Annotated in this window: 99 protein-coding genes, 1 tRNA gene, 1 pseudogene and 1 riboswitch; of the genes and pseudogenes, 40 read left to right on the forward strand and 61 right to left on the reverse strand. The window is 57.4% G+C overall.

Annotated features, from left to right (window positions below; all coding sequences use genetic code 11):
- The 3 genes from HMPREF3096_RS31165 to HMPREF3096_RS03390 form a co-directional block, all read left to right on the forward strand.
- Positions 1-295: hypothetical protein (locus tag HMPREF3096_RS31165; RefSeq protein WP_218069935.1), on the forward strand; the 295-nt coding region annotated here is incomplete at its 5' end.
- Positions 296-347: 52 nt separating this feature from the next.
- Positions 348-1,724 (forward strand): pyridoxal-phosphate dependent enzyme, encoded by a 1,377-nt coding sequence (locus tag HMPREF3096_RS03385; RefSeq protein WP_012967222.1) that lies wholly within the window; start codon positions 348-350, stop codon positions 1,722-1,724.
- Positions 1,725-1,735: 11 nt separating this feature from the next.
- A complete protein-coding gene (locus tag HMPREF3096_RS03390) occupies positions 1,736-2,884 on the forward strand; it encodes a trans-sulfuration enzyme family protein (RefSeq protein ID WP_023340727.1) in 1,149 nt (382 codons plus the stop codon).
- On the opposite strand, the gene HMPREF3096_RS03395 is transcribed toward HMPREF3096_RS03390, so the two are convergent.
- Positions 2,885-3,796 carry a LysR family transcriptional regulator gene (locus HMPREF3096_RS03395; RefSeq protein ID WP_032731252.1) on the reverse strand — a complete coding sequence of 304 codons (912 nt, stop codon included), beginning with the start codon at positions 3,794-3,796 and terminating at the stop codon, positions 2,885-2,887.
- A gap of 97 nt (positions 3,797-3,893) precedes the next feature.
- On the opposite strand from HMPREF3096_RS03395, the gene HMPREF3096_RS03400 reads away from it, so the two are divergent.
- From HMPREF3096_RS03400 to HMPREF3096_RS03410, 3 genes are all read left to right on the forward strand, one after another.
- A complete protein-coding gene (locus HMPREF3096_RS03400) occupies positions 3,894-4,496 on the forward strand; it encodes a short chain dehydrogenase (RefSeq protein ID WP_012540553.1) in 603 nt (200 codons plus the stop codon).
- 86 nt (positions 4,497-4,582) lie between these two features.
- On the forward strand, positions 4,583-4,927 hold the full coding sequence (locus HMPREF3096_RS03405; protein ID WP_012540552.1) for a hypothetical protein: 345 nt from the start codon (positions 4,583-4,585) through the stop codon (positions 4,925-4,927).
- Between the two features lie 199 nt (positions 4,928-5,126).
- Positions 5,127-5,315 (forward strand): hypothetical protein, encoded by a 189-nt coding sequence (locus HMPREF3096_RS03410; protein ID WP_032731253.1) that lies wholly within the window; start codon positions 5,127-5,129, stop codon positions 5,313-5,315.
- A 196-nt stretch (positions 5,316-5,511) separates the two neighbouring features.
- Here HMPREF3096_RS03410 and HMPREF3096_RS03415 read toward each other — a convergent pair whose 3' ends face one another.
- From HMPREF3096_RS03415 to HMPREF3096_RS30770, 3 genes are all read right to left on the reverse strand, one after another.
- Positions 5,512-6,693, reverse strand: coding sequence for an aminotransferase-like domain-containing protein (locus HMPREF3096_RS03415; protein WP_008806493.1), 1,182 nt, complete (start codon positions 6,691-6,693; stop codon positions 5,512-5,514).
- 145 nt (positions 6,694-6,838) lie between these two features.
- Positions 6,839-8,704 carry a bifunctional glutathionylspermidine amidase/synthase gene (gene gss, locus HMPREF3096_RS03420; protein WP_008806494.1) on the reverse strand — a complete coding sequence of 622 codons (1,866 nt, stop codon included), beginning with the start codon at positions 8,702-8,704 and terminating at the stop codon, positions 6,839-6,841.
- A gap of 76 nt (positions 8,705-8,780) precedes the next feature.
- A complete protein-coding gene (locus tag HMPREF3096_RS30770) occupies positions 8,781-8,903 on the reverse strand; it encodes a hypothetical protein (protein ID WP_004217169.1) in 123 nt (40 codons plus the stop codon).
- Between the two features lie 20 nt (positions 8,904-8,923).
- Between HMPREF3096_RS30770 and HMPREF3096_RS03425 the strand changes: the two genes are divergently transcribed.
- Complete coding sequence (locus HMPREF3096_RS03425; RefSeq protein WP_004150918.1) at positions 8,924-9,484, forward strand: DsbA family protein; 561 nt, start codon at positions 8,924-8,926, stop codon at positions 9,482-9,484.
- A gap of 47 nt (positions 9,485-9,531) precedes the next feature.
- The gene (yghU, locus tag HMPREF3096_RS03430) at positions 9,532-10,398 is read left to right on the forward strand and encodes a glutathione-dependent disulfide-bond oxidoreductase (RefSeq protein WP_008806496.1); all 867 of its coding nucleotides are present in this window, start codon (positions 9,532-9,534) and stop codon (positions 10,396-10,398) included.
- Between the two features lie 72 nt (positions 10,399-10,470).
- On the opposite strand, the gene HMPREF3096_RS03435 is transcribed toward yghU, so the two are convergent.
- The 5 genes from HMPREF3096_RS03435 to exbB all read right to left on the reverse strand — a co-directional run bounded on the left by HMPREF3096_RS03435 (position 10,471) and on the right by exbB (position 13,645).
- Positions 10,471-10,758, reverse strand: coding sequence for a DUF2623 family protein (locus HMPREF3096_RS03435; RefSeq protein WP_032731255.1), 288 nt, complete (start codon positions 10,756-10,758; stop codon positions 10,471-10,473).
- Positions 10,759-10,836: 78 nt separating this feature from the next.
- Positions 10,837-11,724 carry a YghX family hydrolase gene (yghX, locus tag HMPREF3096_RS03440; protein WP_023298222.1) on the reverse strand — a complete coding sequence of 296 codons (888 nt, stop codon included), beginning with the start codon at positions 11,722-11,724 and terminating at the stop codon, positions 10,837-10,839.
- A 122-nt stretch (positions 11,725-11,846) separates the two neighbouring features.
- Positions 11,847-12,341 carry a TIGR00645 family protein gene (locus tag HMPREF3096_RS03445; protein ID WP_008806498.1) on the reverse strand — a complete coding sequence of 165 codons (495 nt, stop codon included), beginning with the start codon at positions 12,339-12,341 and terminating at the stop codon, positions 11,847-11,849.
- A 140-nt stretch (positions 12,342-12,481) separates the two neighbouring features.
- Positions 12,482-12,907 carry a TonB system transport protein ExbD gene (gene exbD / locus HMPREF3096_RS03450; protein ID WP_012967219.1) on the reverse strand — a complete coding sequence of 142 codons (426 nt, stop codon included), beginning with the start codon at positions 12,905-12,907 and terminating at the stop codon, positions 12,482-12,484.
- A gap of 6 nt (positions 12,908-12,913) precedes the next feature.
- Positions 12,914-13,645 carry a tol-pal system-associated acyl-CoA thioesterase gene (gene exbB / locus HMPREF3096_RS03455; protein ID WP_004174395.1) on the reverse strand — a complete coding sequence of 244 codons (732 nt, stop codon included), beginning with the start codon at positions 13,643-13,645 and terminating at the stop codon, positions 12,914-12,916.
- Between the two features lie 250 nt (positions 13,646-13,895).
- Between exbB and metC the strand changes: the two genes are divergently transcribed.
- Positions 13,896-15,083, forward strand: a complete 1,188-nt coding sequence (gene metC / locus HMPREF3096_RS03460) for a cystathionine beta-lyase (protein WP_008806499.1) — start codon at positions 13,896-13,898, stop codon at positions 15,081-15,083.
- A gap of 131 nt (positions 15,084-15,214) precedes the next feature.
- Positions 15,215-15,874, forward strand: a complete 660-nt coding sequence (yghB, locus tag HMPREF3096_RS03465; RefSeq protein ID WP_004205217.1) for a DedA family general envelope maintenance protein YghB — start codon at positions 15,215-15,217, stop codon at positions 15,872-15,874.
- Positions 15,875-15,923: 49 nt separating this feature from the next.
- On the opposite strand, the gene HMPREF3096_RS03470 is transcribed toward yghB, so the two are convergent.
- The gene (locus HMPREF3096_RS03470) at positions 15,924-16,823 is read right to left on the reverse strand and encodes an AraC family transcriptional regulator (protein WP_012967218.1); all 900 of its coding nucleotides are present in this window, start codon (positions 16,821-16,823) and stop codon (positions 15,924-15,926) included.
- Between the two features lie 196 nt (positions 16,824-17,019).
- Here HMPREF3096_RS03470 and yqhD point away from each other — a divergent pair, with 196 nt between their 5' ends.
- Both yqhD and dkgA read left to right on the forward strand, forming a co-directional pair.
- Positions 17,020-18,183 (forward strand): alcohol dehydrogenase, encoded by a 1,164-nt coding sequence (yqhD, locus tag HMPREF3096_RS03475; RefSeq protein ID WP_008806500.1) that lies wholly within the window; start codon positions 17,020-17,022, stop codon positions 18,181-18,183.
- A 145-nt stretch (positions 18,184-18,328) separates the two neighbouring features.
- The gene (gene dkgA / locus HMPREF3096_RS03480) at positions 18,329-19,156 is read left to right on the forward strand and encodes a 2,5-didehydrogluconate reductase DkgA (RefSeq protein ID WP_008806502.1); all 828 of its coding nucleotides are present in this window, start codon (positions 18,329-18,331) and stop codon (positions 19,154-19,156) included.
- Between the two features lie 86 nt (positions 19,157-19,242).
- On the opposite strand, the gene HMPREF3096_RS03485 is transcribed toward dkgA, so the two are convergent.
- The 6 genes from HMPREF3096_RS03485 to HMPREF3096_RS03510 form a co-directional block, all read right to left on the reverse strand.
- Entirely contained in the window at positions 19,243-21,516 is a 2,274-nt protein-coding gene (locus HMPREF3096_RS03485) for a YgiQ family radical SAM protein (RefSeq protein ID WP_162822796.1), read from the reverse strand.
- A gap of 33 nt (positions 21,517-21,549) precedes the next feature.
- Complete coding sequence (gene ftsP / locus HMPREF3096_RS03490) at positions 21,550-22,962, reverse strand: cell division protein FtsP (RefSeq protein ID WP_008806504.1); 1,413 nt, start codon at positions 22,960-22,962, stop codon at positions 21,550-21,552.
- A gap of 83 nt (positions 22,963-23,045) precedes the next feature.
- Entirely contained in the window at positions 23,046-23,783 is a 738-nt protein-coding gene (gene plsC, locus HMPREF3096_RS03495; protein ID WP_008806505.1) for a 1-acylglycerol-3-phosphate O-acyltransferase, read from the reverse strand.
- 191 nt (positions 23,784-23,974) lie between these two features.
- Positions 23,975-26,233, reverse strand: coding sequence for a DNA topoisomerase IV subunit A (parC, locus tag HMPREF3096_RS03500; protein ID WP_008806506.1), 2,259 nt, complete (start codon positions 26,231-26,233; stop codon positions 23,975-23,977).
- A 121-nt stretch (positions 26,234-26,354) separates the two neighbouring features.
- Positions 26,355-27,224, reverse strand: a complete 870-nt coding sequence (locus HMPREF3096_RS03505) for an AraC family transcriptional regulator (protein WP_032731257.1) — start codon at positions 27,222-27,224, stop codon at positions 26,355-26,357.
- A 77-nt stretch (positions 27,225-27,301) separates the two neighbouring features.
- Positions 27,302-27,709, reverse strand: coding sequence for a YgiW/YdeI family stress tolerance OB fold protein (locus HMPREF3096_RS03510; protein WP_008806508.1), 408 nt, complete (start codon positions 27,707-27,709; stop codon positions 27,302-27,304).
- A gap of 149 nt (positions 27,710-27,858) precedes the next feature.
- Here HMPREF3096_RS03510 and qseB point away from each other — a divergent pair, with 149 nt between their 5' ends.
- The 4 genes from qseB to HMPREF3096_RS03530 all read left to right on the forward strand — a co-directional run bounded on the left by qseB (position 27,859) and on the right by HMPREF3096_RS03530 (position 30,948).
- Positions 27,859-28,518, forward strand: a complete 660-nt coding sequence (gene qseB, locus HMPREF3096_RS03515) for a quorum sensing response regulator transcription factor QseB (RefSeq protein WP_008806509.1) — start codon at positions 27,859-27,861, stop codon at positions 28,516-28,518.
- Positions 28,515-29,864, forward strand: a complete 1,350-nt coding sequence (gene qseC, locus HMPREF3096_RS03520; RefSeq protein ID WP_023340731.1) for a quorum sensing histidine kinase QseC — start codon at positions 28,515-28,517, stop codon at positions 29,862-29,864. Before qseB ends, qseC begins: the two co-directional genes overlap by 4 nt.
- Positions 29,865-29,970: 106 nt before the next feature.
- Entirely contained in the window at positions 29,971-30,552 is a 582-nt protein-coding gene (locus HMPREF3096_RS03525) for an NAD(P)H-dependent oxidoreductase (RefSeq protein WP_008806511.1), read from the forward strand.
- An 81-nt stretch (positions 30,553-30,633) separates the two neighbouring features.
- Positions 30,634-30,948 (forward strand): putative quinol monooxygenase, encoded by a 315-nt coding sequence (locus tag HMPREF3096_RS03530; RefSeq protein ID WP_008806512.1) that lies wholly within the window; start codon positions 30,634-30,636, stop codon positions 30,946-30,948.
- A gap of 72 nt (positions 30,949-31,020) precedes the next feature.
- Here HMPREF3096_RS03530 and parE read toward each other — a convergent pair whose 3' ends face one another.
- From parE to nudF, 5 genes are read right to left on the reverse strand one after another with little or no spacing between them, the layout of a single operon-like run.
- Complete coding sequence (gene parE, locus HMPREF3096_RS03535; protein ID WP_008806513.1) at positions 31,021-32,916, reverse strand: DNA topoisomerase IV subunit B; 1,896 nt, start codon at positions 32,914-32,916, stop codon at positions 31,021-31,023.
- A 30-nt stretch (positions 32,917-32,946) separates the two neighbouring features.
- Entirely contained in the window at positions 32,947-33,522 is a 576-nt protein-coding gene (yqiA, locus tag HMPREF3096_RS03540) for an esterase YqiA (protein WP_008806514.1), read from the reverse strand.
- Positions 33,522-34,349: a 3',5'-cyclic-AMP phosphodiesterase gene (cpdA, locus tag HMPREF3096_RS03545; protein WP_008806515.1), complete on the reverse strand. Its 828-nt coding sequence runs from the start codon at positions 34,347-34,349 to the stop codon at positions 33,522-33,524. The genes yqiA and cpdA overlap by 1 nt, the downstream gene beginning before the upstream one ends.
- A 24-nt stretch (positions 34,350-34,373) precedes the next feature.
- Positions 34,374-34,796, reverse strand: coding sequence for a DUF1249 family protein (locus HMPREF3096_RS03550; protein WP_002916847.1), 423 nt, complete (start codon positions 34,794-34,796; stop codon positions 34,374-34,376).
- Entirely contained in the window at positions 34,793-35,425 is a 633-nt protein-coding gene (gene nudF, locus HMPREF3096_RS03555) for an ADP-ribose diphosphatase (protein ID WP_008806516.1), read from the reverse strand. Before nudF ends, HMPREF3096_RS03550 begins: the two co-directional genes overlap by 4 nt.
- A gap of 196 nt (positions 35,426-35,621) precedes the next feature.
- Here nudF and tolC point away from each other — a divergent pair, with 196 nt between their 5' ends.
- The 3 genes from tolC to HMPREF3096_RS03570 all read left to right on the forward strand — a co-directional run bounded on the left by tolC (position 35,622) and on the right by HMPREF3096_RS03570 (position 39,099).
- Entirely contained in the window at positions 35,622-37,094 is a 1,473-nt protein-coding gene (gene tolC, locus HMPREF3096_RS03560) for an outer membrane channel protein TolC (protein WP_008806517.1), read from the forward strand.
- Positions 37,095-37,261: 167 nt separating this feature from the next.
- The gene (locus HMPREF3096_RS03565; protein ID WP_008806518.1) at positions 37,262-37,933 is read left to right on the forward strand and encodes a DUF1190 family protein; all 672 of its coding nucleotides are present in this window, start codon (positions 37,262-37,264) and stop codon (positions 37,931-37,933) included.
- 5 nt (positions 37,934-37,938) lie between these two features.
- A complete protein-coding gene (locus tag HMPREF3096_RS03570; protein WP_050887211.1) occupies positions 37,939-39,099 on the forward strand; it encodes a glutathionylspermidine synthase family protein in 1,161 nt (386 codons plus the stop codon).
- A gap of 40 nt (positions 39,100-39,139) precedes the next feature.
- Here HMPREF3096_RS03570 and ygiD read toward each other — a convergent pair whose 3' ends face one another.
- Entirely contained in the window at positions 39,140-39,931 is a 792-nt protein-coding gene (gene ygiD, locus HMPREF3096_RS03575) for a 4,5-DOPA-extradiol-dioxygenase (RefSeq protein WP_008806520.1), read from the reverse strand.
- A gap of 186 nt (positions 39,932-40,117) precedes the next feature.
- On the opposite strand from ygiD, the gene zupT reads away from it, so the two are divergent.
- Positions 40,118-40,888 carry a zinc transporter ZupT gene (gene zupT, locus HMPREF3096_RS03580; protein WP_032731259.1) on the forward strand — a complete coding sequence of 257 codons (771 nt, stop codon included), beginning with the start codon at positions 40,118-40,120 and terminating at the stop codon, positions 40,886-40,888.
- A gap of 61 nt (positions 40,889-40,949) precedes the next feature.
- Here the strand turns inward: zupT and ribB are convergent, their stop codons facing one another.
- Positions 40,950-41,603 (reverse strand): 3,4-dihydroxy-2-butanone-4-phosphate synthase, encoded by a 654-nt coding sequence (gene ribB, locus HMPREF3096_RS03585; RefSeq protein WP_004174356.1) that lies wholly within the window; start codon positions 41,601-41,603, stop codon positions 40,950-40,952.
- A gap of 105 nt (positions 41,604-41,708) precedes the next feature.
- A riboswitch (FMN riboswitch) is annotated at positions 41,709-41,860 on the reverse strand.
- 120 nt (positions 41,861-41,980) lie between these two features.
- On the opposite strand from ribB, the gene ubiK reads away from it, so the two are divergent.
- Entirely contained in the window at positions 41,981-42,253 is a 273-nt protein-coding gene (ubiK, locus tag HMPREF3096_RS03590; protein ID WP_008806522.1) for a ubiquinone biosynthesis accessory factor UbiK, read from the forward strand.
- 35 nt (positions 42,254-42,288) lie between these two features.
- On the opposite strand, the gene glgS is transcribed toward ubiK, so the two are convergent.
- The gene (glgS, locus tag HMPREF3096_RS03595) at positions 42,289-42,486 is read right to left on the reverse strand and encodes a cell surface composition regulator GlgS (RefSeq protein WP_004205248.1); all 198 of its coding nucleotides are present in this window, start codon (positions 42,484-42,486) and stop codon (positions 42,289-42,291) included.
- Between glgS and HMPREF3096_RS30775 the strand changes: the two genes are divergently transcribed.
- On the forward strand, positions 42,478-42,627 hold the full coding sequence (locus HMPREF3096_RS30775) for a hypothetical protein (RefSeq protein WP_004144536.1): 150 nt from the start codon (positions 42,478-42,480) through the stop codon (positions 42,625-42,627). The two genes, glgS and HMPREF3096_RS30775, sit on opposite strands and share 9 nt — an antisense overlap.
- Positions 42,628-42,704: 77 nt before the next feature.
- Here the strand turns inward: HMPREF3096_RS30775 and hldE are convergent, their stop codons facing one another.
- The 3 genes from hldE to HMPREF3096_RS03610 are packed head-to-tail and all read right to left on the reverse strand — an operon-like array spanning position 42,705 to position 48,353.
- The gene (gene hldE, locus HMPREF3096_RS03600; protein WP_012540541.1) at positions 42,705-44,138 is read right to left on the reverse strand and encodes a bifunctional D-glycero-beta-D-manno-heptose-7-phosphate kinase/D-glycero-beta-D-manno-heptose 1-phosphate adenylyltransferase HldE; all 1,434 of its coding nucleotides are present in this window, start codon (positions 44,136-44,138) and stop codon (positions 42,705-42,707) included.
- A gap of 58 nt (positions 44,139-44,196) precedes the next feature.
- Positions 44,197-47,034, reverse strand: a complete 2,838-nt coding sequence (gene glnE, locus HMPREF3096_RS03605; RefSeq protein ID WP_032731260.1) for a bifunctional [glutamate--ammonia ligase]-adenylyl-L-tyrosine phosphorylase/[glutamate--ammonia-ligase] adenylyltransferase — start codon at positions 47,032-47,034, stop codon at positions 44,197-44,199.
- A gap of 20 nt (positions 47,035-47,054) precedes the next feature.
- Positions 47,055-48,353, reverse strand: coding sequence for a CYTH domain-containing protein (locus HMPREF3096_RS03610; RefSeq protein WP_008806526.1), 1,299 nt, complete (start codon positions 48,351-48,353; stop codon positions 47,055-47,057).
- Positions 48,354-48,567: 214 nt separating this feature from the next.
- On the opposite strand from HMPREF3096_RS03610, the gene HMPREF3096_RS03615 reads away from it, so the two are divergent.
- Positions 48,568-49,188, forward strand: a complete 621-nt coding sequence (locus tag HMPREF3096_RS03615) for a TIGR04211 family SH3 domain-containing protein (RefSeq protein ID WP_008806527.1) — start codon at positions 48,568-48,570, stop codon at positions 49,186-49,188.
- A 61-nt stretch (positions 49,189-49,249) separates the two neighbouring features.
- A complete protein-coding gene (locus tag HMPREF3096_RS03620) occupies positions 49,250-50,491 on the forward strand; it encodes a multifunctional CCA addition/repair protein (protein WP_008806528.1) in 1,242 nt (413 codons plus the stop codon).
- 11 nt (positions 50,492-50,502) lie between these two features.
- Here the strand turns inward: HMPREF3096_RS03620 and bacA are convergent, their stop codons facing one another.
- Positions 50,503-51,324 carry an undecaprenyl-diphosphate phosphatase gene (gene bacA / locus HMPREF3096_RS03625; RefSeq protein WP_008806529.1) on the reverse strand — a complete coding sequence of 274 codons (822 nt, stop codon included), beginning with the start codon at positions 51,322-51,324 and terminating at the stop codon, positions 50,503-50,505.
- 197 nt (positions 51,325-51,521) lie between these two features.
- The gene (folB, locus tag HMPREF3096_RS03630; protein ID WP_004150923.1) at positions 51,522-51,905 is read right to left on the reverse strand and encodes a bifunctional dihydroneopterin aldolase/7,8-dihydroneopterin epimerase; all 384 of its coding nucleotides are present in this window, start codon (positions 51,903-51,905) and stop codon (positions 51,522-51,524) included.
- 107 nt (positions 51,906-52,012) lie between these two features.
- On the opposite strand from folB, the gene plsY reads away from it, so the two are divergent.
- Positions 52,013-52,630, forward strand: a complete 618-nt coding sequence (gene plsY, locus HMPREF3096_RS03635; protein WP_008806530.1) for a glycerol-3-phosphate 1-O-acyltransferase PlsY — start codon at positions 52,013-52,015, stop codon at positions 52,628-52,630.
- A gap of 155 nt (positions 52,631-52,785) precedes the next feature.
- Positions 52,786-52,881 carry a hypothetical protein gene (locus tag HMPREF3096_RS31835; RefSeq protein ID WP_046621578.1) on the forward strand — a complete coding sequence of 32 codons (96 nt, stop codon included), beginning with the start codon at positions 52,786-52,788 and terminating at the stop codon, positions 52,879-52,881.
- A 10-nt stretch (positions 52,882-52,891) separates the two neighbouring features.
- On the opposite strand, the gene HMPREF3096_RS28550 is transcribed toward HMPREF3096_RS31835, so the two are convergent.
- Positions 52,892-53,038 (reverse strand): hypothetical protein, encoded by a 147-nt coding sequence (locus HMPREF3096_RS28550; protein ID WP_012540536.1) that lies wholly within the window; start codon positions 53,036-53,038, stop codon positions 52,892-52,894.
- On the opposite strand from HMPREF3096_RS28550, the gene HMPREF3096_RS03640 reads away from it, so the two are divergent.
- From HMPREF3096_RS03640 to HMPREF3096_RS03675, 8 genes are all read left to right on the forward strand, one after another.
- Complete coding sequence (locus HMPREF3096_RS03640) at positions 53,028-53,852, forward strand: urease accessory protein UreD (RefSeq protein ID WP_032731261.1); 825 nt, start codon at positions 53,028-53,030, stop codon at positions 53,850-53,852. The genes HMPREF3096_RS28550 and HMPREF3096_RS03640 overlap by 11 nt on opposite strands.
- Positions 53,853-53,861: 9 nt before the next feature.
- Positions 53,862-54,164 (forward strand): urease subunit gamma, encoded by a 303-nt coding sequence (locus HMPREF3096_RS03645; RefSeq protein ID WP_002916871.1) that lies wholly within the window; start codon positions 53,862-53,864, stop codon positions 54,162-54,164.
- 9 nt (positions 54,165-54,173) lie between these two features.
- On the forward strand, positions 54,174-54,494 hold the full coding sequence (locus HMPREF3096_RS03650; protein WP_022064951.1) for an urease subunit beta: 321 nt from the start codon (positions 54,174-54,176) through the stop codon (positions 54,492-54,494).
- Positions 54,487-56,190 (forward strand): urease subunit alpha, encoded by a 1,704-nt coding sequence (ureC, locus tag HMPREF3096_RS03655; protein WP_008806533.1) that lies wholly within the window; start codon positions 54,487-54,489, stop codon positions 56,188-56,190. The genes HMPREF3096_RS03650 and ureC overlap by 8 nt, the downstream gene beginning before the upstream one ends.
- A 9-nt stretch (positions 56,191-56,199) precedes the next feature.
- Positions 56,200-56,676 carry an urease accessory protein UreE gene (gene ureE / locus HMPREF3096_RS03660; RefSeq protein WP_008806534.1) on the forward strand — a complete coding sequence of 159 codons (477 nt, stop codon included), beginning with the start codon at positions 56,200-56,202 and terminating at the stop codon, positions 56,674-56,676.
- Position 56,677: 1 nt separating this feature from the next.
- Complete coding sequence (locus tag HMPREF3096_RS03665; RefSeq protein ID WP_032731262.1) at positions 56,678-57,352, forward strand: urease accessory protein UreF; 675 nt, start codon at positions 56,678-56,680, stop codon at positions 57,350-57,352.
- Between the two features lie 8 nt (positions 57,353-57,360).
- Positions 57,361-57,978 carry an urease accessory protein UreG gene (gene ureG / locus HMPREF3096_RS03670; protein WP_002916877.1) on the forward strand — a complete coding sequence of 206 codons (618 nt, stop codon included), beginning with the start codon at positions 57,361-57,363 and terminating at the stop codon, positions 57,976-57,978.
- A 152-nt stretch (positions 57,979-58,130) separates the two neighbouring features.
- Positions 58,131-59,738 carry a purine-cytosine permease family protein gene (locus tag HMPREF3096_RS03675; RefSeq protein WP_032731264.1) on the forward strand — a complete coding sequence of 536 codons (1,608 nt, stop codon included), beginning with the start codon at positions 58,131-58,133 and terminating at the stop codon, positions 59,736-59,738.
- Positions 59,739-59,782: 44 nt separating this feature from the next.
- Here the strand turns inward: HMPREF3096_RS03675 and tsaD are convergent, their stop codons facing one another.
- Positions 59,783-60,796: a tRNA (adenosine(37)-N6)-threonylcarbamoyltransferase complex transferase subunit TsaD gene (gene tsaD / locus HMPREF3096_RS03680; protein ID WP_008806537.1), complete on the reverse strand. Its 1,014-nt coding sequence runs from the start codon at positions 60,794-60,796 to the stop codon at positions 59,783-59,785.
- A gap of 237 nt (positions 60,797-61,033) precedes the next feature.
- Between tsaD and rpsU the strand changes: the two genes are divergently transcribed.
- The 3 genes from rpsU to rpoD all read left to right on the forward strand — a co-directional run bounded on the left by rpsU (position 61,034) and on the right by rpoD (position 65,166).
- Positions 61,034-61,249 carry a 30S ribosomal protein S21 gene (gene rpsU / locus HMPREF3096_RS03685; RefSeq protein WP_001144069.1) on the forward strand — a complete coding sequence of 72 codons (216 nt, stop codon included), beginning with the start codon at positions 61,034-61,036 and terminating at the stop codon, positions 61,247-61,249.
- A gap of 111 nt (positions 61,250-61,360) precedes the next feature.
- Positions 61,361-63,106, forward strand: coding sequence for a DNA primase (dnaG, locus tag HMPREF3096_RS03690; RefSeq protein WP_070544301.1), 1,746 nt, complete (start codon positions 61,361-61,363; stop codon positions 63,104-63,106).
- 218 nt (positions 63,107-63,324) lie between these two features.
- Positions 63,325-65,166, forward strand: coding sequence for an RNA polymerase sigma factor RpoD (gene rpoD / locus HMPREF3096_RS03695; protein WP_008806539.1), 1,842 nt, complete (start codon positions 63,325-63,327; stop codon positions 65,164-65,166).
- Positions 65,167-65,265: 99 nt separating this feature from the next.
- Here the strand turns inward: rpoD and mug are convergent, their stop codons facing one another.
- On the reverse strand, positions 65,266-65,772 hold the full coding sequence (gene mug, locus HMPREF3096_RS03700) for a G/U mismatch-specific DNA glycosylase (protein ID WP_002917636.1): 507 nt from the start codon (positions 65,770-65,772) through the stop codon (positions 65,266-65,268).
- Positions 65,773-65,896: 124 nt separating this feature from the next.
- Here mug and HMPREF3096_RS03705 point away from each other — a divergent pair.
- Positions 65,897-65,972, forward strand: a tRNA-Ile gene (locus tag HMPREF3096_RS03705).
- Between the two features lie 157 nt (positions 65,973-66,129).
- Here HMPREF3096_RS03705 and HMPREF3096_RS28560 read toward each other — a convergent pair.
- From HMPREF3096_RS28560 to HMPREF3096_RS03830, 27 genes are all read right to left on the reverse strand, one after another.
- A complete protein-coding gene (locus tag HMPREF3096_RS28560) occupies positions 66,130-66,348 on the reverse strand; it encodes a DNA-binding transcriptional regulator (RefSeq protein ID WP_032420109.1) in 219 nt (72 codons plus the stop codon).
- A 67-nt stretch (positions 66,349-66,415) separates the two neighbouring features.
- The gene (locus HMPREF3096_RS03710; protein ID WP_064143469.1) at positions 66,416-67,582 is read right to left on the reverse strand and encodes a phage late control D family protein; all 1,167 of its coding nucleotides are present in this window, start codon (positions 67,580-67,582) and stop codon (positions 66,416-66,418) included.
- Positions 67,582-68,061 (reverse strand): phage tail protein, encoded by a 480-nt coding sequence (locus HMPREF3096_RS03715; protein ID WP_032420037.1) that lies wholly within the window; start codon positions 68,059-68,061, stop codon positions 67,582-67,584. Before HMPREF3096_RS03715 ends, HMPREF3096_RS03710 begins: the two co-directional genes overlap by 1 nt.
- Before the next feature lie 13 nt (positions 68,062-68,074).
- Positions 68,075-70,516: a phage tail tape measure protein gene (locus HMPREF3096_RS03720; protein ID WP_070544303.1), complete on the reverse strand. Its 2,442-nt coding sequence runs from the start codon at positions 70,514-70,516 to the stop codon at positions 68,075-68,077.
- Positions 70,509-70,628 carry a GpE family phage tail protein gene (locus tag HMPREF3096_RS03725; RefSeq protein ID WP_014343413.1) on the reverse strand — a complete coding sequence of 40 codons (120 nt, stop codon included), beginning with the start codon at positions 70,626-70,628 and terminating at the stop codon, positions 70,509-70,511. The genes HMPREF3096_RS03720 and HMPREF3096_RS03725 overlap by 8 nt, the downstream gene beginning before the upstream one ends.
- 32 nt (positions 70,629-70,660) lie before the next feature.
- Entirely contained in the window at positions 70,661-70,936 is a 276-nt protein-coding gene (locus tag HMPREF3096_RS03730) for a phage tail assembly protein (RefSeq protein ID WP_004195711.1), read from the reverse strand.
- Between the two features lie 60 nt (positions 70,937-70,996).
- On the reverse strand, positions 70,997-71,512 hold the full coding sequence (locus tag HMPREF3096_RS03735) for a phage major tail tube protein (protein WP_014343412.1): 516 nt from the start codon (positions 71,510-71,512) through the stop codon (positions 70,997-70,999).
- 13 nt (positions 71,513-71,525) lie between these two features.
- Positions 71,526-72,707: a phage tail sheath protein gene (locus tag HMPREF3096_RS03740; protein ID WP_004195732.1), complete on the reverse strand. Its 1,182-nt coding sequence runs from the start codon at positions 72,705-72,707 to the stop codon at positions 71,526-71,528.
- A 110-nt stretch (positions 72,708-72,817) separates the two neighbouring features.
- A complete protein-coding gene (locus HMPREF3096_RS03745) occupies positions 72,818-73,894 on the reverse strand; it encodes a phage tail protein (RefSeq protein ID WP_070544305.1) in 1,077 nt (358 codons plus the stop codon).
- Positions 73,895-74,021: 127 nt separating this feature from the next.
- A complete protein-coding gene (locus HMPREF3096_RS03750; RefSeq protein ID WP_065807936.1) occupies positions 74,022-74,294 on the reverse strand; it encodes a hypothetical protein in 273 nt (90 codons plus the stop codon).
- 12 nt (positions 74,295-74,306) lie between these two features.
- Complete coding sequence (locus HMPREF3096_RS03755; protein WP_070544307.1) at positions 74,307-75,386, reverse strand: hypothetical protein; 1,080 nt, start codon at positions 75,384-75,386, stop codon at positions 74,307-74,309.
- A 9-nt stretch (positions 75,387-75,395) separates the two neighbouring features.
- Positions 75,396-77,393: a CotH kinase family protein gene (locus HMPREF3096_RS03760; RefSeq protein ID WP_070544309.1), complete on the reverse strand. Its 1,998-nt coding sequence runs from the start codon at positions 77,391-77,393 to the stop codon at positions 75,396-75,398.
- Positions 77,394-77,399: 6 nt separating this feature from the next.
- Positions 77,400-78,089 (reverse strand): phage tail protein I, encoded by a 690-nt coding sequence (locus HMPREF3096_RS03765; protein WP_065807955.1) that lies wholly within the window; start codon positions 78,087-78,089, stop codon positions 77,400-77,402.
- Complete coding sequence (locus tag HMPREF3096_RS03770) at positions 78,082-78,990, reverse strand: baseplate assembly protein (RefSeq protein WP_065807933.1); 909 nt, start codon at positions 78,988-78,990, stop codon at positions 78,082-78,084. The genes HMPREF3096_RS03765 and HMPREF3096_RS03770 overlap by 8 nt, the downstream gene beginning before the upstream one ends.
- A 4-nt stretch (positions 78,991-78,994) precedes the next feature.
- Entirely contained in the window at positions 78,995-79,342 is a 348-nt protein-coding gene (locus HMPREF3096_RS03775) for a GPW/gp25 family protein (RefSeq protein ID WP_065807932.1), read from the reverse strand.
- Positions 79,339-79,932, reverse strand: a complete 594-nt coding sequence (locus HMPREF3096_RS03780) for a phage baseplate assembly protein V (protein WP_238971754.1) — start codon at positions 79,930-79,932, stop codon at positions 79,339-79,341. Before HMPREF3096_RS03780 ends, HMPREF3096_RS03775 begins: the two co-directional genes overlap by 4 nt.
- Before the next feature lie 116 nt (positions 79,933-80,048).
- A complete protein-coding gene (locus HMPREF3096_RS03785) occupies positions 80,049-80,498 on the reverse strand; it encodes a phage virion morphogenesis protein (RefSeq protein WP_070544311.1) in 450 nt (149 codons plus the stop codon).
- On the reverse strand, positions 80,491-80,958 hold the full coding sequence (locus HMPREF3096_RS03790) for a phage tail protein (RefSeq protein ID WP_065807929.1): 468 nt from the start codon (positions 80,956-80,958) through the stop codon (positions 80,491-80,493). The genes HMPREF3096_RS03785 and HMPREF3096_RS03790 overlap by 8 nt, the downstream gene beginning before the upstream one ends.
- On the reverse strand, positions 80,921-81,172 hold the full coding sequence (lysC, locus tag HMPREF3096_RS31305; RefSeq protein ID WP_141119850.1) for an Rz1-like lysis system protein LysC: 252 nt from the start codon (positions 81,170-81,172) through the stop codon (positions 80,921-80,923). The genes HMPREF3096_RS03790 and lysC overlap by 38 nt, the downstream gene beginning before the upstream one ends.
- Entirely contained in the window at positions 81,054-81,485 is a 432-nt protein-coding gene (gene lysB / locus HMPREF3096_RS03795; RefSeq protein WP_065807927.1) for an Rz-like lysis system protein LysB, read from the reverse strand. Before lysB ends, lysC begins: the two co-directional genes overlap by 119 nt.
- Positions 81,482-81,979, reverse strand: coding sequence for a glycoside hydrolase family 24 protein (locus HMPREF3096_RS03800; protein WP_065807926.1), 498 nt, complete (start codon positions 81,977-81,979; stop codon positions 81,482-81,484). The genes lysB and HMPREF3096_RS03800 overlap by 4 nt, the downstream gene beginning before the upstream one ends.
- The gene (locus HMPREF3096_RS03805) at positions 81,966-82,256 is read right to left on the reverse strand and encodes a phage holin family protein (protein ID WP_004195910.1); all 291 of its coding nucleotides are present in this window, start codon (positions 82,254-82,256) and stop codon (positions 81,966-81,968) included. Before HMPREF3096_RS03805 ends, HMPREF3096_RS03800 begins: the two co-directional genes overlap by 14 nt.
- 4 nt (positions 82,257-82,260) lie before the next feature.
- The gene (locus HMPREF3096_RS03810) at positions 82,261-82,464 is read right to left on the reverse strand and encodes a tail protein X (RefSeq protein ID WP_065807925.1); all 204 of its coding nucleotides are present in this window, start codon (positions 82,462-82,464) and stop codon (positions 82,261-82,263) included.
- Complete coding sequence (locus HMPREF3096_RS03815; RefSeq protein ID WP_009309691.1) at positions 82,464-82,970, reverse strand: head completion/stabilization protein; 507 nt, start codon at positions 82,968-82,970, stop codon at positions 82,464-82,466. The genes HMPREF3096_RS03810 and HMPREF3096_RS03815 overlap by 1 nt, the downstream gene beginning before the upstream one ends.
- A gap of 96 nt (positions 82,971-83,066) precedes the next feature.
- Positions 83,067-83,810 (reverse strand): phage terminase small subunit, encoded by a 744-nt coding sequence (locus HMPREF3096_RS03820; RefSeq protein WP_070544313.1) that lies wholly within the window; start codon positions 83,808-83,810, stop codon positions 83,067-83,069.
- Between the two features lie 3 nt (positions 83,811-83,813).
- Positions 83,814-84,872 carry a phage major capsid protein, P2 family gene (locus tag HMPREF3096_RS03825; protein ID WP_065807923.1) on the reverse strand — a complete coding sequence of 353 codons (1,059 nt, stop codon included), beginning with the start codon at positions 84,870-84,872 and terminating at the stop codon, positions 83,814-83,816.
- 73 nt (positions 84,873-84,945) lie between these two features.
- Complete coding sequence (locus HMPREF3096_RS03830; RefSeq protein ID WP_065807922.1) at positions 84,946-85,800, reverse strand: GPO family capsid scaffolding protein; 855 nt, start codon at positions 85,798-85,800, stop codon at positions 84,946-84,948.
- Between the two features lie 165 nt (positions 85,801-85,965).
- On the opposite strand from HMPREF3096_RS03830, the gene HMPREF3096_RS03835 reads away from it, so the two are divergent.
- Positions 85,966-87,735, forward strand: a complete 1,770-nt coding sequence (locus HMPREF3096_RS03835) for a terminase ATPase subunit family protein (RefSeq protein WP_064184062.1) — start codon at positions 85,966-85,968, stop codon at positions 87,733-87,735.
- Positions 87,735-88,778 carry a phage portal protein gene (locus HMPREF3096_RS03840; RefSeq protein WP_065807921.1) on the forward strand — a complete coding sequence of 348 codons (1,044 nt, stop codon included), beginning with the start codon at positions 87,735-87,737 and terminating at the stop codon, positions 88,776-88,778. Before HMPREF3096_RS03835 ends, HMPREF3096_RS03840 begins: the two co-directional genes overlap by 1 nt.
- Before the next feature lie 345 nt (positions 88,779-89,123).
- Here the strand turns inward: HMPREF3096_RS03840 and HMPREF3096_RS03845 are convergent, their stop codons facing one another.
- Together HMPREF3096_RS03845 and HMPREF3096_RS31840 are read right to left on the reverse strand one after the other, a co-directional pair.
- Positions 89,124-89,924, reverse strand: coding sequence for a hypothetical protein (locus HMPREF3096_RS03845; RefSeq protein WP_070544315.1), 801 nt, complete (start codon positions 89,922-89,924; stop codon positions 89,124-89,126).
- Positions 89,925-90,053: 129 nt separating this feature from the next.
- A pseudogene (locus HMPREF3096_RS31840) lies at positions 90,054-90,162 on the reverse strand (hypothetical protein); the annotation flags it as partial.

Here is a 90,162-nt window from a genome sequence, read left to right on the forward strand (position 1 = left end):
AGAGAACCCAGCCTATGGCTGGGTTTTTGCTTTTCTGCGCCCTATATCTGTGGGTTTCTACCACGCCGTATCCTCTGTGCCATTAAGACCTATTCCCCATAGAATCTTTTCGAAAATACATTTTCAGATATCAGATAACACGCTGATTAAAATCGCCATTTTCTCGCCAAAAGCGGCTAAAAACGCCCTTTTCTGGCAATCGATCCACCCAGGTGGCTACCCTGCTTTCCCTCCAGATGGCCAAATAGCATCTTATATTCCATTTGACGCTAACAGGCAGAGAAATGTTCTTTAAATTACCGTTTTCACAGCTCTACCATGCAAAAATATCTTAAACGAGTGGGTAAATGGTTATGTCACTGTTTCATTCCGTGAGCGACCTGATCGGTCATACTCCCCTGCTCCAGTTGCACAAACTGGATACCGGCCCCTGCAGTCTGTTTTTAAAACTGGAAAATCAGAATCCCGGCGGGTCAATTAAAGATCGCGTTGCGCTGTCGATGATTAATGAAGCCGAGCGCCAGGGAAAACTGGCGCCCGGAGGAACGATAATCGAAGCCACCGCCGGCAACACCGGCCTCGGCCTGGCGCTGATCGCGGCGCAGAAAAATTACCGGCTGATCCTGGTGGTGCCGGACAAAATGAGCCGCGAGAAAATCTTTCACCTGCGGGCGCTGGGCGCGACGGTGCTGCTCACCCGTTCCGACGTCAATAAAGGCCACCCGGCCTATTATCAGGATTATGCCCGCCGCCTTGCCGATGAAACGCCGGGCGCCTTTTATATCGACCAGTTTAATAACGACGCCAATCCGCTGGCCCATGCCACCTCCACCGCGCCGGAGCTTTATCAGCAGCTGGAGGGCGACATTGACGCCGTCGTTGTCGGCGTCGGCTCCGGCGGCACGCTGGGCGGGCTTCAAGCCTGGTTTGCTGAACACTCGCCGAAAACGGAATTTATTCTCGCCGATCCGGCGGGTTCGATCCTTGCCGATCAGGTTGATACCGGTCGCTACGGCGAAACGGGATCCTGGCTGGTCGAAGGGATCGGCGAAGATTTTATCCCGCCTCTGGCCAGGCTGGAGGGGGTGCATACCGCGTATCGCGTCAGCGACAGCGAAGCGTTCCAGACTGCGCGCCAGCTGCTGCAGGTCGAGGGCGTGCTGGCCGGCTCTTCCACCGGCACCTTGCTCAGCGCCGCCCTGCGCTACTGCCGGGCACAAAGCCGTCCGAAACGGGTGGTGACCTTCGCCTGTGATAGCGGCAATAAATACCTGTCCAAAATGTTCAACGATGACTGGATGCGCCAGCAAGGACTGATCGCCCGGCCCGAACAGGGCGATCTCAGTGATTTTATCGCCCTGCGCCATGACGAAGGCGCCACCGTCACGGCCGCGCCGGACGACACCCTGGCCGCAGTCTTTACCCGCATGCGGCTGTATGACATCTCCCAGCTGCCGGTGCTGGAGGATGGCCACGTGGTCGGCATTGTCGATGAGTGGGATTTGATCCGCCACGTACAGGGCGATCGCCAACGCTTCTCCCTGCCGGTCAGCGAAGCGATGAGCCGCCATGTTGAAACTCTCGATAAGCGTGCGCCAGAGAGCGAACTGCAGGCTATTCTCGATCGCGGTCTGGTGGCGGTGATCGCTGACAACGCGCGTTTTCTTGGCCTGGTCACCCGCAGCGATGTACTAACCGCCTGGCGTAACCGAGTCGCACAATAAGGAATTTTTTTATGTCATCTATCCACACCCTGAGCGTACATAGCGGAACCTTCACCGACAGCCACGGCGCAGTGATGCCGCCGATTTACGCCACCTCCACTTTTGCTCAGCCGGCGCCGGGGCAGCATACCGGCTATGAATATTCCCGCAGCGGGAACCCTACCCGCCACGCGCTGGAGACGGCGATCGCCGACCTGGAAAACGGCACGCGCGGCTATGCGTTCGCCTCCGGGCTGGCCGCCATCTCCACCGTGCTGGAGCTGCTGGATAAGGACAGTCACCTGGTGGCGGTCGATGATGTGTATGGCGGCACTTACCGCCTGCTGGAAAACGTTCGCCGCCGTAGCGCTGGTCTGCAGGTGAGCTGGGTGAAACCCGACGACCTGAAGGGGATTGAAGCGGCGATCCGCCCCGATACGCGCATGATCTGGGTGGAAACGCCCACCAACCCGCTGCTGAAGCTGGCGGATCTCAGCGCCATCGCCGCCATCGCGCGACGCCATAACCTGATCAGCGTCGCCGATAACACCTTCGCCTCGCCGGCGATCCATCGCCCGCTGGAGCATGGATTTGATATTGTGGTGCACTCCGCGACCAAATACCTCAACGGCCATTCCGATGTCGTCGCCGGCCTGGCGGTGGTTGGCGATAACTCCGAGCTCGCGGAAAAGCTTGGCTATCTGCAGAATGCGGTAGGCGGGGTACTTGACCCGTTCAGCAGCTTCCTGACGCTACGTGGTATCCGTACCCTGGCGCTGCGGATGGAGCGCCACAGCGCGAACGCGCTGCAGCTCGCCGAATGGCTGGAACAGCAGCCGGAAGTGGAGCGAGTCTGGTTCCCCTGGCTGGCCTCGCACCCGCATCATCAGCTGGCGCGCCAGCAAATGGCGCTGCCCGGCGGCATGATTTCGGTGGTGGTGAAGGGCGATGAAGGTTACGCCGAGCGCATTATCAGCAAGCTGCGCTGGTTTACGCTTGCGGAGAGCCTGGGCGGCGTGGAGAGTCTGGTGAGCCAGCCGTTCAGCATGACCCATGCCTCGATCCCGCTGGAGAAACGTCTGGCGAATGGCATCACGCCCCAGCAGATCCGCCTGTCGGTGGGGATCGAAGATCCCAACGATCTGATTGCCGACTGGCAGCAGGCGCTGCGGGAGGAGTGATTATTCCGACGCGCGGGTCGTTGTCAGCACGTCGGCCATTCCCTGCTGAAGATGGGCGATAAACTGCGTCAGCTTTGGCAGGGGCCGACGATCCTGGCGCCAGAGCAGATGCACGGGTCTCGGCTGCGGGGTCCAGGCCTCCAGCACCCGCACCAGGCTGCCGCTGGTCAGCGCATCGGCCAGCAGCACCTCCGGCTGCATCAGCAGCCCGGCCCCGGCGATTGCCGCCTGGCGCAGCGCGTAACCATCATTGCAGCGTAAAATCGCATCGCGTTTCCAGCGCACTTCCCCCTCTATGCCCGGCAGTCGCCACTCATTGCGGGCGGTCCAGACCGTATGGGACAGGCAGAGATGATCGGCGAGATCCTCTGGCGTCCCGGGGGTCCCGTAACGCGCCAGATAAGCCGGCGCGGCGCAGATCACCATCCGATACGGCGCCAGATAGCGGGCCACCAGATCCTCCTGATGGATCTCGCCAATGCGGATCGCCAGATCGACCCCCTCATCCACCAGATCGACCATCCGGTTAGTCAGATCCAGTTCCACCCGGACCGCAGGCCAGGCCTGCAGGAAGGTGGCGGTCAGGGGCGCGATCACGCTGGCGCCAAACGAGGTGGGGGCGCTCACCCGCAGGGTGCCGGCGGGCGCCAGCCGCAGCCGCTCGACCGCGCTTTCGGCGATGGAGACCTGCTCCATCACCCGTTTCGCTTCGTCAAAATAGACCCGCCCGGCGTCGGTGAGGCTCTGGCGTCGGGTGTTACGCTCCAGCAGACGCGTCGCCAGCTGGCTTTCCAGCTGGGCGATATATTTCCCGACCATCACCGCCGACAGCCCCAGGCGCGACGCCGCCCCGGTAAAGCTGCCGCACTCCACCACGGCAATAAACGTCTCCATCCCTCGCAGCTTATCCATATTGCTAACCTCTGGTTAGTAATGTTCTAACTTTTAGCCAGTTTATCCGATATTCGTTTTATTAAAGAATAGCGTCTCACCTCATCAGGAGACAGCCATGAAAATTATCGTTATCGGTGCCAGCGGCACCATCGGTCGCGCGGTCAGCGAAGAGCTGAGCCAGAGACATGACGTTATCCGCGTCGGCCGCACCCGGGGAGATTATCAGGTGGATATCACCTCGCAGGAGAGCGTCGAGGCGCTATTTGCCCAAACGGGCGAAGTAGATGCGATTGTCTCCACCACCGGCAATCTGCACTTTGGGCCGTTAAGCACCATGACCGACAGTCAGTTCAACCTCGGGCTGCAGGACAAGCTGCTGGGGCAAATTCGCCTGGCGCTGATCGGGCAGCATTTCCTGCGTGACGGCGGGTCGATTACTCTGGTCAGCGGTATTGTCGCCCAGGAGCCCATTGCTCAGGGGGTCAATGCCACGACGGTCAACGCCGGTCTGGAAGGCTTTGTGCGCGCCGCCGCCTGCGAACTGCCACGCGGGATCCGCATCAATCTCATTAGCCCCACCGTGCTCAGCGAGTCGCTGGCGGCCTACGGCGACTTTTTCCCGGGCTTTGCCAGCGTCCCCGCCGCCGCCGTGGCGCAGGCCTATCGTCGCAGCATTGAAGGCGTTCAGACCGGCCGCATCTACCCGGTCGGCTACTAGCCTGTGCCGGCCCGCCGGGGCCGGCGCTTACATCAGGCCGTCATTGCAGGTACACTGACGGCTGATTGTCTCCGGCCAAAAAACTGATGTTGAAAAAATTACCTTTTATTATCCCGCTTTTGGCGCTTATCGCGCTGCTGGTCTGGTGGTTCACCCCGCATTACACCGCAGATGAAGAAGCCTACTACCGGGCAGTCTTTTGCATGATCGATCATGACGACAGCCGCCAGTTCCTCCACGATATGCAAAATATCGTCGAAGGGGGAAATTCGGACTATGCATTGCATAAAACCCATTACCTGCCGGCGCTGGGGCAGCGGATGCTGGACACCTGGCGCCAGCTCAGCGCGCAGGAGCAGCAAACACTGGGCGAAGATCGGCAGCGCTGTGGCGAGATATTGCGCGAAAAACAGCAGGGAAAATCATCCTGATGGGGGGCGAAATCGCAGTATATCTTCAGCGTCGAATGAGATTGTGCTGTTGGTAGCCAGATGACCGCCATAAAACACCCCGCTCTTGCGGGGCCGCGATATGACGTTTTTTTCTGCTGCGACATACTATAAAAAGTAGTTGATCTGGTACGAACTAACTCTTATTTTGCTTCTCAGTTTTCAAAATGAGATAAAACTGATGCCAGTCATTATTGCCAGTAGTATTAAAGAAGCCAACGCATTGATTAACTGTGGGAAATACAGGGAAATTATTCTCAACTTCGATATTGATGCCGATGACTTTTTCTCTCTCGCCAGCCATTCTGCTGGGACAAAAATCTCCATCTCCGACCGAAACGATCGCTCTCCGGTAAAATCAGAAAAATAATTAACCCGCGAGGGACATTTATGTGGTTGTTTATTGGCACCTTTGCGGTTGCTTTTCTCGCATCGCTGATGCTGGTCTGGCTGGATGACCGGATCGCCGAGACAGATTGACCCTGGCGCTGGACGCTAACGTCAGTTCCTCCCGCTCTCGCCGCGAAGGGCTGTGCGCCGTCGTTAAGCGGCGCACAGCAGAGTCATTACAGGGAGGCCGCCAGCCGCTCAACGGCCGTCAGCAACCCGGCCTCAGACACCGTGGAGTAGGAGAGACGCAGAGTACGGGTATCCGGCTTATCGTGATAGAACGCTTCGCCAGGAACGTAGACTACGCCGTTTTCCAGCGTTTTCTTCATCCATTCCATGGTATCGAACGGATAGCGGAAACGCGCCCACAGGAACATGCCCCCCTGCGGGCGGCTGAATTCCAGGTGCTCGCCAAGGCGGCTTTCCAGCGCGTCGGCCAGTGCCACACACTTCTTGCGGTAGTCTTCGCGAATCAACGCGATCTGGTTCTCCAGCCGGTTCATGCCGAGGTACTCCGCGGTGATCACCTGCGACAGCATATTGGTATGCAGATCCGCCGCCTGCTTGACGATCACCGTCTGCTGCGCCAGCCAGTCCGGCATCACGACCCAGCCGATGCGCATCCCCGGCGCGAGGATCTTCGAAAAGGTCGAGGTGTAGACCACCTGATCTTCACAGCCCAGCTCAACCGCGTGCTGATAGAGCGGGCGTCGAACGGCGTCAGTGAAGCTAATTTCGCCATAGGGATCGTCTTCCAGAATGACGAAGTCATATTTTTTCGCCAGTTCAACCAGGCGACGACGACGCGTCTCGCTCAGCGTTTTGCCGCCGGGGTTGCCGAACGTCGGCACCAGATAAACGGCTTTGACGCGGGTGGTCTCCAGCAGGTCGGCCAGTTGCTCCACCAGCATCCCGTCATCATCGGTGTCGACACTGAGAATATTGGCCTGCGCCAGCTGAAACACCTGCAGCGCCGCCAGATAGGTGGGACGTTCAACGACGATAGTGTCACCTGGATCGAGCAGCGTACGAGCAACGATATCCAGCGATTGCTGCGAGCCGGAGGTGATATAGACCTGAGCGGGAGAACAGGTCACGCCACGGGAGTGACAGATTTCACTCACCGCCTGACGTAGCGGCGGGTAGCCCTCCGTCAGACCGTACTGGAATGCGTCATGAAAACGTTCGCTCATCACCTTCTGCACCGCCAGCTCCAGGCCTTCGGTATCAAACAATTCCGGGGCCGGAATGCCGCCGCCAAGCGAGATCACGCCGGGCAGTTTACTGTGCTTGAGAAGTTCGCGGACGGCGGAGGGCTTGAGTTCACCCGCGCGGGCGGCGAGACGCCGATCGTGCATACTATTTTCCTTTTCTGTCTTGTTGTTGTGTTAATTATCTTCGCTTCGTTGCAGGTGTTCCCCGGCGGCGCTGACCATGCCGGGGCTATCCTTTTCTGTACGTTGTCACCCGGACAGGGGTATGCCGCTACCCGGGTTTCGCACGTCATGCTTTGTCTTTCAAAACGATTAACGGCTCGATATCGCTCTCTTTTTTCACCACCAGCGACGAATCGCCGCGCAGGCAGGTACCGCCGTAGTTACCGCCGACGGTAAATGTGCACACCTGAATGTACTTACCGTCCACTTTCGGCAGGCACCACAGCTGCTGGTAGATATTCTTGCGATCGACAAACTGGCCGCTGGTCTTATCCAGAACCTCATCCTGAGGACCGATCAAATCGATATTGTTCCCGCAGCGTCCGGAAATGGGCTTCACGGCATAGCCGGTTTTCGCCAGCTCGTCGTTAACCACAAAATCGGTATCCAGCAGATAGCGATGATGCGGGAACAGCGACCACAGCACCGGCAGAATCGCTTTGTTACCCGGGATCACCGTCCACAGGGGTTCGAATACCAATACTTCAGGACGCAGCAGGACGTCAATCAGCCGCACCTCATTCTGCGGATGTCCGGTACGAATCGGCACCGCCGCGTACTCATCGGCGCTGACTTCGCGCACCTGCTCAATGGCGGTTTCCCATGCCCAGGTTTTCCAGACGCAGTTGACCAGCCGCCCGTCAGCGTCAATCAGCTGGCCGGCAGCGTCCCAGCGCAGCTCATCAAGGCCAAAGAGAATTTTGCTCTCAAAACCGGCCTGGGTCAGCGAACGCTGGATAAATTTCGCGTGGTAATTCTCTTCCAGATCCTTGTCCTGCATGATGTGGACGAAGGGCCGCGCCCGGCTGTGTTTCCACGCCCCCGCCAGCTCATCGAGCAGACCTTCCGCCGGATTGTGGCCGGTGCCGTAGTAGCCCTGCTTCAGCCACTGTTCAAGGATCAGCCCGCCTTCGGTATGGCAGGAGGCGGAGTCGGCATTGTACTCGTACACCTTCAGCCCGCGCTCGTCCATGCAGAAATCCATGCGCCCGGTGATCATATGATGACGACGGCGCTGCCAGGAGAGACGCAGACGCGGCCAGAGGATTTTCGGGATATCAAACAGCGCCAGCAGGTTATCATCCTTCATCACCTTATCGGTGGCGTGCAGATACATCAGGTGCAGCTCGTTAGTGGCTTTGATCAGCTCCTGTTCGGCGCTTTCGCTGATGGTGAAATACTGGTAGGGATCCTGGTTGATGAAATGGCCGTTGGCCGCCACGTAGGCTTTCTGCAGCGGATCTTTCTCGTTCAGCCATTTGCCGCGGAACTGGCCGTTGTTCGGCAGCCGCGCGCCTTTGATCGCCATCGCCTCGCCCGGCAGCACCGGCTGCGGCAGGCTGTGTTCGGTATCGGCGGTCTGGATCATCCAGCCTAAAATTTCGGTATCGGTAAAGGTATCTTTGATGGTGTACCGGCCGGCGTTGACCTCGAGGGTCAGCTCGCGGGTCCACTGCTGGCCCTGCGGCAGCGGCGAGTGAATGACGTTCTGCTCGGCGATACGCACTTTATTGCCGACAAGCTGGGTGATCACCGCGACGTGGCCGGTGTGCTTAAACTCGCCTCCCTTCTGCCAGATCAGTAACGAACCGGCGATGGGCGGACGGCGGGAACCGTTGGCGAAGGCCTGCAGCGGCAAAATATTGTCATTGACCACTTCACGCAGGAAACGCAGGGAGAAGATTTCATATGCCATCCCCACATCGGTAAAGACAAACCCGTAGGTCAGGAACAGAAAGCGGCGTGCAAACTCGACGCACTGCCATTTATGCCCCATATACTCATTGCCGATGTAGCTGCGAAACGTCGCGTCATCCGGGTAGTCCTGCGGATTTAAGCTACTGTAATTCGATGAATAAATCGCCACGCCGCCGGGCGCATAGCCTAACAATGTCCCAAACGGGGCGTCACTACTTGTCGATCCTTTGCTCATTTAGCCTGACCTCAAATTAATGCAGCCCGGGCAGTTGGCGAAACAAAACTCCCTCTTCTTATCCTGCCGCAGGCACTTACCAGACAGAGGTGTAACGATGATACCACTCATTCGTTTCGCTAATCGTGCCGTTAAGGAAAATAACCCTGCAGCCGGAAACAAAAGTGATATCGTTATCGGTGATATAACAAAAAAACAACGCAACATCAGGAGTCGACAATGAGCACACCCTCGCATCTGAATGCCCAACCGCTGGTCTGGGGACACGGCCCGCGGACGTTTGAGGTGTTCCTTGAGCCCACCTGCCCCTACTCTGTCCGCGCGTTTAATAAGCTCGACGACCTGCTTGATGAGGTCGGCGCCGATAACGTCACCATCAAGATACGCCTGCAGTCGCAGCCGTGGCATCTGTTCTCCGGGGTGATTGTCCGCTGCATCCTCGCCGCGTCCACCCTGCCGCACGGCAGAGAGCAGGCGCATAAGGTGATGCAGGCCGTGGCCGACCATCGGGAAGAGTTTGAGTTTACCGATCACTGCAGCGGGCCGAACATGAACGCCACGCCGCAGCAAATCATTGAACGCATTGAACGTTACAGTCACGTGCTGCTGGGGGCCGCCTTTGCCCGCCCGGAGCTGCAGGACGTGATCAAGTGGCACAGTAAATACGCCCGTCAGAACGGCATTCACGTCTCGCCGACCTTTATGGTCAATGGCCTGGTGCAGCCGGATCTGGGCAGCGGTGATGATGTCAGCGTGTGGGCTGCGCGGATTATGGCCTGAGGTCACCTGCTACACTTTTTGTACATCCACGAAAAAGGCAAACCAGCATGTCAGAGCAAAACTACCAGCCACCCAAAGTGTGGGAATGGAAGCAAAACAGCGGCGGCGCGTTCGCCAATATCAACCGTCCCGTTTCCGGCGCGACCCATGAACGCGTCCTGCCGGTCGGTACCCATCCGCTCCAGCTATACTCACTGGGCACGCCCAACGGCCAGAAGGTGACCATCATGCTGGAGGAGCTGCTGGCGCTGGGCGTCAGCGGCGCGGAGTACGACGCCTGGCTAATACGCATTGGCGAAGGCGATCAGTTTTCCAGCGGCTTTGTCGATATCAACCCGAACTCGAAGATCCCGGCCCTCAGCGACCACTCCACCACGCCGCCGACCCGGGTATTTGAGTCCGGCAACATTCTTCTCTATCTGGCGGAAAAATTTGGCTTCTTCCTGCCAAAAGATCCTGCCGGCCGCACCGAAACCCTCAACTGGCTGTTCTGGCTGCAGGGCGCGGCGCCATTCCTCGGCGGCGGCTTCGGCCACTTCTATAACTATGCGCCGGTGAAGATCGAGTACGCGATCGACCGCTTTACGATGGAAGCCAAACGCCAGCTCGACGTGCTGGACAAACAGCTCGCCCGCGGTCGCTATGTGGCCGGCGAGGAGTACACCATCGCCGATATGGCTGTCTGGCCGTGGTATGGCAACGTAGTGCTGGGCAATGTCTATAACGCGGCGGAGTTCCTCGACGCCGGGAGCTATAAAAACGTGCTGCGCTGGGCGCAGGATGTCGGCAACCGCCCGGCCGTCAAGCGCGGACGCATCGTCAACCGCACCAACGGCCCGCTCAATGAGCAGCTACATGAGCGCCACGACGCCCGCGACTTTGACACCCAAACGGAAGATAAGCGCCAGGCGTAAGGTCTTCACCCTTTCCCGCTGACGGGAAAGGGTTCCCACCACAGGACGGCTCCGCCTGCGAAGCCGTCCTGTTTAGCTTTCCAGCCGATAGCCCGCCAGAAAATAGCGCATCGCCATACCCGACCCACCTTCTTTGAAGAAATCCATCAACCTATCTCTGTCAAGGCCATAGCGACGGGTCAGGATCCCCGCCTCCCACGCGCTGAGCTGACGGTCGCCGGTTTTTTCAAACATGCGGTGCGAGTAGCCGAGCACAAACCCGCGTTTATAGTCGGCGCAAAAATTCGCCGCATGCGCGGCGGTGTCAGCATAGGATGCCTGTAGCCCCGCCATTAAGCCTTTGCCAAAATGATTTTCCATCGCGCCCTCCCAATCGCTGTATAATAAATTATATAGCGTTTTTTTGAGCGAGCGGTAGCGCTATTTATGTCGTTTGCGCTAGCGTAAATACTTCTCAAACCATGCCAGCGTGCGTTGCCAGGCCAGATCAGCCGCAGCCCGATCGTAGCGCGGCGTGGAATCATTATGAAAGCCGTGATTCACGCCCTGATAGAGATAGGCCTCGTAGACTTTATGGTGTTCCTTCAACGCCTGTTCATAGGCGGGCCAGCCTTCATTAATGCCGCTATCGAGGCCGGCATAGTGCAGCAGCAGCGGCGCTTTAATTTTATCGACCTCCTTCAGCGGCGGCTGGCGGCCGTAAAACGGCACCGCGCAGGCTAGCTCCGGGATCGCCACCGCCGCCGCGTTGCTGACGCCGCCGCCGTAACAAAACCCGGTGATACCGACCTTCCCCGTCGCCTGTGGATGCTTCGCCATAAACGCGACCGCCGCAAAAAAATCATTCATCAGCTTCACGGGATCGACTTTCTGCTGGAGCGCGCGGCCTTCATCATCATTCCCCGGATAGCCGCCGACGGCGCTCAGGCCATCAGGCGCCAGCGCGATATATCCCGCTTTCGCGACCCGCCGGGCTACGTCTTCAATGTAGGGATTGAGGCCTCGGTTCTCATGTACCACCACAACGGCGGGCGCTTTGTCGGCTATTTTCGTCGGCGTCACCAGGTAAGCCCGCACTTCGCCGTGGCCGTCAGGAGAGGGATAATGAATATACTCCGGACGGATATCCGGATCGGTGAACAGTACCTGCTCTGCCAGGGCATAGTCGGGCTTCAGCAGATTAAACAGCGCCAGCGCGGTCATCCCGCCGACAGTATATTTCCCCGCCAGCTGGAGAAACTCGCGTTTGCTGATTTTGCCGTGGGCATAGTAGTCATAATACTCGAGCAGCTGCTGCGGGAAATCTTTGGCCGTTAATCGCGTCATCACCTTGCCTCCGTTGTTAAGCGCCCTTTAAGCAAAGCAGAAGCCCGGACATACGCCAGCGCAGAGAAGCAGAAACGGGGGAGAAAAAAGCCCAGCGGCTAACACCGCCGGGAGAGAAGAGATCAGTGTTTCACTTTGTTCAGACGATCGAGATAGCCCATCACAAAGGCCGAAAGGACGAAGGTCAGGTGGATAATCACGTACCACATCAGCTTGTTGTCCGGCACGTTTTTCGCATCCATAAACACCCGCAGCAGGTGGATAGAGGAGATCGCCACAATTGACGCCGCGACTTTATTCTTCAGAGAGGTGGCGTCCATTTTACCGAGCCAGCTCAGCTTCTCTTTCCCTTCATTGATATCCAGCTGCGACACGAAATTCTCATAGCCCGAGAACATCACCATCACCAGCAGGCCACCCACCAGGGTCATGTCCACCAGCGACAGCAGCGTCAGGATCAATTCCGACTCGCTGACGCTGAAGATATGCGGCAGAACGTGGACGATCTCCTGAAAAAATTTGATGGTCAGCGCGACCAGTCCCAGCGAAAGGCCAAAATAAACCGGTGCCAGCAGCCAGCGCGAAGTGTACATAGCGTTTTCCAGAAAGCGTTCCATATAATCCTGTTAGTTAACAAAAAGAAGCGACATTATATCTCAGACAGATAACGTGATGGCAACGCCAGGCCAACACATCGCCGGCAGACGGCCATAAAAAAGGCCGGCGCGCGGCCAGCCTTTTCAGGAACAGAATCGGGTTATTTGGCTTTGACGGTCTCTTCGCCCACCAGCCCGATCTTGAGATAGCCCGCCTGATGCAGGGTATCCATCACTTTCATCATCGTCTCGTAATCGACGGTTTTATCCGCGCGGAAGAAGACGGTGGTATCTTTTTTGCCGGCGGTCAGGCTATCCAGGGCGTTAATCATATTCGCTTCGGTAATCGGGTCGTTGCCGAGGAACATGCTCTTATCCGCCTTCACCGACAGATAAATGGGTTTTTCCGGTCGCGGTTGCGGCTGGCTGGAGGAGGCCGGCAGATTCACCTTCACGTCAACCGTCGCCAGCGGCGCAGCCACCATAAAGATAATCAGCAGAACCAGCATGACGTCGATAAACGGCGTCACGTTGATCTCATGCATTTCGCCGTTATCGTCCAGATTTTCATTAAGACGCATCGCCATAGCCGATCAACCTACCCGTAATTTCTGCGCGCTACGCACCGGCTTCACACCGCTGGCGCTGAGGTCCAGGTCGCGACTTTGCAGCAGCAGCACCTGAGCGGCGACGTCGCCGAGCGAGGCCTTGTAGCTGCCAATCATGCGGGCAAAGATGTTATAGATGACCACCGCCGGGATGGCGGCGAACAGGCCGATGGCCGTCGCCAGCAGCGCTTCCGCGATGCCCGGCGCTACCACCGCAAGGTTGGTAGTCTGCGTCTGGGCGATACCGATAAAGCTGTTCATGATGCCCCAGACGGTCCCGAACAGACCCACGAACGGCGAAATGGCGCCGATGGTGGCCAGATAACCATTGCCGCGCCCCATATGGCGACCGACCGCCGCGACGCGGCGCTCAAGGCGAAAACCGGTTCGTTCCTTGATGCCTTCATTGTCTTCGGCACCGGCAGAGAGTTCGAGTTCGTTCTGTGCTTCATTGATAAGCTGGGTGGTCAGGCTCTTCGCCTCAAAGGCGCTGGCGATATCGCTGGCCTGATCGAGAGAGCGGGCTTCCGCCAGCTGCTGCTGTTCACGTTTGAGGCGTCGCTTGCTGGCGAGGATTTCCGCCCCTTTGCCGAAAAAGATGGCCCAGGTGACGACCGACGCCAGAATCAGGCCAATCATCACCACCTTAACGACAATATCGGCATGATGATACATACCCCAAACGGAGAGATCCGCCTGCATCAAATTATTACCCACGCTCTATCTCCACGACGATAATCACAAAACCTGCCCACAATAATATCAAAACGACATCGAATTGATAGTGGTTCTCATTAGTATTTACACTGTGCAGCAAATCACGTTTATTTTCCTTGCGCTCACGCAGTAAAAAAGCGGCTTAGCGCGGGCCTGGTAAAATTTTCGCCTGTATCGGCGCCGCACTGGTACAGAAAAGAAGATTCATGCTAGTTTAGACGTCCAGACGTATAAAAACAGGTTCATCAACATGGCTGATAAACATCTTGATACCGCGCTGGTCAACGCCGGGCGGAGCAAAAAATATACCCAGGGCTCAGTGAACAGCGTGATCCAGCGCGCGTCATCGCTGGTTTTCGACACCGTAGAGGCCAAAAAGCACGCCACCCGCAATCGGGCCAACGGCGAGCTGTTCTACGGGCGTCGCGGCACCCTGACCCACTTCTCGCTGCAGGAAGCGATGTGCGAGCTGGAAGGCGGCGCCGGCTGCGCCCTCTTCCCCTGTGGCGCGGCCGCGGTGGCCAACACCATCCTGGCGTTCGTCGAACAGGGCGACCATGTGCTGATGACCAATACCGCCTATGAGCCAAGCCAGGATTTTTGTACCAAAATTCTCGCTAAACTCGGCGTCGCCACCAGCTGGTTCGATCCCCTCATTGGCGCCGATATTGCCCAACTTATTCGGCCGGAGACCCGCGTGGTGTTCCTTGAATCGCCTGGCTCCATCACCATGGAAGTGCATGATGTGCCAGCGATTGTCGCCGCCGTGCGTCAGGTCGCGCCGGAAGCGATTATCATGATCGATAACACCTGGGCGGCGGGGATCCTGTTCAAAGCGCTGGATTTTGGCATCGATATTTCTATTCAGGCAGGCACCAAATACCTGATCGGCCATTCCGACGCCATGGTCGGCACTGCGGTGGCGAACGCGCGCTGCTGGCCGCAGCTGCGTGAGAATGCCTATCTGATGGGACAAATGCTGGACGCCGATACCGCCTATATGACCAGCCGCGGCCTGCGCACCCTGGGCGTGCGCCTGCGTCAGCATCATGAAAGCAGCCTGCGCATCGCCGAGTGGCTGGCGCAGCATCCGCAGGTGGCGCGGGTCAACCACCCCGCCCTGCCCGGCAGTAAAGGCCATGAGTTCTGGAAGCGCGATTTTACCGGCAGCAGCGGGCTGTTCTCGTTTGTACTCAACAAGCGCCTCAATGATGCCGAACTGGCCGAGTACCTCGACAATTTCAGCCTGTTCAGCATGGCCTACTCGTGGGGCGGCTTTGAATCGCTGATTCTGGCCAATCAGCCGGAGCAAATCGCTCACATCCGACCGGATGCGGAAGTCGACTTCAGCGGCACGTTGATCCGTTTGCACATTGGTCTCGAAAATGTTGACGATCTGCAGGCGGATTTAGCAGCGGGCTTCGCGCGTATCGTGTAAAGTGACAGTCAGTGGCAACAATAGCGGACGCTTTTTAGCAAAGCGGCCGCTTTTGTTGCGCCCGGGATCAAGGTGCTCGGGTCTCTTCAGGAGTACACTAGTCAACAATACGGTACCACTTAGGAAAGTCCATGGTTGTCATTCAAGAGATTGTCGCCGCGTTGTGGCAACATGATTTTGCCGCATTGGCGAACCCTCACGTTGTGGGCGTTGTATATCTGGTTATGTTCGCCACCCTGTTTCTGGAAAACGGGCTGCTGCCCGCGTCCTTTTTACCGGGGGACAGCCTGCTGCTGCTCGCCGGCGCGCTGATTGCTAAAGGCGTCATGGACTTTGTGCCCACTATCGCCATTCTGACCGCCGCCGCCAGCCTCGGCTGCTGGTTGAGCTATGTGCAAGGGCGCTGGCTGGGCAATACGCAAACGGTGAAAGGCTGGCTGGCGCATCTGCCGCACAAGTACCATCAGCGCGCCACCTGTATGTTTGATCGCCACGGCCTGCTGGCGCTGCTCGCGGGCCGCTTTCTGGCATTTGTCCGCACCCTGCTGCCAACCATGGCGGGGATTTCCGGCCTGCCGAACCGCCGCTTTCAGTTCTTCAACTGGCTGAGCGCCCTGCTGTGGGTTGGCGTGGTCACGGGTCTCGGCTATGCACTGAGCATGATCCCGTTTGTGAAGCGCCATGAAGATCAGGTCATGACCTGCCTGATGATCCTGCCGATTGCTCTGCTGCTGGCGGGCCTGCTCGGCACGCTGTTCGTGGTGATCAAAAAGAAATACTGCAGCGCCTGACGGCCACCTGCCGGGGGGCCTGCGCCCGCCCGGCTTGCCCTTCCCGATATTACATGCCCTGCATCGTGCGAATTCGTGCGGCATCTTCCCCGGGCGTCATACCGAAGTAGCGCTTAAACTCGCGGCTGAACTGCGAAGGACTTTCATACCCCACCCGCATCGCCGCCGCGCTGGCCTTCATGCCGTCATGGATCATCAGCATACGCGCCTTGTGCAAACGGTAGGTTTTCAGATACTGCAGCGGTGAAGTACTGGTCACCGATTTAAAATTATGGTGAAACGCCGAGACGCTCATATTCGCCTCTGCCGCCAGCCGATCGACGCTCAGGTTTTCGGTGTACTGGCTCTCGATGTGTTTCAGCACGCGACTTATCAAACTGAAATGGGTCTGTCGGCTGACCAACGCCAGCAGTGCGCCGCCGCAGGGGCCCGTCAGCACATAGTAGAGGATTTCACGGATAATCTGCTTGCCAAGAATGCGCGCGTCCAGCGGACGATCCATGACGTCGAGCAGCCGTTCGGCAGCGCATAAAATATCTTCGGAAAGCACTGCCGAATTTATTCCGCTGGAGGCGACGGCGGGCTGAAACAGCGGATCCTCGCCAATATCCATCAGCAGCTCCTGCAGTTGCAGGATATCGACGTTCAGACGCATCCCGGCGAGGGGCACCTCCGGGGTGGCAAAGGTTTCGCATTCGAAGGGCAGCGGCACGGTCAGCAGCAGATATTCATTTGTGTCGTAGCGAAAAGTCCGCTCATTGATATAACCAATTTTATGGCCGGAAAAGAGAAAAACGATCCCCGGCTGATACATCACCGGCGTCCGGGTACCCGGCTGCGTCCCATACAGCAGGCGGACGTCAGGCAGCAGCGAACTTAACAGTTCGTGCTTATCTTTCAGCTGGTTAATCTTCTCTGTCAATATCTGGCATATCTGTGCGTGTTGCATTGCCACCGCCTCTCCCGATGTTTCTTCACCCATACATTGTGCGCAGGCTGGCGAGAATTCTCCAGCCACATGGAGAAATAGGCAAGACATCGGCAGAAATGTGCATTGAGGGTCAACGGCGCCAGGACCACAATAACCGTCATCTGGCAGCGGTATCGTCCCTGTCGGCGGTTTTACTCTTTTGAGGACACTAGTAATGAATAATTTTGACCTGCATACCCCAACCCGCATTCTGTTTGGCAAAGGCGCGATTGAAAAGCTGCGTGAACAGATCCCGGCGGAGGCTCGCGTACTGATCACCTACGGCGGCGGCAGCGTGAAAAAAACGGGCGTCCTGGATCAGGTACTCACCGCCCTGAATGGCCTGGATGTCCTTGAATTTGGCGGCATCGAGCCGAACCCATCTTACGAAACTCTGATGAACGCCGTGAAGCTCGCCCGTGAAGAGAAGGTCACCTTCCTGCTGGCGGTCGGCGGCGGTTCAGTACTGGATGGCACCAAGTTCATCGCCGCGGCGGCCCATTACGACGCCGCTATCGATCCATGGGAAATTCTGGAAACTTACGGCAGTAAGATCGCCAGCGCCATTCCAATGGGTTCGGTTCTGACTCTGCCAGCGACCGGTTCTGAATCAAACAAAGGGGCGGTGATTTCGCGGAAAACCACCGGCGACAAACGCGCGTTTATGTCTTCGCACGTCCAGCCACAGTTCGCGATCCTCGACCCGGTTTACACCTACACTCTGCCACCGCGCCAGGTCGCCAACGGCGTGGTTGACGCCTTCGTCCATACCGTTGAACAGTACGTCACCTACCCGGTTGACGGCAAAATTCAGGACCGTTTCGCCGAAGGCATTCTGCTGACGCTGGTGGAAGATGGCCCGAAAGCGCTGCAGGAGCCAGAGAACTACGACGTGCGCGCTAATATTATGTGGGCGGCGACTCAGGCGCTGAACGGTCTTATCGGCGCTGGCGTACCGCAGGACTGGGCGACCCATATGCTCGGCCACGAACTGACGGCGATGCATGGTCTGGATCACGCCCAGACGCTGGCTATCGTGCTGCCGGCGCTGTGGAATGAGAAACGCGATACCAAGCGCGCGAAGCTGCTGCAGTATGCCGAGCGCGTATGGAATATCACCGAGGGCTCCGAAGAACAGCGTATCGATGCCGCTATTGCCGCAACCCGTAGTTTCTTCGAGCAGATGGGGGTGCCGACCCGCCTCTCCGATTACGGTCTCGACGGTAGCTCCATCCCGGCGCTGCTGGCGAAACTGGAAGAGCACGGCATGACCAAACTGGGCGAACATCAGGATATCACCCTGGACGTCAGCCGCCGTATTTACGAGGCTGCTCGCTAATTTAACCCCGCCTGATTCACCTCTCCTTACGTTAAACAAACGTCGGGGAGAGGTGTTTTTACTACCGTTTTTAGCTATTTCGTCCAGACTTAATGCTACCCCTCGGCGGATTCTGCCTCGCCGAGTTCATTAACAGGAGGAAGGCATGACACATCCAACCGTTATAAAACTACACGACGGCAACCTGATGCCGCAGCTGGGTCTCGGCGTGTGGAAAGCTGGCAACGAGGAAGTCGTCTCCGCCATTCATAAGGCGCTGGAAGTCGGTTATCGCTCTTTTGACACCGCCGCCGCGTACCAAAATGAGGCCGGCGTCGGCAACGCGCTGCACAGCGCAGGCGTCAATCGCGATGAGCTGTTCATCACCACCAAGCTGTGGAACGACGATCAAAAACGGCCGCACGAGGCGCTGAAAGAGAGCCTCAGCAAGCTGAAGCTCGACTATGTGGATCTCTACTTAATCCACTGGCCGGTGCCGGCGATCGGCCATTACGTCGAAGCCTGGCAGGCGCTGATCGAGCTGCAGCAGCAGGGGCTGGCGAAAAGCATCGGCGTGTGTAATTTCCAGGTCCCGCATCTGCAGAAGCTGATTGATGAAACCGGCGTCGCACCGGTGATCAACCAGATTGAGCTCCATCCGCTGCTGCAGCAGCGTCAACTGCATGCCTGGAACGCCACCCACAAGATCCAGACAGAATCCTGGAGCCCGCTGGCCCAGGGCGGTAAAGGGGTGTTCGATCAGAAAGTCATCCACCAGCTCGCCGATAAGTACGGCAAAACGCCGGCGCAAATCGTCATCCGCTGGCATCTTGATAGCGGTCTGGTGGTGATCCCGAAATCAGTGACGCCGTCGCGTATCGCGGAAAACTTTAACGTCTGGGATTTCCGTCTCGACAAAGACGAACTCAGCGAAATCGCGAAGCTGGACCAGGGCAAGCGTTTAGGGCCCGATCCGGATCAGTTTGGCGGCTAACATATAAAAAAGCCGGATAGCGCTGACGCCTATCCGGCTCTCCAACTGGCCCGGTCAGCAAAGCGCTACCGGGCACAACGTCAGGCTTAACGCCCGGCGACTTTACCGCGTTTGACCGGTTTTTTCGCCGTCGTTTCACCGTTAGAACGCTGATGTACAATCGGCGTGTGCTTGGTCAGCGCCGGACGGGTATGGCGGTTCTGGCGACGCGCTTCGCGCATCTCATCCAGCGTCGGGGCAGGCACCAGGCAGTCGCGGCGTGAGCCAATCAGGTGCTTTTTACCCATCGCCTCCAGCGCCTGACGGATCAGCGGCCAGTTTGCCGGATCGTGATAGCGCAGCAGCGCTTTATGCAGACGGCGCTGTTTATCGCCCTTCGGCACCACCACCTCTTCGCTCTTATAGCCAATCTTGCCCAGCGGGTTCTTGCCGGTGTAATACATGGTGGTCGAGTTCGCCAGCGGCGACGGATAGAAGTTCTGCACCTGGTCGAGACGGAAGCGATGTTTCTTCAGCCACAGCGCCAGGTTCACCATATCTTCATCGCGGGTTCCCGGATGGGCGGAGATAAAGTACGGGATCAGATACTGTTCTTTACCCGCCTGCTTCGAATAGGTATCAAACAGCTCTTTAAAGCGGTCGTAGCTGCCCATCCCCGGCTTCATCATCTTCGACAGCGGCCCCTCTTCGGTATGCTCCGGGGCGATCTTCAGATAGCCGCCGACGTGGTGGGTCGCCAGCTCTTTGATATAGCGCGGATCTTCGACGGCGATGTCATAGCGTACGCCAGAGGCAATGAGGATCTTCTTAATGCCCTTCAGCTCACGGGCGCGACGGTAAAGATTGATCGTCGGCTCATGGTTGGTATCCATGTGCGGGCAGATATCCGGGTAGACGCAGGAGAGACGGCGGCAGGTCTGCTCGGCGCGTGGCGATTTGCAGCGCAGCATATACATGTTGGCCGTTGGTCCGCCGAGATCGGAGATCACCCCGGTAAAGCCGGGCACCGTGTCGCGAATGGCTTCGATTTCATTAATGATCGAATCTTCTGAACGGCTCTGGATAATGCGCCCTTCGTGCTCGGTGATTGAGCAGAACGAACAGCCGCCGAAGCAGCCGCGCATGATGTTGATCGAGAAACGGATCATCTCATACGCCGGGATACGCGCGTCGCCGTAAGCAGGATGCGGCACACGCTTGTAAGGCAGCGCGAAGACGCTGTCCATCTCTTCAGTCGAGAGCGGGATTGCCGGCGGGTTGATCCAGATATAGCGTTCGCCATGCTTTTGCATCAGCGCCCGGGCGCAGCCGGGGTTGGTTTCATGGTGCAGAATACGCGAAGCGTGAGCGTACAGGACCTTATCGCCTTTCACCTTCTCGAAGGAAGGCAGCAGCACATAGGTCTTTTCCCACGGTTTGGGCCGCGGCGGCTGCACGGTGATGCTTTTGGCTTCCTGCTTATTCGGCGCAACCGGCTTGTTATCGGCACACGGCAGATCCTCACCGTACGGATGCGGGATCGGGTCAATTTTGCCAGGCGTATCCAGGCGGGTGGAATCGACGCCGCTCCAGCCCGGCAGCGCCTCTTTCACCATGATGGCGGTATTGCGCACATCGCGGATCTGGTCGATGGTTTCGCCCATCGCCAGGCGATGCGCGACTTCCACCAGCGGACGCTCGCCGTTGCCGAACATCAGCATATCGGCCTTGGAGTCCACCAGCACCGAGCGGCGCACGGTATCGGACCAGTAATCATAATGCGCGGTACGGCGCAGGCTGGCCTCGATGCCGCCGAGGATCACCGGCACGTCTTTCCACGCCTCTTTACAGCGCTGGGTGTAGACCAGGGTGGCGCGGTCCGGGCGTTTACCCGCCACGTTGCCGGCGGTGTAAGCATCGTCATGGCGCAGCTTACGGTCGGCGGTGTAGCGGTTGATCATCGAGTCCATATTGCCCGCGGTCACGCCGAAGAACAGGTTCGGCTTACCCAGGCGCATAAAGTCGTCTTTGCTGTTCCAGTCCGGTTGGGAAATGATCCCCACCCGGAACCCCTGCGCTTCCAGCATACGGCCGCAGATGGCCATCCCGAAGCTCGGGTGGTCGACGTAGGCGTCGCCGGTCACCAGAATAATGTCGCAGCTATCCCAGCCAAGTTGGTCCATCTCTTCACGCGACATCGGTAAAAATGGCGCAGGGCCAAAACAGGCAGCCCAGTATTGCGGCCAGGAAAAAAGGTCACGATCCGGTTGGATCAGGGATATTGCGCTCATATTGCTTCCGGGGGAAATGATAAAAAAATAACCAAAAGGGCGTGGATTATAAGCCGGAATGATAGTGGAAATGAAGGAGGATTTTCTCAAACCCTGACCGTGTTCCGGCCAGGGTTGAAGAGATTACGGCGCGGGATTCACCAGCATCTGGCCGATCGAGCCGCGGTCGGCAAGCTCCAGCGTCTGGCTCAGATACTGGAACGGGAAGTGCGGCCACGACGGCTGAGCATAGTAGACCAGCAGTTCAACCTGCCCGTCGACCCACACGGTGTCCTTCCAGCCGCGATCTTCCGGGAAGGGCGACGAGCCGTTGACGTTACGGATCTGGAACATCACCCCTTCAATATGGAACGACTGCGGGCGGTCGGCGCGCACCGTCCAGCGCTCCCAGGTCCCCTGTTGCGCCGTGATATCGATACGCTGCGGATCCCACAGCTGGCCGTTGATGCCCGGATCGTCGCCAAGGGTGATATCCCGGCTGCGGATCGGCGTGCCGGAGAGCAGTTCGGTCGGCAGCAGACGCACCGGCAGACTGTCGGTGACCAGCGGCAGCAGCCCGGTCGGCCGCAGGGTCAACACCAGCGTGGAGACCAGGATGCTTGACGGTTCAAAAAAGCCGCGGATACGGTCGACAATACTCGCCGCTTCACCGCAGGTAATGGACACTTCATCGCCGTTGGTCATATCGACCAGAATTTCACGCCGTTCCCCCGGCCCCAGCGACAGCTGCTTGAGCGAGACCGGCGCCGGCAGGAACCCCTGGTCGCCGGAAATCACATGCAGCAGTCGGCCATCGCTCATCTGCAGCTGATAGCGCCGGGAGTTGGAGGCGTTCAGCAGGCGCAGGCGCACCCAGCCGCGCGACACTTCGACATAGGGGCTCTGCACGCCGTTAACCAGCAGCGTATCGCCAACGAAGCCGCCGCTCCCCGGTTCGCTATATTCCGGCGTGCCGAAGTTATCCAGCCGCTTGTCCTGAATAATCACCGGGAAGTCATCAACGCCGTAGTGGTTAGGGATTGGCAGGTTCTTGCTGACCTCATCTTCCACCAGCCACATGCCGGCCAGGCCGTTGTATACCTGCTTCGCCATCCGGTTCGGCGTGTTGGCCTGATACCACAAGGTGGCAGCGCTCTGGCGGATAGGCAGCACCGGCGCCCAGTCGGCGTTCGGCGACATCATACGCGCCGCGCCGCCGATCAGCGGGCCAGGCACCTGCAGACCGCGGATGGTCATCGCGACATTCTCAGTCAGACGGTTGCTGTAGATAAGCTTGACGTCGTCCCCGCTCCAGACGCGGATCGTCGGCCCCATGTAGCGGCCATTGATCCCCCAGACGGGGGCGCGAGTGCCTGGCGTAAACGACCAGTGCGAACGCTGCAGCGTCAGAAACAGCGGCTGACCGCGACGCGATTCCAGCAGCGGCGGAACCGGCAGCGCAAGCTGCTGGCCGGCGGCATGGGCTTTCAGCGGCGCGGCGCCAGCGCACAGCGCTACGCCGGAAGCCTTAATAAACTGACGCCGACTGAGTGACATATTAACTCCATGACATACTGACAAATGAAAAAGGGAATTCGTTTCCCGCCAGCAATACGCGCGCGTTGGCGGCGTTTCCTGTCTTATGACTTTTTAGCCGCTTCGCGCGCGGCCACTTCGTTGTCCAGCTCAGCAATTTTGGCGGCCATCAGCTCGCGGCAATGCGTCGCCAGCGCGCGCACGTTGTCTTTACCGAACTGGCTGGTATCCACCGGCGGCAGCATCTCAACAATCACCAGACCGTTGTTCCAGCGGTTGAGCTTAATTTTGTTCGATGTGTTGGACACGCACACCGGAATAATCGGCACTCCGGCGGCGATCGCCGCGTGAAAGGCGCCGGTTTTAAAAGGCAGCAGGCCGCGGCCGCGACTGCGGGTCCCTTCCGGGAACATCCAGAACGAAATTTTACGCTTTTTAAAGGCATTCACCACTTCAGCAATGGTGCCATGCGCTTTGGTTCGGTTATTACGGTCAATCAGCAGGTTGCCCGTCAGCCAGTAGAGCTGGCCAAAGAACGGGATCCACAGCAGGCTTTTTTTACCTACGGTGACCGTCGGCGGCTGCACGATGTTCGACGCCGTCACCATATCATAGTTGTTCTGGTGGTTAGCGATGTAGATCGCGTTGCCATAGCTTTCCGCATCAGCAGGTTTGCGCAGTTCCACCTTCAGGCCAAATACCGGAGATAAGCGGCCAAACAGATGGCCGAAAGTGGCAACATGTTTTGGATTACGCGGGCTGAACAAGCAGTACAGACAGCCAAGTATGCACACCACGATGCAATAAATGACCACGAAAATTACTCGAAAAATGAATAGCATAGCTACCTCTAAAACCCAAACCGCTTAGAATTATTCGCTGCTGACAGAAGGCAGGCTCATCAGTTCTGCGCAGGCCGGGACCGTTCTTCCTGGGTCCCTGGTGATGGACATTGTTAATCGCAACGCCTGAATAAACAACGATTTTGCGGCATTTTTTCGCCTCCTCCCGTCAAAGACGGGAGGAGTGGCGTTTACTCTTCACTATCGCCTGCCGCGGCGCGGCGCGGCGAGTCGATTTCAACACGGTCGATCTTCTGCAGCCCGCGCATCAGCGAACCGCGGCGACCACGCTCGCCGGTGACTTTTTGCAGCTCTTCCGGACGCAGTTTGATTTTCCGTTTGCCAACATGGATGGTGAGCGTGCTCTGCGGTGGCAGGATAAACAGATGCGCCAGGCCATCCTGCCCGGCGGCGGCTTCCGCCGCAGGAATGCTGATAATTTTGTTGCCCTTGCCTTTCGACAGCTGCGGTAGATCGCTCACCGGGAACATCAGCATCCGTCCGGCTGCCGTGATGGCCAGCAGCATATCGGACTCGTCCTCAATCACCAGCGGCGGCATCACGTGCGCGTTGTCAGGCAGGGTGATCAGCGCTTTACCGGCACGGTTGCGCGCCACCAGATCGTTGAAGGTGCAGACAAAACCGTAGCCCGCGTCGGAAGCCATCAGCAGCTTACGATCGTCGCTTTCCATCAGCATATGTTCCACGGTCGCCCCCGGCGGCAGAGTCAGCTTACCGGTAAGCGGCTCGCCCTGGCCACGCGCGGAAGGCAGGGTAATCGGATCGATGGCATAGCTGCGCCCGGTGGTATCGATAAACACCACCGGCTGGTTGCTCTTGCCTTTCGCCGAGGCCTTCCAGCTGTCGCCCGCTTTATAGCTCAAGCCCTGAGCGTCGATGTCGTGCCCTTTGGCGCTCCGCACCCAGCCCATCTGCGACAGAACGATAGTCACTGGCTCAGACGGCTGCATATCATGCTCGCTCATCGCTTTCGCTTCTTCACGTTCGTGAAGCGGCGAGCGGCGTTCGTCACCGAAAGCATCGGCATCAGCCTGCAGCTCTTTTTTCAGCAGGTTGTTCATTTTACGCTCAGAAGCCAGAATCGCCTGCAGCTGGTCGCGCTCTTTTTCCAGCTCGTCCTGCTCGCCGCGGATCTTCATCTCTTCCAGTTTGGCGAGGTGGCGCAGTTTTAATTCCAGAATCGCTTCCGCCTGGGTTTCGCTGATGCCAAAGCGCGACATCAGGGCTGGCTTCGGTTCATCTTCGGTGCGGATGATCTCGATCACTTCATCGATATTGAGAAACGCCACCAGCAAACCTTCAAGGATATGCAGGCGCTTAAGCACTTTCTCTAACCGATGGTTCAGACGGCGACGCACGGTATCGCGACGGAACACCAGCCACTCGCTGAGGATCTCCAGCAGGTTTTTCACCGCCGGGCGTCCGTCGAGGCCGATCATATTGAGGTTGATGCGGTAGCTTTTTTCCAGATCGGTAGTAGCAAACAGGTGGTTCATCACCTGTTCCATATCCACCCGGTTGGAGCGCGGGACGATCACCAGACGGGTCGGGTTTTCGTGGTCCGATTCGTCGCGCAGATCGTCAACCATCGGCAGCTTTTTATTGCGCATCTGCGCCGCAATCTGCTCCAGCACTTTGGCGCCGGAAACCTGGTGCGGCAGCGCGCTAATCACCACCGCGCCGTCCTCTTTGCTCCACACCGCGCGCATGCGCACTGAGCCGCGTCCGTTCTGGTAGATTTTGCGAATTTCCGCCCGCGAGGTGATGATCTCCGCCTCGGTCGGGAAATCCGGCCCCTGCACGATATCCAGCAGTTCGTCGAGAGTCGTTTTCGGCTGCTCAATCAGGGTAATAGCCGCTTTGGCCACTTCACGCAGGTTGTGCGGCGGAATATCAGTGGCCATACCCACCGCGATGCCGGTGGTGCCATTAAGCAGGATGTTCGGTAGACGCGCAGGCAGCATTTTCGGCTCCTGCAGCGTCCCGTCAAAGTTTGGTACCCAGTCGACCGTTCCCTGTCCCAGCTCGCTGAGCAGCAGTTCAGCATACTTCGACAGGCGGGACTCGGTGTAACGCATGGCGGCGAAGGATTTCGGATCGTCCGGCGCACCCCAGTTTCCCTGCCCGTCTACCAGCGGGTAACGGTAAGAGAACGGCTGCGCCATCAGCACCATCGCTTCATAGCAGGCGCTGTCGCCGTGCGGGTGATATTTACCCAACACGTCGCCGACGGTGCGGGCGGACTTTTTGAATTTCGCGCTGGCGTTCAGCCCCAGCTCGGACATCGCGTAGACGATGCGACGCTGGACCGGTTTTAAGCCATCGCCAATAAACGGTAATGCCCTGTCCATGATCACGTACATGGAGTAGTTCAGGTAAGCATTTTCCGTAAATTCATGCAGCGCAAGGCGCTCTGCCATATCGCTCATTAATCGTGGATCCTCAATCTGGGTACCGACCGTTCGGACGGCAAAACTACCCGCGATAATACCCGATCTCACGCCCTGAGTCACAGGCCGTGAGATCGGTTGAGGATTCCGTCACGCTTAATCAGGCCAGCGGCAGATAAATATCGGTTTGCAGTTCATGCTCAGCCACCTCATGGACAAAATTGAGGTAACGGAAGTACACCGGAAAATCCCGTAACGTCTCGCCTGACGCGGGTAACCAGTCGCGATAGAGAAACCAAACGCTGTTCGCCAGCGTGTCCAGCGAGCCGTGATGGCGCACGACGGCGCAGCGTCCGCCGGGGATTTCGCCGTTAATCACGCCAAAGGCGTTTTCACCGACCGGCCCAGCGACCGTACCGCAGATATCAAAACAAAATGCCTCCTGCGGGGTGGTCTGCGGATCGCCCCAGGCGATACCCCAGGTATCGCTGGTGGCGACGGGCGATAATCCGCTCGTCTTACGCCAGGCGATAAAACGCGCGGCGGTGGTGTTGACAAGGTCCGGGCTGCCGCGATGTTGCAATACGGCTATCCGGGTGGTGGGGAAGGAAATGATGTTGACGTCCATCGACGTTTGCTCCTGTAGCGTATGTTTCGGTACGCGTCGATGCCACTCGGCCCAGTCCGGTTGCTGACGGAATTGGGTCGGGCTTTGGTCAAACGCGGTACGGAAGGCACGACTGAACGACTCCGCATTCTGAAATCCGGCATCAAGGGCAATATCGATGACTTTATCGCGGGGGTTGAACGCCAGGCGCCAACAGGCGCGTCGCAGACGCAACCACTGAATATACCGGTACAATGGAATGCCGGTATAAGCGCTAAATTGCCGGTGAAAATGGTAAGGCGAACTGTGCGCTATCGCGCTCAGCGTCTCCAGCGACAGCGGCTCATCAAGATGGCGCGCAATGTACCTACAGACACGCTGGAAGCGCCCGACATACGCCGGGCTGGCCTTAATATCGTTCATCGTCTCCTCCTCGCGACATACTCTGACAGAGCGAGGATCGCGATGCCTGACCGATCTTGCGCTTATCTGACGAAGCCTTATGGCGCGATTTTACGGATCTGTTTAACGTCGATTTCTACTGAGTTCCAGTCCTTATCGACTTCCCCCTGAATTTCTACTGTGTCCTGCGGGCCGACGGTCACGCCGTTCCAGCGCTTGTGGTCGATATCGACATTGATCACCCCGGAAGCATCCTGGAATTTATACAGATCGTCAGAAATGCGCTCGGTTATCTTGCCGCGCAGGGTCACCCAGGTATCGTCCCGCAGCGATTTGGCATTGGCGACGGTGGTCACCGCGCCGCTCGGGCCGGTGAATCCGCCAGCCTGCGCGGTGGAACTGACCTGCGTGGTCGAAGAAGGACCGGTAAACCCGCCCTGTTCGGCAGCCAGCACCGGCATGGAAACCAGGGCAACGATCGCGGTCATCGCAGCAATTTTCTTCATGATGTGTTCTCCCTTCGTGTTGATATGGCTCCTATTACGCCCGACAAAACTTAACGACTTCTTAAGCGGAAAAAAGAAATTTTAATGCTGTACATCACCCGCTTCAACGCGGTTTACTGCGCAAAGAAACAGGATCGTCGGAGGGAAACATGCGCATATTACTGGTGGAAGATGACAAGCTGATCGGCGACGGCATCAAAGCCGGGCTGAGCAAAATGGGCTTCAGCATTGACTGGTTTACCGCCGGGCTGGAGGGCAAAAATGCCTTATATAGCGCCCCCTACGACGCCGCAATCCTGGATCTCACCCTCCCCGGCATCGATGGCCTCGATATTCTGCGCGAATGGCGGGACAAGGGCCGCCATGAGCCAGTGCTGATCCTTACCGCCCGCGATGCGCTCAGCCAGCGAGTGGAGGGGCTACGGCTCGGCGCCGATGACTATCTGTGCAAGCCTTTCGCCCTGATTGAAGTGGCGGCGCGCCTCGAAGCGTTGATCCGTCGCGCGCACGGCCAGAGCAGCAGCGAGCTGCGCCACGGCAAGGTGAGCCTCGACCCGAACCGCTTAACCGCCAGCCTCGACGGCGAGAGCCTGGTGCTAAAGCCGAAAGAGTTCGCCCTGCTGGAACTGCTGCTGCGTAACGCTGGTCGCGTACTGCCGCGCAAGCTTATCGAAGAAAAGCTCTACACCTGGGACGACGAGGTCTCCAGCAACGCCGTGGAAGTTCACGTCCATCATCTGCGCCGCAAACTCGGTAGCGGATTTATCCGCACTGTCCACGGCATAGGCTATACCCTGGGTGACGCATGAAACGACTTGCCCGCCTGAGCCTGCGCGTCCGTCTGACGCTGCTGTTTGCTGTGCTGACCGCGGCCGCCTGGGGCGTCGCCAGCGTGATCGCCTGGCAGCAAACCAGCAAAAAGCTGGATAAGCTGTTCGATACCCAGCAGTTGCTGTTCGCCCGCCGCCTGAGCGCCATGCATTTCGATGAACTCCGCGCCCCGCCCGAATCGCTCGGTGAAAAGAAAAAGGTGCGGCATGGACACATCGACGACGACGCGCTGGCGTTCGCCATCTTCACCCGCGACGGCACCATGGTGCTCAACGACGGCGAGAACGGGGAGGATATCCAGTGGAACTCGCAGCGCGAGGGGTTCAGCAATGGCTACCTGCGCGGCGATGATGACGAATGGCGCTTCCTGTGGCTAACCACCGACGACGGTCGCCATCGCATCGTCGTCGGTCAGGAGTGGGATTATCGGCGCGAAATGGCGATGGATATCGTGACCTCGCAGCTCACCCCGTGGATGATCGCCCTGCCGCTGATGTTCGTGCTGCTTATCGTGCTGTTAAGCCGCGAACTGGCGCCGTTGAAAAAGCTGGCGCGCACGCTGCGCCTGCGCGCGCCGGACTCAGCGGAATCGCTCAGCGTGGAGAAGATCCCCTCCGAAGTCCGCCCGCTGGTCGAGGCTCTGAATCAGTTGTTCCAGCGCACCCATAACGCCATGCTGCGCGAACGTCGGTTTACCTCTGATGCCGCCCATGAACTGCGCAGCCCGCTGGCGGCACTGAAGGTACAGACCGACGTCGCCCAGCTCTCTATGGACGATGCAGAAGGACGTGAGAAAGCGCTGGCCCAGCTCCACCAGGGGATCGATCGCGCCACCCGGCTGGTCGATCAACTGCTGACGCTGTCGCGGCTGGACTCACTCGCCCAACTGGACGACGTGCAGCCGGTCGCCATCGACGACCTGCTGCAGTCGGCGGTGATGGAGATGTATCACCATGCGCAGCAGTCCGCCATTGAACTACGCCTACACCTGAATGCCAGTCATATCGTTCACACCGGCCAGCCGCTGCTGCTCAGCCTGCTGGTGCGCAACCTGCTGGATAATGCCGTACGCTATAGCCCGCGCGGCAGCCAGGTTGATATCACCCTCAACGGCCGCGAGTTTCGGGTGCGTGATAACGGCCCAGGCATTAGCCCGCAGGCGCTGGCGCGCATCGGCGAGCGTTTTTATCGCCCGCCGGGGCAGGACGCGCCGGGCAGCGGCCTGGGCCTGTCTATCGTCCGGCGCATCGCCTCGCTGCACGGCATGCAGGTTGATTTCGCCAACGCGCGCGACGGCGGCTTCGAAGCCCGCGTGTACTGGTAGCGAGATTATTGCTCATTTGGCAAAAGACTTTGCACATTTTGCTCATTTTACTGCCCCGCTTCGCGGGGTAAGATCATCGGCAAATTTTCAAGATTGAGGACAAATGATGAGCAACATCCTGATTATCAATGGCGCAAAAAAGTTCGCGCACTCGAATGGCCAGCTGAACGACACCCTGACCGAGGTCGCGGAGAGTTATCTGCGCGACGCCGGGCACGATGTTAAAAGCGTTCGCGCCGAAAGCGAGTACGACGTAAAAGCAGAAGTGCAGAATTTCCTCTGGGCCGATGTGGTGATCTGGCAGATGCCGGGCTGGTGGATGGGCGCCCCGTGGACGGTGAAGAAATATATGGATGATGTCTTTACCGAAGGCCACGGCTCGCTGTACGCCAGCGACGGTCGTACCCGCTCCGACGCCAGCAAAAAATATGGCTCCGGCGGCCTGGTGCAGGGGAAAAAATATATGCTCTCCCTGACCTGGAACGCGCCGATGGAAGCCTTCACCGACGAAGACCAGTTCTTCCACGGCGTCGGCGTTGACGGCGTTTACCTGCCGTTCCATAAGGCTAACCAGTTCCTGGGAATGGAAGCGCTGCCGACCTTTATCGCCAACGACGTGATTAAAATGCCTGATGTCCCACGGTATATCGCAGAATATCGCAAGCATCTGGCGGAAATTTTTGGTTAACTACAGGTCTACGCTCTACATATTTCGAGTTATTCGAACCTGGAGTATGACGAGATACACACAGAAGGAGTTGAGTTAACCATGTTAACAGTGATTGCAGAAATCCGTACCCGCCCGGGCCAGCACCACCGTCAGGCGGTTCTCGATCAGTTCGCGAAAATCATTCCGACCGTTTTGCAGGAGGCCGGCTGCCACGGCTACGCGCCGATGGTAGATCATGCCGCCGGCGTCAGCTTCCAGACCACGGCCCCCGACTCTATCGTCATGGTGGAGCAGTGGGAAAGCGTCGCGCATCTTGAAGCGCACCTGCAAACGCCGCACATGAAAGCCTGGTCGGAAGCGGTCAAAGGCGATGTGCTGGAGACCACCATCCGTATCCTGCAGCCTGGCGTCTAAGCCCGCCGACGCAGTCGTGAAATGAAAAAGGGAGCCTGAGGCTCCCTTTTACGTCAGGCGCAGCGTACAGACTTACACTTCCAGATCCGCCATATCGCCCTTCTCCTGCAGCCAGTTGCGACGGTCTTCGGAACGCTTCTTGGCCAGCAGCATGTCCATCATCGCCGTGGTCTGCTGCTCATCCTCATCGCTGATCACCAGTTGCACCAGCCGGCGGGTATTCGGATCAAGCGTGGTTTCCCGCAGCTGCATTGGGTTCATCTCACCCAGACCTTTAAAGCGCTGGACGTTTGGCTTGCCCTTCTTACGCTTCAGCTGCTCCAGCACGCCGGTTTTTTCTTCTTCCGTCAGCGCGTAGTAGACCTCTTTACCGAGATCGATACGGTACAGCGGCGGCAGCGCGACGTAGACGTGCCCCTCTTTCACCAGGGTACGGAAATGTCTCACAAACAGCGCGCACAGCAGGGTGGCAATGTGCAGGCCATCGGAATCGGCATCCGCCAGAATACAAATTTTGCCGTAGCGCAGCTGGCTTAAATCATCGCTATCCGGGTCAATACCAATCGCCACCGAAATGTCGTGCACTTCTTGCGAAGCTAACACTTCATCGGACGAGACTTCCCAGGTATTCAGGATCTTGCCTTTCAGCGGCATGATCGCCTGATATTCGCGATCGCGCGCCTGCTTGGCAGAACCGCCCGCCGAGTCCCCTTCGACGAGGAACAGCTCGGTGCGGTTCAGGTCCTGGGCGGTGCAGTCTGCCAGCTTACCCGGCAATGCCGGACCGCTGGTCAGCTTTTTACGCACCACTTTCTTGGCGGCGCGCAGACGACGCTGGGCGCTGGAGATAGCCATCTCCGCCAGCAGTTCGGCAGCCTGTACGTTCTGGTTCAGCCACAGACTGAAGGCATCTTTCACCACGCCGGAGACGAACGCCGCGCACTGGCGCGACGACAGACGCTCTTTGGTTTGCCCGGCGAACTGCGGATCCTGCATTTTCACCGACAGCACGTAGGCGCAGCGATCCCAGATATCTTCCGCTGACAGCTTCACGCCGCGCGGCAGGATATTACGGTATTCGCAGAACTCGCGCATCGCATCCAGCAGTCCCTGACGCAGACCGTTAACGTGCGTCCCGCCCTGCATGGTCGGGATCAGGTTGACGTAGCTTTCGGTCAGCAATTCGCCGCCTTCCGGCAGCCACAGCAGCGCCCAGTCCACGGCTTCCGTCTCGCCGGAGAAGGTGCCGACGAACGGTTTTTCCGGCAGCAGCGGCAGGCCGTTTACGGCTTCGCACAGGTAGTCGTTAAGGCCATCGGCATAGCACCAGCGCTGCTCGCTGTCGTTGACCTGATCGCGAAACACGATTTCCACGCCGGGACACAGCACCGCTTTCGCTTTTAACAGATGGGTCAAACGCGAAACGGAGAAACGCGGGCTGTCGAAGAAGCTTTCGTCCGGCCAGAAATGGACGCTGGTCCCGGTATTGCGTTTGCCACAGGTACCGGTGACGTGCAGATCTTCTACTTTTTCACCGTTTTCAAAGGCGATGCTGTAGACCTGACCGTCGCGACGAACCGTTACCTCTACGCGTTTTGACAGGGCGTTGACCACCGAGATCCCCACCCCGTGCAGGCCGCCGGAAAACTGGTAGTTTTTGTTGGAAAACTTACCGCCCGCGTGCAGTCGGCAGAGGATCAGCTCAACCGCCGGCACCCCTTCTTCCGGGTGAATGTCGACCGGCATGCCGCGCCCGTCGTCAATGACTTCCAGGGACTGGTCGGCATGAAGGATAACTTCCACGCGTTTGGCGTGGCCTGCCAGCGCTTCATCGACACTGTTATCAATAACTTCCTGACCAAGATGGTTAGGACGGGTGGTGTCGGTATACATGCCCGGACGGCGGCGCACCGGCTCTAGCCCGGTGAGTACCTCAATGGCATCAGCGTTATATGAAGATTGCGTCATGGTGTGTATTCGTAGGTCGTTCAGGGCCGTTTAGCACAGGCCGAGAAATTCGATAATCTGAGTGAAATGATCGTCAAAGCCGACAAATGCGTGATTACCGCCCTCCTCCACCGTTTGCCGGCAGGAGGCGTAGTAATGAACGGCCTGGCGGTAATCAAGCACTTCATCCCCGGTCTGCTGCAGCAGCCAGAGTAAATCCGGCGCTTCAAGCGGGTCGATTTGCATGACCTTGAGATCGTAAATATGGCGAGACTCTAGCACATATTGCTGCCCGGTGTATGGATTCTCATTGTGGCCGAGAAAATTGTTCAGCAGTTCAAACGGGCGCACCGCCGGGTTGACGACCACCGCCGGCACCATAAAGCACTGCGACAGCCAGGTCGCGTAGTAGCCGCCCAGCGACGACCCCACAACCCCGAGTGGCTCGCCGCCATGCTCCAGCACAATGGATTCCAGCAGCTCTGCCGTTTCAGCCGGATAAGGCGGCAGCTCCGGTACCACCATGGTGATGTCGGGGTGCTGCTGCGACAGCCAGGTCTTTAACGCCATCGCCTTCGCCGAGCGCGGGGAACTGTTAAAGCCGTGCAGATAAAGAAGCGTCGCCATCAGTAGCCTTCTGAAGCAATATCCGGGTGGAACTCGGCGCCTTCCAGGCGGCACACTTCGGTGGTCAGCGTCCCGTCAGGATGCAGCTCCAGCCAGCGCCAGCCGGGTGAGACGGTATCCAGAGTGAAATTGGCGCAGTGTGGTTTGAACTGGACGCAGGTCGACGGCGTCGCCATCATACGCCGGCCATTCCAGTCCAGATCCAGTTCCTGATGAATATGGCCGCACAGCAGATGTCTCACCCGCGGCCAGGCGCTCAGCGCGCGGTCCAGCGCGCCAGCGTTGCGCAGGCTGTGTTGGTCCAGCCAGCTACAGCCAGCAGGCAGCGGATGGTGGTGCAGCAGGAGTAAGGTATAACGCTCCGGCGCTTCTGCCAGCTTGTGTTCGAGCCACTCCAGCTGGAAGTCGCTCAGCTCGCCATGGGGAACGCCAAACACCTGGCTGTCCAGCAGCAGGATCTGCCAGTGGTCGCCGAGAAACACGCGCTTGGCGGGTGAAATGCCTGACGCCTGCAGCGTACTGTACATCGCCGGCTGGAAATCATGGTTACCCGGTAGCCAGACGCAGGGTGCAGCAAAACTCGCGATACCCTCAGCAAAATGCTGATAGGCCGCGGAGGAGTGGTCCTGCGCCAGATCGCCTGTTGCGACAATCAGATCGCATGGACGCTGTGAGGCATGAATAGCCGACAGTACGGCCTGATAACTTTCCCAGGTATTAATGCCTAACAACGTTTCATGTTTTTCAGCAAACAGGTGAGTATCAGTAATTTGTAAGATCCTGACTCTGGCCTCACCAGCCAGAGGTAGGTTTAACAGGCTTTCCAAATGGTGTCCTTAGGTTTAACGACGCTAACAAACCGGAATCGCCATCGCTCCATGTGCTAAACAGTAACGCAGCCAGTCGGCCAGAAACTGGTTAATTTGATGCTTTTCGTCGCGTTGATGCAACTTTTTATTAGGATAATCATACCGCGCTTTGAAGCGAAAGATCTGCTGACTCGAACACACTTCGGCCACCATGGCGTCATGGTAGAGGCGAACGGTCATCGACGGCAGGCTCCAGTAGCTTACCGCAGGCAGAGTCTGTTCTATCGCCACCAGAGTAGTGTAGCGGGTCGATTCAACTATCGTTAACCGATACTGCGCGCTTCCCACCTGATAACTTACCTTCTCACCCGCTGCATCCGTTCGCGGCAACAGGCGGCGCAACTGCGCGAAGTTGGTCTCGCACAGGCGCATCATCTCAGGGAAGTCAGGTGTATAACGCTTCATTTTGTCCACTCGTTTCGTAAATTGTGATAATGCAATTGCAGCCATTGCAAGGCGATGACAGAGGCTGCGTTATCGATTTTCCCCTCTTCTACCCACTGGTAAGCCTGTTCCCGGCTCACCACATGCACCCGAATATCCTCGTTTTCCTCGGCCAGGCCGTGAATGCCTTTTGCCGTGGATGCATCAACTTCTCCCACCAGGATCGATAACCGTTCGCTGGTGCCGCCAGGACTGGCCAGATAGCTTAATATTGGTTTCGTCCGCCCGACTTCAAGTCCGGCCTCCTCCAGCGCTTCCCGACGGGCAACGTCTTCCACCGTTTCCCCCGCTTCGATCATGCCGGCGACCATTTCGAGCAGCCACGGGCTCTCGCTGGTATCATAGGCGGCAATACGGATTTGTTCGACGAGCACCACTTCGTCCCGCACCGGGTCAAAGGGTAGCAAGACGGCGGCATGCCCGCGCTCAAAAATTTCACGGGTGACTTCGCCGCTCATGCCGCCGTTAAACAGGCGGTGGCGAAAACGGTATAAATCGAGCGAAAAAAAACCACGATACAGCGTTTCGCGTGCAATAATTTCTACATCATTTTTGAAGAAGGTAATTCCCTGCTGAATGGGTTTGCTCATTGTCATGTCCTGCTAATCCGAAATTAGGGATTTCCAGACCGTTTGGCTACCGTTTTACGGTCCGTATGTTAGATTGGTGCAAATTACCGCCGGATGGCACGTAACGCCAACTTTTTACGGCGGCAGAATCGATACAATCAGCGGAATTTTTCTTAGAATTAGACCAGCGCTAAATGCTTCACAACAAGGAATGCAAATGAAGAAATTGCTCCCCATTCTTATCGGCCTGAGCCTGACCGGGTTCAGCGCCATGAGCCAGGCGGAAAACCTGCTTCAGGTTTACCAGCAGGCGCGCATCAGCAACCCCGATCTGCGTAAATCGGCAGCCGATCGTGACGCCGCGTTCGAAAAGATCAATGAAGCGCGCAGTCCATTACTGCCTCAGCTTGGGCTGGGAGCGGATTATACCTATAACAATGGCTATCGCGACAGCAACGGCATCAATTCAAACGTCACCAGCGGCTCGCTGCAGTTAACGCAGGTTCTGTTTGATATGTCGAAATGGCGCGCCCTGACGCTACAGGAAAAAACGGCAGGCATTCAGGATGTCACGTATCAGACCGATCAGCAAACGCTGATTCTGAATACCGCGACGGCCTATTTTAAAGTGCTGGCCGCCATCGACACGCTCTCCTATACCGAAGCGCAGAAACAGGCTATTTACCGCCAGTTGGATCAAACCACTCAGCGCTTTAACGTAGGCCTGGTGGCGATCACTGACGTGCAGAACGCCCGTTCACAATACGACGCCGTGCTGGCGAACGAAGTCACCGCGCGTAACGATCTCGACAACGCCGTCGAAGAACTGCGCCAGGTCACCGGTAACTACTATCCGGAGCTGGCCTCGCTGAATGTGAATGGCTTCAAAACCAACAAGCCGCAGGCGGTCAACGCCCTGCTGAAGGAAGCGGAGAACCGCAACCTGTCGCTGCTGCAGGCGCGTCTGAACCAGGACCTGGCTCGCGAGCAGATTCGCCAGGCGCAGGACGGGCATTTGCCGACGCTCAGCCTATCCGCGTCGAGTGGGGTATCGAATACTAGCTACAGTGGTTCAAAAACCCATAATAATCCTCAGCAATACCAGGATAACGATGCCGGGCAGAACCAAATCGGCCTGAACTTCTCTCTGCCACTGTATCAGGGCGGCGCGGTGACCTCGCAGGTCAAACAGGCGCAATACAACTTCGTTGGCGCCAGCGAGCAGCTGGAAAGCGCCCACCGCAGCGTCGTGCAGACTGTGCGTTCGTCGTTTAACAACGTGAACGCCTCCATCAGCAGCATCAACGCCTACAAACAGGCGGTGGTCTCTGCGCAAAGCTCCCTGGATGCGATGGAAGCAGGCTACTCGGTGGGTACGCGTACCATCGTTGACGTCCTCGACGCCACCACCACGCTGTATAACGCCAAGCAGCAGCTCTCCAATGCGCGCTATAACTACCTGATCAACGAGCTGAACATTAAGTCGGCGTTAGGTACCCTGAACGAGCAGGATCTGGTCGCCCTGAACAACACGCTGGGCAAACCGATCCCCACCTCCGCAGACAGCGTCGCTCCGGAAAATCCACAGCAGGATGCCACCGCCGATGGCTACGGCAACACTACCGCAGCGGTGAAACCGGCGTCCGCACGGACCACCCAGAGCAGCGGCAGCAATCCGTTCCGTCAGTAATACCCATACTGTGACGCGCATCGCCTGTCCGTCGGACAGGCGATGCGTTAAACGTAAGGCAACGTAAAGATCCCCCGCTTAGCGCCCCTCTTCGCTTCATTTTCCACCACTCATCCTCTATCCTGAGCGTTAACACACGCCATACCACTGGGTCCTGGAAGACAAATATGAAACGGACAAAAAAAATTAATCATTCGTCGTTCCGCAAAAGCTGGAGCGCACGCCATCTGACGCCGGTCGCGCTGGCCGTCACCGCGGTCTTTATGCTTGCCGGTTGTGAAAAAAGCGATGAAACGGTGTCGCTATACCAGAACGCCGATGACTGCTCCGCCGCCAATCCGGGCAAAGCAGCCGAGTGCACCACGGCTTACACCAACGCGGTAAAAGAGGCAGAACGTACCGCGCCGAAATATGCCACCCGGGAAGACTGCGTCGCCGAGTTTGGCGAAGGCCAGTGCCAGCAGACGCCAGCCCAGGCGGGCGTCGCCCCGGAAAACCAGGCGCAGGCGCAAAGCAGCGGCAGCTTCTGGATGCCGCTGATGGCCGGCTATATGATGGGCCGCCTGATGGGCGGCGGCATGGCGCAACAGCAGCCGCTGTTCAGCTCGAAAAACCCGGCCAGCCCGGCCTATGGTCAATACACCGATGCGAGCGGCAAAAGCTATGGCGCCGCCCAGCCGGGTCGCACCATGAACGTGCCGAAAACCGCGATGGCGCCGAAGCCAGCAACTACCACCACCGTTACCCGCGGTGGTTTTGGCGAGTCGGTGGCGAAGCAGTCGACTATGCAGCGTAGCGCCGCAGGCTCAACGTCCTCTTCTCGCTCGATGGGCGGCTAACTCACATGGAAAGAGTCAGTATTACCGAGCGCCCGGACTGGCGCGAGAAAGCGACCGAGTACGGTTTCAACTTCCACACCATGTACGGCGAGCCCTACTGGAGCGAAGAGGCTTATTACAAGCTGACCCTCGCGCAGGTGGAAAAACTGGAGGAAGTCACCGCCGAGCTGCATCAAATGTGCCTCCAGGTGGTGGAGAAAGTGATCGCCAGCGATGAGCTGATGACTAAATTCCGCATCCCTAAACACACCTGGGGCTTTGTGCGCCAGTCGTGGAAAACCAACCAGCCGTCGCTCTACTCGCGTCTCGACCTGGCCTGGGATGGCGTCGGCGAACCGAAGCTGCTGGAGAACAATGCCGACACCCCGACCTCGCTGTATGAAGCGGCCTTCTTCCAGTGGATCTGGCTGGAAGACCAGCTCAACGTCGGCAAGCTGCCGGCGGGCAGCGACCAGTTCAATAGTTTGCAGGAAAAGCTCATCGATCGCTTCGGCGAGCTGCGCGAGCAGTTTGGCTTCCAGCTGCTGCATATGGCCTGCTGCCGCGATACCGTTGAAGATCGCGGCACTGTGCAGTATCTGCAGGACTGCGCCGCGGAAGCAGGCCTGGCGACGGAATTCCTCTATATCGAAGATATCGGTCTGGGCGAAAAAGGTCAGTTTACCGATCTGCAGGATCAGGTGATTGGTAACCTGTTCAAGCTCTATCCGTGGGAGTTTATGCTGCGGGAGATGTTCTCCACCAAGCTGGAAGACGCCGGCGTGCGCTGGCTGGAGCCCGCGTGGAAAAGCATTATCTCCAACAAAGCGTTGCTGCCGATGCTGTGGGAAATGTTCCCCAATCACCCGAATCTGCTGGCGGCCTACTTCAGCGAAGATGCCCACCCGGAGATGGAGAAGTACGTCATTAAGCCGATCTTCTCTCGTGAAGGGGCCAACGTCTCCATTGTTGAGCAGGGCAAGGTCGTGGAGTCGGTGGAAGGTCCGTACGGGGAAGAAGGAACCATCGTGCAGGAGTTTTACCCCCTGCCGAAGTTTGGTGACAGCTACACGCTGATTGGCAGCTGGCTCATCAACGATCAGCCCGCCGGGATCGGCATTCGCGAAGATCGGGCGCTGATCACTCAGGATCTGTCGCGCTTCTATCCGCACATTTTCGTCGAATAATGTCGCGCTCCGGCGACGATATCGCCGGAGCACACTATCATCAGGCGCCAACCACCACCGACAGCATACTCAGCGAGCCCATCTCGATGCCATCGACCGGGATCGTAATCGCTTCAACACCATCCCACGCCCCCAGGATATATAGCAGCGGCAGGAAATGCTCCGCCGTTGGGTTGGAGAGCGAGCCTCCTTCGTGTGCCAGGTAGTTAACCAGCGGGTGCTGCTCGTCCGGCCCCTGCCATTGCAGATTCGCCTTCACGTAGTTATTGAAGGACTCTGCCCATGGGTATGGCGTGTTCTCGCCGTGCCAGCGGGCGGTGCGCAGGTTATGCACCACGTTGCCGCTGGCCACCAGCATAATGCCTTCATCACGCAGCGAGGCCAGTTTCCGCCCCATTTCGAGATGCCAGGCCGGCGGTTTGGTGCTGTCGATGCTCAACTGAACCATCGGGATATCCGCCTGCGGATACATTTTAATCAGCACGCCCCACGAGCCATGGTCAAATCCCCAGGCTTCTTTGTCGAGAGTGACCGGCACAGGCGAGAGCAGCTCCACCAGTCGTTGCGCCAGCGCCGGAGAGCCCGGCGCCGGATAATGGGTGTCATACAGCGCCTGTGGGAAACCGCCGAAGTCGTGAATGGTCTTCGGGGCCTCCATCGCCGTCACGCCCGTACCGCGCGTGAACCAGTGCGCAGAGACCACCACAATCGCCTTCGGACGCGGCAGGGTTTCGCCCAGGTGAGCCCAGGCGCGAGTATAAATGTTGTCTTCCAGCACGTTCATTGGGCTGCCATGGCCGAGAAACAACGCGGGCATTCGGGTAGGGGACATGATGATATCCTTAGGGTGTCAATGTGATGTGCTCACATTACGCGCTTTTGCGCCAGGATAAACTCAGATAACCATGATGATGATCGTCAGAAAATTTGAATGTAAGTCGCGGTAAAGGGACGTGTCCCGTACGCGCATCCTCAGGCAATATACTCATATGCACTTATTTTCACAGGGAGAGTAGCGATGTCATCACCCTTAATATTGACGCTGTTAGCCGGTAGCGCAACCTTTATTGGCGCCATATTCGGCGTGATTGGTCAGAAACCCTCTAACCGTCTGCTTGGCTTCTCCCTCGGCTTTGCCGCCGGGATCATGCTGTTGATTTCATTGATGGAAATGCTGCCTGCCGCGCTGACCGCCGAAGGCATGTCGCCGCTGCTCGGTTACGGGATGTTTGTCATCGGTCTGCTGGGCTATTTCGGCCTTGACCGCCTGCTGCCGCACGCTCACCCGCAGGATCTGATAACCCCCGCCACGCCGCGTCCACGTAATTTACGTCGCACCGCTATTCTGCTGACGTTGGGTATCAGCCTGCATAACTTCCCGGAAGGGATCGCCACCTATGTCACGGCCAGCAACAACCTGGAACTCGGCATGGGCGTGGCCCTCGCCGTTGCCCTGCACAATATTCCTGAAGGACTGGCCGTTGCCGGGCCAGTGTATGCCGCCACCGGATCGCGCAGCAAGGCGGTGCTCTGGGCCGGGCTTTCCGGCATGGCGGAAATTTTGGGCGGCGTGCTGGCGTGGCTGATTCTGGGGAGTCTGGTCTCACCGCTGGTGATGGGAGCGATCATGGCCGCTGTGGCCGGGATTATGGTGGCACTGTCCGTCGATGAACTGATGCCGCTGGCGAAAGAGATCGATCCGCAAAGCAACCCAAGCTATGGCGTTTTGTGCGGGATGTCGGTCATGGGGCTGAGCCTGGTGGTACTCCAGACGATGGGCATCGGTTAAAGCGCAGAAACAACACAGCCCACTAAGAAGTGGGCTGTGGTCGGGCGTAGCGAACCGCTATTTAGCTGGCTTTACGCTCATGTTCGCGACGATAGGCCACCAGATCTTCAATCGTGACTACCGCCATATTGTGTTGCTGAGCGAACTTGATGCACTCCGGCGCGCGCGCCATGGTGCCATCGTCGTTGGTCAGCTCGCACAGCACGCCTGCGGGTTTAAAGCCAGCCAGGGTCACGAGGTCGATAGTGGCTTCAGTGTGGCCGCCGCGGGTCAGTACACCACCCGGCTGCGCACGCAGCGGGAAAACGTGGCCAGGACGGTTGAGATCGGAAGGTTTCGCGCCGTCGGCAATGGCCGCGCGGACGGTGGTCACGCGGTCGGCAGCGGAGACGCCGGTGGTCACACCTTCGGCCGCTTCGATGGTCACGGTAAAGCCGGTGCCGTAGGCGCTGGTGTTGTTCTCAACCATCATCGGCAGATCCAGCTGTTTGCGGCGATCTTCGGTCAGGCACAGGCACACAATGCCGCTGCCGTGACGAATGGTCAGCGCCATCTGCTCAACGGTCATGGTTTCGGCGGCGAAGATCATATCGCCTTCGTTTTCACGGTCTTCATCATCAAGCACCATCACGCCGCGGCCTTCGCGCAGGGCGTCCAAAGCGTGTTCCACACGTTCAAAAGCGGTACCAAAAGAAGAAAGGAGCGTCTGATTCATGGTAAAAAAACCTCATTAAAATTATGGTTACCAGAATCAGGGCAGTCTTAGGAGCGCCGGTTTAGCGGCAAAAGTCAACGCGAGCGGGCCTGGGCCCGACTGTGCCGTTACTCTCTCCCATCCGGACTTTAACCGTCGGCCCCGGAATTACACCGGATCTGCTGACCTTCCCGTAGTCACGGGAAGCGCTCGCGGGCTTTCAACGCGATGGTTGATTTACCGCCGGTGGGGAATTTCGCCCCGCCCTGAGAATAAGCGAGATAACTATAACGCTATTGACTATCCTCGGCAATGCATAAGCTTCAAACATTTCTGGTTTATAGGCGGCCTGGTTCGCACTACAATGATCAATCATCCGACCCGAGCAGGAAACCACCATGATTGACCCGAAAAAAATTGAACAAATCGCCCGCCAGGTCCATGAGTCGATGCCAAAAGGACTTCGCGATCTGGGTGAGGATGTTGAGAAGAAAATCCGCCAGGCGCTGCAGTCGCAGCTGACCCGCCTGGATCTGGTCAGCCGCGAAGAGTTTGACGTACAGACTCAGGTTTTGCTGCGGACCCGCGAAAAACTGGCGCTGCTGGAGCAGCGTCTGAATGACCTCGAAAACCGCCAGGCAGCGACGCCTGGCAGCGAAGAGCAGCCGTAAAAAACGGGCCCTCAGGGGCCCGTTTTGCGTTTGGCTTAGTGGGCGGCTTCCGCCGGGCTGTTTACCTGACGACAGTAAAGTTCATAACGCTGGCAAAACCATTCACGATGCTCTTCATCCATATTGCCGACAATGGCCTGAAGATCAACTGGCTGGCCTTGCGCGTGCATTCTGGCGAAACTCCGCGCCAAAAAATCAAAATTCTTCATTGAATACATATCGTTATGGTTCATGCGCATACTCCTTCAGCGGTGGATGTTCTGATCAGTCATATGCCTTTTACTCACTTCAGTATTTACGCTTACCTTAACGCGATTTGTACGAAAAATGCGCTTAACATGATTATTTATTGCGCTAAATCATTTTCCACATGATTAAATAAAAACGGCCCGCGATATCTCCATCGCGGGCCGTGATGCTTCACCGTACAAGCCGGTGAATAGCGAAAAGCTTATTTATCGCTATCTTTTTGTATTTTCTTAATAATATTGGTGGTCGAGCAGCCATCTTCAAAGTTGAGCACCAGCACTTCGCCGCCGTTAGCCCAGACTTCTTCGCTGCCGGCGATCTGTTCCGGCTTATAATCGCCGCCTTTGACCAGCAGGTCCGGCAGGATACCGGCAATCAGCCGCTGCGGGGTGTCTTCCTCGAAGGAGACCACCCAGTCGACGGCCTCCAGCGCCCCCAGCACGATCATCCGCTGCTCCAGCGGGTTCACCGGGCGGGTTTCGCCTTTCAGACGTTTGGTTGAGGCATCGCTGTTGACCGCCACGATCAGACGGTCGCCCAGCTTGCGCGCATTCGCCAGATAGGAGACATGGCCGGCATGCAGAATATCGAAGACCCCGTTGGTCATCACCACTTTCTCACCGCGCTTGCGCGCTGCCGCAACCGCCTGTTTGAGTTCCTCTTCGCTCATCACGCCAAAGCCGGTCTCAGCCCGGCCGCGGACCGCGTTTTCCAGCTCGACAGGAGAAACGGTGGAGGTTCCCAGCTTACCGACCACCACGCCCGCCGCGGCGTTGGCGAAATAGCAGGCCTCTTCCAGGGTGTTGCCGGAGGCCAGGGTCGCCGCCAGCACGCCAATCACCGTGTCGCCGGCGCCGGTGACATCGTACACTTCCTGGGCCTGGGTCGGCATATGCAGCGGCGGACGCCCCGGCTGCAGCAGCGTCATCCCCTGCTCAGAACGCGTCACCAGCAGCGCTGACAGTTCAAATTCGGCGATGAGCTTCATGCCGCGTTCAACGATCTCCGCTTCATCCTGACACTTGCCCACCACCGCTTCAAACTCAGAGAGGTTCGGGGTGAGCAGCGTCGCGCCGCGGTAGCGTTCGAAATCGGTGCCTTTCGGATCGATCAGCACCGGCACGCCCGCTTCACGGGCGAGCTTGATCATCGTCTGGACGCTGGTCAGCGCCCCTTTGGCGTAGTCCGAGAGAACCAGCGCGCCAATGGAGCCCAGCGCCTGCTGAATGCGCTCGTGCATCGGCTGCGGATCCACGCCGGAGAAGCCCTCTTCAAAGTCGAGGCGGATCAGTTGCTGATTGCGCGACAGCACCCGCAGCTTGGTGATGGTCGGGTGAGTCGGGACGGAGACGAAGTCGCACTTCACATTCACATTGGCCAGCGCCTGGCTCAGCGCGCGTGCAGCGTCATCAATCCCGGTCAATCCCACCAGGCGCGACGTTGCCCCCAGGGAGGCGATGTTCATCGCTACGTTTGCCGCGCCACCAGGACGTTCTTCGATATTTTCCACCTTCACCACCGGCACCGGGGCTTCCGGGGAAATACGACTGGTGGGGCCGTACCAGTAGCGGTCCAGCATCACATCACCCACCACCAACACTCCTGCACGTTCAAACTCCGGCAGCGTTACTTTCATGACTCTCTCCTGCGAGACGCAAACTTTGCGCGCGATAATAGCACACCCGATTTTATAGTTAAGCCATCAGCCACTTCTGCCAGCTGGCGCTGACCTGCTGACGCTCCCGGCTGAAGGCCTCTGGCGCCACGTGTCCCGGCTGCTCCTGCAGGGCCAGGTGATGGAGCGCATCACGCAAGGTGGTGTACGCATGCGTTAAGGCGCGCGCCTCCTCCTCGTCCATGATGTCGTTCTGCGCCAGCAGCTCAAGAATACGCACGTTGTCAGACCAGCGGGTCAACTTCGGCTTGTCACTGGCATAGCGTAGGACCAGATACTGAGTAATAAATTCAATATCGGTGATCCCGCCGGCATCGGCTTTGATATCAAAACGATCGGGATGTTTGTTGCCAAGGTGGGCGCGCATCTTCTCGCGCATCTCGCGAACCTCGGTCTGCAGGGTCATCCCCTCCCGCGGGGTGGTCAGGATATCGCGACGAATGGCGTCAAAGCGCGCCTGCAGCGCCGGGTCGCCATAGACCACGCGGGCGCGCACCAGCGCCTGATGTTCCCACGTCCAGGCTTCGTTCTGCTGATAGTCAGCAAACGCGTCGGCGGTGGTGACCAGCATCCCCGCCGCGCCAGAAGGACGCAGCCGGGCGTCCACTTCGTAGAGAATACCGGACGAGGTGCGGGTGCTGAACAGGTGCATGATCCGCTGGGCCAGCCGCAGGTAGAACTGACGGCCGTCAATCTCCCGCTCGCCGTCGGTCATCACCTCCGCCGGGCAGTCATGGAGGAACACCAGATCGAGATCGGAGCTGTAGCCCAGCTCCCAGCCGCCAAGCTTACCGTAGCCGACGACGGCGAAGCCGCGACCCTGGCGATCGTGCAGGTGGGTCGGCTGGCCGTAGCGAGCGACCATCTGCCCCCATGCCTGCTGCACCACCGCGTCGAGGATCGCTTCGGCAAGCCAGGTTAAGTGATCGCTGACCTTCATCACCGGCAGGGTGCCAGCGATATCCGCCGCCGCGATATGCAGCTGCTGCGCCTGCTTAAACTGGCGCAACGCCTCCAGCTGCTGCTCTTCATCCTCTTCCGGCACGCGCAGCAGGTACTGGCGCAGCTCGTCGCGATAGGCATCGGTCGCCGTCGGCTGATAGAGAGTGTTGGGATCCAGCAGCTCATCCAGCAGCAGCGGGTGGCGCGCCAGCTGGCTGGCGACCATCGGCGACGCCGCGCAGAGCGTGATCAGGTGCTTCAGCGCGCCGGGGAATTCACTCAGCAGCTCAAGATAGGTGGTACGGGTGACGATCCCGGTCAACAGCGGCGTGATCCGCGCCAGAGGCAGCGGCGCATCGGCGCGCGAGCAGATTTCGCTCAGCAGATGCGGCATCAGCTGATCCAGCACCTGGCGGCCGCGCGGGCCGATGGTGCGCCGATCCAGCTCTTTACGAAAATCGGCAATCAGCGCCAGCACGCTACGGCGGTCGGTATCGTTTAAATGCGCCAGCGCCGGGCTGGCGTCATCTTCTTCCAGCGCATCCTGCCACAGCTCGCGCCAGTACTCGGCCAGTTGCTCATCCGGGGACTGATCCTCATCATCGCCGATCAGTTCATTAAACACTCGCCGCACGTTGGCCATCTGGCTCGCCAGCTGCGCGCTCAGCGTCTCCCAGTCTTCGGTATGCATCCCCCACGCCAGCCTGGCGCGGTTAAGTTCATCCTGCGGCAGGGTCTGGGTCTGTTCATCGTTGATGCTTTGCAGCAGGTTTTCCAGCCGGCGCAGGAACAGATAGGCCTCGCGCAGCAGCGCCGCGTCGCCTTCCGGCAGCAGATGTAGCTCATCAATCGCCGCCAGCGTCGGCAGCAGGGCGCGCTGCTGCAGTGCAGGTTCGCGACCACCGCGGATCAGCTGAAAGACCTGAACGATAAACTCAATTTCACGGATCCCGCCGGCGCCGAGCTTGATGTTGTCTTTCAGCCCGCGACGCCGCACTTCGCGGGCGATCATGCCTTTCATGTTACGCAGCGACTGGATCACGCTGAAGTCGATATAACGGCGGAAGACGAAAGGACGGAGCATCGCGCGCAACTCGCTGGCGTACACGCCGTCGTTATCGCCCATGATCCGCGCTTTCACCATCGCATAGCGTTCCCAGTCCCGACCCTGCTCCTGGTAATAATCTTCCAGTGCCGCAAAGCTGAGTACCAGCGGCCCACTGTCGCCAAACGGCCGCAGGCGCATGTCAACCCGATAGACAAAGCCGTCCTGCGTCGGCTGGTCAAGGGCCTTGATCAGCCGCTGCCCCAGACGGGTAAAGAACTGGGCGTTATCCAGCTCGCGGCGGCCTCCGCGGGTGGCGCCATGCTCAGGCCAGGCAAAGATCAGATCGATATCGGAAGAGAAGTTCAGCTCGCCGCCGCCCAGCTTTCCCATCCCGAGGATCAGCAGCGGCTGCGGCTGGCCCTCGGCATTGCATGGCGTTCCCCACTCCTTACAGCAGGCGGCGTAGAGCCAGTCGCGGGCGGCGACAATCAGGGTCTCCGCCAGGGCGCTCAGCTGCTGCAGGGTCTCTTCTTCGCTCACCAGCGACAGCGCCTGCGCCCAGGCGATGCGGACCATCATCTGGCGGCGGAAGAGACGCAGCTCTCGCATCAACCCCGCTTCGTCAGTGACGGCCTGCAGGCGATCCTGCAGCCAGGCCTCGTAATGCCGCCACTCTTCCGCCTCCGGCGAGGAGTCCGCAAGCTCATTCAGCCAGCCCGGCTGGGCGATCACACTCTGTTCGACAAAATCGCTGAACGCCATGACCGACCTGGCCTGTGGGCTCAGTTCTGCAATGGGAAAATCCGCTGGCAGACGGTCAGCGACCGTCTGCCAGTGCTGCTGTAATTGCGGAGAAAGCGGCATCATAAGGGCTCCCTGGCCTGAAATTATCGTTTTCCACTATGCAGCCAGAACGGCTCGGCAGCCAGCGCCTGGCGACGGAAATATTCAAAGACGCTGCGATCGTCATGTGCTATTGCACGGTGAAGCTCCTGCCAGTTCTCCAGCCACGGCGCGACGGCGTCGCCATAGGCGCCCGCCAGCAGCTGGACGCTGTCGATGTCACGGGACAGCTTCGGCAACTGGTCGGCGGCATCTTCGACCGCCAGATGCTGCACGGCGCCGCGCAGCTCGGCCGCCACCCGCGAGAGGTTAATATCGGCAAACCGTTTGAACGATCCGGCTATTTTTTTCTCTCCCGCCTCGTTGAGGAACGGACGCCAGCCGCGCTGGACCAGCCATTCGGTCAGGGCCAGTTTGGCGCCGACGACCTCGGTGCGGAATAACGCCTCGTCGGCGGTGTCCGCGGCCAGCAGAACGGCTTCGGCGTCGTTCAGCAACGCGCGGAGCTGGGTGGTCGCCTTACGCGGCACGATGCCGCCGAACAGCACGAGGGTATGGCGCACGCGGGCTAACGCCAGCAGGATTTCCGCTTTGGCTTTCGCATTGCCGCGCAGCCATACTTCGTCGTGATACAGCCAGTGCGCCAGGGCGCTCTCCAGCGCCGCCTCCAGCCCCTGCTCCACGCTGGCCTTCGCCGCCACCGTCAGCACCGTCAGCGAGGTGACGGGACGCTCGCCATTGCCTTGCGCCAGATGATACCCGCGCGCGGCTTTGCTCAGGCTCCCCTGACGCAGGACGCCGCTCTCCAGCAGACGGTGCGCAAGGCGCAGCAGATCGGCAGTCTCCCCGGCAAGCAGCTCCAGCTCCAGTTCGCAGATCGGCTCCTGATGTTCGCCAGCCTTCACTTCGCCGCGATCGAGGGCGATCTCAATCTCACTATTCCCTTCCTGTATCACCCAACGTTCACGGGCAAAATCAGTGCTGAACAGCGGCTGGACATGCTCCGCCAGCGCGGCCGGGAGCTCGCCTTGCGGCCAGACCTCCGCCGGCAGGCGCTCAAGCGCCAGCTCCGGTTTATCCAGTGGGATATTGTATTCCGGACGCTGGTGCAGCCCCCCTACCACCCGGCCAGCAATTTTCAGCGTCATTTCATAACGCCCCTGATCGCCGCGGATGCGCAGCCCCATATCGTGACGACGCAGCCAGTTATCGGCGGTTTCGTAATAAATGTTCAGTAACTGGCCCGCAGGCGTATGTTTCGCCTCGAGCGCATTGAGCTGCTCGCGCAGCGTCTCTACCCCATTCTGAGCGACGATAAACTTGAGTTCGATTTCTTGAGCCATGACTGAATTCTTCCGCTTCTGTGCTGCGCCGACAAATTGCGGCGAACTTACGACGATATTTTTTGTCAGTAGATAGTATTTTGCGGCGAATCGCCATGCAACGCGCTTTTTGCCGGGCCACCTCCTGGATGATTCCGATTGTGGTGGAAAACTTTGCGTCGCTCTGGCGATGCCTCTACTATCGTTCCACTTTTTATGACCAAACGATGACCTGATGCCAAAATTACGCCTGATTACTTTTACTTTGCTCGCGCTTAGCGCCGCTACGGCGGTTCACGCAGAAGAAAAGCGCTACGTTTCCGATGAGCTGAACACCTGGGTTCGCAGCGGCCCGGGCGATAATTATCGTCTGGTCGGCACCATCAACGCCGGGGAAGAAGTGTCGGTGCTGCAAACGAACGACAGCACCAGTTACGCGCAGGTCCGCGACAGCAATGGCCGTACCGCCTGGATCCCGTTGAAAGAGCTGAGCAATGAGCCCAGCCTGCGCACCCGCGTCCCGGATCTGGAAAACCAGGTCAAAACGCTGACCGATAAGCTGAACAACATCGACGCCACCTGGAACCAGCGCACGGCGGATATGCAGAAGAAAGTCGCCGGCAGCGACAGCGCGATTAACGCGCTGAAGGACGAGAACCAGAAGTTGAAAAACGAGCTGGTGGTCGCGCAGAAGAAGGTGAATGCGGCGAATCTGCAGCTTGATGACAAACAGCGCACCATTATCATGCAGTGGTTCATGTACGGCGGCGGCGTGCTCGGCGTCGGTCTGCTGCTGGGTCTGGTGCTGCCGCATCTGGTGCCAAGCCGCAAACGTAAAGACCGGTGGATGAACTAATTCGTCTTCTCTGCCAGACTTACGTATCATCTTGCGAAAAACAGATACGGGAGAATCGGGCGTGAAGAGCTATCTGGTCGGCGGTGCGGTGCGCGATGCGCTATTAGGGCTGCCGGTCAAAGACCGAGACTGGGTGGTGGTGGGCGCCACCCCGCAACAGATGCTTGACGCGGGCTACCAACAGGTAGGCCGCGACTTTCCCGTGTTCCTCCATCCGCAAAGCCGGGAGGAGTATGCCCTGGCCCGTACCGAGCGCAAATCCGGCGCGGGCTATACCGGTTTTACCTGCTATGCCGCCCCGGACGTGACCCTCGAAGCCGATCTGCTGCGCCGCGACCTGACGGTCAACGCCCTCGCCCAGGATGCCGATGGCACGATCATCGACCCCTACGGCGGGCAAAACGATCTTCGCCTGCGCCTGCTGCGCCATGTCTCTCCCGCCTTTAGCGAAGATCCGCTGCGCGTGCTGCGTGTGGCGCGCTTTGCTGCCCGCTATGCGCATCTGGGCTTTCGCATTGCCGAAGAAACCCAGGCCCTGATGCATGCGATGGTTGAGGCCGGTGAGCTGGCGCATTTAACGCCGGAGCGGGTGTGGAAAGAGACGGAAAGCGCGTTAACCACCCGCAATCCGCAGGTCTTTTTCCAGACGCTGCGCGACTGCCAGGCTCTTAAGGTGCTGTTTCCGGAAATTGACGCGCTGTACGGCGTGCCGGCCCCGGCGAAGTGGCACCCGGAAATCGATACCGGCCTGCACACCCTGATGACCGTCACGATGGCCGCGATGCTGTCGCCGGATGTCGACGTGCGTTTCGCCACCCTGTGTCATGACCTCGGTAAAGGACTGACGCCGAAAGCGCTCTGGCCGCGTCACCACGGCCATGGCCCGGCGGGCGTCAAGCTGGTAGAACAGATCTGCGCGCGTCTGCGGGTGCCAAACGATATCCGCGATCTCGCGAAACTGGTGGCGGAGTACCATGACTTGATCCACACCCTGCCGATCCTGCAGCCGAAAACCCTCGTCAAACTCTTCGACAGCATTGACGCCTGGCGCAAACCGCAGCGCGTGCAGCAGATCGCCCTCACCAGCGAAGCCGACGTCCGCGGACGCACCGGTTTCGAGGCCAGCGATTACCCGCAAGGGCGCCTGCTTCTGGAGGCCTGGGAAGTGGCGCAGTCTGTCTCCACCAAAGAGGTAGTGGCGGCGGGCTTTAAAGGGGCGGAAATTCGCGAAGAGCTGACGCGGCGGAGAATTGCTGCGGTGGCGCAGTGGAAGGAACAGCGTTGCCCCCAGCCGCAAGGCTGAGGGCACTGGTCTTAGAAGAAGACCACGTAAACGGCTGCCGCCACGATAAAGCGGTAGATAGCGAACGGGATAAACGAGATCCGCTTGATCAGCTGCAGGAAGGTTTTAATCGCAATCAGCGCCACGATAAACGCCATCACGAAGCCGACGGCAAACATCGGCACATCGCCCATGTTCAGGAAGCCGATGCTCTTGTAGACGTCCAGCACGGTGGCGCCCATCATCATCGGTACCGCCAGCAGGAAAGAGAACTCCGACGCCGCGTAGCGGCTGACGCCCATCAGCATGCCGCCGGAGATAGTCGCCCCCGAGCGCGAGAACCCCGGCCACAGCGCCAGACACTGAAAGCAGCCGATGACAAACGCCTGACGATAGGTCATATCGTCAATCCCGACCGCGCGCGGCTGTTTCGGCTTGAGTACTTCCGCCGCAATCAGCAATACGCCGCCGACAATCAGGGCGTACATCACGTTTACCGGGTTAAATAAGGATTTAATGGTGTCGTGGAAAATCAGCCCCAGCACCACCGCGGGGATCATGCCGAGGAGGATATGGATAAGCGACAAGCGACCGCTGCCTTTGCCTTCATGCTCCGGCGGCCTGCCGAAATGGATGCCGATCAGACCGAACAAACGACGCCAGAACATCACCACTACGGCGAGTATCGAGCCTAGCTGAATAACCACTTCAAAGGTATTTGCCGTATCACCTTCAAACCCCAGCAGGTGACCAACAATAATCATATGACCGGTACTGGAAACAGGTAAAAACTCTGTCAACCCCTCAACCACACCCAATATTGCCGCCACCAGCAGCGAGTGTATATCGCTCATTCAATTAAACCCTTTAAAAAGTAAAATGAAAAAAACCAGGAACACATTATCGATCAACAGGCGCAACCCGACAGCCAGAGCGCGCGTAATCCGCAGCGTACAGGAAGTACACACGGATTCGTCCACCGTTCTGGAAGGACATCGCCAGTAAAATTGCCTGATGACCGGATGCTATGACCGGTATAAACGCAATTTGTTTAACAAGTATGACCTGAAAAGTTTTGTTTCAGATTAAGGCCACGTTCAATAATCACACCGACATTTGCCGCGCGGGCCACGGCGCCAGGTTTGCTGACTTTAATACGCACCCATGGCGACTGGAATGTTTCCAGCAGCAGGTCGGCCACTTCTTCCGCCACCCGCTCCACTAACGCGAATTTTCCCCCCTCCACATGCGCGATCACTCGCTCGCTGATATCAGCATAGCTGAGGCAGTCGCTGACATCATCGCTGGCGGCCGCCTTGCGGTTATCCCATGCAATTTCGATATCGAACACCAGCTTCTGCTCAATGGTTTGTTCCCAGTCATAAACACCAATGGTGGTGATTACCGAAAGTTGCTCTATAAATACAATATCCATCACGCCCTGCCTGCTTTTTAGCTAAACCGGATACCACTTCCGGCGAATTATGCGTATTATCCACAGATGCAGAGAATACAACGACATTTTCAAAACGGAACAGCGTTATGAGTGCAATCGCGCCTGGACTGGTACTCCTCGCCTACCTCTGCGGCTCCATTTCCAGCGCCATTCTGGTATGTCGCCTTGCTGGCCTGCCCGACCCACGCGACAGCGGCTCAGGCAACCCCGGGGCCACTAACGTACTACGAATTGGCGGAAAAGGGGCGGCCGTAGCGGTACTTATTTTTGATGTGCTGAAGGGCATGCTCCCGGTGTGGGGCGCCTGGGCGCTGGGCCTTACGCCGTTCTGGCTGGGGTTAGTGGCGATTGCCGCCTGCGTGGGCCATATCTGGCCAGTCTTCTTTCATTTCCGCGGCGGTAAAGGCGTCGCCACGGCCTTCGGCGCTATCGCCCCCATCGGTCTCGATCTGACCGGGGTGATGGCCGGGACCTGGCTGCTGACCATCCTGCTCAGCGGCTACTCATCCCTTGGCGCTATCGTCAGCGCGCTTATCGCGCCTTTCTACGTCTGGTGGTTTAAACCACAGTACACTTTTCCGGTGTCGATGCTCTCCTGCCTGATCCTCCTGCGCCATCATGACAACATTCAGCGTCTGTGGCGCCGCCAGGAGAGCAAAATCTGGACCCGGATGAAGAAGAAAAAAGCGCCAGAGCAGAAATAATCTCCCCTCCCGGCCCCGTCTGCCGGGAGGATCCCCGGGCCTGTTTGCCCATCTCACCCGCACTTTTGCTCCACGTCGTCATGATACGCGGTAATCGCCGCATCCCCCTTTTATAACAACGCGTTATCGGCAACTAAAAGCAAAAGTTCCGCCGCCTGCTGGCATCGGGGACGGGCCCGCCCTCCCGCTTTATCCGCCGCGGCCAGTCAGCGGATAAGGATATTGACGGCAAAGATTATCCGGGTGAATAATCCGGAGCGGTTATACCGCTTTCCCCTCGCGCCCGTCGCGACGCGCCGGGTAACGAATGACATAAGCGTTTCGTATGACCGGGATAAACTCCCGCCGATCAATACTCATTGCTGCTGTTTTATCTTGATTTTGCAGGGGCGCAACATTGCACGGCACCGTGTTACCACCACTCAAAAAAGGTTGGCAGGCTACGCTGGATCTCCGCTTTCAGCAGGCCGGAGGCAAGACCGTTCTCGCCAGCGCCCAACACGTCGGCCCGCTGACCGTCCAGCGCCCGTTTTACCCGGAAGAAGAGACCTGTCACCTCTATCTGCTTCACCCGCCCGGTGGCATCGTCGGCGGTGATGAGCTGACAATTAGCGCCCATCTTGACCCCGGCTGCCATACGCTGATAACCATGCCTGGCGCCAGCAAGTTTTACCGCAGCAGCGGTGCGCAAGCGCTATTGCGCCAGCAGTTGACCCTCGCCCCGCAGACGACCCTGGAGTGGCTCCCGCAGGATGCCATCTTCTTTCCCGGGGCCAATGCCCGGCTGTCCACCACCTTTCATCTTTGCGCCTCCAGCACGCTGCTGGCATGGGATCTACTCTGCCTTGGCCGCCCGGTGATTGGTGAAACCTTCAGCCACGGCACCCTCAGCAACCGGCTGGAAGTGTGGGTGGATGAGAGACCGCTGCTGGTTGAGCGCCTGCACCTGCAGGAGGGAGAGCTGTCCAGCGTCGCCGAACGTCCCTGGGTCGGCACTTTGCTGTGCTATCCGGCTACCGATGCCCTGCTCGACGGGGTGCGCGACGCGCTGGCGCCGCTCGGTCTCTACGCTGGCGCCAGCCTGACCGACCGCCTGCTGACGGTGCGTTTCCTCAGTGACGATAATCTGATTTGCCAACAGGTGATGCGCGACGTCTGGCAGTTTCTGCGCCCTCATCTCACCGGCAAATCCCCCGTACTTCCCCGAATCTGGCTGACTTAAGAGAACGTTATGGAACTGACCCCCCGAGAAAAAGACAAGCTGTTGCTGTTTACCGCCGCGCTGGTGGCGGAACGCCGCCTGGCCCGCGGCCTGAAGCTCAACTATCCGGAGTCCGTGGCCCTCATCAGCGCCTTTATTATGGAAGGCGCCCGCGACGGCAAAAGCGTGGCCTCACTGATGGAGGAAGGCCGTCACGTCCTGACCCGCGAGCAGGTGATGGAGGGCGTCCCGGAAATGATCCCGGATATCCAGGTCGAAGCCACCTTTCCGGACGGTTCGAAGCTGGTCACCGTTCACAACCCGATAATCTGAGGTAGCGCCATGATCCCCGGTGAATATCACGTTAAGCCCGGTCAGATAGCCCTGAATACCGGCCGGGCGACCTGCCGCGTGGTCGTTGAGAACCACGGCGATCGACCGATTCAGGTCGGTTCGCACTACCATTTCGCCGAGGTCAACCCGGCGCTGAAGTTCGACCGTCAGCAGGCCACTGGCTATCGTCTGAATATCCCGGCCGGCACGGCGGTACGTTTTGAACCCGGCCAGAAACGCGAGGTCGAGCTGGTGGCCTTCGCCGGTCACCGCGCTGTCTTCGGCTTCCGCGGCGAGGTCATGGGCCCTCTGGAGGCAAACGATGAGTAATATTTCACGCCAGGCCTATGCCGATATGTTCGGCCCCACCGTCGGCGACAAGGTGCGCCTGGCCGATACCGAGCTGTGGATCGAGGTGGAAGATGATTTGACCACCTACGGAGAAGAGGTCAAATTCGGCGGCGGCAAAGTGATCCGCGACGGGATGGGTCAGGGACAGATGCTGGCCGCCGACTGTGTCGACCTGGTGCTCACCAACGCGCTGATCGTTGATCACTGGGGGATCGTCAAGGCCGATATCGGCGTGAAGGACGGCCGGATCTTCGCCATCGGCAAAGCCGGCAATCCCGATATCCAGCCCAACGTCACCATCCCCATCGGCGCCGCGACGGAAGTGATTGCCGCCGAAGGCAAGATCGTCACCGCCGGCGGGATCGATACCCATATTCACTGGATCTGTCCGCAACAGGCGGAAGAGGCGCTGGTCTCCGGCGTGACCACCATGGTCGGCGGCGGCACCGGCCCGGCCGCAGGCACCCACGCCACCACCTGTACTCCGGGCCCGTGGTATATCTCACGCATGCTGCAGGCGGCCGACAGCCTGCCGGTCAATATCGGCCTGCTGGGCAAGGGCAACGTTTCTCAGCCGGATGCCCTGCGCGAGCAGGTGGCGGCGGGCGTCATTGGCCTGAAAATCCACGAGGACTGGGGCGCCACGCCGGCGGCGATCGACTGTGCGTTAACCGTCGCCGATGAAATGGATATTCAGGTCGCCCTGCACAGCGACACCCTCAATGAGTCCGGTTTTGTGGAAGACACCCTCGCCGCCATCGGCGGGCGCACTATTCACACCTTCCATACCGAAGGGGCCGGCGGCGGCCATGCGCCGGACATCATCACCGCCTGCGCCCACCCGAACATTTTACCGTCGTCCACCAACCCAACGCTGCCCTACACCCTCAACACCATCGATGAACATCTCGATATGCTGATGGTCTGCCACCATCTGGACCCGGACATTGCTGAGGACGTGGCCTTTGCCGAATCGCGCATTCGCCGGGAAACCATCGCCGCGGAAGACGTGCTGCACGACCTCGGCGCCTTCTCGCTCACCTCCTCCGATTCGCAGGCCATGGGTCGCGTCGGGGAAGTGGTCCTCCGCACCTGGCAGGTGGCGCACCGCATGAAGGTGCAGCGCGGAGCGCTGGCGGAAGAGACCGGGGATAACGACAACTTCCGTGTGAAGCGCTACATCGCCAAATACACTATCAACCCGGCGCTGACCCACGGCATCGCGCACGAAGTCGGATCCATTGAGGTGGGTAAGCTGGCGGACCTCGTGGTTTGGTCACCAGCCTTCTTCGGCGTGAAACCGGCCACCGTGATCAAAGGCGGCATGATCGCCATCGCGCCGATGGGCGATATCAATGCCTCGATTCCGACCCCGCAGCCGGTGCACTACCGTCCGATGTTTGGCGCCCTGGGCAGCGCCCGCCATCACTGCCGCCTCACCTTCCTGTCGCAGGCGGCGGCGGACAACGGCGTTGCCGAACGGCTGAACCTGCGCAGCGCGATCGCCGTGGTAAAAGGCTGCCGTACGGTGCAGAAAGCCGACATGGTGCACAACAGCCTGCAGCCTAACATCACCGTCGACGCGCAGACTTATGAGGTGCGGGTGGATGGCGAACTCATCACCAGCGAGCCGGCAGACGTTCTGCCGATGGCGCAACGATATTTTCTGTTTTAAGGAGAGCGGATGCTTTATTTAACTCAACGTCTGGAGACCCCCGCCGCCGCGACCGCCAGCGTTACGCTGCCGATTGACGTTCGCGTCAAAAGCCGGGTTAAGGTCACCCTCAACGATGGCCGGGAAGCCGGTCTGCTGCTGCCCCGCGGCCTGCTGCTGCGCGGCGGCGATGTGCTCAGCAACGAAGAAGGCACCGAGTTTGTGCAGGTGATTGCCGCTGATGAAGGGGTGTCGGTAGTGCGCTGCGACGATCCGTTTATGCTGGCGAAGGCCTGCTACCACCTCGGCAACCGTCACGTGCCGCTGCAGATCATGCCGGGCGAGCTGCGCTACCATCACGATCACGTGCTGGACGATATGCTGCGCCAGTTCGGCCTGACGGTGACCTTTGGCCAGCTGCCGTTCGAGCCGGAAGCCGGCGCTTACGCCAGCGAAAGCCACGGTCATCATCATGCTCATCATGCCCACCACGCTCACAGCCACTAGCATGTCGACAGCGGAACAACGCCTGCGGCTGATGCAGCTGGCCAGCAGCAACCTGCCGATAGGCGGTTACAGCTGGTCCCAGGGGCTGGAGTGGGCTGTGGAAGCCGGCTGGGTGCCGGACGTCGCGGCCTTCGAGCGCTGGCAGCGACGCCAGATGACGGAAGGCTTTTTTACCGTTGACCTGCCGCTGTTCGCCCGCCTGTACCGCGCCTGCGAACAAGGCGATATCGCTGCGGCCCAGCGCTGGACCGCCTATCTGCTGGCCTGCCGGGAAACTCGTGAACTGCGGGAGGAAGAGCGCAACCGCGGCGCGGCGTTTGCCCGTCTGCTGAGCGACTGGCAGCCGGACTGTCCGGCGACGTGGCGCACGCTGTGCCAGCAAAGCCAGCTCGCCGGGATGGCCTGGCTCGGCGTGCGCTGGCGCATCGCACTGCCCGAGATGGCCCTCAGCCTGGGCTACAGCTGGATTGAGAGCGCCGTGATGGCCGGCGTCAAGCTGGTGCCCTTCGGTCAGCAGGCCGCCCAGCAGCTGATTTTACGTCTTTGCGACCACTACGCGGCCGAGATGCCCCGCGCGCTGGCCGCGCCGGACGGCGATATCGGATCGGCCACCCCGCTCGCCGCTATCGCCTCGGCCCGGCATGAAACCCAATACTCCCGATTATTCCGTTCCTAGGAGAAGCCATGAACTCTTATAAACACCCGCTGCGCGTCGGCGTCGGCGGCCCGGTCGGCTCCGGTAAAACCGCTCTGCTGGAAGCGCTGTGCAAAGCGATGCGTGATACCTGGCAGCTGGCGGTGGTCACTAACGACATCTATACCAAAGAAGATCAGCGCATCCTCACCGAAGCGGGCGCGCTGGCGCCTGAACGCATCGTCGGTGTGGAAACCGGCGGCTGCCCGCATACGGCGATCCGCGAAGATGCCTCAATGAACCTCGCCGCCGTGGAAGCGCTGAGTGAAAAGTTCGGTAACCTCGACCTTATCTTCGTGGAAAGCGGCGGCGACAACCTGAGCGCCACCTTCAGCCCGGAGCTGGCGGATCTGACCATCTACGTCATCGACGTGGCCGAAGGGGAGAAGATCCCGCGCAAAGGCGGACCGGGGATCACCAAATCCGATTTCCTGGTGATCAATAAAACCGACCTTGCCCCCTATGTGGGCGCGTCGCTGGAGGTGATGGCAAGCGATACCCAGCGTATGCGCGGCGATCGCCCATGGACCTTCACCAACCTGAAGCAGGGCGACGGCCTGAGCACCATTATCGCCTTCCTCGAAGACAAAGGCATGCTCGGCAAATAGGCCTGTTGCACCAGCCGGGCGCAGGCGCGTCCGGATGGTGCAACCCCTGCTCTCTCTTCTATCACCCTGCACCACCCTCCCCGCCACGCCTGCCCTGCAATATGGCATAAGGTTTGCTAATTCAAGTCATGCCTAACCATTAAGGAATGACTATGTCATCACTGGATCTCAACCCTGAATTACCTGCGACAACGCGGACTTCCGGCTCCCGGGAAACCTTAGAAGATTACACCTTACGTTATGCCCCGCTGAGCTTCCGCCGCTGGGGACCGGGCGTCGTCGCGGTCACGGCGCTGGGCGGCATCGCCTACCTGGCCGACTTTTCCATCGGCGCCAGCATCGGTATGGCCTGGGGCACCAGCAACGCCATCTATTCGATCCTGGTGGCGGCGCTGGTGATCTTCCTCACCGGCATTCCGCTGGCGATCACCGCCGCGCGCTACAACATTGACCTTGACCTGATCACCCGCAGCGCCGGCTTCGGCTATTTCGGCTCGGTGATCACCAGCATTATTTTTGCCGGCTTCACCTTTATCTTCTTCGCCCTCGAAGGCTCGATCATGGCCCAGGGGCTGCTGGTGGGCCTCGGGATCCCGCTGTGGATGGGGTATCTGATCGCCACCCTGATGGTGCTCCCGCTGGTGGTCTATGGCATGAAAGCCCTGACCCGCCTGCAGGTATGGACCACCCCGCTGTGGCTGGTGCTGATGGTGGTGCCGGTGGTGTGGCTGATTGTCAAAGATCCGCAGCTGGTGGACGGCTTCCTGCATTTCGCCGGTAAAAACAGCGCGTCGACGGTGGATATCACCGCCATCATGCTCGGCGCCGGGGTATGCCTGTCGCTGATCATGCAGATTGGCGAGCAAATTGATTACCTGCGCTTTATGCCGCCTAAGACCGCAGAGAACCGTAAAAGCTGGTGGCTGGCGGTCTTTTCCGCCGGCCCGGGCTGGGTGGTGTTAGGCGCGATCAAACAGATCATCGGCGCCTTCCTCGGCTTCTATCTGTTGACCCGTTTCCCGGCGGTGCACAATACCGAACCGGTGCAGCAGTTCGTCAGCGTCTTCGATAACCTGGTGCCCGGCTGGCTGGCCCTGACGCTGGCGGTGGTGCTGGTGGTGATCTCGCAGATCAAAATTAATGTCACCAATGCCTACTCCGGCTCGCTGGCGTGGACCAGCGCCTGGACCCGCACCACCAAACGCTATCCGGGACGGATTATTTTTGTGGTGGTCAACCTGGCGATTGCCCTGGCGCTGATGGAAGGCGATATGTTCAGCGCCTTGTCGTGGATCCTCGGCTTTTACTCCAACTTCGCCATCGCCTGGGTCGTGGTGGTGGCGACCGACATCACCTTTAATAAAGGCTTGCTCAAGCTGGCGCCGGCGCAGCCGGAGTATCGTCGCGGCATGATCTACAACGTTAACCCGGTAGGCGTGGTCTCCTTTGGTCTGGCCGCCGGGCTGTCGATCTGCGCCTTCTTCGGCCTGCTGGGCGCGACGCTGGCGCCGTTCTCGCCGCTGATTGCGCTGGTCGTCGCCTTTGTCATGACCCCGCTGATGGGGATCCTTACCCGCGGGCGCTACTATATTAAGCAGGTGGATGACGGCATCGCCGAGCCGCGCTATGACGCGGCGGGGAACGCCTCCACCACCGTGTATCAATGCGTTAGCTGTGAGGAAGAGTACGAGCGCCCGGATGTGATGCACTCACACAAGCATCAGGGAGCCATCTGCTCGCTGTGTAAAAGTATGGAGTAGTCAGGAAGGCAGGCCGACGTGACGTCGGCCTGTTTCAGGATGCGTTAGGCGGCAGGCAGCTCGGCCAGCGGCCAGCGCGGGCGAACCGTCACGCCGAGCTCGGCTTTGGCGCCGGTTTGCAGACGCACCATGCCGGCGTAGGCGATCATCGCGCCGTTGTCAGTACAGAACTCAGGGCGGGCGTAGAACACCTCGCCGCCGCGTTTTTGCATCATCTCCGCCAGCTTCGCCCGCAGGGTACGGTTGGCGCTCACGCCTCCCGCCATCACCAGACGCTTAAAGCCGGTTTGCTCCAGCGCGCGGCGACATTTAATCATCAGCGTATCGACGACCGCATCCTCAAATGCCCGGGCGATGTCGGCGCGGGTTTGCTCATCGTCGCCATTATTACGAATGGTGTTGGCGGCGAAAGTTTTCAGGCCTGAGAAGCTGAAATCGAGCCCCGGGCGGTCGGTCATCGGCCGCGGGAAGACAAAGCGGCCTTCGGTGCCCTGAGCGGCCATTTTCGACAGCATCGGCCCGCCGGGATAATCCAGTCCCAGCAGTTTCGCCGTCTTATCAAAGGCTTCGCCCGCCGCATCGTCAATCGACTCGCCCAGCAGTTCATACTGACCAATACCAGTGACGCTAATCAACTGGGTGTGGCCGCCGGAAACCAGCAGCGCGACGAACGGGAACGCCGGTGGGTTATCTTCCAGCATCGGCGCCAGCAGGTGCCCTTCCATATGGTGTACCGGGATCGCCGGCACGTTCCAGGCGAAGGCCAGCGACCGGCCAACGGTCGCCCCGACCAGCAGCGCGCCGACCAGGCCAGGACCCGCCGTATAGGCGACGGCGTCGATATCTTTCGCCGTCAGACCGGCTTCTTTCAGCGCCGCCTGGATCAGCGGCACCGTTTTGCGCACGTGGTCGCGCGATGCCAGCTCCGGCACCACGCCGCCGTAGTCCGCATGCAGTTTCACCTGACTATACAGTTGGTTGGCTAACAGACCTTGCTGGTCGTCATAAATCGCGATGCCGGTTTCATCGCAGGATGTTTCAATGCCCAGTACACGCATGAGTTGTTTTACCTCGCTTCAATACCGCGCAGTGTAGGTCCAATGACCGGCGATGTAAAACTTTGCTCACCCCTGGTGCTCTCTTCGTGTATACTCCTCACCCTTATAAAAGTCCCTTTCAAAAAAGGCGCCGGTGCTTTACAAAGCAGCAGTAGTTGCAGTAAAATTCCGCACCATTTTGAAATAAGCTGGCATTGCGGCCAGCGGCAAACCGAATTAATCAAAGGTGAGAGGCACATGCCGGTAATTAAAGTACGTGAAAACGAGCCGTTCGACGTAGCTCTGCGTCGCTTCAAGCGTTCCTGCGAAAAAGCAGGTGTTCTGGCGGAAGTTCGTCGTCGTGAGTTCTATGAAAAACCGACTACCGAACGTAAGCGCGCTAAAGCTTCTGCAGTGAAACGTCACGCGAAGAAACTGGCTCGCGAAAACGCACGCCGTACTCGTCTGTACTAATCTGTTGAGAGCGACGCTCTCAATTCAGACCGAGTTGTAGTTGTAAGGCCGTGCTTCCGAAAGGAATGCGCGGCTTATTTTCGTTTATAGTCATCAGAAATAACGGGGCTTATGGCTGGACGAATTCCACGTGTATTTATTAGCGATCTGCTTGCCAGAACCGACATCGTCGATCTGATCGATGCGCGGGTAAAGCTGAAAAAGCAGGGCAAAAATTTTCACGCGTGCTGTCCGTTCCATAACGAAAAAACCCCCTCTTTCACCGTCAACGGTGAAAAACAGTTTTACCACTGCTTCGGCTGCGGGGCGCACGGCAATGCTATCGACTTCCTGATGAACTACGACAAGCTCGAGTTCGTGGAAACGGTCGAAGAGCTGGCCGCCATGCACAACCTTGAAGTGCCTTATGAAGCAGGCAACGGACCCAGCCAGATAGAGCGCCATCAACGGCAGAACCTCTACCAGTTACTGGATGGGCTGAATGCGTTTTACCAACAGTCTCTGATGCAGCCCGCCGCCGACCCTGCGCGCCAGTACCTGGCAAAACGGGGGTTAATCAGCGAGGTGATTACGCGCTTTGCCATCGGCTATGCTCCCCCGGGTTGGGATAACGTTTTAAAACGTTTTGGCGGCAATCAGGAAAACCGCCAGTCGCTTATTGATGCCGGCATGCTGGTCACCAACGATCAGGGACGCAGTTACGACCGCTTCCGCGAACGGGTGATGTTCCCCATCCGCGATAAGCGAGGCCGGGTAATTGGGTTTGGCGGACGAGTGCTGGGCGATGCCCTGCCGAAGTATCTGAACTCCCCGGAAACCGACATATTCCATAAAGGCCGTCAGCTGTATGGCCTGTATGAAGCGCAGCAGGACAATCCCGAACCACCGCGTTTGCTGGTTGTCGAAGGGTATATGGACGTCGTGGCGCTGGCGCAATACGACATCAACTATGCCGTGGCCTCGCTGGGCACCTCGACCACGGCCGACCATATCCAGCTGCTGTTTCGGGTGACCAATAACGTCATCTGCTGCTACGACGGCGACCGGGCCGGCCGCGATGCCGCCTGGCGCGCGCTGGAGACGGCGCTGCCGTACATGACCGATGGCCGCCAGCTGCGTTTTATGTTTCTGCCTGACGGCGAAGACCCGGATACGCTGGTGCGTAAAGAGGGCAAAGCGGCGTTTGAGGCGCGGATGGAGCAGGCTCAGCCGCTCTCCACGTTCTTGTTTAACAGCCTGCTGCCGCAGGTCGATCTGAGTACCCCGGACGGGCGCGCGCAGCTGAGCACGTTGGCGCTGCCGCTGATAACCCAGGTCCCGGGCGAAACGCTGCGCATCTACTTGCGTCAGGAGCTGGGCAACAAGCTGGGCATTTTAGATGACGCACAGCTTGAACGTTTAATGCCAAAACAGTCTGAAAATGGCGCGCCGCGTCCCGCGCCACAGCTAAAACGCACGACCATGCGTATACTGATAGGACTGCTGGTGCAAAACCCGGATCTGGCGCCGTTAGTCCCGCCGCTGGAGGGACTGGACTCGCGCAAAATGCCAGGCCTTAGCCTGTTCAGCGAGTTGGTGAAAAGCTGTCTGGCGCAGCCTGGTCTGACGACCGGGCAACTTTTAGAGCAATATCGCGGCACAAAAGAGGCTGCAACCCTTGAAAAACTGTCGATGTGGGACGATATAGCAGATAAAGATATCGCTGAAAAAACCTTCACCGACTCGCTTAACCATATGTTTGATTCACTGCTGGAACTGCGACAGGAAGAGTTGATAGCTCGCGATCGCACACACGGTTTAAGCAGTGAAGAACGCCGGGAACTCTGGACCATCAGCCAGGAGCTGGCGAAAAAATAAATGACAGACAATATCCTTCACGTTGTATCAAAGCAGTAAGAAAACGCAGAACAACGTGAGGGAAAAGTATTTAACGGCTTAAGTGCCGAGTATCGATCGGGAAGCCCCCGACAGCCGCGCAGAGGCGCAGCGGCAATAATATAAGTACGCCCTCGCTTTAAATGTCGACAGCCCGCCTGCCGACACCAATCAAACGAATTAAGTGTGGATACCGTCTTATGGAGCAAAACCCGCAGTCACAGCTGAAGCTTCTTGTCCAACGTGGTAAGGAGCAAGGCTATCTGACCTATGCCGAGGTCAATGACCATCTGCCGGAAGATATCGTCGATTCCGATCAGATCGAAGACATCATCCAAATGATCAACGACATGGGTATTCAGGTGATGGAAGAAGCACCGGATGCCGATGATCTGATGCTTGCCGAAAACACCGCGGATGAAGATGCTGCCGAAGCTGCCGCGCAGGTGCTCTCCAGCGTGGAATCCGAAATCGGACGCACGACCGACCCGGTGCGCATGTACATGCGTGAAATGGGTACCGTAGAGCTGCTGACCCGTGAAGGCGAAATCGACATCGCCAAACGCATCGAAGATGGGATCAACCAGGTCCAGTGCTCCGTTGCCGAATACCCGGAAGCGATCACCTACCTGCTTGAGCAGTACGACCGCGTCGAAGCGGAAGAAGCCCGTCTGTCCGATCTGATCACCGGTTTCGTCGATCCGAACGCCGAAGAAGACATGGCGCCGACCGCCACGCACGTTGGCTCCGAGCTGTCTCAGGAAGAGATGGATGACGACGAAGACGAAGATGAAGATGACGACGCCGACGACAACAGCGATGACGACAACAGCATCGACCCAGAGCTGGCCCGTGAGAAGTTCGCCGAGCTGCGTACCCAGTACGAGCTGACGCGCGACACCATCAAAGCCAAAGGTCGTAGCCATGCCGCCGCGCAGGAAGAGATCCTGAAGCTGTCTGAAGTCTTCAAGCAGTTCCGCCTGGTGCCGAAGCAGTTCGATTACCTGGTCAACAGCATGCGCAGCATGATGGATCGCGTTCGTACTCAGGAACGTATCATCATGAAGCTGTGCGTTGAGCAGTGCAAAATGCCGAAGAAAAACTTCATCACGCTGTTCACCGGCAACGAAACCAGCGAAACCTGGTTCAACGCTGCGGTGGCAATGAACAAGCCGTGGTCCGAGAAGCTGCTGGAAGTGAAAGAAGACGTCCAGCGCGGCCTGCAGAAGCTGCAGCAGATCGAAGAAGAGACCGGCCTGACCATCGAACAGGTGAAAGACATCAACCGTCGCATGTCCATCGGTGAAGCGAAAGCCCGCCGTGCGAAGAAAGAGATGGTGGAAGCGAACTTGCGTCTGGTTATCTCTATCGCCAAGAAATACACCAACCGTGGTCTGCAGTTCCTCGATCTGATTCAGGAAGGCAACATCGGTCTGATGAAAGCGGTTGATAAGTTCGAATACCGTCGCGGCTACAAGTTCTCGACCTACGCGACCTGGTGGATCCGTCAGGCGATCACCCGCTCCATCGCGGATCAGGCGCGCACCATCCGTATTCCGGTGCATATGATTGAGACCATTAACAAGCTCAACCGTATCTCCCGTCAGATGCTGCAGGAGATGGGCCGTGAACCGACCCCGGAAGAGCTGGCTGAGCGTATGCTGATGCCGGAAGACAAAATCCGTAAGGTGCTGAAGATCGCCAAAGAGCCTATCTCCATGGAAACGCCGATCGGCGACGATGAAGATTCGCATCTGGGGGATTTCATCGAGGATACCACCCTCGAGCTGCCGCTGGATTCCGCGACCACCGAGAGCCTGCGTGCGGCAACGCACGACGTGCTGGCCGGCCTTACCGCTCGTGAAGCGAAAGTCCTGCGTATGCGTTTCGGTATCGACATGAACACCGACCACACGCTGGAAGAAGTGGGTAAACAGTTCGACGTTACCCGCGAACGTATCCGTCAGATCGAAGCGAAGGCGCTGCGTAAACTGCGCCACCCGAGCCGTTCTGAAGTGCTGCGTAGCTTCCTCGACGATTAATCGTCGCGGGACATCGTCCACAGCCGGTTAAAAAGCTCCCTGCGGGGAGCTTTTTTTATGGCGTTCAGGTGGCCATCCGGGGAAAGTCGCCTCTCTCCGCTACTGGCCGCGGGTCGCCAGGGCATCATCCAGTTCACGATAGGCCGCCACCAGCTTATCGAGCGTCGCCCGGTTTAAGCCGCTGGGATTGGGCAGCACCCAGACCTGGGTCGTCCCGATGGTCATAGCCTGTTTCCCCCACTTCGCGCCGCGCTGGTTAAAGGCGAGCTCGAAGGCCTGCTTGCCGAGCACCGCCAGCGCCTGCGGCTGATACTCCTCAATCTTCCTCACCAGCTCACGGCCACCGCTGCGCAGCTCCTGCAGGGCGACCTCGCTGGCCTGCACCGTCGGTCGCTCTACCAGCATGGTGATGCCGCAGCGCGTATCCAGCAGCTGCAGCTCCTCTTCCGGCCTGAGCTGTCGATCGGTGAATCCGGCCTGATGGATGACCTTCCAGAAGCGATTGCCAGGATGGGCAAAATGAAAGCCGGTATGGGCGGAGGACTTCCCCGGGTTGATACCGCAAAAGACAACGCGCAGGCCCGGCGCAAGGATATCGCTAATCATGTTTTCTCCGGCTGTATGGCTAAAACATGATTATAAAGGATTGAAAATGCATTGTTTATAAAAACAGCAGCTGCGCGCTTTACGCTGGATTGCAACCGTCAGTTACTTTATAATCCCTCGCCACGGCCCCTTAGCTCAGTGGTTAGAGCAGGCGACTCATAATCGCTTGGTCGTTGGTTCAAACCCAACAGGGGCCACCAAATTTTGGATTTAAAATCATATAATTAAGCCACTCGAAAGAGTGTCTTTTTTGTTACCTCGTTTTTGAGTGGCGATAAAATGGCGGTGAATTTTTTATCACCAGTTTCCTGAGCGCATAAAAAAACCCGCGCGCGGCGGGCATTTATCGGAAATTTATCAGAGCCACAATGGCCGCTGACCACCAACAGTCGGGTGAGGTGGGGCTGGTACTATCGTACCTGGTGTAACAATAAAACGCTCCACCGATTCCATCGTTACAAACGTACAGCTGCAATTTATGTTAGTGCATTGATGATAACGCTCTTTGGTATTCTCACTTAGATAGCGACTGGTGCGCGCATGTGCCGCGTGCTGGCATTTTGGACAATGGAACATTTCACACTCCATTAATTCACATAAAGTGAATCAATGATACTCATTTTTTCACAATTTGAGAATAGCTTTATTCTTCCTCCCCTTCAGTCCCGTACTCGACATCCAACAATCTAACCTCAAGCTCTAAACTCGTCGTAAAGCCACTATTACTCAGAGAGTGCATAACCTTCGTGATTGTCCATGACTGCTCGTCTATGACGCGCTTAAAGCCTGAAACCTGCACAGGTGTCTCTGGGTAGAGGTCGGCGCGTCCTGTCGCAAGCCTGATAGAAAACTCAGCAACACCACGTTGCAGTTTGTCCCATTTGGCCTGGGCGGCTCGCATGGCCTGCGCTTTGGTTGAAAAAATTGTCGTTATGGCAAACACGTTGTCATCCTCGCCGACCATGTATTCACCCTCCCTGGCTTCCGGCGTCTTCACCGTTTTTTTCTTCGTTACCGGTTTGGCTTTGGGGTGCTGTAGCGCGCGTAAATGCTGCTCTTTGGGTTTGCGTTTTAACGCAACCTTTTGTTTTTGTGGCTTCGGGTCTTTGGTGTGCAACCACTTTGCCGTAACACCGGTATATGCCCCACGGTCAGCAATGGAAAACTGATGGCGGTCGCCATCGCTGCGGGTGATCGTGACCTGCGGAATGGCTTTTCCGCTGGCTGTAACCCCACGACCGGCTTTGAGGAACAGCAACTTTCCCGCTTTTACCGAAACCTCACCGCCGTTTCGCTCGGCGAGCCGTGTCAAAAATTTGGCATCCGATTCCTGTGACTGGTCGATATGCGGAATTTTTATTCCGGCCAGCTCCGGTATAACGCTCGACGTCAGTTTGTTACGTGTCGCTATCGCTGCCACGATTTCGCCGAGCGTCTTGTCATGCCAGGACTCTTCCCGACGTGAGTTCAGCGTCCCCCGAAAATCGGCGCTACGGGCGCGGATTGTCACCGTATCCGGCGCGCCATGATGTTCAACCTCATCGACGGTAAAACTTCCCTTACCAATCAACGCAAAGCCTTTCCACCCGAGGTAAAGCGTCAGTACTGCACCGCGTAACGGCAGCTCGACCAGCCCGTCAGCATCATCAAGCTCGATGTCGAGCTGGTCGGCTTCGAATCCGCGATTGTCTGTCATGGTCAGACTCATCAACCGGTTACTGATGTTGCCGGTAATATCTTTGCTGTCGAGCATCAGCATAAAATCGGGCGTCAGTACGCCACCCGCATTCAGATTCAGCATATCCAGCATCAGCTAATCCCCACCATGCCGGCCACTGACGAGGCCATATTTCCCGCCTTGCCAATCAGTGATTTTGCCTGTTCGCCGATATCGCCATACAGCGCCGCAAGGGATTCATCCACGCGGGTGAGCGTCAGCGTAAAATCAATTTTGCGCGCCGTTCCGTCAGCAAAAAACAGGCTTCCTGTTTCGCTGATATTATTGATGACGTACATACCGTAAATCGTGCCAGTGCCATCCAGTAACGGCCAGGCTCGCCCCTCGTCAGCCATTAAACGAATGGCCGTCATCGTCAACTTTCCGCCAGTGAGCTCCGGGTACAACACACCGGCCAGGGTAATTTTTTCATCCCCCGGCCCCAGATATTGGAAAGAATCCCGCTTACCTACGCGGGAGTTTGATGGCCACCGATATTCGGCGTCGCGTTGCATCGTCTGGTGTGGCAATGTCTGGCGCATAAAAACAAACATACCGAGTGCGAGCATCATTTTTCGTCACCTCCTATCCGTCGTGGTTCATGCTGGCACGCTGGCGGGCGCGTTTTTCACGCTCAAATTTTTCGAGCGCATCCTGTAACTGGCGATCGAGCTGCGTGCCGTTACCGCCACCATCAACGGAAATGTGATATTCGCTTTTACTCTGGTCGATGTAAGAACGCCCGGCGGGTGCAGTGACGGGTTGATATACCTGATAGCCGCTATAAGTACTGGTAGCGGGGATATAAGAGTTACCCTGCGTGGCTGCATTTGCTTTTGCGGCAGTCTGGTCAAGCGTGCTGGACTCTTTATTAATAATGCCGAGTTTCTCAAGCACCCAATCAATACCGCTGCGCAGCTTATTAAATGCCGTCAGCGGCAGCGTTAAGGCATCCGCCAGCCGTTGACCAAACAACACACCGGCATCACGAAAACTGTTTAAGGTTTCCTGCGATGATTTGACCGGCGCAATCAGGTTGTTAAACCAGTCCCATGCGGCCTTCAGTTTTCCGCCCAGCCAGTCAAACATCGGTTTAAGCGGCGCAAACAGTTCAGCTACTGGCGCAAATGCGGCCCGCATCCCTTCAATCACTCCGCCGAAAAATGCGCTGATGGGCTCCCAATATTTACGGATAAGCAATGCCCCGGCGACAATCGCAGCCACAACAGCGACAACCGGCCAGGAAATCGCACCAATAGCGGTAATGATGCCTCCGGCCACCGTTGTAAATACGGTACCGAGCGCCGTCGCAGCGGCGATGATGGCATTAACTCCCGTTATAACCGGCCAGGCAATCAGCCCAATGGCCCCAATCATACCCACCACGCCAAGCGCCACGGCGGTAATCACCCCAAGCGTCTGCGCGAGCTCTTTATTTCGCTGGATCCACTTATCAAGTTTGAGCACGTAGCCGGTCGCAGTCTGTACCAGTTTGCGTAATGAGGATTCCTGCTGGTCAAACAGGTCGGTGCCAACAGCCTCATACGCAGACTGAAACTCTTTGAAGTCGCCGCCGAGGTTATCCTGCATGACTTTAACCAGCTCCTCGGTCTTGCCGTCCGAGGCTTTAAATGCCGCTGTCAGTTTATCGAGTTTCCCGCTGGCCGCAGCGTCTAACAGGGCATTAGACGATTTCAGCGCTTCCTCGCCGAATATCGTTTTCAGGTATTCGCCTGTCTGACTTGTTCCGAGCTTATTCTTTTTAAAACTGGCCTGGATTTCTTTCAGAATGGTAAATATGGGCCGCATGTTGCCCTTGCTGTCTGCCGTCTTAACCCCCAGCTCTTTTAATGCCGTCCATGCCTTACCTGTTGGGGCCTGTAACCGGCTGACGACAGCGCTGCTCCCGGTACCGGCCATCGATCCCGTGATATTGTTATCATGAAGCACACCCGTCATGGCGGCGGCTTCTTCGAGGCTTACTCCCGCAGCTTTTGCCACAGGGGCCAGATATGTTAAGGCGTCGCTTAACCCCTGAAAATCGGCCGCTGATTTATTCATCGTTGCCGAAAGCACATCGCCGATATGGGCTACCCGGTCATTTGAAAGCTGGAAAGCGTTTTTGGTACCGAGTAAAAGCTGCGCGTTCTCTTCCATCGTCCGCCGGTTAGCAAGCGCCATATTAAGCGTGACGGGGGTCGCCGCCTGGATTGCTGCCGCATCTCCTCCTGCTTTAGCGATAATAATCTGAGCACCTGCCGCATCATCGGCAGAGGCGGCTGTATTGTCGCCCAGTAGTCGGGCCTGCTTACGCAAAGCCGTCATTTCTGCGGAGTCTTTCGCCACGCCGAGTACAGCCTGTAACTCGGAGTTTTTCTGCGCAAAATCATAACCCGGTTTCATCAGTGCAACACCGGCCAGCGTGCCGGTCGTCGCCATACCGACACCGGCGGCACCCATTGCGGCCGCATTTCCTGCCAGCTCCTTACCGGCCTGATATCGCTGCTTAACCGCATTGAGCTTTGCCTGTTGCGCGCTGACCCGCGCCAGCGCTTCACGCTGACGATTGAGCTGTGCTGTCGTTTCGCTGATGTTGGTTTTTAACCGGCGTTCATCCGCGGCCAGGGTACGGGTATTAATTCCCGCCTGGCCGAGCTCCTGCCGCTGGCGCTGTACAGCCTGCCGTAAGCTGTTGTGTTTAAGCTGTAGCGCGGCGGCGCTTTTTCGTGCCGCGTCCATTGCCTGTGCCTGTGCGCGGGTAGGCTGCTCCGTATTTTTGAACTGGATCGCCATCGCGGCGGCTTCCTGTTTAGCTTTCTTCAGCTCCTGACCGGTAACGGCGAGCTGCGCGCTGGTTTTGCGAAACCCGTCAATGCGGGACGCCTGGCCATTCAGTTCACGCAGCGATTTTTGAGTGTCCCGGATATCACCAGACAGCGTTTTGCTCGCTGTCTGGATGGATTTAAACGGGCGGGTCGCCTGGTCAACAGCCTTGAGTAAAACCTGCAATTTAACGTCGTTACTCATTCGTGTTTCCGCTTCGCTGTAGCGCCTTTTCGCGCCAGGTGGTGAGCTCGGTCAGGCTCATGGGATATAACTCTGATGGCGGCCAGTGAAAAATCACCGCGATATCCGCCATAAGGTCATCGACCGACATGTCTTTCGGGAAATTTAATCCGCCAAATTCGGCGACAAAAAACCGATCACCTTTGTTGCCAGCGCCATCAAATCGGGTAAATCCATCATGACGACATCCGACTCGGTAAGAGACGGGCTGGTCATACGCGGCAGCACTTTAATCAGGGCATCCACTTCAGAGCGCGCAACGTCGGCCAGGCTGACACCGCGCAGGGTTCCGGCGTTGGGCTTCATCAGGGTGATTTTTTCGATGACCTGCTCTCCGCGTTTGATGGGGTTTTCCAGGGTGACTATGTTTTCTTTGCTCATGAGTTTCTCACTATTTACGGATTCGGGGTTAACCGGCCAGACATGCTGGCCGGGGAAAAATTACAGGCCGATATTGCGGCGGTGCTGGTCGAGCCGGTCGACGCCGTTCACCTTCTCAATCATGTTGAGGACGTCGATTTCTACCAGCTCTTTACCGTTCATGGTCAGCTTGTAGTACGTGCAGACCAGCGATAATTTGCTGCTGGTATCCTCGCCCTGTTTGCTCTCGCCGTTATCGACTTCCTTCACCTTGAAACGGGTCTCAACTTCCACCGCCACGGTTTCGCCGGTATCGTCCCGCTGGTAAGAGCCTGCATAGCGCAGTAGCGTCCCGGTACCGACGGCACCATAAAGCGACCAGATCGCGTCATCAGGGAAACCGCCGAGGGAAATCTCCATCGCCAGCGCGTCATCGTCGAGGCCGAAATCGACAGGGGCCGAGCCTGACATTCCGCCGCCCCGGTAGTTTTCCAGCTTACGGGTCAGCTTTGGCAGGGTGACGGACTCGATAACGCCGAGATAGCTGACGCCATCCAGAAACGTATTCAGGTATTTGAGCTTGCGCGGCATTGCCATTGGTCAGGGCTCCTTAATTGCTGTTAACCGATGACACCAGATTCGCCAGGTATTTATCGGTAATGCGCTGGCGTAGCGTCAGGTTTTCGAGAGGGGGAACCGGCGTATAGTCGTAATCGATATACAGTTTCCCGGCTTTGAGGGTCGCCGCGTCGTTGGCCGATTCATCAAACCAGCAGGTCGCATCGACGATATAGCCTGCCGTTTTCATCTCGCGGAATTTCGCATTGATACCCGCAACGATGTCCTTAATCAGCGTGGCAGTGATCGGCTTGTCGACCGCCCACATGTGACCAGCGGCCATTGTGTCAGCGATAACCTGCGCGGTGCGGGTGTAGTTCTCAAACAAGAACAGCGGGTCATCGGAGCAGCAGCGGTTGCCCCAGAAGCGGAAACCGTCTTTACGAATGAGCGTGGTGACGCCAGCCTCGTTAAGCAAGTCGGCATCGGTGCCGGATTCCTGCAAATCCCAGAAGACCGACGCACTGATGCCGGTGACGCCATTCACACCAACGTTTGACAGGGTTTTATGCCAGCCGGTGTCCTGGTCGATTTTGGCGCGCAGGCCCAGCGCGCGGGCGGTTGCCCAGGCGGTTTCGGTCGCGTTCGCCGTGGTGTCCCATGCCAGAAAATCCGGCCAGATAACCATCAGCTCACGCTGGCTGAAATTCTCGCGATAGAGCATCGCCTCGGAAATGTTCTGGCAATCCCAGGCGCTGATATAACCAAAGGCGCGCAGCTTCTGGCAAATCGGCGCGAGCGCGGTCGCAACCTCAAGGGAATCGAGACCCGGCACGCCAAGGATGCGCGGTTTAACGCCGGTGACAGCCTCCGCTGTGAGCAGCGCTTTCAGCCCGGTGTAATTGCCGCTTTCGTCAGTGCCGCCGATGATATTAGAGATAGTCTGCGCTTCGGCATCGTCGCCGGTACCTTCGGCGACGCGCACGACGACAATGACCGGTTTCGACTGGTCGGCGATTGCCTGGAGGGATGCGGCCAGGGTGCCTTTTGTACCCGCTTTCGCAATGGCGCTTTGCACGCTGGTAATCAGTACCGGCTTATTGAGTGGGAAGGTGGCGGCATCGGCATCGCTGGCCGTACAGACCATGCCGATAATCGCCGTTGATACGGTGGAAATGACGCGGGTGCCGTCGTTAATCTCGACAACCTGGACGCCGTGATGAAAATCGCTCATCCGTTTAACTCCGTGGTTAAGGGTGAGCATTATTTTCAATCGTGGGGGAAGGGGTGACGAGTCATCCCCGCTGTAACAGGGACGGTACAACAGGAATGACCGTCACAGGGTCAGGCGACGCGGCTCCAGCACATCAGCAAGGTGTGCGCTTCCACCACGCTGAATGATTGACCGGTGCCGAGGTTGGCGGTTTTTCCGCTTGTCGTATGTTTATGCGGCGGTACTGTGACTTCATGGTCGTGCTCTCCGGCATCATCTGTCACGCCCAGCTCTTTAGGGTTAAAGAGCTGACGCACATCGCCGCCGATTTCCCAGGGGTCATCTTTACCGGCCACCCCACCATGATTGTGAACACCGCCGCGCGTGGTCGTCAGTTTCTGCTCTGCCTGTTCGCTGGTTTCGCCACTCACATCAATCTGAACGGCGGGCAGGTTAGCCTGCTGGAGTGTGACAGTATCGCTGCCGCCTGTATTCCCTACGTTTGAGCCGTCTGCTTTTGCCACCCGGATCGTTTTATTTTCACCGGTGTATACCCATTTCGACCACGGCCAGCGCTCATTGGGGTTGAGGTTCTGGTTAAAAAATCTGACGGTTCCTGGCGGGTTATCTTCCTCCCAGGCTTCCGCTTTTGCGTCCGCTATCGCCACCGCGATGACTTCCCTCAGGTCTTTGTCCAGAATGCTAATTTCTGAGTCGGTATAGTCCTTTGCCTCGTCTTTCGCCTTTCTGACTTCACCTTCAGTTGCCAAGATAACGGACGGATCGGCCTTAAGCTCCACCTGCGCGGTGTTGCTCACCGCTATCCAAAGGTTGATTGCATGCAGCCTTCCTGAACCTTCGGAAAGCTTCGGCTTATAAGACGGCGGCAGGCTGGCAACAGCCAGGCACTTTCCCGCTCCGTCATAAAGCGCCGCCTCCCGGATCCAGAATCCACCCACCTGTGGCAGCATTATCATTTCGGTGCGGATGATGTTTGCCGCGTCATCGGCGATAACAACGCGATTTAATGGCGCGCGGTAAACCTCATTTACAAGCCGCGTCTGTCCGGCTGACGGCGCTGGCACTTTCCCGCCCCCGTCACCTACCGCCATTTCGGCGAAATCCACGGACGCACCTGATAATGCAGCCTGGGCTATTCTTTGTGAACCATATTCCGTCAGGAGTGTTAAATATGCCTGCTCTGACATAGCCCCTCCTTATCTGCATGAAAATATAATTTATTATTTCCATCGAACTTATGCAGGCCATTCTTAATATAAGTGGTCATGGTATTTATTCCACAATATTTAATATTACGACGTGCAACAGCCAAATTTACTCAACCTGCAGGCTTCCTGAAACCTGATACCAGACAATGTGGTTGGTTAATGCATGAAGCCTGGACATCAGGTCGTCCGTTGATTCAGACAGAAGAACCGCCTGGCTAAATCCCGCCACCGCTGCTTCCATGTCCTCTTTAGATAAAACGTTGCCATCTACGGACTGTACAGAAAATGTTTTATCATCGAATATCTCAATGAAGTAGAGATCGTCAAAATCGCTTCTGACTTCAAGAATTAAATTAGCGGCGTTAATTCGTAAGCTCATATTTTTACCCCATTATGCTGAATAGTAGCACGGGCGAACGGTGCCGCCCTCCGCCATGTATGACGCCAGGTCAGAAATATACTGGCTGGAAAACACAGCATTTAAAGACGCGTAGCCCCCGTGACCAGGGCTACCTGACCGGAACCACCTCATGTCGGCGCCGGCCGTCTTCTTGACAGAGAATCCGCCTCGCGGTGAGCATGTTTCGCTGATTGTGCATATCCCTAATGCTCGCATGATGTTGATTGCAGACTGCTGCACTTTGTTAGCGCCTGTCAGCGTCGGGATGTTTGCCTGCAGGTTATAAATACCGTAATCGAGTGTTTCCCCGACGGCCGATATTTTTACTGAGGCCGCTGTAGTGGCCACATAGTCTGTATTAATTGTCCCTGTGCCGGAGGGTGCTACCAGCGCCCCGGTCTGTCCGTTTATCGCCTTCCAGTTCGGGGAGGTCAGGGAAAGGTCATAACCAGTTTGCGCAGCGTCGTTGTTAGCAACAACCTGAATTTCGCCGTCTACAAATCGCACACCGTCACAAATCTGAAATCGGTTGCCGACCAAATCGGACACGTTATTGTATTCACGATTTAGCCTGAACTGTACTGGTCCAGACCCGCTATAAATCAGATTCGACTGACCGGGTATAACCGCCCCTTTCAGAGATGAATCACTGATTGATCCTCCCTGATTGTTATTACCCAACGTCTGAACGCCCAGATTATCGTATGCAGCCAGAAGCCCCCATTCTGGTAGCGTCATGAGGTGCCAGTTTTTCCCCGCCGCATTAACCGCTTTACGCATTGCCGCATACGTTAACCCGGCTGTCGGTATCGACCAGGGCTGAGACACCAGCTCTCCATCAATAATGGTTCCCTGATATGTCCCGATAAAAAGCTGGGATACCTCATTCCCGTTAATAATAAATGCCGGGTGTGTTCCTGACAGGTCCGGGTTCAGGGTTTTAAGGTCAACTTTATTGAAAATAGTCACGAAAGAAGCCTGACCTTTAGGGGTATATAATACGGTTTGCCGTCCGCCAGAAGCCGCTTCAATTGCCTGGCGTAGCGGGTCTTTAATGATGATTGTGGTCATAAGTCTGCCCTATTCTGCATAGTTAAAATAAGTGTCCATCGCTGCAATTCGAGCTTTGGCCCACGTGACCAGCTGGTCCCTTCCATTATTTGAAAAGTAAGGGAGTGCCGGGGTTGTTACCGACCATTTAGCCAATTCATTTTCGTATGCGTCTGCGGGATAACGCGTCTGAATATGTGTTGACATATCATAAACCCAGTCTGCCGAAATGATTTTCTTATCTCGCAGCTCTTTGTACCGCGCCGCTATATCATTCCCGTAGACCGCTCTCACATTGTCCCAAAATGAACCAACACACCAGGGGAGGTTTTCAGCTGGCTTATAAGAGTAACCCCCGGCCCAGTTATTCCCGAAAACAGTGTCCAGGTCATACGGCATAAAAAACCATTTAGCGCCATTCCATGTAACCAGCTGCACATTTTTTATCAGATTAGCACTGCTGTTATGAATCAGATCTGCTGCTGAAATGAATGTCACAAATAAATAGAAGTCTATCAGATTCTGTTTATCCAGTTTTTCATCAGCCTGTGCGGCAAAATCGGTTATGCCCGCCCCGGCGAACGCGTCCCAGGATGACAGCGCCGCTACAGTCTCATCCGTAACCGTTTTCGGCGCTTTGAACTCAAGCAGGTTGGCATTCTTGTAATTTGTCGACATTGAATTCAGCAAAATCCACTGACTAATATCGAGCTGAATTTGTAAAGGAGAATCTTTTTTCAGGTTATAGTTATCGCGTTTTTTACCGATTAAAAACGTACCGATACCATAAAATTCACCGTTGATGTGCATGACGCACGGATATCCGGCAGGGACAGCTGTTGCGCCCGTAGGAAAGCCATCCTTCCCTTTCTTCCCTACATATGTTGCGTCTATATCATATTTAGGATAGCCGGGGCGGGATGCCTGGAACGCCTGCCATAACCTGTAACTCATAAGATTTCGACATTGAGTAGAGTCTACCCAGTTTGCCTTATACACCCACGTATCGTGAGGCCGCAGATTACCTATCTTCAGCTCGATATTGTTATCAAAGTCCCCATCAAAAAACTCAAGGCTCAGGTTTTTCTTTGGATACGCTGCCGAGCTGGCCCCCTGAACAGAAATTTTGCAGCGCGCAGAGAATACAGCGCCGTCGAGAGTGATGACCACGGTAGCGCTGACGTCCCCCTCATCCTTTGATCCCGGTATTTTGTCAGCAGTGAGGTCTATCGTCACCAGTGACGTCGGCTCAGGAAACGTGAATACTCCGTCAACTGTTTCATGCTCTCCACCGCCGACCTCATCAATATCTGCGCGGGTCAGCACAGCGCCCGGATCAAAGCCGTCCAGTCCGTCCAGAATTTTCAGCAATCGGCTTGATAACATCAGCAGGTTCAGCCTGTCTTCGTTCATTGCCGGAATTGTAACGTAATTCTTATCCAGCAACATCGAAAGGCTTTCCATGGTATTTACAATTGCAGCAATTGATGTAAATACGCCTGAAATCCTGTTTTCTGCAATTTCCTTAAACGAATCAGCAGCGGCGCTATTGGCGCTGACGGAGATAGCGACATTATTTAGTGTGTTATCAATTATTGCCAGTGCGGTAAGCAACCCTGACGTGACGTTTTGCAAATCCAAAAACTGACCGGCACTCTTCTTATCCAGCGCATCGACGGCGTTAAATGATGGTGCCGAATTGATATAGACAGCTTTCCCATTATCGTTACGATAATATTTAAAAACATTTTTCTGCCCATTGCCGTCAATAAGCGCGACCCTGAACATTTTCCCGTTTGGCGTCTTCTGCAAACCTGAAACGGTGCCGTCCGGATCCTCCGCAGTAGCATAAAAGGTATACTCACGATAATCGGAAATACCTTCCAGCTGGTCTTTCAGCCATGCCGTTCTGTTAGCAAGCTCCTTAGCCTGAATATTGGCGGCGCCATCCTGCCCACCCTCCACTCTTTGCTGGCGGGTAAGTAACGTAACGCTGTCTTCCCACTGCGAACTCTCTTTAATATTCATCTTTATTCACCTGATATGATAAATGCCGTCGTAACGTTGAGATCCGTCATATCTGGCAGAACCATCGTATTTTAAAACGCTGCTGGCGCTGCCTCCGCAAAGGGTATAGTGATAATTCCCATCATAATGCGCGATGCCATCATAAAAAATGCAATCAGGCGGAGCATATCCCTCCGGAAATACGTTTATAATTTCTCCATCCGGCGTCGCACACCCTATGTAAATTTCCCCCTTTGAAGCCGTCGAAATAATTAAGTTTGATATGTGTCGGCTGACTGGCTTCGCATCGCCAATAATCCGCTCAATTTCGTATATCATCGGCTCCGTGATGCCAATATCCTTGAGGTCAATTTCGAGGCGGAATGTCCCAGCAGGGTCGGCCACCTCCCACCATTCCTGTATCGTCATGCTGTAGCCCAGCGTTTCAATCACGCGCCTGACGGCGGCGACGGTTCCTTTGCGTTGATGGATCCAGAAAGCATCACTAACAGCCTGGCGTTTCTCGATTTCCGGCCATTCTTCTTCCCAGCGGTCAACAGAGAACGCCCATGCCAGATATGGCAGGAACTTTACCGGACATTTCCATGGGTTCCACAGGTCACGCAGCGGCACGCTTAAATCACCGATACCTGAACAGGCTTGCGCCAGCCTGCGTTCCAGTGCAGACGACCCCGGCGGTAACAGGCTGTTACTCATCAGAACCACCAATTACCGCTTTAAAGTCAGTGCAAAAAGACGCCTGCGTTTTATCAATCACCATGTCAGCCGCAGGCTTCATCAGCTCAACGCGCTGGACGCCCTGGACATGTAGAGCGGCGTAGATCGCGGACAGCCGCACGTCACGCCCCAGGCGACGCTGCTCGTTGATGTACGCCGCACCCTGCGCTTTCGCGGCCGACAGGATGGGTTCCTTTGCCGGTCCGGGATAGACATAAAGAACCGCATCAATTTCATAGGGGACAATCTCAGCAGATCGGACACTCACCCGATCCGCCACCGGCCGCACAGCCTCATCATTCAGGGCCTCACCGACGACCTGCAGTAAGTCTTCCGGCGCAGTACCATCGCCGTCGCGGGCCAGAATAGTCACCACGACTTCCGCCGGTGACGGGCTGAACGCCGACGCGTCCGCCACCCGACCATCCGAGCTAAGCGCGTGATATTCATAGGCTCCAACTGGCCCGGCTACACTCATCCCCTCAAATGCGGCCGGTACACGCTGGCGCAAATCGCTGTCGGATTCCATGACCGCCGCCACCGGCGGGATTTGGGTATCGTCTCCGGGGATGATGACCAGGCGCTCAACGTTATTGTTTGCCGCGAGCTGGTCAAGGTCGTTTTTGATGGCATAGGCCACCATTCCGGCTTTTGCCGCCTCGTTGATGCGCTGGCGTAAAATCACCTCCCGATAAGCATTCTCTTCCAGATATTTCACCAGTGGATCGGACTCCAGCGTCAGCGTCCTGGCGACCGCCTCCTGCTCGTCTTCCGGGTACAGTGAAATCAGCGTCGCTTTACGCTCGGCGAGGATGGCTTCAAAATCCAGTGTTTCCACCACATCAGGCGCGGGGAGCTGGCTCAGGTCGATAACTGCCATAGGTTCAACTCACAGGGATGGTTAAGGAAAGGCTCTCGCCGGTATCGGTGATTTGGCCGGTCACGTCGACGACCATCTGCCCGTTAAACTGCCGCGCTGTGGTGATGCCGGTCAGCCTGACGCGCGGCTCCCACTTCAGGATCGCCATGTAGCACGCGGCCATAATTTGCAGCTCAAGCGCCGGGGTCTGAGGCTGGTCAATCATCTGCGACAACAGCGAGCCGTATTCACGACGCATGACGCGGGAGCCGACGGGCGTGCGCAGAATATCCCCGATGCTCTGGCTGATATGGTCAACGTCTGAAATGCTTTCACCGGTCGTGCGGTTCATGCCGAGATAACGCGCCGTCATTTGGTGCCCTCCGTCCATTCATCGCCGCGCCTGATGCCGCCGTGGCCGTGTTTATCCACCTGCACGCCGTTGGAAGTGAAAGCGCCGCCGCTGTGCTCGATATCACCTGACATCTTGCCGCCTTGCTTTACCTCCAGCGTGCCGGTCGTCAGCTTGTTGGTACAGACCACCTCCGGCGTATCGAGGGTGACGCGGGTCGAGGCTTTTACCAGCACCACCGGCACGCTGACGGCAACCGAATCGGATGCGGTCACATCGGCAGTTTTAATACCGGTGACGGTCAGCGCGCCGGTTTCCGGCTCATAACTCATAACGGCACCGTCGGGAAACTCAACGTGCCAGGCATCCGCCGAGGCCGACGGCGCGGGGTTGTCGTCGGAATAAATACCCGGCAGCACAAAAGCGGTATCGAGCTCACCGCCCACGGCCAGAATCATCACCTGCTCACCAACAGAGGGAGCCCACCAGGTGCGCGAGCGCCCGGCCCGGTGCGTCAGCCACTGGAGCCAGTCGGTATAAATGCCGCCTGTCTGCACGCGACAGCGCCCGGCGTCGAGGTCAGTTTCGACGACGATACCGGTGCGGATCATGTTGCGTATCGCGCGGGCGAGTTCCTGTATAGATGCGAGAGTATTCATAGGGGAAAGGATGCCGCCGGGGTGTTCCGGCGGCAATCTGCGGGCGTTTTGCCCTGGCTGGCACAACGTTAATCGGCGAGGTAGTCGATAATGACGCTTTCCACAAGCTGCCGGTCATCGTCGGTAAAGCCCATGAGCTGGCGCTGTGGGTACTCGACGGCGGCGCTTTTTGGGGATGGCTTATCCTTGAGCCCGAGCTGATGCACGCGGGCGATGCGCTGCACTTTCCCGGTAAATTCCACAACTGCCGCGCTGTCGTTACCGGTCGCTTTCATATAGCGGTTGGTTCGCAGTTTCGCGAACATCTCGCGCTTAATCCGGCCTTTCTTTGCCCTGACGGGCTGGCGTTTACGCGGGGCGAACGGGGAACCGTCCGGCGCTTTCTGCGATTTAATGCGCTGCTGTTGTCGCTGGCGCAGTTTCTTCGCAATGTCGGCGGTCATCCTACGCCGCCCGGCGGGAGAAAGGGCCGCTATCAACCCGGCGAGCTTGTCCTCAAAGGGTTTGAAGTCATTCATCCCATTTACTCACCAGTTCGCCATTACTCCACATCTCAACAGGGCGCGTCACCGGCTCCGGCGGTGGCGGCTCAGGGATGTTCTCAACGTGCAGCGCGCCGTCGACCTCTTTGACCAGCGTGCGCTCGGTCAGTAACAGGCTGATACTGACATCGAGGCTGCTGTCGTTGTTGATGTCGGCATACCAGATAAAGCCCTTTTTTCTGCCCTCGTCGGTTGTCATGATGTCCGGCTGATTGACCCGCAACCAGGCCATAATCGGCACAAACAGCAGGTCAATATCGTCGGTAAAATCCGTGACCACGATGTTAAGCGTGTACCGCTTTTCAAACGACAGGGAGCGCGCCAGCGTCGCCGTATTGTTGCCATCGTCCAGGCGAAGACAAAGCATATCGGGGTTGGTATGAAGTACCGGCACCGCATCAGTTAAGGCTTTTCGCAGACTGTTGGGCTTTTGCATCGATTTTATCCTGGCATTGTTTAACCGTATCGACCTGGATTGCGCAGCTTTTCAGGGCGTTTTCGAGCTGGCGTATATCCGCACTCAGGTCGCCATTAGTCAGCGGGTCGCTGCCCGGCATCGGGCAGGGGCTGACCTTCGGGCAGGCGTTGTACACAATCACCGGCGGCGGCGTTGGTACAGGCGGCGCGCTGGTGCAACCGGCGCACAGCATCAGGTAAATCAGCGCGATACCAGCGGCGAAACGCGTCATTTTCATTGAGTAACCTCGTGATGGTTTGTTCACGCCGGAAGGCCAGCAGGTTAGCGGCGGTGAGCTTATCCCTCATTGCAACCTGCGCCAGCTCTTTGCGCTGCGACTGCTCTGCGGCAACGTTGAGCTGATTTTTCAGCATGGCGATCGTGGTCTTCTGCGTACCGGCGACCCGGTTCGCACGTTCAAAAGAGGCGCGCAAATTGCTGTTATCGTGTCGCATCCACAGCAGACCCGCGCAGGCCAGTGCCAGCAGGATAATGACTATTTTCATGCGGATACCCCTCCGGCCTTGCGCCACACGGCGACCAGTTTGTCGAGGCTGTGCTCACGCTGACCATACCCCGCGCCCGGCAATGAGGCCCATATGTTGCGACAACGGGAAATGGCGCGCTCAATGCGCCCCTGTTGCAGGTCTTCCAGCGCGCCGCGCTCACGGATCAGCTGAATGGCGAGCCTGTCCTGTGATGCCGGGCTGAAATCCGGCAAAGCAAGCTGCTTTTTGTAATGCGGCCAGAACAGGTAAAGCTGCTGGTAACGCCCTGATGCCGTGGATTTTTCCCCGCGACGATTGAAGACCTTCGCCGGGCGCCCACCGGCAAACGGGTGATCGCGATAGTCGGTAAAAATCTCCGGCTTGCCATCCAAGCCGGTAACAATGACGTCGTACCCGTTGTTTTTCGTCAGCGGGTGCGTCGCCGTACCCTCTGAAAACGCCAGCGTGTCGAGAAATGCCGCGACGTTGGGGTGTGTCTTAATGACCGCCATCGCTTTCCCCTTTTTTAATTCTGCGCTGAATCGCTATTTCCACCGCCTGATAACCGGCGATACCCAGCATGGAGCCAAATCCGCACACGGCGGCAGGCGGCAGGTCTGGAAACTGCACCAGTGCTACTCCGGCCACCATTGAGACAAAGCCGCCCAGCAACATGCGACCAATAAAAAGCCGGGCGGTAATGGGCTCACCACCGGCCAGCACTTTACCAACGACAATCAGCACGCCGATCACAAAGAGTGACAGGACGCTTTTTTCACCTTCCGTCATGTGTTTATTCCCACAGATTAATTGTTTCAGTTACGGGGGATGACTGGACATCTGGTAACTCGACCGCCGTGCCATATGGCAGCACTGCGCCGAGCTCGGCCAGTCCCGGATTTGCGTCAAGCACCGACTCGAACACCCCCTCAGTGCGCCCGTAATACCGGGCGCAAATCATGTCGAGCGTGTCGCCCTGTTGCGCTATGGCCTGCATCAGATTTGGCTCACAATGCAGCGGGGTTTATCCTGGACGCGCGATACCGCCCAGCGCATGTCCCGCCACAGTTCGTCGACAGTGGTATCGATGCTGTCGGCTTTCTTGTCGCCTTTGGCGCTGGCATCCACACCGCGATAACGCTCATAGAGCGTGGCGGTCGCCATTGAGGTGACGGCGCGCAGGTAATAGAAAACGCGCACGCTTTCGCCGTCGAGATCGTCAGCCGGCACGTCGGCCAGCTTGCTAAAACCCCCGGCAATCTGCTGTTCCCGCCACAAAAAAAGCTCGGCATTGGTTTCGGCGATGCCGGTTTTGATGGCCTCACGCAGCCGGGCAGGAGCGACGGTCTGCTCAAGGCGCATCCCTTCACGCACTCGCTTCGGGTCGATGTCAGGAAAGAAAAACGTATTTTTTATCACCGGCTCATCGCTGGCAGGCGGCGGGATGACCACCACGCCACCCGGCTGCGGCTCATCGTTCTTTTTAATAATCAGCGTCGTCATGACTACCTCTGAATAGGTGGGCGGTGGACGCCGGTCTCAGGTTGGGTAAAACACCCTCATCGACCGGCGTGCCGCCCTGGCGCGGGGCGCATTCTGTTAACCGGCGTTCTTTTTCGGTCGGCCACGTTTAGCCGGTGCCGTGGTTTTCACGGCGCGCGGCGCTCTTGCCGGGGCTTTAACGACCGTTGCCGGTTTGGGCTTCAGCTCACGCTCAAGCCTTTCAATGTCTTTTTTGACGCCTGCCTGACAGTCGAGCTGCATCGCTCGCCTGAGGTGGGCCAGCGCGTCGGCGGGCTGTTTGTTATCCCGCAATACCTGGCCGGTGATTTTGTGCAGTTTTGCGCGCACTTCATCAGGCATATCGGCGGCGGCGGTCAGCGCCAGCGTGTCGAGCAGCTGGCTGATGACGACCGGTTCACCGGCGGCATGGGCGCGCATGGCGGCGAGCGCCACCTCTTCGGTAAACATGTACTGCGGCGGGCGGCGGTGTTTGCCTGGCATGGACAGACCGTACTTAAACGCGTAGCGGGCAATATCCATCGCGCCGCCGATATCGCCGACATCGAGACGCCACAGCATGACGGTCATCACGATGTCATCCTGTGCACCTTTGCCCTGTTCCAGCACGCCACTGACCCACGGCAGATAGAACGGCAGCAGCTCGCGCTTTTTCGTGGCTTTCAGCTCTTTACCAAAGATGGCTTTTAACGTGCGTTGGTCTGCGGCCAGCTTAACCAGCATCTGCTCGTAGGCAGTGGCATGCCGCAGCGGGTTGTTTTCCCGCTGCGCGGTTTCAATGGCCGAGACCCGCATCATGTGACGCTGTGCGGGGCTCGTCATCGGTTAGCCCTCCGGTTGCGCGGCAGAGAAATCGCCCAGCTTGATATTTTCAATGAAGCACCCGGCGGCGTAGGTTTCGACCACGTAATCGATGTTCATCGATTCGTAGTTTTCCACCTGGTCGAGTTTCGGGTTTTCGATGATGGAGCGGCGGTGACTTTCATCCATGAAATAGATGGACAGGTTATCGAGACGCGTCACCATAATCGCGTTCGCCGGGAAGTACGGCACACGGACGGCGGGCAGGTTGCCGATGCGTTTCTGGCTGATGATAATGTCAGCCGCGAGCGCTTCGCTGTTCGGCTGGTCTTTGTTGACGATCGGGAAATATTTGTCGGCCAGCAGCTTACGACCCACAATCGCGACAAGCTCCGAATCTTCCTGATAAATCTCGTCAATCAGGTTGTCGGTGGCATCCATGACCAGCGCATCGAGGTTAACGTAATCGCCGTTTTTACCTACGCGGATAACAGCGGAAACGACGTTTCCTTCCTCGTCAACGATTTTGCTCATCACGCGGGTCGCCGCTTCATTGCGGTATTTCTGCGGCCAGCCGACGGCGACATCCTGCAACATCGGATGAGTGGCACGGTCAGAGGTTTCGGCGCGCTCAACGCCGTTGAAACCGGCCATGATGAAATCGAGAGCCTGCCGCTGGATGATGGCATCACGAATACGGCGCTGGAAGTCCTGGAAGCGCGCCCACAAATCCAGCTTTTTATATTTGAAGTGGAAGTCAAAGTTGACCTGATCGCACTCGTATTTTTTGGACTCCAGCGCGGTAAAGTCGGCTGTTTTACGCTCCTGGCCGCTGTTGGTGTCCGTGGTGCTGGCGATGGTGCCATTGACGCCGACGCCAATTTTTTCACCCTTCAGCTCATCCACCGGCACGATATTAATTTTCTGCAAAAATGCCGAGGACATCTGCACGGTGTTCATCATGGTTTGCGTGACGGATGGCTCGACGTTGAATTTTTTACTCACGTCGGCCGTGTCGATGCCGTTCAGCTCGGCAACGCGGGACAGGTAGGCATTGAATTTAAAACGGGTTTCCTGACGCATAGTCTTTCCTGTTGGGTTAAATCGGGTTGTCTGACCGGGCAAGCCTGTCGCCCGGCGATAAATTCACGACCGTCTAGCAGTCGGTCAGCAGCTCATCGCCACCGCCACCGGTGGAGAGCTTGCGGCGTGGCTGCGTGGTGCTTTCGGTTTTATCCAGCGACGTTTTTAACTGGCTGAATGCCTGGCTAGTCTGGTCGGCCTTCGTGGTGACGTCCTGTTTCAGCGTCGCAAAGGCATTTTCCAGCGTGGCAAGACGCTGCTCAGTGGCGGTGAGGTTTTCCTGCACATGTTCACTGACGGTCGTCACGGCTTCATGCACATCCTGAAAACGGGCGTCATCGCTGGCCTGTTTGCGGCTGAAAATGGCTTTCACTTTGTCGCTCAGGGCGGTAAAGACATTTTCCGCCTGGTCTTCAAACTCCAGCTCGGCGAGAGTGGCGACGGAAATCAGGTTGCCAGGCTCGGTTTTGAAGCGGTTGAGGGGGTTAAATTTGGCACCCCGGCAAAATTCGAGGTATTCGGTGCCGAGGCTGGCCGGGTCATCGGTCACCGCCAGGCCGACCAGGTAGCATTTACCGCTATTGGCGAAATTCGGCTGAATTTCCATTGAGGTGTAGACCTTCTGCAATTTTTTATTCATTGCGATCAGGTCATCGGTCGGGGTGATTTTGGCGAACAGCGCCAGCTTGCCTTTCAGTACCGAATCGTCGTCAATCTTTTCAGACTTCAGCTCGACCACATCGCCGTAACGACTGAAAGGGCCATCCGGCAGGATGCCTTTCAGGTGTTCGAGGTTAATGCGGCAACCGTAGACGCGGGGGTCAAAGGTCTCGGCCATTTCCTGAATATCCGTCGCGCTGATAACGCGGCCGTCACAGGTATCGCCTTCGACGCCGATGCGAAACCATTTTGAAACTTTTTTTGCCATTGTCAGGAGTCCTGATATCGGGTTAACGGGTCGGGGTTAGTTTCCCGACGTCGCCGCCCACCCGCCATCTGTCCCGGATGGCTTATCCCTCACACAACAGCACTTTAGCGATTCGCATCACCCGTTTCTTTAGCCTTGCCCTGTATCAATCACGGCGAGGCATCCATGACCATCACCACCGACACCACTTTGTTAAACGACCCGCGACGCCAGGCGGCTTTGCTGTACTGGCAGGGGTTTTCCGTGCCGCAGATTGCCGAAATGTTGCAGACCAAACGCCCGACGGTGCAGAGCTGGAAACAGCGCGACCAGTGGGACGAAACAGCACCGCTTAACCGGGTCGAAAGCACCTTAGAGGCCAGGCTGATTCAGCTCTACGCAAAACCCAACCTGACGCCCCACGATTTCAAGGTGGCGGATTTTCTGGCCCGGCAGATGGAGCGCTTTGCGCGCATTAATCGCTATGGCCAGACCGGAAACGAGGTTGACCTGAATCCCAACGTGGCCAACCGCAATAAAGGCGACCGCAAAAAGCCGACAAAGAACTTTTTCAGCGACGAGGCTATCGAGAAACTGGAAGAGATTTTCTTTGCAGAGTCTTTTGAGTATCAGTTGCGCTGGCACCGCGCCGGGCTTGAGCACCGCATTCGCGACATTCTGAAATCGCGCCAGATTGGGGCGACGTTCTACTTTTCCCGGGAGGCGCTGCTGCATGCGCTGAAAACCGGCCACAACCAGATTTTTCTGTCAGCGAGTAAGACGCAGGCGTATGTATTCCGCGAGTACATCATCCAGTTTGCGCGCCTGGTCGATGTCGACCTGACCGGCGACCCGATTGTCATCGGCAACAACGGCGCAAAGCTGATTTTTCTCGGCACCAACTCAAACACCGCGCAGAGCCATAACGGCGACCTGTATGTCGATGAGATATTCTGGATCCCCAACTTCCAGAAACTGCGCAAAGTGTCATCGGGCATGGCCTCACAAAGCCACCTGCGCAGCACCTACTTTTCGACGCCTTCCACCCTGGCGCACGGCGCTTACCCGTTCTGGTCGGGGGAATTGTTCAACCGTGGCCGCGCCCGCGCCAGTGAGCGGGTCGATATCGATATCAGTCATGACGCGCTCGCTGCTGGCGTGGCGTGTCCTGACGGCCAGTGGCGGCAGATTGTCACCATTGAGGATGCGCTCGCCGGGGGCTGTACGCTGTTCAATCTGGAGCAACTCCAGCGCGAAAACAGCGTCGACGACTTCCGCAATCTGTTTATGTGCGAGTTCGTTGACGACAAGGCGTCGGTGTTCCCGTTCGAGGATTTGCAACGCTGCATGGTCGACAGTCTGGAAGAATGGGAAGACTTTGCGCCGTTCGCCGACAATCCGTTCGGCTCCCGCCCGGTCTGGGTGGGATACGACCCTTCGCACAGCGGCGACAGCGCCGGGTGTGTGGTGCTCGCGCCGCCGGTTGTCGCCGGGGGCAAGTTCCGCATTCTGGAGCGCCATCAGTGGAAAGGCATGGACTTCGCGACTCAGGCCGAATCCATTCGCCAGCTCACCGAAAAATACAACGTCGAGTACATCGGTATCGATGCAACCGGTCTCGGTATTGGCGTCTTCCAGCTGGTTCGCTCGTTTTATCCCGCCGCCCGCGATATTCGCTACACGCCGGAAATGAAAACCGCAATGGTGCTGAAAGCAAAAGACGTTATCCGCCGTGGCTGTCTCGAATATGACGTCAGCGCCACCGACATCACCACCTCGTTTATGGCAATCCGCAAGACCATGACCAGCAGCGGGCGCAGCGCCACCTATGAGGCCAGCCGCACCGAGGAAGCCAGTCACGCGGACGTCGCCTGGGCGACCATGCACGCGCTGTTAAACGAACCGCTTACCGCTGGCAGCGGCCAGGCAACATCATCCATTCTGGAGTTCAACTGATGAGTAAATACAAAGGCCGCAAGCCACAGCCACAAAAGCGCCCGCGCAACATGAAAGACAGCTCGCCCCAAAAAATAGAGGCGTTTACCTTTGGTGAACCGAGCGCTGTGCTCGACCGCCGCGATATTCTTGATTACGTGGAATGCGTCAATAATGGCCGCTGGTTCGAACCACCGGTCAGCTTTAACGGGCTGGCGAAAAGCCTGCGCGCCGCCGTTCATCACAGCTCGCCGATTTACGTTAAGCGCAACATTCTGGCCTCAACGTTTATTCCGCACCCGCTACTGTCACAACAGGACTTCAGCCGCTTCGCGCTTGATTTTCTGGTGTTTGGCAACGCGTTTTTAGAGCTCCGAAAGAGTGTCACCGGTCGCCCGCTGAAGCTGGAAGCGTCACCGGCTAAATACACGCGACGTGGTATTGAAGATGATGTCTATTGGTGGGTGCCGTCATTTGACCAGCCGCACCCGTTCGCGCCGGGCTCCGTATTCCACCTGCTGGAGCCAGACATCAACCAGGAGCTGTACGGTATGCCGGAATATCTCAGCGCGCTAAACTCCGCCTGGCTGAATGAAGCGGCGACGCTGTTCCGTCGCAAGTATTACCAGAACGGGGCTCATGCTGGTTACATCATGTATGTGACGGACGCCGCGCAAAGCGGTACAGATGTTGAGGCGTTGCGCGATGCAATGCGCAGCTCGAAGGGGCTCGGCAACTTCAAAAATCTTTTTTTCTACGCACCGCACGGAAAACCGGACGGCATAAAAATAGTGCCGCTCAGTGAGGTGGCAACGAAAGACGATTTCTTCAATATCAAAAAAGTCAGCGCCGCCGATCTGCTCGACGCTCACCGCATCCCGTTCCAGCTGATGGGCGGCAAGCCGGAAAACGTCGGTTCGCTCGGCGATATCGAGAAGGTGGCAAAGGTGTTTGTCCGTAACGAGCTCATCCCGCTACAAGACCGGATGCGCGAGGTCAACGCGTGGGCCGGTCAGGAGGTGATCCGGTTCAAAAGTTACACCCTTGACACCGAAAGTGACTGATTTCCGCCGCCTCCGGGCGGCTTTTTCTTACCCTCACGCCTGACCGCCTCAGAAGCCCGCCACGCCCTCAAACACCCCCGCACCACCCACCGACACCCTCGCGAACCCGCGCGGTACAGCGACGCGCTCAGGCTGCGAAAATAAATGCGCAAAAGTACGCTGGCGCGCAGTGCTTTCCCCGCCTCGCCTGCCCGCTTCGTGAGTCGGAATTAATGCAGATGCAACAGGCCTCCCGATCCGCGCCAGGCCTGGCGGCAAGTATCAAAATATAAAGGTAAACACACATGCAAAATGATGCATCAAACGGATGCATTAACTTGGCTGAGATAGAGACAAACTTTAATACTATTTCATAAGCCCTATAAACGCGGCAAACATACTTCCCAGACCACCTATTGCAGCAAATAGAGTAGCCCAAAACATACTCCTCTGGCTGCGTATGTTTTCTGTATATCGCTGCTCTGTTTTATTAAAATTAGCCAAGGTATTTACCGCTTTTCCTGTTGGCCTATACCCCAACTTAGTCCTTGAAATATCGCCATTTTCAACAAGTGAATCAAGGCACAGACGGAGTTCTTTTCTCATCCGTGATTGATCATCGTGATAGACCCATAATCTACCAGCAACATCATTCATAACTAGTATTTCGCTGAATGGTCCTTCGCCTTCCTGCTCTCGATAGATTCTAACAACGGAGGCTAAAACAGTCATTGCATCAGTAATTTCTTGCTTACGCTGACGATAAAGAAACTTCTCACGGCTAAATCTTTTATTCTCTGCGTTAGCGAAGCGTCTAAATCTTAGCAGCTTCAAAAAGCTCAAATCACTTAATGAATTAAATCTCAACTCATGCGCATGATAATAATAAATACCCGAAAAAGAATCACACTCAAGATCTTTTGGAAAGAGAATAGAATCAATATTGAATATATTTTCATTCGCATTCCATTTTTTAACTTTCACCTCACCATCCACAAACCTTTCGAATAAATAATCCGCACCATCACGGTCTTTGATGTAAACAGAATACATGTTGTAATGTATGGCTTTTTCATATATCAAACTAATCCGCCCATTATCAGGGGTTCTCATCACATCGAAAATATCAAGATATTTTATAATGTTAATTTGTCTTTTATTTTTCATTCTACGTACCCCTTTAAATTTACTTCAATACCATAGTTTGAGTGTAACTAACGCCTCGCATGCTCGTTGTTCAACCCCGCCGGCACTGAAAACAAGTTTCAGCACCGGCGGCGTTTGTAGCTATATTGGTTAATTATCGAGTATCGAAACGATCTCACCGGTTCGCACGTCGACACGCGCCGCTACGGTCTGTTTTACCACCCCACCGGCTTTGTTGAATAAATCAGATTTCGGGTAA

Origin of the sequence: Klebsiella sp. HMSC25G12 (genome assembly GCF_001807705.1) — a bacterium.
Taxonomy (GTDB): Bacteria; Pseudomonadota; Gammaproteobacteria; order Enterobacterales; family Enterobacteriaceae; genus Klebsiella; species Klebsiella variicola.

Coding starts and splice junctions, on each gene's coding strand:
- HMPREF3096_RS03410 (WP_032731253.1), top strand. CDS start 5,127: ATGCCAGTCATTATTGCCAGTAGTATTAAAGAAGCCAACGCATTGATT.
- HMPREF3096_RS03730 (WP_004195711.1), bottom strand. CDS start 70,936: ATGAGCAAAGAAAACATAGTCACCCTGGAAAACCCCATCAAACGCGGA.
- yqiA (WP_008806514.1), bottom strand. CDS start 33,522: ATGGCGACGCTTCTTTATCTGCACGGCTTTAACAGTTCCCCGCGCTCG.
- zupT (WP_032731259.1), top strand. CDS start 40,118: ATGTCATCACCCTTAATATTGACGCTGTTAGCCGGTAGCGCAACCTTT.
- lysB (WP_065807927.1), bottom strand. CDS start 81,485: ATGAAAATAGTCATTATCCTGCTGGCACTGGCCTGCGCGGGTCTGCTG.
- HMPREF3096_RS03395 (WP_032731252.1), bottom strand. CDS start 3,796: ATGGATAAGCTGCGAGGGATGGAGACGTTTATTGCCGTGGTGGAGTGC.
- tolC (WP_008806517.1), top strand. CDS start 35,622: ATGAAGAAATTGCTCCCCATTCTTATCGGCCTGAGCCTGACCGGGTTC.
- nudF (WP_008806516.1), bottom strand. CDS start 35,425: ATGAGCAAACCCATTCAGCAGGGAATTACCTTCTTCAAAAATGATGTA.
- HMPREF3096_RS03805 (WP_004195910.1), bottom strand. CDS start 82,256: ATGACGGAAGGTGAAAAAAGCGTCCTGTCACTCTTTGTGATCGGCGTG.
- gss (WP_008806494.1), bottom strand. CDS start 8,704: ATGAGCAAAGGATCGACAAGTAGTGACGCCCCGTTTGGGACATTGTTA.
- HMPREF3096_RS03710 (WP_064143469.1), bottom strand. CDS start 67,582: ATGCTGGATATGCTGAATCTGAATGCGGGTGGCGTACTGACGCCCGAT.
- lysC (WP_141119850.1), bottom strand. CDS start 81,172: ATGCTGTGCGCCGGTTGCACCAGCGCGCCGCCTGTACCAACGCCGCCG.
- HMPREF3096_RS03400 (WP_012540553.1), top strand. CDS start 3,894: ATGAAAATTATCGTTATCGGTGCCAGCGGCACCATCGGTCGCGCGGTC.
- mug (WP_002917636.1), bottom strand. CDS start 65,772: ATGATTAGCGATATCCTTGCGCCGGGCCTGCGCGTTGTCTTTTGCGGT.
- ureG (WP_002916877.1), top strand. CDS start 57,361: ATGAACTCTTATAAACACCCGCTGCGCGTCGGCGTCGGCGGCCCGGTC.
- HMPREF3096_RS03665 (WP_032731262.1), top strand. CDS start 56,678: ATGTCGACAGCGGAACAACGCCTGCGGCTGATGCAGCTGGCCAGCAGC.
- ribB (WP_004174356.1), bottom strand. CDS start 41,603: ATGAATCAGACGCTCCTTTCTTCTTTTGGTACCGCTTTTGAACGTGTG.
- HMPREF3096_RS03445 (WP_008806498.1), bottom strand. CDS start 12,341: ATGGAACGCTTTCTGGAAAACGCTATGTACACTTCGCGCTGGCTGCTG.
- HMPREF3096_RS03825 (WP_065807923.1), bottom strand. CDS start 84,872: ATGCGTCAGGAAACCCGTTTTAAATTCAATGCCTACCTGTCCCGCGTT.
- HMPREF3096_RS03830 (WP_065807922.1), bottom strand. CDS start 85,800: ATGGCAAAAAAAGTTTCAAAATGGTTTCGCATCGGCGTCGAAGGCGAT.
- yghB (WP_004205217.1), top strand. CDS start 15,215: ATGGTTGTCATTCAAGAGATTGTCGCCGCGTTGTGGCAACATGATTTT.
- HMPREF3096_RS03610 (WP_008806526.1), bottom strand. CDS start 48,353: ATGGCTCAAGAAATCGAACTCAAGTTTATCGTCGCTCAGAATGGGGTA.
- HMPREF3096_RS03645 (WP_002916871.1), top strand. CDS start 53,862: ATGGAACTGACCCCCCGAGAAAAAGACAAGCTGTTGCTGTTTACCGCC.
- HMPREF3096_RS03525 (WP_008806511.1), top strand. CDS start 29,971: ATGAGCAACATCCTGATTATCAATGGCGCAAAAAAGTTCGCGCACTCG.
- HMPREF3096_RS03815 (WP_009309691.1), bottom strand. CDS start 82,970: ATGACGACGCTGATTATTAAAAAGAACGATGAGCCGCAGCCGGGTGGC.
- HMPREF3096_RS03385 (WP_012967222.1), top strand. CDS start 348: ATGGTTATGTCACTGTTTCATTCCGTGAGCGACCTGATCGGTCATACT.
- HMPREF3096_RS03755 (WP_070544307.1), bottom strand. CDS start 75,386: ATGACCACAATCATCATTAAAGACCCGCTACGCCAGGCAATTGAAGCG.
- HMPREF3096_RS03765 (WP_065807955.1), bottom strand. CDS start 78,089: ATGAGTAACAGCCTGTTACCGCCGGGGTCGTCTGCACTGGAACGCAGG.
- HMPREF3096_RS03800 (WP_065807926.1), bottom strand. CDS start 81,979: ATGGCGGTCATTAAGACACACCCCAACGTCGCGGCATTTCTCGACACG.
- folB (WP_004150923.1), bottom strand. CDS start 51,905: ATGGATATTGTATTTATAGAGCAACTTTCGGTAATCACCACCATTGGT.
- parC (WP_008806506.1), bottom strand. CDS start 26,233: ATGAGCGATATGGCAGAGCGCCTTGCGCTGCATGAATTTACGGAAAAT.
- HMPREF3096_RS03470 (WP_012967218.1), bottom strand. CDS start 16,823: ATGCAACACGCACAGATATGCCAGATATTGACAGAGAAGATTAACCAG.
- ygiD (WP_008806520.1), bottom strand. CDS start 39,931: ATGTCCCCTACCCGAATGCCCGCGTTGTTTCTCGGCCATGGCAGCCCA.
- HMPREF3096_RS03675 (WP_032731264.1), top strand. CDS start 58,131: ATGTCATCACTGGATCTCAACCCTGAATTACCTGCGACAACGCGGACT.
- HMPREF3096_RS03820 (WP_070544313.1), bottom strand. CDS start 83,810: ATGACGAGCCCCGCACAGCGTCACATGATGCGGGTCTCGGCCATTGAA.
- HMPREF3096_RS03735 (WP_014343412.1), bottom strand. CDS start 71,512: ATGGCAATGCCGCGCAAGCTCAAATACCTGAATACGTTTCTGGATGGC.
- HMPREF3096_RS03530 (WP_008806512.1), top strand. CDS start 30,634: ATGTTAACAGTGATTGCAGAAATCCGTACCCGCCCGGGCCAGCACCAC.
- HMPREF3096_RS03785 (WP_070544311.1), bottom strand. CDS start 80,498: ATGAATGACTTCAAACCCTTTGAGGACAAGCTCGCCGGGTTGATAGCG.
- HMPREF3096_RS03390 (WP_023340727.1), top strand. CDS start 1,736: ATGTCATCTATCCACACCCTGAGCGTACATAGCGGAACCTTCACCGAC.
- HMPREF3096_RS03760 (WP_070544309.1), bottom strand. CDS start 77,393: ATGAATATTAAAGAGAGTTCGCAGTGGGAAGACAGCGTTACGTTACTT.
- yghX (WP_023298222.1), bottom strand. CDS start 11,724: ATGACGCGATTAACGGCCAAAGATTTCCCGCAGCAGCTGCTCGAGTAT.
- HMPREF3096_RS28560 (WP_032420109.1), bottom strand. CDS start 66,348: ATGTTCCATTGTCCAAAATGCCAGCACGCGGCACATGCGCGCACCAGT.
- HMPREF3096_RS03415 (WP_008806493.1), bottom strand. CDS start 6,693: ATGCACGATCGGCGTCTCGCCGCCCGCGCGGGTGAACTCAAGCCCTCC.
- glgS (WP_004205248.1), bottom strand. CDS start 42,486: ATGAACCATAACGATATGTATTCAATGAAGAATTTTGATTTTTTGGCG.
- HMPREF3096_RS03510 (WP_008806508.1), bottom strand. CDS start 27,709: ATGAAGAAAATTGCTGCGATGACCGCGATCGTTGCCCTGGTTTCCATG.
- HMPREF3096_RS03405 (WP_012540552.1), top strand. CDS start 4,583: ATGTTGAAAAAATTACCTTTTATTATCCCGCTTTTGGCGCTTATCGCG.
- rpoD (WP_008806539.1), top strand. CDS start 63,325: ATGGAGCAAAACCCGCAGTCACAGCTGAAGCTTCTTGTCCAACGTGGT.
- HMPREF3096_RS03740 (WP_004195732.1), bottom strand. CDS start 72,707: ATGAGCGATTTTCATCACGGCGTCCAGGTTGTCGAGATTAACGACGGC.
- exbD (WP_012967219.1), bottom strand. CDS start 12,907: ATGGCGATGCGTCTTAATGAAAATCTGGACGATAACGGCGAAATGCAT.
- metC (WP_008806499.1), top strand. CDS start 13,896: ATGGCTGATAAACATCTTGATACCGCGCTGGTCAACGCCGGGCGGAGC.
- dnaG (WP_070544301.1), top strand. CDS start 61,361: ATGGCTGGACGAATTCCACGTGTATTTATTAGCGATCTGCTTGCCAGA.
- tsaD (WP_008806537.1), bottom strand. CDS start 60,796: ATGCGTGTACTGGGCATTGAAACATCCTGCGATGAAACCGGCATCGCG.
- qseC (WP_023340731.1), top strand. CDS start 28,515: ATGAAACGACTTGCCCGCCTGAGCCTGCGCGTCCGTCTGACGCTGCTG.
- parE (WP_008806513.1), bottom strand. CDS start 32,916: ATGACGCAATCTTCATATAACGCTGATGCCATTGAGGTACTCACCGGG.
- dkgA (WP_008806502.1), top strand. CDS start 18,329: ATGACACATCCAACCGTTATAAAACTACACGACGGCAACCTGATGCCG.
- HMPREF3096_RS03840 (WP_065807921.1), top strand. CDS start 87,735: ATGAGTAAATACAAAGGCCGCAAGCCACAGCCACAAAAGCGCCCGCGC.
- HMPREF3096_RS03505 (WP_032731257.1), bottom strand. CDS start 27,224: ATGAACGATATTAAGGCCAGCCCGGCGTATGTCGGGCGCTTCCAGCGT.
- HMPREF3096_RS03780 (WP_238971754.1), bottom strand. CDS start 79,932: ATGATCCGCACCGGTATCGTCGTCGAAACTGACCTCGACGCCGGGCGC.
- HMPREF3096_RS03425 (WP_004150918.1), top strand. CDS start 8,924: ATGAGCACACCCTCGCATCTGAATGCCCAACCGCTGGTCTGGGGACAC.
- ureC (WP_008806533.1), top strand. CDS start 54,487: ATGAGTAATATTTCACGCCAGGCCTATGCCGATATGTTCGGCCCCACC.
- hldE (WP_012540541.1), bottom strand. CDS start 44,138: ATGAAAGTAACGCTGCCGGAGTTTGAACGTGCAGGAGTGTTGGTGGTG.
- rpsU (WP_001144069.1), top strand. CDS start 61,034: ATGCCGGTAATTAAAGTACGTGAAAACGAGCCGTTCGACGTAGCTCTG.
- HMPREF3096_RS03725 (WP_014343413.1), bottom strand. CDS start 70,628: ATGGCGGATATCGCGGTGATTTTTCACTGGCCGCCATCAGAGTTATAT.
- HMPREF3096_RS03810 (WP_065807925.1), bottom strand. CDS start 82,464: ATGCAGGCCATAGCGCAACAGGGCGACACGCTCGACATGATTTGCGCC.
- HMPREF3096_RS03565 (WP_008806518.1), top strand. CDS start 37,262: ATGAAACGGACAAAAAAAATTAATCATTCGTCGTTCCGCAAAAGCTGG.
- HMPREF3096_RS03650 (WP_022064951.1), top strand. CDS start 54,174: ATGATCCCCGGTGAATATCACGTTAAGCCCGGTCAGATAGCCCTGAAT.
- HMPREF3096_RS30775 (WP_004144536.1), top strand. CDS start 42,478: ATGGTTCATGCGCATACTCCTTCAGCGGTGGATGTTCTGATCAGTCAT.
- qseB (WP_008806509.1), top strand. CDS start 27,859: ATGCGCATATTACTGGTGGAAGATGACAAGCTGATCGGCGACGGCATC.
- HMPREF3096_RS03835 (WP_064184062.1), top strand. CDS start 85,966: ATGACCATCACCACCGACACCACTTTGTTAAACGACCCGCGACGCCAG.
- yqhD (WP_008806500.1), top strand. CDS start 17,020: ATGAATAATTTTGACCTGCATACCCCAACCCGCATTCTGTTTGGCAAA.
- ftsP (WP_008806504.1), bottom strand. CDS start 22,962: ATGTCACTCAGTCGGCGTCAGTTTATTAAGGCTTCCGGCGTAGCGCTG.
- HMPREF3096_RS03715 (WP_032420037.1), bottom strand. CDS start 68,061: ATGATGCTCGCACTCGGTATGTTTGTTTTTATGCGCCAGACATTGCCA.
- HMPREF3096_RS03775 (WP_065807932.1), bottom strand. CDS start 79,342: ATGACGGCGCGTTATCTCGGCATGAACCGCACGACCGGTGAAAGCATT.
- yghU (WP_008806496.1), top strand. CDS start 9,532: ATGTCAGAGCAAAACTACCAGCCACCCAAAGTGTGGGAATGGAAGCAA.
- HMPREF3096_RS03570 (WP_050887211.1), top strand. CDS start 37,939: ATGGAAAGAGTCAGTATTACCGAGCGCCCGGACTGGCGCGAGAAAGCG.
- HMPREF3096_RS03745 (WP_070544305.1), bottom strand. CDS start 73,894: ATGTCAGAGCAGGCATATTTAACACTCCTGACGGAATATGGTTCACAA.
- glnE (WP_032731260.1), bottom strand. CDS start 47,034: ATGATGCCGCTTTCTCCGCAATTACAGCAGCACTGGCAGACGGTCGCT.
- HMPREF3096_RS03435 (WP_032731255.1), bottom strand. CDS start 10,758: ATGGAAAATCATTTTGGCAAAGGCTTAATGGCGGGGCTACAGGCATCC.
- HMPREF3096_RS03750 (WP_065807936.1), bottom strand. CDS start 74,294: ATGAGCTTACGAATTAACGCCGCTAATTTAATTCTTGAAGTCAGAAGC.
- HMPREF3096_RS03550 (WP_002916847.1), bottom strand. CDS start 34,796: ATGAAGCGTTATACACCTGACTTCCCTGAGATGATGCGCCTGTGCGAG.
- plsY (WP_008806530.1), top strand. CDS start 52,013: ATGAGTGCAATCGCGCCTGGACTGGTACTCCTCGCCTACCTCTGCGGC.
- bacA (WP_008806529.1), bottom strand. CDS start 51,324: ATGAGCGATATACACTCGCTGCTGGTGGCGGCAATATTGGGTGTGGTT.
- ubiK (WP_008806522.1), top strand. CDS start 41,981: ATGATTGACCCGAAAAAAATTGAACAAATCGCCCGCCAGGTCCATGAG.
- plsC (WP_008806505.1), bottom strand. CDS start 23,783: ATGCTATTCATTTTTCGAGTAATTTTCGTGGTCATTTATTGCATCGTG.
- HMPREF3096_RS03720 (WP_070544303.1), bottom strand. CDS start 70,516: ATGAGTAACGACGTTAAATTGCAGGTTTTACTCAAGGCTGTTGACCAG.
- HMPREF3096_RS03770 (WP_065807933.1), bottom strand. CDS start 78,990: ATGGCAGTTATCGACCTGAGCCAGCTCCCCGCGCCTGATGTGGTGGAA.
- ureE (WP_008806534.1), top strand. CDS start 56,200: ATGCTTTATTTAACTCAACGTCTGGAGACCCCCGCCGCCGCGACCGCC.
- HMPREF3096_RS03845 (WP_070544315.1), bottom strand. CDS start 89,924: ATGAAAAATAAAAGACAAATTAACATTATAAAATATCTTGATATTTTC.
- HMPREF3096_RS03790 (WP_065807929.1), bottom strand. CDS start 80,958: ATGCAAAAGCCCAACAGTCTGCGAAAAGCCTTAACTGATGCGGTGCCG.
- HMPREF3096_RS03615 (WP_008806527.1), top strand. CDS start 48,568: ATGCCAAAATTACGCCTGATTACTTTTACTTTGCTCGCGCTTAGCGCC.